Raw genomic sequence first — 84339 nt, forward strand, 5'->3', positions numbered from 1 at the left:
CATCGCGCCGAGAGTACTGCGGGGCCAGCCCGTGGGAGGCCAGGGCGCCGCTGACCGGTGGACGGCACCGAGCCGTCGCAAGACTTGAAGAAGGGGGAGGCCTCGCGGCCTCCCCCTTTTTTGTGCTATATATACGTTGTGCTTTGGGACCTAGCTCCCCCGTATGCGCTCTTACTGTTTGCCTGTATTTTGAGTCCTTCTAGTTTATTTGAGCGATAATTACTCGCATTGGCGTTAGGGAGGGCTTGATGTTTACCGTATTTGTCTTGGGCAATATTGCTTCGGGTAAATCTACTGCCTGCCGCTATTTCGAATCTCGTGGCGCTATGCTTATCGATCTGGATGAGCTTGCAAAATCGCTGTATGTACCGGGCTCTGATATCGTCAATGCTCTCGCGGATGAATTCGGTTGGGATATTTTGGATGAGGAAGGCGGCGTTCGCCGTAACATACTCGCTTCTCGAGCTTTTGTTTCTCCTGATGCGGTCGCGAGGCTCAATAGCATTGTGCACCCCGTTCTCATTGAGCAGCTGTCACTGAGGATTCTCGATCCGGTTTGTTGTACGGTTTCGTCTCCCCGTTACCCCTTTGCGGTGGTCGAGGTTTCTGCCCCGACTGGTTTTGAGGATTCATTTGGCTTGGCTGATGAAATTTTGGTCATCAGCGCCCCTTTGTCAGTTCGTCGCGAGCGTGCTATTCAGCGTGGCATGGAGCCATCTGATTTCGATGCCCGTTCTGCTTGCCAGCCCGATGAGTCTGCGCTGTGCAATCTCGCTACAACGGTGATTGATAATACCGCAGGCGATAATTCGCTCTTTGAGCAGCTTGACTCATGGCTTGCATGCCATGGGTTTATAGACACTGCGAATAAGGAGGATGCCGATGCCTAAGACACGTTTCTTTGCGTGGTATCGCCTTATACCGCTGGCTGCCGTTTTTGCCTTCGGCCTTATCTCATTCGTTTACTCGTGTGCTCCTGCCGCTTTCTTTAAGCCGCTGTATCCGATTGACTACGAGGCATATGTAAAGCAATCCAGTATTTCGCATAATCTGGATCCGTATCTGGTGTGCGCTGTCATTAAGTCGGAATCGAATTGGGATCCCAACGCCGAATCGAATCAGGGTGCTCAGGGATTGATGCAGCTGATGCCCGTGACTGCTCAGGATATGATCACCAAGGGCCTTGTCGACGGTGACGAGTATTCGGTCGACAACCTTAACGATCCGGCTACCAATATCGAGTTTGGCTGCGCATACCTCTCGTATCTTCTGACCTATTTCAACGGGTCGACGGATAGTGCCATTGCCGCCTATAACGCCGGTATGGGCAATGTCGACGGATGGGCGCAGCAGAGTACGTCGCTGCACAATGCAATCACCTTTCCCGAGACGCAGGCTTATCTGATTCGTGTCAATAATGCTTGGGTTCGCTATAAGACCCTCTATCCCGATCGGTTCGTATAGGACTATGCCTGCCGCCTGCGTATACTGCAGATATATGAGTTAGGATTATCCATGGCGGATTTTGAAGTTGAGCGTGTTGGCGGAGAGCTCAAACGCTTTGGCGTTGAGGGCTCTGAGGTGCCGTTTGAGGTCGTGTCTCCCTATGAGCCTGCAGGTTCCCAGCCAAAGGCCATTGAGTCGCTTGTGCAGGGCGTGAGGGACGGAGACCGCTACCAGGTTTTGCTGGGCGTGACTGGTTCGGGCAAGACCTTCACGATGGCTAAGACTATTGAGGCCCTGGGGAAGCCGACGCTGGTCATGGCTCCCAATAAAACGCTCGCCGCTCAGCTTGCGAGCGAGCTCAAAGAGTTCTTTCCCAACAACGCTGTGGTCTACTTTGTCTCGTACTACGACTACTATCAGCCCGAGGCGTATGTGCCGCAAAGCGATACGTATATCGAGAAAGACTCCTCGATCAACGAAGAGGTCGAGATGCTGCGACATCAGGCGACCGCATCGCTGCTATCTCGACGCGATGTGATCGTCGTCGCATCAGTCTCGTGTATCTATGGTATTGGCTCTCCTGAGGACTATGCGGGTCTGGCTCCAAACGTCGACAAGAAGGTGCCGCTCGAGCGCGATGACTTTATTCATGCACTGATCGACATTCAATATGATCGCAATGACTATGACCTGGCGCGCGGCACGTTCCGCGTGCGCGGCGATGTTGTCGACGTGTATCCGCCTTATGCCGAGCATCCGTTGCGGTTTGAGTTCTTTGGTGACGAGGTCGAGCTGATTGCCGAGATCGATGAGGTCACCGGCGAGATGATTCGTGAGTACGAGGCCATTCCCGTCTGGCCGGCATCCCACTACGTGACCGAGAAACCCAAGGTCAAGGCCGCTCTGAAATCAATCAGTGAAGAGTGTGAGAAGCGTGTGGCCGAGCTCAAGGCGACCGACAAGTTGCTCGAGGCGCAGCGTCTGCAGCAGCGCACCGACTATGATCTTGAGATGCTCGAGACCATGGGTTTTTGTAACGGTATCGAGAACTACTCGCGTCATCTGGACGGTCGCAAGCCGGGTGAGCCGCCGTTTACCCTGATCGATTACTTCCCTAAGGACATGCTCTGCATCATCGATGAGAGCCATGTGACGGTGCCGCAGATTCGCGGCATGCACGAAGGTGACCGCTCGCGTAAGGTGACGCTGGTGGAACACGGTTTTCGCCTTCCTTCGGCACTCGATAACCGCCCGCTTCGTTTCGATGAGTTTGAGGCAAGGATCCCCCAGTTCATCTACGTTTCGGCCACGCCGGGCGACTACGAGCTGCGGGTGAGCCAGAACGATGTTGAGCAGATTATTCGTCCGACCGGCCTGCTCGATCCCAAGATCGATGTGCGTCCGGTTCGCGGCCAGATTGACGATCTTGAGGACGAGATTCGCGAGCGCGTTGCCCGCAAGGAGCGCGTGCTGGTGACCACGTTGACCAAGCGCATGGCCGAGGACCTGACCGACCATCTGCTTGATGCGGGCATTAAGGTCAATTACATGCATTCTGATACGGCGACAATGGACCGTGTCGAGATCCTGCGAACGCTGCGCGAGGGCAAGATCGATGTTCTCGTTGGCATCAACCTGCTTCGCGAGGGCTTGGATCTTCCCGAGGTCTCACTGGTGGCAATTCTCGATGCCGATAAGGAAGGCTTCTTGCGCAACCGCCGTTCGCTGATTCAGACGATTGGCCGCGCGGCCCGTAACGCCGATGGCGAAGTCATCATGTATGCGGACGTTGTGACCGATTCGATGAAAGAGGCCATCGAGGAGACACAGCGCCGTCGCGAGATTCAGATGGCATATAACGAAGAGCATGGCATCGTGCCCAAGACGGTGCGCAAGGCCATCAACGACATCTCAAGTTTTATTGCCGAGGCCGAAAAAACCGTGGGTTCCAAGGGGCGCTCGAAGGGCGACTCTCTTGGCCATGGTGCATTCTATACGCCCGATGAGTCGGGCGAGGGTGGCGTGCCGGAAACGGTGGCACCCGAGCAGACACTTGCGGAGCAGTTGGAAGAACTACCGCATGACGAGCTTGTCCGGATCGTCGAAACCATGGAAGAGGATATGCGCAACGCTTCTGCTGCCATGGACTTTGAGGAGGCGGCGCGCCTGCGCGATGCCGTCGTTCAGATTCGGGCGATGCTCGAGGGTGCGTCTGAGGACGAGACGATCGAGCGCTTACGTTCGCAGGCCCGCAAGGGTTCCACGTTCGCATCGGGCAGAAAACGCCAGGGTGCACGGTTTAAGAAATAGCGAACAGGCCCCGAGTTCCCTGTGGAGCTTGGGGCCTGTGTCTTTTGCGCGCTGGAATTCGTGCGTTAGAGGTCTGCGATCAGGGCTTCGGCACAACGGATGCCGTCGGTGGCCGCGCTCATGATGCCGCCGGCATATCCAGCTCCCTCACCACAAGGGTAGAGGCCCGGGGTCGACACGGCATGGCATGTTCGGTCTCGGGTGACGGTGACCGGTGAGCTCGAGCGAGTCTCCACGCCGGTAAGAACGGCATCGGGGCGGTCGTAGCCTCGTAGTTTTTTTCCGAGTAGGGGAAGTCCCAGACGGAGCGACTCGACGATATGCTGCGGCAGGGCTTCGTCAATTGCCGTCCAGGTCACACCGAGCGGATAGGTAGGTTTTACCTTTCCGGGCGCCTTGCTGGCGCGTTCTGCGAGGAAATCTCCGACGAGCTGTGCCGGTGCGTTCCAGCTGGAACCGCCCAGGCGATAAGCGGCCGCCTCGCAGGCACGCTGGAGCTCGATGCCGGCGAGCGGGTCATCGTTGGGAAGGTCCTCGGGCGTGACGTTAACGAGCAGGGCGGCATTTGCGTTGCGTCCGTCGCGGGCATTAAGACTGGCGCCGTTGACGCACAGGTGGCCCTGTTCGGAAGAGGCGGCGACAACCTGTCCGCCGGGGCACATGCAAAACGAGAACACGCTGCGGCCGTTGGGAAGATGGGCGACGAGCTTGTAGGGGGCTGCTCCGAGGGCAGGATGTCCCGCTGAGGCTCCATATTGGGCACGGTCGATGTCGCGCTGCGGATGCTCGATGCGAACGCCCATGGCAAAGGTCTTTTGTGCGAGGGCCACGTTGTGGTCCTTAAGGAGCTCAAAAATATCGCGAGCAGAATGCCCGCAGGCAAGGATGAGGTGCTTTGTCTCGATTGGCTCGCAAGCGGCGTCTTGGGACGATTGGACATCAATACCGGTGATGGCGCCAGACGCGTCGATGCGAATGTCGACGAGCTTCGTTCGATAACGGACGACACCTCCGAGCTGCTCGATGCGCTGGGATATAGCGGTGACAACCGTGGGAAGGATGTCGGAGCCAATGTGCGGCTTGGCATCCCACAGAATATCGCGGGGCGCACCCGCCTCGACGAAGGTTTCGAGGATAAGGCGATGGGCGGGATTTTTGGTTCCCGTATTGAGCTTGCCGTCCGAGAAAGTCCCCGCGCCGCCCAGACCAAACTGGATATTGCTCTCGGGGTCGAGGATGCGCTCCTTTAGAAAGAGGTCGATCGCCTGCGAGCGGCGAAATGCCGGGTCGCCGCGCTCGATGAGCAAGGGCTTAAGACCTGCTTCGGCGAGCGTAAGCGCAGCGAAAAGGCCGGCGCATCCGGCGCCGACAACGACAGGGCGTTCTTGAGGTGCGTCGGAGGCGGGGGAGGGGAATGAAGGCTCATCGTCTTCTATCGCGCGTACGCGCGAGCGGTCACGCTCGGCAACGCTGTCGACCGCTTCTCGCTCGAGGTGGGGACTAGCCAGCTCAACACGAAAGCTCAGGATAAAATGGACGTCTCGTTTTTTGCGAGCGTCGATTGACTTGCGGTGGAGCTCGATGGACTTGATCTCGGAGTCCTTGCAACGTAGGACGCGCTTGGCGACTCGCTTGCCAACAATGAGGCAGGCATTTTCATCGCCGGCTTCATCGAGCGACGCGTTGACTTGGGTGATTTCAATCATCGAGGTCTCCTTAGAGGCAAGAAAGAGGCCGTCCGGTATCCCAGACGGCCCGAATGCGTTTTTGATTATAGACTGCGCGGCTATAGGCTGCTTGCAGCGCGAATGCCCGAGAGCCAGGCCCACGCAAGGTTAAAGCCTCCGCAATCGGCGTCGATGTCGAGCGCTTCGCCGCAGACGTAAAGCGGGGCGTCGACAACGCTGCGCGCGCGTAGACTGGGTGTCGAGATGCTCTCGACAGATATGCCACCACGCGTGACCTGCGCCGAGCGCTCATCGGTCGTTCCCTCGGCAAACAGCTTAAAGTGCTTGAGAATCGAGACCAGGTGGATGACATCGTTGGAGCCTGGATGGCACTGCTCGAACGCTGTGCAGACGACGTGGGAGAGTTGCGGGGCGAGCATGCCGTCGAGCCAACGGGGATCGCGGGGTGAAAAGCCGCCGAGCAGCTCAATGCGCCGGTTGAGCTGCTCGAGCAATTCGTCTTTAGAGAGGTCGGGGAAAACGTCGAGCAGGATCGTATCGCCGCGCTGGATACGACGGGAGAGGTTGAAGACAGCGACGCCCGAGATGCCGAAGGTTCGAAACAGCACTTCACCGTCTTCGTGCCAGAGCTCATTATGATTGCGGGCGAGCGTCAAGCGGGCGCGGACGCGCAGGCCATCCAACGTCTTGAGTGCCGCCCGATCGCCAACGACCGTTGCCGATACGGGGCAGAGGATGGGGCGCAGCGAAGTGAGGGGAAGGCGAAACGTATCGGCGATATCGGTGGGGTTGCCGCCCGTGGCGATAATTACGGCATGTGCCTGCAGGGTCTCGTTCTTGCGAGGGACATCGGCGAGCGCCTTCCGAAGCGAGCGGAGCTCCGATTTTCGGTCGTCGTGCTTTTTTGCCTTGAGCGCCCGCGCTGGACGGTCTATTTGGAGTGCCCAGCCTTCGGAAGCTTTGTGCGCCGAGGTAACGTTGGCTCCGCAGATTAAGGTGATACCTAGGCGGTCGCAAACGCTGAGAAGCGCGTCGCGCACCGATTCGGCGCGAAGGGAGCGCGGGTACAGCCGGCCTTCCTCGGAGGTTGTCATGATACCCAGCGAGGAGAAGAAACCCATAAGCTCTTGTTCGGGCTGGGGGCCCATGACGGATTCGACGAATGCAGGGTGGTTATACCGCTGAGGATCAATCGATTCGTTGGAGAGGTTGCAGCGGCCGTTACCGGTCGCAAGGAGCTTAAGGCCGCAGGCGACATCGCGCTCAACGATGCAGACGCTTTTGCCAGCGCGTACGGCCGTAATGGCGGCGGCGAGGCCTGAAGCCCCGCCGCCGATTACCAGGACGTCATAGAAGGCGCTCGCGTTCACTTAGGCCTCGTCGGTCTCGTGCGGGGTAATAGCCTCGACGGCAGAGACTGCCTTGGGCAACATGCCATCGGGCAGCGCGGTTTCGACCTCGCCCTTATCGCAGGCCTCGGCGAGTGCCGGATTAATGGGAAGCTGCCCCAAGATGTCGAGGTTATAGCGCTCTGCGACCTCGGGGAGCTTGCTCTTGCCAAAGACCTCGATCTTCTTGCCGCAGTCGGGGCACTCAATATAGCTCATGTTCTCGACAATGCCCAGAATGGGGACGTTCATCTTCTCGGCCATGTTGACCGCCTTGGCGACGATCATCGAGACCAGATCCTGCGGGCTCGTGACGATGACGATGCCGTCGACCGGCAGCGACTGGAAGACGGTGAGCGCGACGTCGCCTGTTCCCGGAGGCATGTCGACCAGTAGGTAGTCGATGGGGCCCCACGAGGTCTCGCTCCAGAACTGCCTAATGGCGCCTGCGATGACCGGACCGCGCCAAAGGACGGGGTCGGTCTCGTTTTGGAGCAGCAGGTTGGAGCTCATGACCTTGACGCCGTGCTCGGAGATTTCGGGCAGCATAAGGTTGCCAAGGGCATGGACGTGGCGTCCGCTCATACCGAACATCTTGGGGATAGAGGGACCGGTGATGTCGGCATCGAGGACGCCGACCTTGTGGCCGCGACGGGCAAGCTCGGTGGCGATGGCACCGGTGACAAACGACTTGCCGACACCGCCCTTGCCGGAAAGCACGGCGATGACGCGCTTGACCTCGGACAGCGTGTTCTCCTCAAATTGCGATGGCGACGTTTGTCCGCCGGCGGCCTGTGCGTGTTCGCAACCCATGTATGACTCCTTTGTATATGTTGGGGCCGGGGCCCCGCGATGTGACACGAGCGTCATTGTACCCTCGTTTGCGAGCGGGAGTCATTTGCGATGCGTTTGGGCCGAGCGTGCTTGCAATACGATGGGCCCAAGCGAATGGGCGGGCTTACTGAACTTTGCTGGCGAACTCGAGGTATTGCATGCGCTGCAGCTTGTTGATCGTCGAGGCGTAGGGGCTGTCTTCCGATTCCAAGTCGTAGCGCAGCCCGTCGGCACCGAGATAGCCGGCGACATTGACGGTGGGCACATCTGACCTTGTCGCAAGCAGGGCCTTTTGGTAATTGGTGAGCGGGGCGCCGATCTTATTAAGGGTAATGGCTGCAATCTCGTTTGCCCCGACGGTGTCGTAGACGTTGAGCTCGGTATTGCCGGCGATTTCATAGTTAGCCCAGACGAGATATGTCGACTGATAGATACGGAAAGCGTGGCTTGCTGTATCTTCCTGAGGGTACAGCTCGTCGTTGAGAGTCGTTGCGGCGCTCGGCTGATGGTCGCCAAAAAAGACAAGAACAACCGGTCTGCCGATATTGCGGAGCTCATTAATAAAGTACTCGAGGTCCCGGTCGGATGCGTTGATGCAGGTGAGATAGGTGTTGAGCGCGCTGTTGGCGCCCTCGCTGGCTCCCTCGACCCAATAGTTTGTCAGCTCTTCGGCGGGAACGGTGCCATAGTCGTAGCCGCCGTGATTTTGCATTGTGACGTCAAAGATGAACTGCGGCGCTTCGTCGGTTCTAAGCAGGTCGAGTATCTTGTCGTAGGTGGCGTAGTCGCATACGCCGGCATGGTAATAGGGCGCACCTTCGAAATCGCCGATTGAAAGAAAGTCTCCAAAGCCCAGCTGCTGATAGATTTTATCTCGATGGTAGTTGACGGGGTTTTGCGGGTGCATAGCGGTAGCGGTATACCCAAGCTCTTTAAGGTCCTTTGCCAGGCTGTTGACGCCATTCATCTGATACAGTTGATAGGGAATTTTGCCTAATCCGACAAAGGCCGTTGTCGCTCCGGTCAAAAATTCGAATTCGGAGTTCGCCGTTCCGCCACCGGCGACCGAAGCGAGCATGGTGCCGCGAACAAGTGTGTCGGGAAGCGAGTTGTAGAATACGGGGCCGGTGTACCCGGCCGCCTGGAGCTGCTCAAAGCACGAAAGGTCGCTAAAACTCTCGTTCATGACGGCAACAATCGTCGGCTTGATTTCATTGAACTGGGCAACGGCCGCCGCGCGCTGCTCGCTCGAGCCATATGTGCTGTCGTAGGCGGCGGCGAGCTCCTGCTCGATGCTCTGCGCCTCATCGGGCGTATAGCCTTCGGGCTTCTCAATGGGCAACTCGTTGACCATTTCGGTGAACGAAGTGATAAAACCCTGAGACGCATACGTGGTGATGGGCTGCCAACGGTCAAATCCAAAATCCAGTGCCTGCTCCAAGTCGATGCTGGAAAAGCCCGAGAGCCCCACAACGGTTACGAGCAGAAAAGCACAGAGGTTAGCGGCGATAGCGGGGAAGACATGGGCGGGCGTACGGAGCTTTCGCGGTCGGATGAGCGAAAGAAGCCCCAGGGAAATCTCCAGCAGGGCGAGAGAGGTTACGATTCCGGCGGTAAAGGTAAACTCGTATCCCTCGCTCACTTCCATTGCGGTGCCAAGGGCCAAGATATCGCTTGGCAGGATGGCTTCGCCTTTAAACGTTATGACGAAGTGCTCGGCAATGCCAAGGATGCAACAGGCGACGGGCACGAGGGCCATGACGCCTCCATGACGCTGTCCCACCAAATAAAGGGAGAGCAGAACCGTCGCGAGCAGCCCGACGGAAAACCCGAATGAGTTGGCGGGAATGCGATAGAACGTTTCGTTGCAGGCAATTTCGAGTGAAACGAACGAGAGCGCTGAAACAGCGGCGATGACAAGGATGTCACGGCAAATACAGGCAACCGTTCCCGTCGCAAGGTCGGTTTGGTCGATAAGTCCCGAAACCAAGGGCTCGACAAGAAGCATGACGGCGGCAGCACCGAGCGCCGAATAAGAAAGGACCCATAGGGAGCTGCCCTCATTTACGAGCAATTGATTCGTAACCCATGCAGCTACCACGCCGAGCGGGATGAGGAGCGTCGCGCACCAAAAGACGCGGGCAATGGGTGGCTTTTCGTTGCGTTTGATTGAAAAATACACGCGCACGACGACGGCGGCCACGATAAGGACGGCGATGAATATGGGCAGATTGGCCATGTCGCTCGAAGTGATTTCAAGGGGGATATCTTCGGTCATGGACGTTCCTCTGGTACAGCAAATTAAGTTCAGTATTAGATTACTGTAACCTTTCCACGGCATTTCGAGAAACAAAGCGCCCGATACGCAAAGCTAAAGGTCTGCGAATCTTGTATTACGAACATCTGTGCGCGTCGAGTGCGCTAAACTCATCGGCAGTATGATTCGATGCAATAGGAGGCAAGGAGCTTCCATGTCTGATTCTTCTATCGTTATTCGCGGCGCTCGTGAGCACAACCTCCGTGATATCGATGTTTCCATTCCGCGTGACCAACTCGTGGTCATTACCGGTCTTTCTGGCTCGGGCAAGAGTTCGCTGGCATTTGACACTATCTATGCCGAGGGCCAGCGTCGATACGTCGAGAGCCTTTCGAGTTATGCGCGCCAGTTCTTGGGCCAGATGGACAAACCCGACTTGGATTCAATCGACGGCCTTTCGCCGGCTGTCTCAATTGATCAAAAGACGACATCCAAGAACCCGCGCTCGACGGTGGGCACCGTAACCGAGATTTATGACTACCTGCGACTGCTGTTCGCCCGTGTGGGCACCCCGCACTGTCCCGAATGCGGCCGCGTCATTGAGCGCCAGACGACCGACCAGGTTGCCGACAAGGTCTTGGCGGCGGGGGAGGGCCGCCGCGCGTTTGTGCTGGCACCGGTGGTACGCGGGCGAAAAGGCGAGTACACCAAACTGTTTGAGGACCTTCGCGCCGAGGGCTTTAGCCGCGTGCGTGTCGACGGTGAAGTGCGCTCGCTCGACGATCCGATCGATCTGGACAAGAAGTTCAAGCACGATATCGAGGTCGTGGTCGATCGCATCATGATCCGTGAGAACTCTCTGGGCCGTATCGCCGAGTCTGTTGAGCAGGCGACTGCGCTGGCGCACGGCAATGTGAACGTATACTTGCTGCCCGACCGCGACGCTCCCGAGGGGACCGAAGGCGAGTTGCTGGAGTATTCGCTGGCGTTAGCGTGCCCGGAGCATGGACACTCCATCGATGACCTGCAGCCGCGTGATTTCTCGTTCAACGCGCCCTATGGCGCGTGCCCCGAGTGCGATGGCCTGGGCTTTAAGAAGACGGTCGATGCCGAGGCCCTAATCGAAGACCCCTCGAAGTCGATCGCCGACGGGGTCTTTGGCAGCCTGTTTGGCAACTCTAACTACTATCCGCAGATTTTCGCTGCGGTCTGCAAACACTTTAAGGTGAGCGTCGATACGCCGTGGGAGGATCTGCCTCCGCGGGTGCGTCGCGCGTTTTTAGACGGCATGGGCGACCAGAAGATTTCGGTCGACTATCAAAAGCTCGATGGGCGCCGCAGCCAGTGGGACACCAAGTTCTCGGGCGTGCGCAATATCCTGTACGAGCGCTATACCGTGACGACGAATGAGAACACCAAGGCGCGCTTGGAGAAGTACATCCGCGAGGAGCCGTGCTCGAGTTGCCATGGTGCTCGTCTGCGCCCCGAGATGCTCGCCGTTACCGTAGGCGGTAAGTCCATTTACGAGGTCTGCTGTCTATCGTGCCGCGAGTCGCTCGAGTTTTTTGAGGACTTGGAGCTTACCGAGCGCCAACAATTTATCGGCGGGCGCATCGTTAAGGAAATCCTGGAGCGCCTGCGCTTTCTGGTCGATGTCGGACTCGACTATCTGACCCTCGACCGTGCCTCGGCGACGCTTTCCGGAGGCGAGGCCCAGCGCATTCGCCTGGCAACGCAGATCGGCGCCGGCCTCATGGGTGTCCTGTACATTTTGGACGAGCCATCGATCGGCCTCCATCAGCGCGATAACGAGCGCCTGATCAAGACGCTTGAGCGCCTGCGCGATATCGGCAATACCGTCATCGTCGTCGAGCATGATGAGGATACGATTCGTGCTGCCGACTATGTGATCGACATGGGCCCCGGCGCGGGCGTGAACGGCGGACACGTGGTCGCCGCGGGAACGCCTGCCGATATCATGGCGTGCCCCGATTCGATGACGGGTGCTTACCTGACCGGCAAGCGAATGATTCGGGTTCCCGATGAACGCCGCAAGCCCGGTCGTGGCTGCCTTAAGATCACGGGCGCCCGCGCCAACAACCTCAAAAACGTTACCGCCAAGATCGAGTTTGGTACGCTTACGGTTGTTACCGGCGTGTCGGGATCGGGCAAGAGCTCCCTGGTTACCGACACCATTGCGCCTGCCCTTACGAATGCCATTCACCGTTCGACGCGCCCTGTGGGTCCGTATAAGAAAATCGAGGGCATCGAGTGTATCGATAAGGTTATCGATATCGACCAGTCGCCGATTGGCCGCACGCCGCGTTCCAACCCTGCTACGTACATTGGCCTTTGGGATGATCTTCGCGCGCTGTTTGCGAGTACGCCGGAGTCGAAGGCGCGCGGCTACTCGCCGGGACGTTTCTCCTTTAACGTGAGCGGCGGTCGCTGCGAAGCATGCAAGGGCGACGGACAAATTAAGATCGAGATGCACTTCCTTCCCGATATCTATGTCCCCTGTGAGGTCTGCGGCGGCAAACGCTATAACCGCGAGACGCTTGAGGTCACCTACCGTGGTAAGACCATCTCTGACGTGCTCGACATGAGCGTCACCGAGGCGCTGGCCTTCTTTGGGAATATCCCGCAGATTAAGCGCAAGCTCCAGACGCTGTACGATGTAGGCTTGGGCTACGTGAGCCTGGGCCAGCCCGCCACGACGCTCTCGGGCGGCGAGGCGCAGCGTGTGAAGCTCGCCAAGGAGCTTCATCGACGCCAGACGGGCAAGACGTTCTATATTTTGGACGAGCCGACGACCGGCCTTCATTTTGAGGACGTCCGCCAACTGCTCGATGTGCTGCAGCGCTTGGTCGATGCGGGCAACACGGTGCTGGTGATTGAACACAACCTTGATGTCATCAAGGTTGCCGACCGCCTGATCGATATGGGCCCCGAGGGCGGTAACGGCGGCGGAACCGTCGTGGTTTCGGGCACACCGGAGCAGGTTGCGGACTGTCCGCAGAGTTATACGGGCAAGTTTTTGGCGCCGTTGCTCAGGCGTGACCGGGAGCGTCAGGCTCAACTTGATGCTCAATAAATAGGCGATTCAGTTTATGGGCGCCATCGACTCCTTGTGATTCGATGGCGCTTGCTGTGTCGAAGTGACGTATGCAGCCGAATTGGACATATACTTAATCCTTGCGTCCGAATGCGAGGGAAAGGATATGTCATGGCAAAGGCTGTAAAGACGCCAAAAACCAATGCGATGCGCGAGCTGGAAAGCGCCGACATTTCCTATGTTCTACATACGTATGAAGACGATGGTGACGAGTCGGCGGGCCTGGGGGTCGCGATTTCGGAGCAGCTTGGCGAGGAGCCCGGTCAAGGATTTAAGACCTTGGTCTGCGTGACGCCGTCCAACGACCACGTCGTGTGCTGCATCCCTGTTGCCGACGAGCTCGATCTAAAGTCCGCCGCGCGTGCCGCGGGGGAGAAGTCCTTGGCCATGATGCATGTGAAGGATTTGCTTGCGGCGACTGGCTACGTTCGCGGCGGCTGCAGTCCGGTCGGTATGAAAAAACGCTACCGGACGCTCATTGATGAGACATGTGTCCTTTGGGATACCATTTTTATTTCGGGAGGCAAGCGTGGTTATCAGCTCGAGCTTGCACCCGATGATTTAATTGCATTTTGCGGGGCGACGGTTGCCGCGATTACGAGAGAGGACTGAGCGATGCCGCAGGAAGAATTGAAGTGCGGAGCTCATTTTGCAAAAGAATCTGCGCCTCAGACACCCTCATCCGAAGCTTCTTCGTCGCGAGATGACACTGACGACATGGGCTCGTCGGACTACTCCACGGTTGGTCGTTCCGCCGGGCTTATGACCATCCTGACCATCGTGTCTCGCGTCACCGGTTTTATCCGCACGTGGGCAATGGCGGCCGCTATCGGCATGTCGCTACTCTCGTCTTCCTATCAGGTCGCCAACAACCTGCCCAATATGCTCTACGAACTCGTGATGGGCGGCATGCTCGTGACGGCGTTTTTGCCCGTGTACATGGGCGTGAGACGTGAGCGGGGTCGCGAGGCCTCGAACGAGTACGTGGGCAACCTGCTCGGCATTCTGCTTTTGGTGCTGGGTGGCATTTCGTTGCTGGGGACCGTGTTCGCCCCGGGCTTTATCTGGACGCAATCGTTTCTTTCGGGTGACGGCGGCAGCATGGATACCGCTGCGTTCATGTTCCGTTTCTTTGCCATCCAGATTCTGTTTTATGGTTTGGGCTCGGTGTTTTCGGGCGTCCTCAACGCACACCGCGACTACTTCTGGTCGACGTTTGCCCCGGTCCTCAACAATGTGATCGTCATTGCGAGCTTTATGGGCTTTGCGCCCGTGTCCGCACAGTTTGGCGAACGTGCCGGCATCATCTTGATTGCGGCCGGTACGACCCTCGGTGTCTTTGTTCAGATGGCATGTCAGATCCCCGCGCTTGGCAAGCACGGCGTGCATCCCCATATCCATATCGACTTTAAGGACCCCGCACTGCGCCAGACGATTGCGCTCGGTATCCCGACGCTGCTCGCCACGGTGTGCATGTTTGTCTCGACTTCTATCACCAACGCTGCTGCGCTGGTGGTCCAGCCCGAGACTGGTCCTTCCGTCATCGCCTATGCGCGCCTGTGGTACACGCTGCCCTACGCGCTGATTGCCGCCTCGCTTTCGACGGCGCTCTATACCGAGCTCTCTCACGACGCACAGGAGAAGGATTACGACAGCGTCCGCACGGGCATTTCGCGTGGCGTCGCCCAGATGCTGTTCTTCCTGATTCCATTCGCGCTGTACCTGATTGTCTTCGCGCGTCCGCTCAACATGATCTACTGCGCTGGCAAGTTCGATGAGTCCGGTGTGGCGCTGGTGTCGGAGTTCCTTATCTACCTGGCACTTTCCCTGCCGCTCTACGGCGTGGTCGTGCTGATGCAGAAGAGCTTCTCTGCCTTGCTCGACATGAAGCCCTATAGCCGCTATTGTCTGTATTCCGCCATCGGCCAGGCCGGCTCGGTTCTGCTGTTTGGCGTTGTGCTGGGCTTCGGTATGCCCGCAATCGCGCTTTCGTATGTCGTCGACTACGTGATCTTGGTCGGTTGCTCGCTGTGGTGGCTGCGTCGTCGTCTGCGTGGCCTTCAGGTTAAATCTATCCTGCATGGCGGTTTCTTTGGCCTTTTGCTCGGTGGCCTGGGTGCTGCCGCAGGCGCCGGCGTCATGTGGGCGCTTGAGCACTTTGTCGGGGCACTTGGCGGCTCGATTCTGATTACTCTTGGCTACGTTTGCGTTGCGGGTGTCGTCTCGCTTGCTGTTACCTTTGGCCTTGCCGTCGTCCTTAAGATGCCCGAGGTCTCGGCGCTGATTCGTCGCAAGTAGGTGCGCGTGACCGGTCACGACAACATTCCAACGCTTGCCGAGCAGGTTTCGCGCGTTCCCACGCAGCCCGGCTGCTACCTTTGGAAAGACGCCAAGGGCGATGTCATCTACGTGGGCAAGGCGAAAAACCTGCGCGCCCGTATGCGTCAGTACGTGACGCTGCAGGACGAGCGCCAGAAGATCCCGTTGATGATGCAGCTGGTGGCGAGCTTTGACTATATCGTGGTGGAGACCGAGCACGAGGCGTTGGTGCTCGAGCGCAATTTGATTGGCCAGTACCATCCGTACTTTAACGTCGACCTCAAGGATGACAAGAGCTACCCCTTTATCGCCATTACAAAGGGCGACCTGTATCCCGCTATCAAATACACGCGTGAGCGTCATAAGCCGGGAACGCGCTATTTTGGACCTTATACCGATAGCCGCGCGGCACGTGAGACGATAGATACGCTGCGCAAGGTTATCCCCATCTGCTCCGCATCCTGTGCGGAGTGGCGTCGTTGTCGCCGTATCGTCGAGTCCCACAAGGGCGAGGAAGACATCGTCAATATGATTTGCGCGCAAAACGGGCGCCCCTGCTTTGACTACCATGTCGGGCGCGGCCCGGGTGCGTGTGTCGGCGCGATTTCCCCGGCAGACTATGCCAAGAACGTCAAGCGTGTCGAGCGCTTTTTGTCGGGCCATCGCAAGGATGTCGTCGATGAGTTGACCTCCGAGATGGCGGATGCCGCCGAGGCGCTCGACTTTGAGCGCGCGGCACGCGTCAAACGTCGTTTGGAGGTCATCAGGGGTCTGGACGACCGCCAGCAAGTCGTTTTTCCCTCCAGTGTCGATATCGATGTCATCGGTTTCTATCGCGAGGAGACCATCTCCGCCGCTTGCGTCTTCGTCGTTCGCGAGGGCCGAACAGTTCGCACCTGCGAGTTCATTCTCGACAAGGGTCTTGATGTTGACGAGGAAGAGCTCCAGTCGGGCTTTCTTAAGCGCTATTACGACGAGACGGCTGATATTCCAGCTGAGGTCAACCTTTCCGTCGAGCTTGAGGATGCGGAGGCGCTGGGGGAGTGGCTTGCGGGCAAGCGTGAGCGTTCCTGCCATCTCCATAGGCCGCAGCGTGGCGAAAAGCACCGTCTGCTCGATATGGCATCCAAAAATGCGCGCCATGCCCTCATGCGCTACATGATGCGAACGGGGTACGCTGACGACCGCACCAATCAAGCGCTCCTGGAGCTCGAAAGTGCGTTGGCGCTGCCATCGCCGCCGTTGCGTATCGAGTGCTTCGATATCTCTACACTGCATGGCACCTTTACGGTCGCCTCGATGGTGGTGTTTACCAACGGGCGCGCCGACAAGAGCCAGTATCGTCGTTTTAAAATCCAGGCCGAATTGGACGAGGCAAACGACTTCGTGTCGATGTCCGAGGTTTTGGGACGACGCTATGCTCCCGAGCGCATGGCCGACGAGCGCTTTGGCTCGCGCCCCGATCTGCTCGTTGTCGATGGCGGTAAGCCGCAATTGACCGCTGCGATCAAGCAACTTGAGGCTCTTGGGCTCGATATACCAGTTTGTGGCTTGGCGAAGGCCGATGAGGAAGTTTTTGTGCCTTGGGACGAGACTCCCGTCGTGCTGCCGACCGGGTCTGCCTCGCTCTATCTAATTAAACAGGTGCGCGATGAGTCCCACCGATTTGCTATCACGTTCCATCGTGAATTGCGCGACAAGGCCATGACAGTTTCGGTACTCGATGACGTTCCTGGCGTGGGGCCCACCAGAAAACGTGCCCTTATGCGCCATTTTGGCTCGATGAAGCGTTTGCGCGCGGCGAGCGAGCAGGAGATTGCAGAAGTTCGAGGCGTTCCGGCCGATGTCGCCAAAGCGGTCCACGAGGCACTTGTTGCGTGGAATGCCGAGCGCTCCGAGATGGCGGCAAAGCAATCCGAAAACTAAACACGCCTCTAAACAACTGATATACATGATTGCGTGATTTTCAATCATGTATTTCACGGCGATTACCAGCCGATTTCGGGTTTTATTAACGCTAAAACGTTTGACTAACCATGGTGAACAACACTGCTATCCTGCGCGTTGACGAAGACTGATATCTCACCTCGTCGATACATACTGTCTGTCGAATCATTTGTCAATGAATTCGGTGAACGGTAGTAAATACCGTTCAAGCGGATGTATGTATCGGTCGCCGAGCGCGGCACCTCAGTTGGGTTCGTCGGTAGGTAAGGTATATATCGTCCGCAAGTTGCGCGGGGGCACGTCTAGGTGCTCCCGGGTAAGATTCTCTATTGATAGGAGAAGACATGGCCATCATCAACAAGGGTATGTCCAGGCGTTCGTTCCTCGGCCTCACCGGCAGCGTCGCTGCTGTCGCAGGGCTTGGTCTCACCGGCTGCGGTGGCAGCTCCAGCGACGAGGGTTCCGCTTCCGGTTCCACCGATTCCGCCAACCGTGGCGGCGGCGTGATCACCGCTGGTTCCGCTTACGCTCCGTCCAGCTTCGATCCCGCCAGCACCGGCTCCGCTGTGGGCCTGGGTGCTAACTGGCACGTCGTCGAGGGCCTCTACGGCATCGATTACCACGACTACAGCACCTTCAACGAGCTCGCCACCGACGATCCCAAGTCTGTGGACGACACCACTTTCGAGGTCACCATCCGCAAGGGCGCCAAGTTCTCCGATGGCACCGAGGTCACCGCTGACGATGTCGTTGCCTCCTACACCGCTTGCGCCGCTTCCGCTACCTATGCTCCGTTCTTCCAGCCCTTCGAGTCCATCGAGGCCAAGGACGCCAGCACCGTGACGGTCAAGACCAAGGTCCCCAACTTCTCCCTGCTCAAGGATCGTCTGGCCATCGTCCGCGTTACCCCGGCCACCCAGACCGAGGAGGATCGCGCCAAGCAGCCGATCGGCTCCGGCCCCTGGATGTACGACTCTATCTCCGATACCGAGATCACCCTGGTTCCCAACCCCGAGTACAACGGTGAGTATGCTGCCGAGGATAAGAAGATCCAGTACAGCATCCTGACCGACCCCACCGCTCGCGTTACCGCTCAGCAGGAGGGCTCCACGCTCGTTATGGAGCTCGTTACCGCTGACGCCGTCGACCAGCTCGAGAGCGCCGGCTGCAAGATCGATAACGTTCAGGGTTTCGGCACCCGCTTCATCATGTTCAACGTCGCCAAGGAGCCTTGGAACAACGTCAAGGTCCGTCAGGCTGTCATGTATGCGCTCGACACCGAGAAGATGGTCAGCAACACCTTCGCCGGCCTTGCCACCGCTGCCAGCTGCTACCTGCCCAAGAGCTTCACCAATTATCATGAGGCTTCCACGGTGTACAAGACCGACGCCAAGAAGGCTAAGAAGCTCATCGAGGAGTCCGGCATCACCCCGGGTGCCATCACCCTGCGCACCACCGACAACGAGCAGATTAAGGGCATGGCCGCCCAGGTCAAGAACGACCTCGACGCTCTCGGCTTCGATGTGACCATCCAGACCGATACCTCGCCGGCCACCTACGCTGCCATCGACGGCGGCGAGGCCTACGATATCCTCCTTGCCCCTGGCGATCCTTCCTGCTTCGGCGCCGACCCCGACCTGCTGCTCAACTGGTGGTACGGCGACAATGTCTGGATGCAGACCCGTTGCCCGTGGAAGGAGTCCGCTGAGTGGCAGAAGCTCCACAGTCTCATGGACGAGGCTCTTGCCGCCGAGGGCGACGAGCAGCAGAAGAAGTGGAACGAGTGCTTCGACATCATTGCCGACAACGCCGTTCTGTACCCCGTTGTCCACGTCAAGACCGTCTCCGCTTCCTGGAACGATCCGTCCACTGCGCCCAACGGCGAGGCCCTCGATGGCTTCAAGGGCATCGGCACGACGAGCATGTCCTTCAGGGGCGTTGCGACCGTCAAGGCGTAAGACTCGCTTGAGTCTGTATGCAGGATGTCGGTCGTTGGGACCGTATCCTCATAGTTGAAACAAAGACCCGGGCGACCTCGATGTCGCTCGGGTCTTGTAATGAGTATCCGTACTCATATACCAGTTGGTCCTACCGACAAAAGAAAGGGGAGAGAACGTGAACAACTTGCTACGTTTGATTGGAAGGCGTCTTGTGGCGCTGCCGATCATGGCATTGGGCGTCACCGTCCTGGTGTTCTTCCTTATGTCGTTCTCCAAGACCGACCCCGCCTACACGGCGTTGGGTGACGGTGCCTCGCCCGAGGCGGTTGCCGAGTACCATGAGAAGTATGGTCTGGACGACCCCTGGCCCGTGCGCTACGTGCGCTATATGGGCGATTTGATCCATGGCGACATGGGCACCTATGGTGCTGCTCGCAACTCCGTTGCCAAGCGCATCTCCACGGCCCTGCCCGTCACGATGCAGCTGACCTTCATCGGCCTTGCCATCGGTGCGGTCGTTTCGTTTTTGCTCGGCGTCATCGCGGCACTGTATCGCGACAAATGGCCGGACCAAGTGATCCGCGTCTTTTCCATCGCCGGCTTGGCAACCCCGTCGTTCTGGCTTGCCGTTCTGTTGATCCTGCTGTTCTCTTCCTACCTTAAGGTGCTCCCGGCATCGGGTGCTCTGCCTCACTTCACCACGAATCCGGCTGGTTATCTGGGCCGCATGATTATGCCCGCCATCGCCTTGGCATTTCCGCTGACGGGCCAGATGACTCGTATCGTGCGTACCGCCATGGTCGAGGAGCTCGACAAGGACTATGTCCGTATGGCTCGCGGTGCCGGCGTTCCCGAGAAGGTCGTCGTCGGTATCAACGTTCTTCGCAATGCGCTGATCACCCCGGTCACCACCCTCGGTCTTAAGATCGGTTACCTCATGGGCGGCGCCGTCGTCATCGAGGTTATCTTCAACCTCCCCGGCATGGGCACCGCGATTCTGCAGGGCGTTCAGGGCAACGAGGCGAACCTGGTTCAGGGCGTCGTTATCGTCGTTGCTCTTGCCTTCATCATCATCAACATCGTGGTTGACATGCTCTACCTGCTCATCAACCCGCGCATCAGGACGGTGTAGATTATGGTAAAGATTCGAGAGAAGCAAACCGAGCAGCTCGAGAAGGCTGCCTCCAAGGGGCTCAAGCTCGGTGGCTGGAAGAAGATGACGCTGTCTTCTAAGATTGCCGCCGTCGTGCTGGTGCTGGTCGCCCTGACTGCGATTCTGGCGCCCCTTCTTGCCCCCTATAGCCCGGTCGAGATCTTTACGGCTCGCCAGGCTCCCGGCAACGGATTTATCTTCGGTACCGACGATAAGGGTCGCGATATTCTGTCGCGTATGCTCTACGGTGGTCGTTACTCGCTGATTATCGGCTTTGGCGCCACTGCCATGGCTCTGGTCTGCGGCTCGGTCGTGGGCGCCCTTGCAGCGGTTTCGCGCAAGGCCGTCTCCGAGACGATCATGCGTATCTTGGACATCATCATGTCCATCCCGGGCATTGCCCTCGCGGCCGTCTTCGTCTCCATCCTGGGCAACTCCGTGCCGTCGATCATCTTCGCCATCGGCTTTATGTACACTCCGCAGATTGCCCGTATCGTGCGCGCCAACATCGTGTCCGAGTACGGCGAGGACTATGTCCGCGCGGTCATCGTTTCCGGCGCCAAGGCTCCGTGGATTTTAATCAAGCATGTTCTGCGTAACTGCATCGCCCCGATCATGGTCTTCACCGTTACCCTAGTCGCCGACGCCATCATCTTCGAGGCTTCGCTGACCTTCATCGGCGCTGGTATCCAGGAGCCCACCGCTACCTGGGGCAACATCCTCGCCGACGCCCGCGGCGGCGTGCTCGCCGGCCGTTGGTGGCAGGCGTTGTTCCCGGGCCTGGCCATCATGATCACCTGCCTGGCGCTCAACATCCTCTCCGAGGGCATTACCGACGCCATGGCCGCTGCTCCCTCCGCCGCCCTGGATCCGACCGATTCCTCCAAGCGTCGCGAGGCCGACCTGCTGGTCTCCGACCCCGTTCGCGCCTACAAGGAGCAGGCCCAGTCCCTCTCCGCTCGCCTTGGCGCCCTGCGCGATGTCGAGCTCAAGCGTGACGATCGCCATGTGCCCGACGAGTCTGTCGAACCGATTCTCTCGGTCCGCGATTTCTGCATTCAGTTTGAGCATCACGGTGATATCAACGTCGTCGACCATGTCAACTTTGACGTCCGTCCTGGTCAGACCATGGGCCTGGTGGGCGAGTCCGGTTGCGGTAAGTCCATCACCACGCTGGCCATCATGGGCCTGACCGACGACGATGAGCACCTTTCCGGCGAGGTCCTCTGGGAGGGCCGTGACCTACTCAAGATGAGCAAGAAGGAGTGGTTCGGCCTGCGCGGTACCGATATCGCTATGGTCTATCAGGACGCCCTGTCCTCGCTCAACCCCTCCATGCTCATCTCTGCCCAGATGAAGCAGCTCACCAAGCGCGGCGGCACCCGCAGCGCCGAGGAACTCCTGGAGCTCGTGGGCCTCGACCCCAAGCGTACGCTCGAGAGCTACCCGCATGAGCTTTCCGGTGGCCAGCGTCAGCGTGTCCTGATCGCTATGGCCCTTACCCGCGACCCCAAGCTGGTCATCTGCGACGAGCCCACGACCGCTCTGGACGTTACCGTCCAGAAGCAGGTCATCAAGCTGCTCAACGACCTTCAGGCCAAGCTCGGCTTTGCCATGATCTTCGTCTCGCATGACCTGGCGCTGGTCGCCGAGGTCGCCCATAACATCACGGTTATGTACGCCGGTCAGGTTATCGAGCAGGCGCCCACCAAGGAGCTGCTCACCAACCCGATTCACGAGTACACCCGCGGTCTTCTGGGTTCCGTTCTGTCCATCGAGAGCGGTTCGGGCCGCCTGCACCAGGTGCCCGGCGCCGTTCCGAGCCCGCGCGATTTCCCCAAGGGCGATCGCTTCGCGCCCCGCTCGAGCCATCCGCGTATTGGCCTGGACACCCGTCCGGTCTTCAAGCGCGTGCCCGGCACCGAGCACTTCTATTCCGAGCTCCCCGACGAGGTGCTCAAGGCAAATGGTTTGACCCCTCACGCGGAGGTGATGTAGATGAGCGAGACCGCAGTCAACGGCGTCGAGCCGATCATCTTCCTTGATGACGTCCACGTCACCTTTAGGACCCGTACCGGCTCGATTCTGCACCCTAACCTGGTTCACGCCGTCCAGGGTGTAACGATTAAGCTCATGCCCGGTCAGACGATCGGCATCGTCGGCGAGTCCGGTTGCGGTAAGTCCACCACCGCCAACGTCATGTGCGGCCTGCAGGCCCCCACGAGCGGCAAGGTCTACTTTAAGGGCAAGGACGTAACCAAGCGTACCGCCGAGGACCGTCGCCACATGGGTCGCGTCATCTCGGTCGTGTTCCAGAACCCGGCCACGGCGCTCAACCCCCGCATGGTCGTTCGCGAGCAGCTGCTCGACCCCATGCGCGTCCACAACCTGGGTACCGAGGCCGAGCAGGAGAAGCGCGTCAAGGAGCTCTTGGAGCTCACCGGTCTGCCCAGCTCCGCCGCCGAGGTTCTTCCCGGCCAGCTTTCGGGCGGCCAGCGCCAGCGCGTCGCAATTGCCCGTGCCCTGTCGCTGAACCCCGATGCCATCATCGCCGACGAGCCCACCTCGGCTCTGGACGTTTCGGTCCGCGCGCAGATTCTGAACCTGCTGACCGACCTTAAGAAGGAGCTCGGCCTGGCCATGGTGTTCATCAGCCATGACATCCAGACGGTCCGCTATATCTCTGACGACATCATCGTTATGAATGGCGGCAAGATCGTCGAGCAGGGCGAGGCCAAGCAGGTCTTCCAGCACCCTCAGGACCCCTACACCAAGATGCTGCTCGGCGCTGCGCCGTCGCTGCTTCATCCCAAGCTCGGCGAGTAGGTTCGCTTTCCCTCCCGTGCGCCCGGTTCCCTTGCCGGGCGCACCTCCGTTGCGATTTCGAAAGGTTGGGTTCACGGGCCATGCCAAGCGCTCAGGAGCTACAACGGCAATTTGGTGATTATCGGGGCGCCATGCCCCGTCCATCTGATTTCGATCTCTTTTGGAACGACCGCATAGCTGAGGCTGACGCCGTCAAGATCGACTATGCGGTCGAGGCGGCATCGATTGCCGATACTGCGACCTGCCAGTTTTTTGACCTCTGGTATACCGGCATGTGCGGCGCCCGCCTGCATGCCAAGTATCTCAAGCCGGTTTCGGACGAGCCCGTGCCGCTGGTGTTACAGTTCCACGGCTATCCGGGTGCAAGCCGCAGCTGGTTCGAGCAGGCGTCGTTTGCGGGCATGGGCATGGCGCTCATTGCCCTCGACTGCCCCGGCCAGGGTGGCCCCTCCGAGGATATTGGTGGATTTGAAGGCACAACGGTCGCGGGCCATATCGTCGCCGGTATCGATGGCGACCCGGCCAACCTCTACTATGTCCGCTTGCACCAGGATATCCGCATTCTGTGCCGTATTGTTCGCGAGCTCGAGGGCATCGATCTTTCCCGCGTATTTGTGAACGGCGCATCACAGGGCGGCGGTTTGGGCATTGCGACCTGCGCGCTTAATAGCGAGCTTATCAATCGTGCCGCCATCCTCTATCCCTTCCTGTCGGATTTCCGCCTTGTTTGGGATCTGGATGCCGACGATATCGCTTATGAGGGCCTGCGTTATTGGTCGCGTTGGTTTGACGAGGACTCGACTCGTATTGAAGAGGCCTATGCCAAACTGGCGCACTTCGATTCCAAGAACTTAGCCCCCATGGTCAAATGCCCCGTGCTGTTTGGCACGGGCACGGCCGATATCGTCTGTCCGCCGGCGACGCAGTTTGCGGTCTACAACAACCTGGCCTGTGAGAAGCGACATGAGTTCTTTGAGGGCTTTGGCCACGAGGAGATTCAGGACTTTGACGACATGATCATTCCGTTTTTCTGCGAGGGAGGGGAGGCTCATGTCTAAGTGCGAGAGCAATGTCGACGAGCTGATCGTCCCCAGGCTCGCGGGGATGCCTGGAACGGTTTCGTCAAGGCTCTCTGATTTCCGGGGTTGGCGCGGCGATGCTTCTGCGGATGTTTCCAAATTAGAGACAGCCGCCTCGGACTTTGAGGTTTGCGGCCTGACTGTTACGGCGATTGATTTCGTCAATCCGTGTGCGCGCTACTCCGAGGTTTCCTTTGAGCTTGGTGGCGATGTGGTCCACGCACGTTTGATCGAGCCTGCCGGTCGCGCCCGAGCATCCGAGCTTGTGCCGCTATGTCTGATGTTTCACGACATCGACCGACCCGTGCGGGGATGGCATCACATGACGAGGTTTGCGGCCATGGGATATGCCGTGCTTGCGCTGGACGATGAGGCGATTGGATCCAGCGAGCTGCAGCAGGGGATTGCCTCTCCTGCTTTTGTCAAGCGCGTCCGTTGGGGTTGCGCGATGGCGAAGGTGGCGCGCAATCTTGATGGCGTGGACCCCGACCGCATCTTTGCATGGGGCGAGGGCCTTGGCGGCGGAGTCGCGCTGGCGGTTTCTGCTCTGGACGAGCGGGGCCTCGCCTGCACGGCGGTTGCCAATCCAATTCCCGGTGGCCTCGAGGCGTTGTCGTCTCGGGTGCGTGGATCGGTGCTCATGGGCACATCGCTCATGGATGCCGTGAGTGATCCCAAGGGCCAGTTTGCCGTATTCAACGGTCTTGAGTGTGACCGGAGGCATATCATCTATGCCAAATACGCTCATGAGCGCATCAACGCGTTCGAAAACGAAGTCATCGACTTTTTTAACCAAACGTTCTACCCGTGTTCTTTGGCCTAGACGGCCTGGACACTGCCAACAAGAGTGGGTGGCATAGGGCCGCCCGCCAGACAACTAAGGAGATTCTTGTGGCAACTCAGAAATTCACCGGCGTTATCCCTCCCGTCGTTGTTCCCGATACCGAAGACCACCAGCTCGACGTTGCCTCCTTTGAGCGCAGCATCAACCGCATGATCGATGCCGGCGTCGATGGCCTGTTCTTCCTGGGCTCTTCGGGCGAGGTCGTTTTCTCCACCGATGAGCGTCGTCGCCAGATCATCGCCGAGGCCGTTCGTATCGTCGACCACCGCGTGCCCGTCCTGGTCGGCATCATCGATACCGAGACCGAGCGCATGATCGAGCACGGTAAGGTCGCTCAGGAGCTGGGCGCCGATGCGCTTGTCGCCACCTGCCCGTTCTATGCCCTGCAGGGCATGACCGAGGTCGAGGAGCACTTCCGCATCCTGCACGAGGAGCTCGACCTGCCCATCTTTGCCTATGACATTCCCGTCTGCGTTCACACCAAGCTCCCCTGGAAGCTCCTTGCCAAGCTCGGCGCCGAGGGCGTCCTTGCTGGCGTCAAGGATTCCTCGGGTGATGACATCTCGTTCCGCTATCTCGTTCAGGAGAACGAGAAGAACGGCCATCCGATGAGCATCCTCACCGGTCACGAGGTTGTTGTCGACGGCGCTTACCTCGGTGGCGCCGACGGTTCTGTCCCGGGCCTTGCCAACGTTGAGCCCGAGGGCTACGTGCGCCAGTGGAAGGCCGCTCAGGCCGGCGACTGGGCTACCGTCAAGGCCGAGCAGGATCGCCTCAATGAGATTTCGCACATCTGGGACGTCACCTCGGGCGTCCAGGGCTATGCCGGTGGCGTCGGCGCCTTCAAGACCGCTATGAACCTCATGGGCATCTTCGACAGCCCGACCATGCCGCGCCCGGTGAAGGCCATGACCGGCGAGAACGTCGAGGCGATTAGGAAGGTCCTTCAGGACAACGGTCTCCTGTAAAGCTTCCCAGGCACCCGACCTCGCCGTTCAACCGTGTGGCCATGACCCATTAGGTCAATGGCCACACGGTTTCTCGGCGATCTCGGACACCTGGAAAACCTTTACTGCGCTGTGACGGCTAGCCTGACGGCGCATTTCCTGTAGTTGTTTTTATCTCCGAAGGAGAGCGACATGGAGAACAAGTACGTCTGCTCTGTCGATATCGGCGGAACTAAAATTGCGACTGCCATCATGGAGTACCCGGCTGACGGTAGTGTGCCCCATCCCGTTTTTGAGGCCGAGGTTCCTACCGAGGCCCAGGAGGGCGGCGAGGCCGTCTTCCAGCGTATCGAGGCGTCTATCAAGGCCGCTCTTGAGGCGAATCCCGATGTCGAGGTTCTCGGTGTCGGTATCGGTGCCGCAGGCGTCGTCGATCCCAAGACGGGCGCCATTGCTTATGCCAATGAGATCATGCCCGGCTGGTCCGGCGTTCAGTTGGGGCCGCGTCTGCGCGAGGACCTTGGTCTTCCCGTTGCCGTTGTGGGCGACGTGCAGGCTCATGCTCTGGGCGAGGCCCACTGGGGCGTCGGCAAGGGCAAGTTCTCCGTCTTGTGCCTGGGAATCGGTACGGGCATCGGTGGCGCATATGTCGAGAACGGCCGCGTGATGCAGGGCTTCCATGGTGCTGCCGGTCATATGGGCCACATCGAGTGCTCGGCTGCCGCCGGCATTCCCTGCGCCTGCGGGCGTTCCGGCCATCTTGAGTCTGTTGCTTCGGGCACCTCGATTGGCCGTATGTACGACGAACGCTTCGGTCGAGTTGACCCCAGCCGTCCTTCGGTCGGTCGCGACGTGAACGACCTGTGTCGTGCTGGCGACGCAAAGGCGACCGAGGTCATCCATGACGCCGGCTTTGCGCTGGGCGCCAGCTTGGGCTCGCTCGCTAACATCCTGGACCCTGAGGTCATCGTGCTTTCGGGCGGCGTGATTCACCAAGGTCCCGATTGGCGTTCGCAGACGTGGAAGGATTCGGTGCACGAGGGCTATGCCAGCCAGGCGCTCGATCCGCTTCAGGACACGCCGATCCTCATCGGTTCTCTGGAGGGCGATGCTCCGCTCATCGGTGCCGCTGAGCATCTTCTTGCCTCGTTGAAGTAAACGTATCTGCTGTAGGAGCCTCCCGAGACAGCACGCCTCGGGAGGCTGTTCTGAGAAAGGTTGCAGCCTTATGACCGTCGATCCTTTGATTCAATCCCTGAAGGGCAAGCTCGTCGTGAGCGTTCAGGCGTATATGGGCGAGCCGCTTCGTACGCCCGAGACCATGGCTCAAATGTCTCGCGCTTGCGAGCTTGGCGGCGCCGCCGCCATTCGCTGTCAGGGCCTTGCCGACATTGCCGCTATTAAGGGTCGCTGTGAGGTTCCCGTCATCGGCCTGTGGAAGGATGGACACGAGGGCGTTTACATCACGCCGACGCTGCGTCACGCTCGCGCCTGCGTTGCTGCCGGTGCCGATATCGTGGCGATCGACGCCACCGATCGTCCGCGTCCCGATGGCAAGACCGTCGAGGATACCTTCCGCCCGCTGCACGAGGAGGGTGTGCTCCTGATGGCGGATTGTGCCACCATCGAGGACATTCGCCGTGCGGTTGATATGGGCTTTGACCTGGTATCCACCACGCTTTCTCACGGCGTCGCCGCCATCGACTGCACCATGGCCGATGGCCCCGACCTGCCACTCCTGCGTCAGGCGACCGAGGAATTCCCCGGTCTTCCCATCATCTGCGAGGGCCGCGTGCACACGCCCGAGGAGGCTCGCGCTGCGATCGATGCTGGCGCCTGGGCCGTTGTCGTCGGCACCGCCATCACGCACCCCACGAGTATTACGAGTTGGTTCAAGGCTGCGCTTGAGGCGTAAGACAGGCCTCGTATCCGCTCGGGGCGGTATACTCAATATAGGCAATTGACCGCGCGGGATCCGGGTTGCTGGGTCCCGCGCTTGTTTTTGGGAGGCAGCACATGCAAAAGGGAGATGCCATGGATGCGGCGGAGCGCTCGGAGCGCATCCCCGATATCGTCATCATCACCGGAATGTCCGGATCGGGCCGCACGCAGGCCATGCACGTGTTCGAGGACATGGGCTATTTTTGCATCGATAACCTGCCTCCGCGTCTGATCGCCCAGCTTGCCGAGCTCGTCGGCATCAATACGGGCGTGGGCAGGCATCTCGCCGTCACCTGCGATTTGCGTAGCCAGGGACTGTTTGACGAGTTGCTCGATGCGGTCGCCGCGCTCGAGGAGCGCGAGATGAGCTGCGACATCGTTTTTCTCGAGGCCTCTGACGAGGTGCTGATTCGTCGCTACAGCGAAAATCGCCGCCGTCATCCCATTGCCAAGCCGGGGGAGACTACGGCCGATGCGATTCAGCGCGAGCGCCTGCAGCTGCAGGGTGTGCGCGATCGAGCCGATATGATCATCGACACGAGCCGCCTACGCACCTCTGCGCTGCGCAACAAATTGCGCATGGCGTTCTCCGAGTTGTCCGACCAGCAGCTCATGGACGTTCACGTGTTCTCGTTTGGCTTTAAGCACGGTATGCCCGTCGAGGCGGACATTATGATCGACGTTCGCTTCCTGCCCAATCCGTTCTACGATCCCGAGATGCGCACCATGACTGGTCTCGATAAGAAAGTCTCCGACTTTGTTCTGGACCATCCTAAGACGCAGGAGTTCTGGAAGGCCTGGACGCAGCTGCTCGATACGGTGATGCCGGGTTATATCGCAGAGGGCAAGCCGCAGCTTTCTATTGCCATCGGTTGCACGGGCGGTCAGCACCGCAGCGTTGCCATCGCCGAGGCCACGGCACGTTACTTGGAAGGCGCCCAGTATCACGTGAGCATTTCCCATCGCGACTTGTCGCGCGCCAACACGAAAGCATAGGCCTGCATGTCGTTTACCGCCGAGGTGCGTGACGAGCTTGCGCGCTGCGAACCCGAATGTGAATACTGCGACTTGTCGACGCTTGCCGCCCTCACGCGCGTGAGTGGTACGCTCTCGCTTACCGGCTCTGGGCGGTATCGTTTGACGGTTGCGACTGAGACGGGAGCCGTAGCGCGCACGATGATCACGCTGACGCATCGCATCCTTAAACTCAAAACGGAGTTCACCGTCCGCAAATCTGTATTGCATAAGGTTCGAAATTATCTCATCACCTTGCCCGATCAGCCCGATTTGGATAAGGCTCTGGTGCTGCTGGGTATCCTCGACCGGAGGGGAGGACTTGTCGCCGGTGTGCCCCGGCATATCGTTGCCCGTCCTTGCTGCAGACTTGCCTATATCCGCGGCGCGCTCATCGCGGGCGGCTTCGTGGCCGATCCACGCGGCGATTTTCATTTGGAGATTGCGGTACAGGGTGAGCAATATGCCAAGGGGCTTTGCGATCTGTTGGAGCAGATTGGGGTCCATGCGCGTGTTAATGCACGGCGGGGGTCTTATGCCGTGTACATAAAGAGCGCCGAGGAAATCGAGCATCTTTTAAAGCTGATTGGTGCCAAGCGCAGCGTTGCCGAGATTGAGGAGGCGCGCGCGGTCAAGTTGGTTAAGAACGATGTGAACCGTCGCGTGAACGCCGAGCTCGCCAACCAGACCAGAAGCGCCGGTGCTGCCCAGCATCAGCTTGCGCTTATCGATGAGCTCGAGCAGCGCGGCCTTCGCGATGCGCTTCCGGATGCCTTGGCGGTCTTTTGCGACCTGCGCGAGCGCTATCCCGATCTGTCGCTGCGTGATTTAGGGGAGATGGCTGACCCTCCCTTGTCGAAGTCGGCCCTCTACCATCGAGTTTTGAGGCTTGAAAAGCTCATTGAAGCAAACAGGTAGTTTATAGCATCGACTTATATACGGATTTAGCTGCTATTTTATTCTTTAAAACGTTTTAACGTAAATTTGATTTTCAATTTCGACTATTCTCGTGAAATTCAAGTCAAAAAAAAGGTATATTAGGCGAGTGGTTAGTTTGTGGGCCTCAACGGCGGGCGCTGTAGCTTGCGGGGGCCTTACGAAAGGAGACACAATGGCAGTAAAGGTTGCTATTAACGGCTTCGGTCGCATCGGTCGTCTGGCTTTCCGTCAGATGTTCGGTCATGAGGGCTCCGAGATCGTCGCTATCAACGACCTCACCTCTCCCGATATGCTCGCTTACCTGCTGAAGTACGACTCCACGCAGGGCAACTACGCTCGCGATCACGAGGTCGTTGCTGGCGAGGATTCCATCACCGTTGACGGCAAGGAGATCAAGATCTACAAGGAGGCCGACGCCAACAACCTGCCTTGGGGCGACCTCGACGTCGACGTCGTTCTCGAGTGCACCGGCTTCTACACCAGCAAGGCTAAGGCTCAGGCCCACATCAACGCTGGCGCCAAGAAGGTCGTCATCTCCGCTCCGGCCGGCAGCGATCTGCCCACCATCGTGTACAACGTCAACCACGAGACGCTGACCGCTGAGGACAACATCATCTCCGCTGCTTCCTGCACCACCAACTGCCTCGCCCCGATGGCCAAGGGTCTGAACGACTTCGCTCCCATCGTGTCCGGCATCATGACCACCATTCACGCCTGGACCGGCGACCAGATGCCGCTCGACGGCCCGCAGCGCAAGGGCAACAAGCGTCGTAGCCGCGCCTGCGCCGTCAACATCGTCCCCAACACCACCGGTGCTGCCAAGGCTATCGGCCTGGTTCTCCCCGAGCTCAACGGTAAGCTCATCGGTGCCGCCCAGCGCGTCCCGACGCCGACCGGCTCCATCACCAACCTCTACGCTGTTGTTGACAAGAAGGTCACCGTCGACGAGGTCAACGCCGCTATGAAGGCCTACGCTTCCACCATCTCCGAGACCTTCGGTTACAACGAGGACGACATCGTCTCCACCGACATCATCGGCGAGACCCACGGCTCCATCTTCGACGCCACTCAGACCATGTGCTCTGACCTCGGCAACGGCCAGACCCTCGTTCAGGTCACCTCTTGGTACGACAACGAGAACTCCTACACCTCTCAGATGGTCCGCACCATCAAGTACTTCGAGAAGTTCGTTGCTTAATTTAGCTTTTAGCGAATAGCTCGTTGAGCGTCTAATGAAGGGCGCGGCCTCATAGGGCTTACACCCTAGGGTCGCGCCCTTTTTATAGGAAATCGTCTGCCGTAATGGGAGGCAGACACGTACGAAAGGTAGAAGCAAACATGGCCTTTACCAAGAAGACCGTCCGCGACATCGATGTCGACGGCAAGCGCGTTCTCGTCCGCGTTGACTTCAACGTGCCTATCAAGGATGGCGTCGTTGGCGACACCACCCGCATCAAGGCTGCCCTGCCCACCATCAACTACCTCGTTGAGCACAACGCTCGCGTCATCCTCATGAGCCACCTCGGCCGTCCCGATGGCACCGGCTTCCAGCCCGAGCTCTCCCTTGAGCCTGTCGCCAAGAAGCTCGCTGAGCTCTCTGGTCTCGATGTTGCCTTTGTCGCCGACACCTACGGCGAGAAGGCTGCTGAGGCTGTTGCCGCCGTCGAGCCGGGCAAGGTCCTCGTTCTCGAGAACGTCCGTTTCGACAAGCGTGAGAAGAAGAACGATCCCGAGATCGCCAAGAAGCTCGCTTCCTATGGTGACGTCTTCGTTCTCGATGCTTTCGGCACCGCTCACCGCGCCCAGGGTTCCGTCGTGGGCCCCGCCGCTTACCTGCCTGCCGTCGCCGGCTTCCTGCTCGAGAAGGAGGTCGACACGCTGACCGGCATCTTCGCCGAGCCCGAGCGCCCCTTCGTCGCTATCGTCGGCGGTTCCAAGGTTTCCTCCAAGATCGGCGTTCTCGATCACCTCATCGACTCCGCTGACACCCTGATCATCGGTGGCGGCATGGCCTACACCTTCTTCCTGGCTCAGGGCCTGACCGTCGGTCAGTCCCTCAAGGAAGAGGACTGGGTCGAGCGCGCCGGCGAGATGCTCAAGAAGGCCGAGGAGAAGGGCGTCAAGATCCTGCTCCCCATCGACAACCGCGTTGCCGATCACTTTGGCGAGGACGCTGTCCCCGAGGTTGTCGCTTCCGACGCTATCCCCGACGATCGTGAGGGCATGGACATCGGCCCCAAGACCGAGGAGCTCTACGCCGAGGCCGTCAAGGGCGCCAAGACCGTGTTCTGGAACGGCCCCATGGGCGTCTTCGAGTTCGACAACTTCGCTCACGGCACCCAGGCTATCGCCGAGGCCGTCGCCGAGGCCGACTGCACCTCGATCATCGGCGGTGGTGACTCTGTCGCGGCTGTCAACAAGTTCAACCTGGCCGACAAGATGAGCTGGATCTCCACCGGTGGCGGCGCTTCCATGGAGCTCGTCGAGGGTAAGGCCCTGCCCGGAGTGGAGGCGCTTCTCGATGCCTAATCGCACCCTTCTTATCGCTGGTAACTGGAAGATGAACAACGACGTCGCCGAGGCCGCCAAGCTCGCCGACGAGCTGGCTCAGGCTCTGCCCGAGGTTCCGGCTGGCGTCGAGGTGCTCGTCTGCCCTCCGACCATTGACATCACCACGGTTCATGACCGCATTCAGGCTGCCCCCATCGCCCTCGGTGCACAGAACGTGTACTGGGAGGCCAAGGGTGCCTTCACCGGTGAGTCCTCTTGCGACATGCTCAAGTCCGCTGGCTGCACCTACTGCATTATCGGTCACTCCGAGCGTCGTGACTACTTCCACGAGACCGACGAGGATCAGAACAAGAAGGCCAAGGCTCTCGTTGCCGCCGGTCTTGTTCCCGTCTTCTGCTGCGGCGAGTCCCTCGAGGTCCGCGAGGCTGGCACCTATGTCGAGCACGTCGTGAACCAGGTCAAGGCTGGCCTTGCCGGTCTTGAGATCACCTGCCCCAAGCAGGTCGTCGTCGCCTACGAGCCCATCTGGGCCATCGGCACCGGCAAGACCGCTACCGCTGAGGACGCTCAGGAGGTCTGCGGCGCTATCCGTGAGACCCTCAAGGAGATGTTTGGCGAGGAGCTCGCTAACGGCATCCGCGTTCTCTATGGTGGCTCTGCCAAGCCCGGCAACATCGCCGAGCTCGTCGCCAAGCCCGACGTTGACGGCGCCCTCGTGGGCGGCGCTTCGCTCAAGGCTGCCGACTTCGCCTCTATGGTCGTCAAGGCAGGCGAGTAGGACATATGGCACAGCGTCATCTTCCTGCACTCCTGATCATCATGGACGGTTGTGGCTTGGCTCCGGCCGATGGCGAGAACGCCGTCGCCGCTGCCAAGACGCCCTTCCTTGATAGCCTGTACGAGAAGTATCCTCACACCACGCTCGGTGCTTCGGGCGAGGACGTGGGCCTTCCCGACGGTCAGATGGGCAACTCCGAGGTAGGCCACCTCAACATCGGTGCCGGCCGCATCGTGTTCCAGGAGCTTTCGCGCATCAACAACGCCATCAAGGACGGCTCCATCGCCAAGAACGAGGTCTTCGTCAAGGCTATGGACGATGTCAAGGCCGAAGGCAAGACCCTGCACCTCATGGGCCTTATGAGCCCTGGCGGTGTTCATTCTCACATGAACCACGTCGAGGCCCTGGTCAAGATGGCTGCCCAGCATGGCGTCAAGACCGTTCGCGTCCACGCCTTCATGGATGGCCGCGACGTTGATCCGCAGTCCGGTGCCGGCTACATGAGCGAGTTCTGCGCTTTCCTGGCTAAGATCTCCGAGGAGACCGGTTGCGACGCTCGCGTTGCCACCGTTTCGGGTCGCTATTGGGCCATGGACCGCGACAACCGCTGGGAGCGCATCCAGCGTGCCTACGACGTCATGGTCAACGCGTCCGATGCCGATACCGACCCCGTTGCCGGTATCAAGGCCTACTACGAGAAGGATCCGCGCGGCGACGAGTTCGTCGAGCCTTTCGCGGCCCACAACGAGGGCATCCACGAGGGCGACGCGGCCATCTTCTTCAACTTCCGTCCCGACCGCGCTCGTCAGATGACCCGCGTGTTCACGGACAAGGAGTTCGATGGCTTTGAGCGCGAGCAGATTAAGCTCTCGCACTTTGTGACGATGACCGAGTACGATCCGACGTTTGACGTCGAGGTCGCCTTCCCCAAGACGTTCCCCGAGAACGTTCTGGCCGACGTTATCGCCGCCAATGGCCTGAAGCAGCTGCACACCGCCGAGACCGAGAAGTACGCTCACGTGACGTTCTTCCTCAACGGCGGCATCGAGGAGCCCAAGGAGGGCGAGGAGCGCGTGCTCGTCGCTTCCCCCAAGGTTGCTACCTACGATCTGCAGCCCGAGATGAGCGCTCCCGAGGTTACCGAGAAGCTTGTCGCCGCTATCAACGAGGATCGCGCTGATTTCTACATCGTGAACTTCGCAAATTGCGACATGGTTGGTCACACCGGTGTCTTCGACGCTGCCGTTAAGGCCGTCGAGGCTGTTGACGATGCCCTGTCCAAGGTTGTCCCGGCGATTCTCGCTAAGGGCGGCTTTGCGCTGATTACCGCCGATCACGGCAACGCCGATCACATGTTTGACGTTGCTTCCGACGGTTCCAAGCATCCGTTTACGGCTCACACCACCAACCGTGTGCCGTTCATCATCGTTGATGAGAAGGCGCAGCTCACCGGTATTGAGGACGGACGTCTTTCCGATATCGCTCCGACCATGCTCACCATGGCTGGCATTGAGCCTTCCGCCGAGATGACGGGTCGCGTACTCGCCACCGAGGCCTAATAGAAAACAAATACCGTTTTCTAGTAAGGGGGTTGTCCACAACCGGACAACCCCCTTTTTGGTATTTCTGCCATTTCTACCCCGTCCCCAAATGGCAGGTGGGGGAGTGTTGGGGGTTGTGGTACAGTACTGGAGTTTGAATTGTTCTATTAAGGAGCTTATCTATGGGTCCGTTTCAGATTCTTCTGTTTGTCGTTTGGGCTGTCTCTGCCGTGGCGTTGACGATTCTCGTCCTGATGCATTCCGGTAAGGGCACCGGCGTTTCGGATATGATCGCTAGCTCGCTGTATAACTCCAGCTCTGCTACGGGCGTCATGGAGCAGAACCTCGATCGCCTGACCGTCATCATGGCTGTCGTATTTGCCGTGTGTGTCGTTCTGTGCATGTTCTTCTTCCCGCAGGGCATCGTCGGCTACTAAGCATCGGCGTATATACGTTTGTAAAGGGTCCCGCATGTGCGGGGCCCTTTTTGTTTACAGACTTGTAACAGAGCCAAAATATCCCCACATACTTCGCCCAACTAAAGAAATTCTCGACCGTTAACCGGAATCAGCGCCAAATTGTGCATAAAATGCGCTACTGTATTGCAAAACGTTGGCCCGCATTGCATAACCAGCCATAACAGCGGACCGCGTTTGAATGGTTCGATTGGGCTGTCTCGACGTTGCCCGGCCGAATTCACTTTGTCCTATCTCATAAGGAGGATGGCATGGCTGATTCTATGTTCCACCAGCCCGTTATGGGTCGTCGCGCCTTTGTTGGCGGCACCCTCGCTGCGAGCTCCATGGCTTTTCTTGCCGCATGCGGCAAGAAGGGCGGCGACGCTTCCGGTTCTGAGTCCGGTTCGACGCTGAACTTCTACATCAACAACCCGGTCTGCATCGACCCCTACAACGTCCAGGAGGATCAGGGCACTCAGGTCGAATACCAGCTCTTCGACGCTCTGACGGAGTACGATAACGAGAAGGGCGAGATCGTTCCGCTGGCCTGCGAGTCCTTTGAGGCTAACGACGACGCTACCGAGTTCACCTTCAAGATCAAGAAGGCCAAGTTCCATAACGGTGACGACGTTACCTCCAAGTCCTTCAAGCTCGGTTGGGAGCGCCTGGTCAACACCAAGTCGGCCATCGCTACCGAGTATGGTCCTTCCGAGGTCTCCTATCACCTTTCCATGGTCGAGGGCTATGACGATCTGGTTGCCGGTAAGGCTACCGAGCTGACCGGTGTCACCTGCCCGGATGACGAGACCCTCGTCGTCAAGCTGACTTCTGCCTACGCCGACTTCCCCTTCGTCGCCTCTCACCCGGCTCTGTCCCCGGTTCCCGAGTGCGCCGAGTCCGATGTCAAGAGCTTCTATCTTGCCCCGGTCGGCAACGGCCCGTTCATGATGGACGGCAAGTGGGAGGATGGTCAGGAGATCAACCTCAAGAAGTTTGACGATTACTATGGCGACAAGGCCAAGATCGACGCCATCCACTTCCAGGTCATCAAGGACGTGGAGACCGCTTACAAGGAGTTCCAGGCCGGCAACCTCGATGTCTGCGACGTTCCCGTTGCTCAGATCGACGCCGCCAAGAAGGACCGCGGCGAGTCCAAGGATGGCTACACCATGGGTGACGGCGAGCGCATGCTGCTCGGCTCCGAGCCTTCCACGTACTATCTGACGTGCAACACCACGGCCGAGCCGTTCAACAACGCTGACCTGCGCAGGGGCATCTCCCTGGCTATCAACCGTGAGGCCATCTGCAAGACCATCTTCAAGGGCACCCGTACCCCCGCTGACGGCATCGTTCCTCCGGGAATCGCCGGCTACAAGGAGGGCGCATGGGAGTTCTGCGCCTATGACGTCGACAAGGCTAACGAGTACCTCGACAAGGTCGCTCCCGCTGGCGCTAACGGCGATCGTGGCATCAATGTGACCCTGTCCTACAACCAGGACGGTGGCCACAAGGAGATCATGGAGTCCATCATCGGCGACCTCGCCAAGGTGGGCGTCACCGCCGTCTCCGATACTCCCGAGTGGTCTGCCCTGCTCGAGCAGTATCAGAACTTCAACTATCAGTTCGGCCGTCTGGGCTGGATCGCCGATTACCCGATCATGGACAACTTCCTGTACCCGCTGTTCCACTCCGACTCCCTCGGTGGCGACAACCGCTCCGGTTACAACAACCCCGAGTTCGATGCCAAGGTCGATGAGGCCCGTGCCACGGTTGACGACGACGAGCGCATCGCCAAGATGCAGGAGGCTGACGCTATGGTCGCCGCTGACTGCCCGGTTATCCCGGTGATGTTCTACACGCACACCATCGTCGGCTCCGATCGCGTCAAGTACCTCTATGTCGATCCGCAGAAGCACGCCGATCTGGGTACCGCTGAGCTCGCCTAAGAGTTTTGCAGCTTCCATGAGGGTCAAGTATTTACGTAGACCTCATGGGAAACATACAGTTCTCCCTAACCTGGGGTAAACTGGCTGATGGTAATTTTGGGATGCCGGTCTGGCGATCGGCATCCCATTTAGGTTAATCCCTAGATAGGGGAGTGGTATGGGTAAGTACATCGTTAAACGTGTGCTTCAGTTCATCCCGGTATTTTTGGGCGTTACGTTGATTCTGTTCGCCCTCCAGAATATTGTGCCGGGAGACCCGATCAAGCTGATCGGTGGAGACAAGGCTCTGTCCCCCGAGGTAGAGCTTCAACTTCGCGTGCGCTATCACCTGGTCCAGGCGGACGAGGACGGCAACGCGATCCTTGACGAGAACGGCGATCCCGTTCCAACGTCGCTTGTGGACCAATACTTGAATTACATGAATGGTCTGCTTCATGGCGATCTGGGCAATTCGTATCAGCGCAAGCTGCCGGTTGCGGAAATCTTTGCCCAGAAGTATCCGTATACGGTTAAACTCGCCGCGTGCGCCATTGTGCTCGAGGCAATCATGGGTATCGGTGCGGGTATCATTTCGGCGGTAAAGCGCTATTCCTTCTGGGATATTTTGGTAACGCTGACCACGTCGATCCTCGTTGCTGTTCCTGCCTTCTGGCTCGGCATGCTGCTGCAGCTGTTCTTTGGCGTCATTCTTAAGGATGCCACCGGCGGCGCTTTCTCCATGCCGATTTCGGGTGCCGGCGGCTCCAGCTCTCAGTATCAGGATTGGATGCACTATGTGCTTCCGACCATCACGCTGGCTTCGGTTTCGACCGCCTATGCTGCCCGCATCATGCGCTCGCAGCTACTCGACGTCATGAATCAGGATTACATCCGCACGGCAAAGGCCAAGGGTCTCTCCAATCGCGCGATCATCGTCAAGCATGCGCTTAAGAATGCACTCATCCCCGTTGTTACCTATATTGGTGTCGACTTCGGCGGCATGCTTTCGGGCGCCATCCTGACCGAGACGGTCTTTAACTGGCCCGGTATCGGCTCTGAGGTCTACCGCGCCATTAGCATGCGCGACTGGCCCATCGTTATGGGCGGCGTTACGCTCATCGTTGTCGTCGTTATGGTGATCAACCTGCTCGTTGACATTAGCTATGCATTCCTCGACCCGCGTATCCGCCTCGGCGGTCCGTCGGATAAGGCCTAAGGGAGGTACGTCTCATGCAGGAAACTGATTCTCAGTCTCAGGAGCAGGCTACCGCCACCAAGGCCGCATCTGCTCCCGCCAAGTCCCGCACGCTGTGGGGCGACGCTTTCAAGCGTCTTCGCAAGAATAAGCTCGCCGTTATTGGTATCTGCTGGATTATCATCGTCGTTTTGGTTGCCTTGACCGCAGACCTGTGGGCTAAGCCCTGGCTCGGGTCGCCGACGGCTTCTGACTCGACGACCATGGCCGAGACTTCGCTGCTGGCTCCGTGTGCCGAGCACCCGTTTGGTACCGACGCCCTTGGCCGCGACATTCTCGTCCGAGTTATCTACGGCGCGCGCGTTTCGCTTTCCGTCGGTATTATGGCCACCGCCATCTCCACGGTGATCGGTCTGATCATGGGCGCCCTGGCCGGTTTCTATGGCGGCATCTGGGATACAATCATCATGCGCTTCGCGGATATCTTCCTGGCGTTCCCGTACGTGTTGTTCGTTGTCGCCATGATCGCCGTTATCGGCCGTGGTCTTCAGAATGTTTTCATCGCCATCGGTATTCTCGGCTGGCCCTCGATTGCCCGTGTCTTCCGATCTGCGATCCTAACGGTCAAAGAGAACGATTATGTTGACGCCGCTCGCGCGATGGGTGCATCCGATGCGCGTATCGTGATGCGCCATATCTTCCCGAACTCCGTTGCTTCTATCGTGGTCTACGCGACCATGAACATTGGTGGCGCTATTCTGACCGAGTCCGCTCTGTCCTTCCTCGGCATGGGCGTTATCCCGCCTACGCCTTCGTGGGGCTCCATGATTCAGGACGGTCAGCAGTATCTTCTGACTGCTCCCTGGATGATGATCATGCCCGGTTTGGCAATTCTCTCGACGGTGCTCGCCTTCACCCTGCTGGGTGACGGTCTGCGCGACGCCCTCGACGTCAAGATGAAGGACGCATAAGGATGAAGAAGAACAAGAACTATGTGGACCTGAAGGACCAGCCGGTTCCCGAGGGCCAGCATCTGCTCGAGGTCGATGACCTTAAGATGTATTTCCACACCGAGGATGGCGTCGTTCGCGCCGTCGACGGTGTGTCCTACACGCTCGATCGTGGCGAGACCCTGGGCGTCGTCGGCGAGTCCGGCTCCGGTAAGTCTGTGACCGCCATGACCATCATGGGCCTTATCTCGATGCCTCCGGGAAAGATTGAGGGTGGCGACGTTCGTTATCGCGGTCGTTCTATCCTCGAAATGACTGAGGAAGAGATGCAGCACGTTCGCGGTAACGATATCGCGATGATCTTCCAGGATCCTATGACCTCCTTGAACCCGGTCTATAAGATCGGTAAGCAGGTGGGCGAGGGTCTTCGTCTGCACCGTGGCTATTCCAAGCAGGAGGCGCTCAAGCGCGCCACCGAGCTTTTGGACCTCGTTGGCATTCCCGAGCCCGAGAAGCGTGTCAACGAGTACCCGCACCAGTTCTCCGGCGGTATGCGTCAGCGCGTCATGATCGCCATGGCCCTTGCCTGTGATCCCGATATTCTGATTGCCGACGAGCCCACGACTGCCCTGGACGTTACCATTCAGGCTCAGATTATTGAGCTTATGCAGGAAATGCAGGAGAAGAACGGCAACGCCATCATCATGATTACCCATGACCTGGGCGTCGTCGCCGATATGGCCGATAAGATCATGGTTATGTACGCCGGCCGTCCCGTCGAGTTCGGTACTGCCGAAGAGATCTTCTACGAGAGCCGTCATCCCTACACCTGGGGCCTTATCCGCTCCATCCCGGAGCAGGCTATCGATGAGAAGAAGCCGCTGACGCCGATTCACGGCAACCCGCCCTCGCTCATGAACCTGCCCGAGGGTTGCGTGTTCTCGCCTCGTTGCCCCTATGCGACCGATAAGTGCCGCAAGCAGCGTCCTGAGCGTGTTGTCACTGAGTCTGGCCATTATTCCGCGTGCCACTACTCCGGCGACCCCGAGTTCCTCAAGAATGCTCCTGCGACGTCCCGTACGCGCAAGGATTCCGAGAAGGGAGGCGAGGCGTAAATGGCAGATAAGAACGAGCGCACTCCGCTGCTGAAGGTCGAGCACCTCTCTAAGGAATTCCCCGCAGAGTCCGGCATGTTCGCCAAGCGTTTTTCCAAGCGCGTCGTCTCTGCTGTAAACGACATCTCGTTTGAGATTTATCCTGGTGAGACCTTTGGTCTGGTTGGTGAGTCTGGTTGCGGTAAGTCCACGACGGGCCGCACCATCATGCGCCTGACCAAGCCGACGGCAGGCAAAGTGTTCTTCCAGGGCAAAGACGTTGCCGAGATGAGCAAGCACGAGATCAAGGATATGCGTCGCGAGATGCAGTTCATCTTCCAGGACCCCTATGCTTCGCTGAACCCCCGTATGACCATTGGCGAGATCGTCTCCGAGCCCATGACTATTCACGGCGTGGGCACCAAGGAGGAGCGTATCGAGCGTGTTCGCGAGCTTCTCGACGTCGTTGGACTGAACCCCGAGCACATCAACCGCTATCCGCACGAGTTCTCGGGCGGTCAGCGTCAGCGTGTCGGCATCGCACGCGCCTTCGCTTTGAAGCCCAAGCTGATCATCTGCGACGAGCCCGTTTCCGCTCTGGATGTTTCCATTCAGGCTCAGGTTCTGAACCTGCTCAAGGAACTTCAGGACAAGTTTGGTACGGCGTATCTGTTTATCGCCCACGACCTGTCCGTCGTGCAGCACATTTCTGATCGCGTTGCCGTTATGTATCTCGGCAAGATGGTCGAGGTTTCGGACTGGAAGACGCTCTACAGTGAGCCGCACCACCCGTACACGCAGTCGCTGCTGTCTGCCGTGCCGGTGCCCGATCCGGATATTCAGAAGACCCGCAAGCGCATCATCCTTGCCGGCGATCCGCCGTCGCCGCTGGATCCGCCGACCGGATGCCGTTTCCACACGCGCTGCCCGATCGCGCAGGGCATCTGCTCCGAGAAGCTTCCCGAGTTTAAGGAAGTCGCACCGGGTCACTGCTGCGCCTGCCACTTCGCGGAGCCGTTCCCGATCAAGGAATCGCACATCGACCTGTAGTCGGCTGTTTGTCCGGGCCCGTGCTGGACTTAGTTTTCAGAACGTCCTCGACCTTGGAAACCCCCTTATCCTGCTCCTTCGGAGCTGTGGATAAGGGGGTTTCTTGGTCTGCGGAATGTTCTGAAAACTAAGTCCAGCACGGGCCCTGTGTTACCGCTGCAGGGGGGCGATTCCTTGATCGCTTACTTAATCTAGTAGGAAAGTTAGTGAGGCCGGAGCTTTAGCTCCGGCCTCCCCATATAAGGGCTCGGCAAAGCCGAGCCACCAAATTTACATCAGCCCCAGAATATGTTTGAGAATGGCGTCTGGAGTACGTGGACGTAGGGTCGGAATGGGGGCACTTCCCAGCGCATTCCGCAGGGGGCGGGACATTTTGTAGCGCGAAGCGCGAATCAAAATGTCCCGCATGCCCGAGGACGCGCTGGGAAGTGCCCCCATTCCGACCCGGCCATACCAATCTACCTGTGCATTTACAAAATAGTAAACTTTTTTCAAAAAAGTGCTTGCACAGTTCTCGAATTATAGGTTATTATCTTCCTCGTTGAACGCGCGGGTCCAACAAAACGAACCGTGATTCAACAACATAGCATGTCGGAGTGGCGGAATTGGCAGACGCGCTAGCTTGAGGTGCTAGTGACCGCTTTTTGGTCATGCGGGTTCAAGTCCCGCCTCCGACACCATCGCTTTTGAGAAGCCTCTTCGGAGGCTTTTTTGTTACCGATAGACGGTGGGGTCCACGATGGAAACGCTTGAACGCAACGAGTGGGCAGACGTTGCCCAACTAGTCGAGATCACGAGCGATGCTGTCATCATCTGCGAGCTCGACGGAACCATTCTGCATGTGAATAATCGCTTACTTGGTTTGATGTGCGAGGAACGCGCCGACGTCATCGGTGGAGATATTAAAGACGTCCTGTACTCGTCCGCTTTTGAGCGTGCGACGGAACATCGTCTGCCATTTGAAACTGATGGCTCAGAGAACCAACTGATGCTCAAACTGAGTGACGGCTCTTTCATTCCCGTCTTGGTTCGTGCGGGCTCCGTAACGCCTCCACGCATCTTTGGGCGCCGCGCACCACGTGTCCTGGTGGCGCTTCATAGTATTGAGGAACAGTATTCTCACGACCGGCAACTCAAGCGTGCGTTATCGGAGCTTAGAGTGGCGAACAAGCGTCTCTCTGGCACGCTCTCGGTCATTATGAGCACTGTGGGCTCCGATGAGTTACCCAGCCTGCTTGATACCGTTTTGAACCAGCTTGTAGGAACGCTCGATGCTTCGGGTGCTGCTATCTATTTTTCTGAGAGCGGCGGCTTTAAGCTTCGCGGTGTTTCCAAGGAGCTGCTCGACAGCTACCTGCCCGAGTTTTTGCCGTATGGCGCTGGCATTCCGACGTATGTTCTTCGCGAGTCGCGTGCCTGTCGCTTGTCGATTCAACAGGACCTTGAGGGCGATAAGGCCGCCTCCGGTATGTTCATGGACCTGGATAATCGTTCTAAGCACCTGTTGCGCATGCAGGATATGCCTCCGTACCGCAGTGAAATCTGTCTTCCCGTTTTTTACGGTACGCAGATCCTTGGCGTGCTGGAAGTTGGTTGGAAACGCCCCCAGGCACCGCTCGCCTATGACGTTAATGTACTTGAGGTCATTTGCGATTACCTGTCTATCCAGCTGGTCGGCATGGCATCGAGCCTTCGCTCCCGTCGCACGGCCGAGCTTGGCCGCTCGCTCAATGTCTTGCGGGATGAGTTGTTTACCTTTCTAGACGATTCCGCCGCGGCTACCCAGACGGTATCGTCCGAGATCTGCAATATGCTCAACTGCCATTTTTGCCCTATTGAGTATGACGCCAGGCTGGATTCCTACGTCATAGATTTTGAAGGCGGCAGTCGCGTTGCTTTGCCGGACGATCCCGAGAAGCTTTTCTTTTCCACGACGGCGCCAGCGGCACGTTTGGGGGCTGCCCCTGATGGCTTTGAGGCATCTGTTTTGGGCGGCACGAGTGCCGAGGACCTTAAACACGTCCGTATAACTCGCGTTGACGAATCGATGCCTATGGGAGGCTGGCTTAGGGCACATGGCCTGCCTTGCCAGGGTCTCTACGTCGACGCCGGCATCGAGGCGGGGCGCCCGCGCTCTGAGGGCGATGGCAAGCACAGTAACGACGCGATCGTTCCTGCTTCTGTTGCGAAGGGCCCGACGACGCGCGCGCTGCTGCTTCGTGATGGTAGCCAAGAGCCGATTGATGACCTTGAATATGACTACTTGGTGCACTTGGCGCATGACTTTGAACTGATCTACGAAGGCGAATCTCAAAAGCGCGAGGAGCGCCATATCGCTCAGACCCTCCAGATTGGCATGAGAAATTCACTGGGGGATGTTCCGGGAATCGCCGCCGATTCGGTGTACCTGTCGGCCACGAACTCAGCGTTGGTCGGCGGCGATTTCTATACGCTCATCCGTCTTCCCGACGACTGCGCCGTCATGATTCTGGGCGATGTGTCTGGCAAAGGCATTGAGGCTGCATCAATGTCTGCGCTCGTCAAGACGGCCCTGACGGCATATGCCTGGGAGGGCGCTGGACCGGCCCGCATGGCACGCTCCCTTAACAGCATGCTCATGGGCTTCTCGAGGGTCGAGACGTTCGTGACGGCCTTTATCGCCAAGATTGACCTTAAAACCGGACGCGCAACGTATTGTTCGGCGGGCCATCCTCCGACCATGGTCATCAGGCCAGAGTCGATGCCGCTGGGTGGCGGCGAGGCCCGTGGGGGAGAGGTCGAGCTGCTTGGATGCCAATCGGGCGTAATCGGTGCATTTGAGAGCATGGTTTACGAGACGGGCGTGTTTACGTTCGCTCCTGGCGACATGCTCTTCATGTATACGGATGGAACGATTGAGGCCCGCGACCGCACCGGAGCGTTCTTTGGCGAGCAGCGCCTTCGTGATCTTCTGCTCTCTGTCTCGGGTGAGGGCGTATCGGGAATCTGCGGCAAGGTCTTGGGCGAGCTCGACCGATTTACCGAATCGGCGCTGGACGATGACATTGCATTAGTGTCCCTTGAGTTTTTGCGGGGCCGGTCCTAAACAGCGACGCTGGGCGCGCCGAATCCGCACGGTTGCGGAAAGGCATGCATCGAACAAGCTCTTTTGGGGAACCATGGTCGTATGAATGAGTGGAATGACATAGCGGTTTTGACGCCACCAGGCGATATCGACATCGCCACGGTGCCTGCGCTGCGTCGGCGGTTGGATGCTTTGATTGGCCGCGGCGTGCGTCGTGTCGTCATCAACTGTCAGGCTGTTAGCTTTATCGATTCGACGGGCTTGGCATTCCTGCTTACGCGCGCTCGTGAGCTCATGAGGCGAGAAGGCCTGCTTTCGCTCGTCAATGCATCAGGTGAAGTTGTTCGCTTTTTGGAGATTGCTCGTCTTGTCGATATCCTTCATGTCGCGGGGCAGGCACGGGAGTCTATTCCCGCCATTCCGGTGGGGGAGCTGCCTCGCTGGAGTAAGAGCGTCGAGGTCCGTCAGGGTATCGAGAATCTTCCATACTACCGACATCGCATCGCCGAACTCCTTGAATCGCTTCCGTTGCGCCGTGACGAGCGCTACGATGTCGCATTGGCGTCGGGGGAGGCACTGGGTAATGCCTATGACCATGCTGGCGGTATCGGGTGCGTCCTGACGGTTCAGGCCTATGGCGATCGCGTTGTGGTTGAGGTGCTTGATCGAGGTGCTGGCTATTCTATCGATGAAACGAGCGAGCCGGTCGCATCCGAGGAACGCGGCCGCGGTATCAAGCTTATGCGTATGCTCGTCGATAACGTGGAGGTTGCTCGTCGTACGGACGGCGCCGGCACGCGCGTGCAGATGGTGAAGCTGTTTAGCGGAGCGCTGGAATCGTGTGCCTAGCCAATCGCTTTAGCGCGTTTAGCTACTAAGAACATGCGTCAGACAAGTTTTTTGAAAAAAGTACTTGCGTCTTTTGGACAACTCGCGTAAATTAATAACCCGCAAGCGGACATGGCTCAGTTGGTAGAGCACAACCTTGCCAAGGTTGGGGTCGCGGGTTCGAGCCCCGTTGTCCGCTCCATTGCATTTACGGACCGTTTAGGCGGTCCTTTTTCGGCGAAGTGGCCAAGTGGTAAGGCAGAGGCCTGCAAAGCCTTTACCCCCGGTTCGAATCCGGGCTTCGCCTCCAGGTAACATCCGGGCGCTCCGGCGCCCGTTTTGTTTTACATATGCGGACATGGCTCAGTTGGTAGAGCACAACCTTGCCAAGGTTGGGGTCGCGGGTTCGAGCCCCGTTGTCCGCTCCAAGCGCAACAGCCCGGCTACTACGGTAGCCGGGCTTTTTCGTACCCATCGCCTGGGCTCGAACCCGAGAGGGAGCGAGCGTTAAGCAAACGCGGAGCGTTTGTAGCGAGCTGGCGAGGTCGCCGGCAGGCGGCCGAAGCCGGTGCGGATCCGCGAAGCGGATACGCGGACGCCCCGTTGTCCGCTCCAAACGCAACAGCCCGGCTACCATGGTAGGCGGGCTTTTTTGTGCCCATTGCATGGGCTCGAACCCGAGAGGGGGCGAGCGTTTGGGGCGTGGCTGTGGCGTTGTTTGCCGCGAATGTCCGCTTTGGGCGTATCATCGTGGGCATCTCGCAAAACCTTGTTGCAAGGGAGATGCACCCCATGGCTACAGAAAAGTCCTCCTCGCGCTCATGGATGTCCGATGCCGCGATCTATCAGATTTACCCGCGCTCGTTTAAGGACTCGACTGGTTCGGGTTTGGGCGATATCGCGGGCATTACCCAGCAGATGGACTATCTTGAGCGGCTGGGTATCGAGGCCATCTGGCTGAGCCCGTTTTACCCATCGCCTCTTGTTGATGGCGGCTATGATGTGGCGGACTACTGCGATGTCGACCCACGTCTCGGCTCGCTTGACGACTTCGATGACATGGTCGCTGCGGCTCATGCGCACGGCATCAAGGTCATCGTCGACATCGTGCCCAACCATTCATCCAACCAGCACCCTTGGTTCAAAGCCGCTCTTGCCGCCGGCCCCGGATCGCCCGAGCGCGCCCGTTATATCTTCCGCGATGGCCGCGGCGAGCATGGCGAGCTGCCTCCCACCAATTGGAATGCCAACTTTGGCGGCCCCGCCTGGACGCGTGTTGCGGACGGTCAGTGGTATCTGCACATGTTTACGCCCGAGCAACCGGACTTTGACTGGTCATGCCCCGAGGTTCACGCGTTCTTTTGCGACGTCCTGGCGTTTTGGAGCGATCGAGGCGTCGATGGCTTTCGCATTGATGTGGCGCACGGTCTCGCCAAGGATCTCGATCGCGATGACCTCGACCGGTGGCATCTCGCCGAGGGCGATGACATGGTTGACGACGGCACCCATCCGCTGTGGGACCGCAACGAGGTCCATGAGATCTATCGCGAGTGGCGCCGCGTGTTCGACCGCTATAATCCGCCGCGCAGCGCCGTTGCCGAGGCATGGGTGCTGCCCGAGCGCCAGTATCTCTACGCGCGTCCCAGCGAGCTTGGCCAGACATTCAACTTTGAGTTTGCCAAGGCCACTTGGACCTATGATGACATGCACGCTGCAATCGAGGAGGGGTTGAGGGCAGCTATCGAATCCGATTCTGCCTCGACCTGGGTACTCTCCAACCACGACGTGCCGCGCGTGGCGACGCGCTATGCTCTGCCGCAGATCAAGGCGACGCGCTACCACCAGATTGCGCTCGATTGGCTCTTACACGACGGGTCGTCTTATGACGAGGACCGTGAACTCGGCGAGCGTCGCGCGCGGGCGGCCCTTTTGCTCGAGCTGGCGCTTCCGGGCTCGGCATACGTGTATCAGGGTGAGGAGCTCGGCCTTTTTGAGGTGGCTGACATTCCGTGGGCTGCACTCGAAGATCCTACTCCGACCAATACGCACGGACCGAAGCGCGAGAAGGGGCGCGACGGCTGCCGTGTGCCCCTGCCGTGGGTGGCGGCGGACGACCCCGCGCGGGGCGGATCGTTTGGGTTTTCACCGGCGGACGCCGATGCGGCGCCCCATCTGCCGCAGCCTGCATGGTTTTCTGATTACGCTGCCGATAGGGAAGAAGTGGACCCGACATCGATGCTTGCGCTCTATCGTGACGCCCTCTGGCTGCGGCGCAAGCTGCGCGGGTGCGCCAACGATCTCGCGTGGCTCGATCTTGACGGGCACACCGGCCTTGCGGATGGTGCCGAGGGCGCTGAGGGCGGCGTCATCGCCTATCGCCGCGACAACGGCTGGGCGTGTGTGACGAACTTCGGTGCAGCGCCCGTGGAGCTGCCTGCGGGCAGGGTCCTGCTCGCCTCATCACCGCTTGCAGACGGTAAGCTCGCGCAGGACAGCTCTGCCTGGATCATGCTCGGTGAGATGTAGGGGTCTCTTGCGGCGAGCTTGCGTTTGCCTGCGCCTTCCGCAGCGGCTGATGTCTTCGCGAGGTTCGCGAGGGCGTCGCAAAACTTTTCAAAAAAAGTTCTTGCATTTGGGTGGATCATCCCGTATATTAAATCCTCGCAGGCGGACATGGCTCAGTTGGTAGAGCACAACCTTGCCAAGGTTGGGGTCGCGGGTTCGAGCCCCGTTGTCCGCTCCATTTGGGCGTTTAGCTCAGGGGGAGAGCGCTTCCCTGACACGGAAGAGGTCAGAAGTTCAAATCTTCTAACGCCCACCAAATGTTCGCAGCTCAGAGGCATCGCCTCTGAGCTGTTTTGTTTTGGCCGCCAAATGGGTCGCCAAATACGTCACCAAATTTCGAGTTTTTGATCTTCCGGGATGCTTCTCAGTAGTCATCCGAGAAAACTCTCATCTTCTCCGTTTGCATACACATATCTTTCAAGGATTCGTGCCGCGGTTGCATGAGGCTCGGCAAGGCGCGACCGCAACATGTTGGTCAAGCATAATCTTTTGGATTCTTTTGGCGTGAGCGGCTTGGTTTTGGTAGGATTTGTCAGCGGCTTGACTAAGGGGGTTTTATAACTGCCATGCAGGTAGCCGTGTTGGTAACGTTTTACCGACTTGTCAAATACCCCTCATTTTTAATGCGTCTGCAAAATGACTAATTGCTTTGACCTGCTGAAACACTATATGTTGTGTTTGACCTAAAAAAAGAATACAGGATATAGATGCCTCTTTGTCGTATGATAGATGGCGGACAGAGAACGAAGACCTTAACTGCCTCTTTTGAACGTGTCCTTGAGCCGCTTGATCGGCTCCTGGGAATGTCCGCATGGAGGCTTATGGTTTATCGAGAACACAGATTGCGCGACGGCGCCGCAAGACAGGGACAGGCCCTGCCGGGCATCGTTTGGCTCTGAAGCGCAATGAGACTACGACGCGAAAGAGGCAAGAGGATGAAGATCATCAAGCGCAGCGGTACCGAGGTTGTCTTTGACATCGACAAGATCGTCAATGCCATCCGCGCCGCCAACTTGGAGGTCGAGGAGAGCTCTCGTCTAACTGACCGCCAGGTGGTTTACGCGGCACAAAACGTCGCCGAGGCATGTGAGAACGCGGGCCACACCGTTTCGGTCGAGGAGATTCAGGATTTGGTCGAGGACGAGATCATGCGTCTCGACTGCTACGAGGTCGCCCGCCACTACATCATCTATCGCTATGTTCAGAGCCTGAAGCGCCAGAAGAACACGACCGACGACAAGATTCTGTCGCTGATCGAGTGCAATAACGAAGAGGTCAAGCAGGAGAACTCTAACAAGAACCCGACCGTCAATTCCGTCCAGCGCGACTATATGGCCGGCGAGATTTCCAAGGACCTGACTCAGCGCGTGCTGCTGCCCCAGGAGATCGTGGATGCCCACAATGAGGGCCTGATCCACTTCCACGATTCCGACTACTTTGCCCAGCACATGCATAACTGCGACCTAGTGAACCTGGAGGATATGCTCCAGAACGGCACCGTTATCTCGGGCACGCTGATTGAGAAGCCGCACAGCTTCTCGACCGCTTGCAACATCGCGACGCAGATCATCGCCCAGGTTGCTTCCTCCCAGTACGGCGGCCAGTCTATTTCGCTGACCCATCTCGCCCCGTTCGTTGAGGTGAGCCGTCAAAAGATTCGCGGCGAGGTCGCTCGCGAGCTTGAGGAACTTGGTGTTTCGGCATCTGCCGAGAAGGTGCGCGAGGTCGTTGAGGACCGTCTGCGTGACGAGATCCGTCGCGGCGTCCAGACGATTCAGTATCAGGTCGTGACCCTTATGACCACCAACGGCCAGGCGCCGTTTGTGACGGTCTTTATGTATCTCAACGAGGCTCGCTCAGCGCAGGAGAAGCACGACCTTGCCATGATTGTGGAGGAGACGCTTCGTCAGCGCTATGAGGGCGTTAAGAACGAAGCCGGCGTGTGGATTACCCCGGCATTCCCCAAGCTTATCTATGTACTTGAGGACGATAACGTTCACGAGAATTCCCCGTACTTCTACCTGACCCAGCTGGCTGCCAAGTGCACCGCCAAGCGCATGGTGCCCGACTACATCTCCGAGAAGAAGATGCGCGAGCTCAAGCTGTCTAAGGGCGAGACCGCCGGCAACGGCGATTGCTACACCTGCATGGGTTGCCGCAGCTTCTTGACGCCCGACCGCTCCGGTAACGGATTTAACAACGTAGCCAACGCGCTGAACTATGACCCGACCAAACCTAAGTACTATGGCCGCTTTAACCAGGGTGTTGTGACCATCAACCTGCCCGATGTCGCGCTGAGCTCGCATCAGGACATGGACAAGTTCTGGAAGATCTTCGACGAGCGCCTTGAGCTGTGCCACCGTGCCCTGCTGTGCCGTCATGAGCGCCTGATGGGCACGCTTTCGGATGCCGCGCCGATTCTTTGGCAGTACGGTGCCCTCGCCCGCCTGAAGAAGGGCGAGACGATCGACAAGCTGCTTGTGGGCGGCTATTCCACCATCAGCCTGGGGTATGCCGGCCTGTATGAGTGCGTCAAGTACATGACGGGCCACAGCCACACCGAGAAGGAGGGCACGCCCTTTGCCATGGCCGTCATGCAGCGCATGAACGACAAGTGCGCCGAGTGGAAGGCCGAAAGCGATATCGATTTCTCGCTGTACGGTACCCCGCTTGAGTCGACGACCTACAAGTTCGCCAAGTGCCTGCAGCGTCGTTTTGGCATCATCCCGGGCGTGACGGACAAGGGCTACATCACCAACAGCTACCACGTCCACGTGTCCGAGGAGATCGACGCATTCGACAAGCTCAAGTTCGAGGGCATGTTCCAGCAGCTTTCGCCGGGCGGTGCCATCTCCTACGTCGAGGTTCCCAACATGCAGGACAACCTCAAGGCTGTCATCCGCGTGATGCAGTACATCTACGACAACATCATGTACGCCGAGCTCAACACCAAGAGCGACTACTGCCAGGTGTGCGGCTATGACGGCGAGATCAAGATTGTCGAGGATGACGGCAAGCTGGTGTGGGAGTGCCCCAATTGCGGCAACCGCGATCAGGAGAAGATGAATGTCGCCCGTCGTACATGCGGCTACATCGGTACCCAGTTCTGGAATCAGGGTCGAACCGAGGAGATTCGCGACCGCGTGCTGCATCTCTAATAACCATCCCAGGCCGCCCCGTAGCGAGGCCCCGGACCTTTACTCGCTATTTCGGACAGTCCTGGCTCACGACGGAGGCGCCACTGGCGCCTCCTGTTCGTGCGGAACTCATATCGAGCAAAGGTCCGGGGCCTCGCTACGGGGCAGCCAAGTTGATGTAGCTGAGATGCAGCGCGCGGTCTGCTCACTCCTCGAAGTTCTTAGCGGAAATAATTCGAGCTGCAGCTTCGATTTACTTGCGATGGCGGTTGAGCTGCAACAAAGTTTTTATTGGACCTCGAACCCTATACTCGATGTTCGCTGAGTTCATTGAGTATCGCTCGCGAGGGGTCTGGAGTATATCGTCCCGCCCGCAGTTTCGCAGGCCGAAGGCCGAGAATGTTTGAGGACGGGATGATATGCTCCAGACCCCCAGGAAGGTTACTTATGAACTACGCGAACATTAAGTATTTCGACATTGCTGATGGGGAAGGCGTTCGTACTTCTCTGTTTGTGAGTGGGTGCCGTCGTGGGTGCAAGAACTGCTTTAACTCTGTCGCGTGGGACTTTGCTGCGGGCGAGCCGTTCGATCGCGCCGTCGAGGACAAGATTATCGAGAGCCTCGACCATCCCTTTATTGATGGCCTGACGATTCTGGGCGGGGAGCCCATGGAACCCGAGAATCAGGCGGGGCTCGTTGATTTTGTCGAGCGTGTTCGCGCGGCCTATCCAGTGGAGTCGGGGAAGACTATTTGGTGTTTTACCGGCGATGTGCTCGAGGAGCTTATGCCGGGAGGCCGCCACCATACCGAGGTCACGGACCGCATCCTTGCCTGTCTCGACATGTTGGTGGACGGCCCGTTTGTTCAAGATTTGTACGATATCTCGTTGCGCTTTAGGGGCTCGAGCAACCAGCGCGTGATCGATATGAACGCTACGCGCGCCCGTGCTGAGCGCGAGGGCGTTGCGCTTTGTGATGCGGTTGAACTATGGCGTGATGATCCGGTCTATTCGACCCATACTATGTAGCTTGTGGTCGATGCCGGAGGGCGTGGTACCATAGCGCGAACGTGAAATCGGAAAAGTGAGGCCCAGATGGTCGATCAGGAAAAAGTCGAGGCCGCCATTGAGCTGTTGCTTGAGGGCATAGGCGAGGACCCAACTCGTGAGGGCCTGTTGGAGACCCCGGCGCGCGTTGCCCGTATGTATGGTGAGATCGCCGGCGGCATGGACCAGAGTGCCGAGGAGCACCTGTCCAAAACCTTTGCCGTCGCTTCGAACGATTTGGTTATCGAGCGCGACATCACGTTCTATTCGCTGTGCGAACATCATCTGCTGCCGTTTTATGGCAAGGCCGCCATTGGTTATATCCCTAACGGTCGGGTGGCTGGGCTTTCCAAGCTCGCCCGCACGGTTGAGGTTTATGCCCGTCGTCTTCAGCTGCAGGAGCAACTGTGTGCACAGGTTGCCGATGCCCTCATGGACTATCTCGCTCCCCAGGGAGCGATTGTGTTGATGGAGGCCGAGCATATGTGCATGACGATGCGTGGCGTGCAAAAGCCCGGCACCAAGACCGTGACGCTCGCTCGCCGCGGCGTCTTTGAGACCGATCCCGCGCTCGAGGAGCGTTTCTTTAGGATGCTGGGCCGCTAACCATGAGAGTCGTCAACGACTTTACATCGAAGACCGATGAGGGGACGTCGCGTCGCGGCTTTATGGCTTCGGGCCTGGCCCCCTTTGGTGCCATGCCTCGCATTGATTACATTTGTGCCAACGGGCTGTTCCGGCGGCACCTGGGCAACATTGCACAGTTGGAATCGGGACGCATCTTCTGCCGCCACGGTATTGACCATCTGCTCGATGTCGCTCGCATTATGTGGATCAAGAATCTCGAGGAACAGCTCGAATTTGACCGCGAGGTCATCTACGCCACGGCACTTCTTCACGATATCGGCAAAGATGAACAGTATGAATCGGGTATATCCCATGATGTTGCAAGCGAACGCGTCGCTGATGCGATTTTCGGCGGCATGCCCGATGACGTGGCGTTTGAGCCGGCCGATGCCGCAGCCATTAAGACGGCCATTCTGGGCCATCGAAAGCTGCGCGTGAACAGCCAACCGCTTGAGCGTCTGCTCTATGCAGCCGACAAAGCGTCGCGCGCCTGCTTTGCATGCCCCGCGCGCAATGCTTGCAACTGGAGCGATGATAAAAAGAACCTGTCGATTCGCGTGTAGTTAGTTTGCGCGGTCGGGGTTCTAAACGAAGGAGACGATCGCGATGAGTAACAAGAAACTGCCCGAGAATGCAACCAAGACTGAAGGCGCCGAGCTCGCTCGCCGTGGAAGGGGCGAAATATCCACCGCAACGGCGGTGCCTCACGTGAGCTATGACGATCTGCGCCATGCCGATCGTATTGTCATTGACAGCCTTGAGGTTTTTGCCAACCATGGCGTGTATCCCGAGGAGAACGCGCTGGGTCAGAAGTTCATCGTTTCTCTGGTGCTCTATGCCGACCTGCGTGCAGCGGGGGAGCACGATAACCTGGATGCCTCGATTGACTACGGCTCGGTGTGCCACGATGTCGATGGCTATCTGCGCGAGCATACGTTTAAACTCATCGAGGCGGCAGCTGAGGGGACGGCCCAGATGCTGCTGCGCCGTTATCCCTCGCTGCTTGGTGTGCGCATAAAGCTCGATAAGCCGTGGGCTCCTGTTGGCCTGCCCCTGGCAAGCTGCGGTGTCGAGATCGAGCGCGTGCGGTAACCGGTTCTAATACGTCTCTATGGGTGGCTGCTTGAGCCGCTGCGACAGAGCTCTATTGTTGGGGCAGTACGTGTCGAGCAAGGCGTGAAACCGCTGATTGTGGCTTGGCTCGAGCAAGTGGACGAGCTCGTGGGCGACAACCATGTCGAGGCATTCGACGGGGTAGGCGGCGAGCTCGCGCGCGATGCGAATGCCACCGGATTTGGGCGTGCATGAGCCCCAACGCGTTTTCATGCTGCGTACGGAAATGCGGGAAACGGCGACACCCATTGCGATTTCGTACGCGTGCACCATATCGCGCAGCGCCGATGTGACCTCGGACGTATAGAGCTGGTCGATGTGGGCTTGGAGCTCGTCGGACGTTAGGCCGTCGAGGATTGCGCGCCGCTTGGCCTGTGGGCCTTCGTCCGATTCGTCGGTACCCATAAAACTTGCGAAGGTGGCCTGCTTGGGCCGCGGTGTGGGCGATGCAAAGTTGTGATCGAGTGCATCCTGTACCGTGATGGGCTTGCCCCAAAGCGCAATGATGGACGAGGGGCTGAGCGGCTCTCGCGCCGTCGCCTGACGTTGCTCGCACTGGGCAAGTCGGCTGATAATCCAGGCACTGTTGCGCTTCACAAACGCTTCGATACGTTCGCGGCTGGCGCCGAGCGGTGCGCTAGCGTGGACCTCACCGCTCGATGTGACGCGTAGGTTGAAGTTCTTGACGCGCTTTTTGGTAACGACGATGGAGATGGGCGTCCCATCCGGTCGAGATACGGAAATCGTAAACTGCTGCGTCAAAAGCGGTCCTTCAGATTGCGGACGGGCCGGCATGTCGACCGTTCGGCATGCCGGCCCGCTCAAGGGATGTGAAATTAATAACGCTCAAAGAAGGCAAGCGCGTTGTCGCTGCAGAGCTTTTGCATCACGGTCTTGCCAAAATGCTTGGAGAGCATGTTCTGGAATTCGGGCATCTTGCTGGCATCGGAGAGGAAGGCGGGTACCGTGGCGCCGTCCCAGTCGCCACCGAGTGCGATGACGTCTTCGCCGCCCAGGTCGAGCCAGTGCTCGATATGGGCCGCCAGCTGGTCGAAGGTGACATCTGCGGCGGTCTCGTCGGTTGCTTCGTTAGATAGGAACTCGCTGCAGTAGTTGAGGCCGACGATGCCGCCCATGTCGCGAATGGTGCGGAACTGGTCGTCGGTAAGGTTGCGCTTGACGCCGCAAACCGCTCGGGAGTTGGAGTGGCTGGCGACGAAGGGGCGCGTGGCGCGGGCGGTAACTTCGTCAAAGCACTCGTCGTTAAGATGGGAGACGTCAAGCACCATGCCGGCGTGCTCCATCTGCGTAAGCGCCTCGATGCCGGCGGCGGTGAGGCCGGCGTGGGTATCGTGTCCGCTCGCGAGCGGTCCCTGCGCATTCCAGCTGAGTGATGACATGAGCACGCCCAAGCTCTTGAGCACCTCGATCAGCGCGGGGTCCTCGGCAAAGAACGTGGCGTTTTCGATGGTGTGGATGCAGGCGACCTTGCCCTCCTTGAGCGCGGGGCGAATGTCTGCGGCGCTGCGCACGTTGACCATGCGGTCGTGATTGAGCATTGCCTGGCCGCTCATATGCGCCATGATTTGCGCCTGGAAGCGCGCGGCGTGGGCGGCGGGAATCTCGTCGGGGACAAACGTGGCGAAACATTGCGCCCACGGCGTGTTGCCGATCTTTGCGAGCGAGATGGCGCAGGCGTTGCCCTCGATGAGGTCGAAATCTTGCGGATGCGTTTCGTCGCCGGGGAAATAACCGTCGGTGCCGGCGGTAAAGCGCAGGTCGAGATCGAGCGTGGCCCAGCCGATGCGGTCGGCGGTGTCACAGTGCAGGTCAAATACGGGATATGCCATAGTTCCTCCGGTTGCAGCGTTTCTTTGCAAACTGTCCTTGAATTGTATGACTAGGGTATAGTTAGCGCCATATGTTCACGGCGGCCCGCGTTGTGCGCCGCCCTTATCACGGAGGTTTCCATGTCCAACCAGGGCAAGAAGGTCAAGACCCATTATCGCGGCACGCTCGATGACGGCACGCAGTTCGATAGCTCCTACGATCGCGGCGAGCCGCTGGAGTTCACCTGTGGCGCCGGTCAGATGATCAAGGGCTTCGATGCCGCTGTTGTCGACATGCGGGTGGGCGAGAAGAAGACCGTGCACATTCCTGCGGCCGATGCCTACGGCGAGCACAACCCCGAGATGGTCCTGACCTTCCCGGCCGAACAGGTTCCCAACATCGATCAGATCGAGAAAGGCATGAAGCTCTTCCTGTCCACGCCGAACGGTATGCCCGTCCCCGCCGTGGTCATCGATGTGACGCCCGAGGCCGTGACGCTCGACGCCAATCACGAGCTGGCCGGCAAGGACCTCAACTTTGATATCGAGCTCGTCGAGGTCGAGGACTAGTTGATGCCCACGGACCTGGTATCTACGCAGCGCTTGGGAAATCTCAACGACCCGTCCTATGAGCTCCTGCTTCGTCGGGAGCTGGGCGGCATCTTTGAGATCGACGAGCTGCTGCTCGATTGGGACCAGGCTGATGCGCGCGCGTTTGTGGGCGTGACGGAGCTGGGGCGCACGTTGAATGTCCGGCTGGATGCCGCAGATGTTGAACGTCTTGCCGACGGCGACGTGCTCGCTGTCGACCGCACGGGCGCGGTGTCCGTGGCGGTTGTCGTGCGCCTGCGCAGCGCCGAGGTCTATTTGGTCGAAGTCGACCGCATGGATCCGATTGCGCTTGCGCATGCGTGCTGGGAGATCGGCAACATGCATGCGCCGCTCTTCCGGGGCGACTCGGACGAGCATGTCGTGCGCATGTATACGCCGGTGCAGCCTGTTTTGGGCCGCATGCTGCGGGGTGTCGAGGGCGTTCGGTTCTCGGTGGTTACCCATGAACTCGATGCGGACAGGCGCTTTGCATCGAGCGCGGCGGATGTCGTTGTGAGTATGGCTCCAGACTTTACGATCGTAAAGAAGGCGCGCTGTTAGCGTGCGTATGCGCAAGACGGACTTTGAGAGGCAACGATTCAAAGTCCGTCTTGCTGTTGATGAGATGTTTTGGGGAAACAATTGGGTCTTGAGGGAATCAAGCTGATCGCCTGCGATTTGGATGGCACGTTGCTGCATCCGGGGGAGCGCGAGCCGCGTTCCGAGGCGTTTGAACTCATCGATGAGCTACATCGTCGCGGCATTGTGTTTATGCCGGCGAGCGGTCGTCAGTATGCGAGCTTGCGCTACCTGTTTGCCCCGGTGGCCGACGAGCTTGCCTATGTGTGCGAAAACGGCGCCCTGGTCATGAGTGAGGGGCGCGCTGTCGTCAAGCGTGCTATGGAGCGTGACCTGGCGATGGATATCGCGAATGCCGTGGTCGCCTATCCTCATGCCGACGTAACCCTTTCCTGCGAGGGTCACCTTTATACCGTAAGCGGCAATGATGCGTTCGTCGACCATTTGCGCTATGAGGTCCACTGCGATGTGGCTGTGGTTGATTGCCCCGAGGACATTGACGAGGACGTCATTAAGATCGCGTTCCAAACACCCGAGGCAGTGCAGCCGGCGGCGCTGGAATATTTTGCGGGTCGCTTTAGCGACCGTGTCGACGTGATGACATCGGGAACCGAATGGACTGACTTTATCGGCTTTGACTCGGGCAAGGGGTCCGCGCTTGCCGATTATGGTCGCGCGCTGGGAATCTCCTCTGACGAGATGATGGCGTTTGGCGATAACGAAAACGACCGCGACATGCTCAACGTGGTGGGCCATCCCTATCTGATGGAGAGCTGCAACCCCACCGTGCGCGGCATCAACGACCGCGTCCGCTACGTGCGCACGGTCGAAGAAGAGCTGCGCCGCCTGCTTGCCGAGTAGACATTTGGGACATGCCTAGAGATTTACTTTTCCGTAATCGGTGGAAGGGTAGATTTTAAGGCATGCCCCAAACATCTACCGGCAGTCGGGGCAGAGACCCTCGAAGATGGTGTAGTGCGACGTGACGTGCCAGCCGATTTGCTCGGACGCCTTGGCGTCGAGCTGGGCATCGAAGGGGAGCGGTACGTCGATGACGCGGCTGCACGAGGTGCAGATGATATGCGCATGCGGCTCGATCGTGCGATCGAAGCGGCTGCCGCCCGGCGTCTTGATGGAGAGAATCTCGCCGGCGTCGGCCAAGAGATTGAGATTGCGGTAGACCGTACCGCGGCTGATTTTGTCATCCTGTGCGCGCACGACGTTGTAGATTTCGTCGGCGGTGGGATGGTTGTAGCTTTGGCGCACGGCGTCAAGAACCAGCTTTCGCTGCCTGGTATTCCTTCTTTGCACCGCCATGCGCCTCGCCTCTTTTCTATTAACGGTCGTAGGTAAATGATACCGTATTTAGCACACAATACTAATAACGAGGACTGAAACCGTCTTCATTGACAAGTGGGGCTCGGGCCTGGGCGTCTACGAGGCGAAAACGCGTTCCCATGCGCTCGTAGGAGGCATGAAGCGCCTCGAGATGAGATAGGATGTTTGCCGGAGCCCCCTGTATCTCCATCTCGACCGAGCCGTCTTCCATGTTGCTCACCCGGCCGGTGAGGGAGCGCGTTTGTGCGAGGTTGGTGTTGGTGAAGCGGAAACCGACGCCCTGGACCTGCCCCTCCCACCGCAGGAAATAGCGCTGCGGGGCGTCTTGAGTGGCCTCGTCGCTTGCTAGTACCGTAAGCCTGCGTCGCAGTTCGAGCTCGATGCCAGACGGTTTTTGAGGCTCTCGATTGATGCCGGGGAAGAACTTGTCAAAGAAGCCCATCGCTAGGCCTGCTTGACTGAATCGGCGGGGAAGGTAATGCCGGCCTGCTGACGCACGGCATCCATGATGCGCAGTGAGATGAGCGTGACATCGCGGTAGTGTCCGAGCTCGTGGCGTCCCGCCGGGGCCTCCCAAATCTCTTCCTTTACGTTATCGATACCGCCGATGGCGCTGATAAAGTCTGCGAGTTCGTATTCCATAGTGTTGCTCGATTTGGGCAGGTCGAGCACGCGGCCGTTGTCGCCCTGTTCGCGCGGTGCCTCGGTCGCCGAGCCGCGTACGACATCGCCGCGATAGTCGATGCGGACGTTGCGGGGCGTGGACAGATGGTCGATCTGGATAGTGCCAAGCTCGCCTTCGATCTGCGAGGGCAGCAGGTCATTCGTTATTTTGGAGTGTGCGAGCTCGACGGAAATGCGGCCTCCGCCATAGCTGGCGAGAATGGAGCCGCAGCCGTCGATGGGGCCATGGGTGAGCTCTTGCGTTGAGGGGTCAAGCAGCGTGGTCATGCTGGTGAGACCGGAGGGCATGCCGAAGATCTCGACCATGGGCTCGATGGTGTAGACGCCGATGTCCATGAGGGAGCCCGAGGCCATGTGGCAGTCGAAGATATTGGTGGCGCGCCCCGCGAGAACCTCGTTGTAGCGCGAAGAATACTTGCCAAAGCGCAACGATGCACGACGAATGGGCGCAATCTCGCCCAGGGCGTCCTCGATGGCGTGGAAAGCGGGGTCATGGAGCGGGCGCATGGCCTCGAGGGCTACGACGCCCGCCGCCTCGGCTGCGCGAAAGACCTCGAGCGCCTGCGCTTCGGTGGCACAAAAGGGCTTCTCGACGATGACGTGCTTGCCGCCGGCGATGCAGGCAAGGGCCTGCTCGTAGTGAAGTGCGTTAGGGCTGCCGATATAAACGGCGTCGACGTCGGTGCCTGCCGCGAGCTCATCGAGTGAGGTAAAGTTTCGCTCGCCACCGCGCTCGGCGGTAAAGGCAGCACCGCGATTGGCATCGCGTGAAAGCGTGCCCACAAACGCGGCTTGGTCGTTGGCGTTGACGACTTGGATAAAGTCGTCGGTGATCATGGATGTGCCGATGGTCGCGATGCGCAGCATACGTCCCCCTTGCGTTGTTTGGTCTACAGGATGAGTGTAGCGCGTGGGGATATAAAGCTGCGCGAAAACGCTATTACAGGTCGCTCTCGTTAAAGCCGGTGTCGATATCGAGGTTGCTGCCGTCGGCCGCCGTGGTGGCAAGTTCGTCGCAGCGCTCGTTGAGCTCGTGACCGGCGTGACCCTTAACCCAGATGAACTCAACTTTGTGCTTGCTTTTGGCGGTGAGTAGGCGTTCCCACAGGTCGCGGTTCTTGACGGGTTGCTTGTTGGCGGTTTTCCATCCGCGCTTTTTCCAGCCGTCGATCCAGTGCTTGTTAAAGGCGTTGACGACGTACTGTGAGTCGGAATGGACTTCGACCTCGCAAGGGCGGTTGAGCGCCTCGAGCGCCACGATAACGGCCATGAGTTCCATGCGGTTGTTGGTGGTCTTGGCGTAGCCGCGCGAAAGCTCGGAGGTGAAGGTCTTGCCGGCGGGGTTGGTGTATTTGAGCACGGCACCGTAGCCGCCGCGTCCCGGATTTGATCGGGCCGAGCCGTCGGTGTAGATGATGACCTTCACGGGCTTCCTTTCGTTGAGTGCATTTCATATGAGTGACCATTGTAGCGCCATGCCCGCCGGGGGCTAGCAATCTACGATTTCTACCCTGTCTTCCGACTGTTAGTTGGCATGGATGATGCGGTTGAGCTCGTCGAGGTATTGCTGCAAGAGGGGAGAGGGCTTGCGCTCGTCGTGCATGATATAGCCTACGTGCATCGTTGGGGCGTCTGCTAACGGGATCGATGCCATACCCCCTTGCATTTCATTGGAGAGGACACCGGTCGACAGGGTGTAACCGTTCGACGTGATAAGTAAGTTAGTAAGTGTTCCGCGGTCCGAGATTCGTATGTTGCGGTCGCAAGGGATATAGCTAAAAGGTTCCTCGGCGTAATAGAAGGAGTTTGAGGTTCCCTGCTCAAAGCTGTAGCGCGTATAGGGCGTGAGGTCGGCAAGGGACAGCCGCGGGCGGCGTGCGAGCGGGTGGTGCTCGCTCACGAAGACGTGAACCGTCGCGTCAAATAGGGGATGGAAGCTTGCGCGGGCATCGGCGAAGGCCTTCTGCAGAACGCGGGCGTTAAAGTCATCCAGATACAGAATGCCGATATCGCTGCGAAACGCACGGACGTCATCGATGATCTGCGATGTGGTGGTCTCGCGCATGATGAACTCGAACTTGCTGTCGCGGCAGCGCTCGACCACGTTGACAAAGGCCTCGACCGAAAAGGCGTAGTGCTGGGCGGAAATGGCGAGGCGCGCTTGGGGCGTGCCGCCGTCCTCGTAACGCGCCTCGAGCATGTCGGCCTGCTCTACGACCTGGCGCGCATAGCCCAAAAGCTCGGTGCCGTCGTTGGTGAGCGTGACGCCGCGGCTGGAGCGCGTAAAGATCTCCAGATGGAGCTCTTGTTCTAGGCTTTTGACGGCGTTTGAGATGTTGGACTGAGCGGTATAGAGGCGCTGAGCTGCGGCGTTGATTGAGCCGGACTCTGCCACGGCGATCAGAAAGCGAAGCTGCTGAAGGGTCATCGACGCCATCCTTTCGATTGCTATCTATAAAACAGATAACAGGTTAGCGCTTTTAAGTGATTGACTGAGCGAAACAATGCTCGTACTATTCAAAACACACAAAGGCGGTAGGTAATTAAGCCGACCACGGAACCGGGATGTCAAAAGGAGGACCGCATATGAACTGCTTACCAAGACGAATGCCGGGCTCCTGTTTGCGCCCGTTGGCGTGATCAGGAGACAGCGACTTACTTTTCTCTTTTTATTTACTTTCGTTCGATCAAGGAGATCATCATGAGCCAGTTCATCAACAACCCCGAGCACACCTTTGGTTTCGATACCCTGCAGCTTCATGTTGGCCAGGAGAGCGCCGACCCCGCATCCGATGCCCGCGCCGTGCCTATCTACCAGACCACGAGCTATGTGTTCCGTAACTCCCAGCATGCTGCTGACCGCTTTGGTCTTGCCGACGCCGGCAACATTTACGGCCGCCTGACCAACTCCACTCAGGGCGTCTTTGAGGACCGTATCGCCGCGCTCGAGGGTGGCGTGGCCGGTCTTGCCGTCGCCTCCGGTGCCGCTGCCATCACCTATACCCTGCAGGCACTTGCCCAGGCCGGTGACCATGTGGTTGCCCAGAAGACCATCTACGGTGGCTCCTACAACCTGCTGGAGCATACGCTCTCCCAGTTTGGCGTCGAGACCACCTTCGTCGATGCCCGTAACCTGGAAGAGGTCGAGGGGGCCATCAAGGACAACACCACGGTCATCTACCTCGAGACGCTCGGCAACCCCAACTCCGACATCCCCAACATCGACGCCATCTCCGAGATCGCCAAGAAGCACGGTCTGCCGGTTGTCGTCGACAACACCTTCGGCACCCCGTATCTGTTCCGTCCGCTGGAGCATGGTGCCAACATCGTCGTCCACTCCGCAACCAAGTTCATCGGCGGCCACGGCACCTCGCTGGGCGGTGTGATCGTCGACGGCGGTAACTTCGATTGGAAGGCGAGCGGAAAGTACGCCCAGATCGCCGAGCCCAACCCCTCCTACCACGGCGTTTCGTTTGCCGAGGCTGCCGGTCCCGCCGCCTTCGCAACCTATGTCCGCGCTATTCTGCTGCGTGACGAGGGCGCCTGCATCAGCCCGTTCAACGCCTGGGTTCTGCTCCAGGGCACCGAGACTCTGTCGCTGCGCGTTGACCGTCATGTTGAGAACACCAAGAAGGTCGTTGAGTTCCTGGCTGGTGACAGCCACGTCGCCAAGGTGAACCACCCGAGCCTGCCTGAGCACCCCGATCACGAGCTCTATCAGAAGTACTTCCCCAACGGCGGTGCCTCGATCTTTACCTTTGAGATTAAGGGTGGCCAGGAGGCGGCCTGGAAGTTCATCGATCATCTGCAGGTGTTCTCGCTGCTTGCCAACGTGGCCGACGTCAAGTCGCTCGTCGTGCACCCGGCTACCACCACGCACTCCCAGCTCTCTGCCGAGGAGCTCGCCGAGCAGAACATCACGCCCTCCACGATCCGTCTTTCCATCGGTACCGAGAACGCCGAGGATATCATTTGGGATCTGAAGCAGGCCTTCGCCGCGCTGGACGAGTAAGACGACTTGTGCAAGGACCCCTTGCGACCCGATAGGTATAACTGCATAAAATGCCTGCTCAAGGCACCTGTGCGAACAATGTTTGCGCAGGTGCCTTTTTTGCATAGGAATGGCTAAAAAAACAGGCTTTTTAGCGTCGAATATCCAATCTAGATATGGAAAACTGCTGTTAAGTGAATGTGAGTTTTACGCAAATGACGTGCACCTTTTGAGAAAAACCGCAGGTCGCGAATTGCTCGGGGTACTATGCAGCGCGATCGAATCACACGCAGCTTAGACGCAGCAAAAACGCACTACGGAGGTTTCCAGCTACATGAGGATCGATTCACGAAAACCGAAGGCCGCCGCCCTTTCCGCTACGCTTGCCGTGGCACTTTTGGTGGGTGCCGGCGCAACCGAGGCCCACGCAGCGACGCTGTCCGACGCGGTTGGGTCCACGCCCTCCGAGGCGACGCTGATGCAGCCCGTCGATTATCGCGGCGACGGTTTTGGCTCCATGCAGGAGTGGAACGCCACCATGGAGGCCAAGCGCGACTCTTTGGAAGTTCGTGCCCAAATTATCATGAACATGTATGGCGACTACGCCGCCGATGACGAGCGTGCCGTGCTCCAAGAGTGCATTGACGGCGCGGGCAGCCTGATGACGATGGAGGAGGTCGACGCCAAGTCGACCGAGCTTGATGAACTTCGCGCCACGCTGGAGGATGCCAAGCGTGAGGCACTTGAGCTTGAGGCCGCCGAGGCCGAGGCCGCGGCGGCCCAGGCTTCGTATTACAATGCCGGCTACAGCTCGTCGTACGTTGCCGCCGCTTACTATGCGAACGGCTCGGGACTGACGCGCTCCGGTGGCGTTAACAACTACAACGGTCGTCGCGAGACCTATTACAGCAGCAACGTGCTGTACCATCACCGCACAGGTGAGTGGACGCAGGATTCCGAGGGCTTTTGGCGTGATTCCGACGGCTACTACGTCGTGGCCGCTGGCGATAAAGCTCAGGGCTCCACGTTTACCGGCTCCAAGGGCGAGTGCAAGGTCTACGATTCTGGTTGCGCAGCCGGAACTACCGATTACTACACCGGTTGGTAATCTATTCGCGCTATAGACATATGATGGGCGGGCGTCTTTACCGAGCTTTCGGGCAACGTAGGGACGCCCGTTTTACATGTGCATTTGGGTTAACAGAACCCTTACCGTGGCGCTACGTTGGGCATATGGGCGCGGGGCACACTAAGTCATGAGAAACAAGGTCTTTCCCGTGGAGGAAGTGGTCTCATGAACGCTCGAGATATCGCTATTGCCGCCGTCGCGTTAGTGCTTGGCTGCCTTGGTCCTACGGCCGCGCTGATCGCGGGCATGCAGGGCTCGTGCGGTGCTGCTCCTATTGTGGTTGGCGCGCTCATCGCAGCAGCGCTGCTGGGAAGCGCGGGCGTGACGCTTTGCCGCGATGATGAGGATGAGGTGCGGGATTCGCAGCTCTAACAGCCGAGAAGATCGTTTTGGCCGCAGATGAAGAAAGAAGCCGCCGCAAGGGGAGTGCCCTTTGCGGCGGTTTTTGCTATTGAGACTGTTGGATGCGGTGCGGCGGCGTTACCAGCTGGCCTCGATTTCGCGGATGCGCGAATAGAGCCATTCGTTTTGCGGCACCTGGATACCGTGCTTGGCCGCGAGGCGGCAGATGGTACCCGCAAATTCCTCGACCTCGGTTCTGCGTTGAGCGATGCGGTCTTGCGCCATCGAGGGCATGCTGGCGGGATCGAGCCCTTTTATGAGACGCACCATCTGCGTCAGGTCTTCCTCGGTGAGCTCGATGCCCTCGGCATTGGCGACTGCAAGCGTCTCGCGCATGGCGGAGACAAAACTGCGGAGCTGCTCGGAGCCCTGCTCCGTAGCGCTTCCGTAGGTGCCGCCGTAGGCCATACAGGTCTGGTTGATGCCGTCGTTGAGCATGAGTTTGGCCCACATGCGATGTGCGATGTCGTGCTCGACGGTATGGGCGATGCCGCAGCGCGTGTAGAGCCCGTCGATAGCGGTGACGGTCGCGGGGTCGGTGCCGGCGGCCGCACCAAAGCGGATCTCGCCCGCATTGGTAAAGGTGAGCGCGCCGTTGAGAAACACAGCGTCCATGCCTTGGCAGATTCCGAGGACGGTGTGCTCCCAGCCAAAGCGCTCGGCAATCTTTTGCTCGCTGGTGATGCCGTTGCATAGGGATGCGATGAGCGTGTCGGGCCCTACGATGCGTTCCATAGTCTTGAGCGCCTGGTCGAGTCCGGTTGTCTTGACCGTCAGGATGACCAGGTCGACGGGCGTCGCCTCGCTCGCGCGGACGGACTTGAGCGCGCAGGGCTTGCCGTTGACGGTGAGCGCATCACCCGCGTGGCGCTCAAAGCGCGCGTCGTCCATAACGTATTCGACGGCGTCGTTGCCGAGCGCTTGGGCGATCATGCTGCCGTAGAGCAGGCCCACGCCGCCCTTGCCGATGAAGGCGACCTTGTTGATCTGCATGTGAATCATCTCCCCATAAAAAGGCGCCCGCGTATGGGGCGTCTGATGGACTGTATGCCGCCGGGCCATGTCGCGTGCACCGGATGGCCGTATTTAGAAGAACAAACGCATGGGAACTTATGACGCGGGGCAGACCGCAAAGACACGTGCGGGATATCCGACGCCATCACGCACCTTGGGGAAGGTGCAGAAGATGACGGCGCCCGTGGCGGGAAGCTCGTCCAGATGGTCCATGACCTCGATCTGGTAACGGTCGACCGAGAGGATGTATTGCTCGCCGGGATAGGGGTAGGCGTCCTCGCGTGTGACCACGCTCGCCTCCTTTCATCGGGCTTTTTGCTGATGTTAAAGCGGTGTCGTGACGGCTCGATTTCTGCTGCGTTACGATACGTTCTCGATTGCGATTCCACGATGTTTCGGCTGCGTGACCATTGTGTTTCGCCTTGCCGGGGCGCTGATGGCGAAGGGAGGGGCCGTGCAATACCGCGTTGACCCCAAAAGTGGTAACCGAATATCTGCTCTGGGTCTGGGCTGCATGAGGTTTCCCGGTTCGCCGGGACACCCCGATGCGAAGACAGCCGATGCCATCATTTCCCATGCGGTGGAGCAGGGGATTAATTATCTGGATACTGCGTATCTCTATTCCGGTAACGAGGCGTGCGTGGGCGCCTCACTTGAGCGCTTGGGGCTGCGCGACCGGGTGTTGCTGGCGACCAAGTTGCCGCACGCTTCGTGCAAGTGCGCGGAGGATTTCGACCGGTTCTTCGACGAGCAACTGCGTCGCCTGCGGACCGACCATATCGACTATTACCTTATGCACAACATCACTTCGCCCGCCCAGTGGGAGCGCGTGGTGGCGTTGGGCATCGAAGACTGGATTGCGCACCAAAAGGCTGCGGGGCGTATTCGCCAGATAGGTTTTTCGTACCACGGCAGTGCGGCGGACTTCCTCACGATGCTTGACACGTATGACTGGGATTTTTGCCAGATCCAGTACAACTACGCTGGAGAGCGCTACCAAGCGGGAACGGCGGGACTTATAGCAGCCGCCGAGCGCGGGCTCGCGGTGTTTGTGATGGAACCGCTTTTGGGTGGACGCCTGGCGGGCAAGCTGCCTCCGCGGGCCCGCGCCGCGCTCGATGACGTACGCGATCCGTACCTGAAGACGCCGGCTGCTTGGGGCCTTTCGTGGGTGTGGAACCATCCTCAAGTCACGATGCTGCTTTCGGGCATGACCGATACCGCACAGGTGGACGAGAACGCGGCATTGGCGGATCGCGCACTGCCGAATTCGATGACGGCAGAGCAGCTCGATACCATCGCACGTGTGCTGGAAGAGTTTGAGAAATCGAATCGCGTGCCCTGTACGGGGTGCGGCTACTGCATGCCATGCCCCAAGGGCATCAATATTCCCGGCTGCTTTGCCGCCTACAACGCAAGCTATGCGCATAGTTGGTTTACGGGGCTGTCTCAATACTTTACGGCGAGCGCGGTGCGGACGAGCGAGCCCAAGTTGGTGAGCAATTGCGTCAAGTGCGGCAAATGTGCGCGTCACTGCCCGCAACACATCGATATCCCCGAGCGTCTCGACGACGCGCGCCGACGTTTCCAGCCTGGCCCCGTAACGGCCGCGCTTAAAGTCTTCAGCAAAACTCGCTCCTCATGACCCTTTTATATCTTGTGATGGAATAGTTCCTGTTTGCGGCAGAATAGGGCGATAGCAGGAACTATTTCGTCGCAACTGAAGGGAGCTGTCGTGGGCCATCGGGATTCATGTGATGATTTGCGTGAGGTTCGTTGGGGCGTTTTGGGCGCTGGGCACATTTCGCATCGATTTGCATCGTCGCTCAAGAAGGTCGACAGGGCACGGCTTGTGGCTGCCGCCGGTCGCACTCCTTCGCATGTTGAGGAGTTTTGCAGGGCGTTTTCGATCGATGCTGCGCACAGTTATGTCACGGCTGACGATGGCGGCGATGCGGCTTATGATGCGCTGATTGCCGACCCCGATGTCGACGCAATCTACTTGGCTCTTCCGCATGGTATGCATACGCGTTGGGCCTGTCGCGCGCTGCGCGCCGGAAAGGCCGTGCTGTGCGAAAAGCCGGCCGTTTTGAGTGAGGAAGAGGCTCTCTCGATTGCCTCCGCCTCTCGCGAGTGCGGCGTGCTGTTTATGGAGGCGATGAAGAATCGGTTTTGCCCGATGCGCACTCGCGTGGAGGACTTGCTTGCGTCGGGCGAGCTCGGCTGTATCGTCTCGATCGAAAGCGTGCAAAAACTCGATTATGGTGAGTCCCCTTCGAGTTATCTGCTCGATCCGTTGCAGGGCGGCTGTCTATATGACATGGGCTGCTATGCGGTCGGGTGGTTTGAGGATTTGCTTGCGGGTGCGTGCGATGTTTCGTCTCGTGAAGTTCGCTGGCGTGACGTATCGCGCGGCCGCGTGGATTGGGCCGATGAGATTCATATGAGTGTCGGCGGTATACCCATTCATATGGTGTGCGACGGCAAAGCAGCATATGAAAGCCGCTTAACGATTGCCTGCGAACGGGGTTCGTTGGAAATCGAGCGCCTCCATCGCCCCGAGCTCGCCCATGTGAAGTACTCCGACGGTCGAGTGCTCGAAATCGACGCCCCATTTGAGGTCGATGATTTTTACGGCGAAGCTTCGCATGCGACTCAGCTCATCCGGGCGGGGAAACTCGAGAGTCCCGTCATGCCCCTTGCCGCCACACAGCGCTGCGCGCAGATCATCGATGCGATTTGCTTGGCGCTCTAGGCTGCGGTGCTGCTGCTCAAGGGGGGCTCGGCGGACCGTGCCCCTGATGCCCCTTTTATATCTTGCGGTGGAATACGGTCTGTTTGCGCCAAAATAAGGCACCAATAGACCGTATTTCACCGCAACTGATGAGGGGGAGCTGGAGATGCTGACGATCGGGTGTCATCTTTCGACGACGAAGGGCTATCGGGCAATGGGGGAGACGGCGTTGTCCATTGGTGCCAATACCTTTGCGTTCTTTACGCGCAACCCGCGCGGTGGCAAGGCAAAAGACCTTGACATGGATGACGTGGCGGCTCTGCGCGAGCTTATGGCGCAAAACGACTTTGGACCGCTGGTGGCGCATGCCCCGTATACCTATAACCCCTGCTCCGCTAAGGAGCGGGCGCGCGAGTTTGCCTTGGAGGCTATGGCGGAAGATTTGCAGCGTCTGGAAGCACTGCCCGGCAACTACTACAACTTCCATCCCGGCGCGCATGTGGGACAGGGGGCAGACGCCGGCATTCAGATGATTGTCGACACGCTGTGCCAGGTGATGTTTGGGGGACAGCAGACGACGGTATTGCTCGAGACCATGGCGGGTAAGGGCACCGAGGTGGGCCGTAGCTTTGAAGAGCTGGCGTGCATTATCGAGGGGGTTGCCGCCAAGTGTCCAGAGCTGTCCGATAAGCTGGGCGTTTGTTTGGACACCTGCCATGTGAGCGATGCCGGCTACGACATCATCCATGATCTGGACGGCGTACTCGACGAGTTCGACCGCGTGGTGGGCATCGATCGCCTGCATGCCGTACACATCAACGATTCGAAGAACCCTTGTGGCGCCCATAAGGATCGCCACGAGTGCATCGGCAAGGGCTACCTGGGTAGTGAAGAGTTTGGCGGCGGTATGCAGGTTATACAGAATATTGTATCGAATGGCCGCTTGCGCGCATTGCCATTCATCTTGGAGACGCCGAACGAACTTGCAGGTTATGCGGCTGAAATCAAACTGTTAAGGTCGTTGCAGCAGTAAAGGCTGCCATAAAGTGGAGTGCTCCATTCACGTTATGGGTTTGTTTCAATCAGTTTTCTAATTGCAGATTCTTCCAAGCGGGTGCATAATAACCATCAGTTTTTGCAGACCTCTGAATCAAACGAGGTCACCGGAAGGAGACTGATTATGAAGCTGAAGAAGCTCGGCGCATTTGCCGCCACGGGTGCTATGGCGCTCGCCCTTGCTCTGACGGGCTGCGGCTCGTCCAACGCCACCTCTGGTTCTGATGCTGGTTCCAGCAGCTCTGACGACGCTAAGGTCGAGAAGGTCGACGGCTCCAAGGAGTACGCGCTCGTCAAGGACGGTACGCTCACCGTCGGCACCTCTGCCGAGTACGCGCCGTTTGAGTACAAGGATGACAACGGCGACTACCAGGGCTTTGACCTTGAACTCATCAAGGCTATCGGTGACAAGTTGGGTCTGGATGTCGAGTACGTCAACAACGACTTCGACACGCTCGTTCCCGGCGTCGCTTCGGGCGCCAAGTACGACGTCGCCATCGCGGCTATCACTGACACGCCCGAGCGTGAGAAGGAAGTCGCTTTCTCCGACTCTTACTACATGGACGATCAGGCTATCGTGACCAAGGTCGATAATGCCGACATCACGGCCGACAACTACAGCGAGAAGCTCAACAACGCTGACGCTACCATCATCGTCCAGTCTGGATCGACCGCCGAGGCCTTTGCCCAGGAGAACTTCCCCAAGGCCAAGATCGTTCCCTATAAGGACGCTACCGAGTGCTTCAGCGCCCTGCAGTCCGATAAGGGCGACGCCGTGGTGACCAACCGCTCCGTTGCCAGCCAGCTGACCGCCGAGCAGTTCAACACCTGCCAGACCATCAAGCAGATCAGCACCGGCGAGGAGTACGCCATCGCCATCAACCAGGGCAACACCAAGCTCAAGGACGACATCAACCAGGCCATCAAGGACCTAACCGATGACGGTACCGTCGACGCCCTCATGGCTAAGTACAACATCAAGTAAATAGATGCTTGATTGCGCGTGGGCCCTTTCCGTTTTGCGGAGAGGGCCTTTGCGCTTCTCTCGACGGACCGCGTTTCCGTCTTGTTTTGCCGGCAACTTCTACGATAGGAGCCACCTTGTCTCAATTGAACAAAGGGGCCACGGAGCAGTACTCTCCACTGCCCGCCTTACTCCAAAAGCTAGCCTGCGCCATGGCCGTGGCGCTCGCGCTGGTGTGCGCGGGGGCGTATACACCCTCGACCGCCCAGGCGCTTGAGACCGCAAAGATAACTGCCCGACCCAATACCGGTTCGGGCAGCGACGTGGTCGGCGGTACCGAGACGCGCATTACCTGGGAGGTCCAAGCCGATGCCGATGAGGAGCTGAGCGGTCTTTCGCTGACGTTTGTCGACGGCACGACGTTTGGTGCCGACGACACGCGCCTGACGATGCTCTCGGGCGAGGACCTCATGGACCGTACGCCCATGAAGCCCACATGCAAGGCGGATGGCCAGACGCTCAAGATCGACTTTGGCGAGACGGCACCGGCCGGCGGCTTTTTCCGCGTCGAGGTTTACGGTGTGACCTTCCCCGTCGAGGGCGGCGACGAGGCCTTTAGTGGCACCTATACGCTCGCCGACGGTTCGACCAAGAAGATTTCCAAGATTCCTTCCGTCGAGATCAAGGGCGTGACGGCATTCGATAACTTCCTGGCCGATCTTAAGGAGCAGCCGTGGGTCGAGGCTTGGAACTCCAATATGTTCCTGCGCCTGTTCTTGAACCCGGTCATTTTGGTCCAAAGCCTTCCGATCGTCTTTAAGGGCTTCCTCATGTCGCTCTCGATCGTGCTCGTGGCGTTTCCGCTGGCAATTCCCTTTGGCTTTGCCTTGTCGCTCATGCGCATCTCCAAGTCACGCATCCTGCGTTGCCTTGCCGGCATCTATGTGAATATCATCCGTGGTACGCCGGCGTTCCTGCAGATCTACATCGCGTTCTTTGGCCTGCCGCTGGCCGGCGTCAAGGTTGACGACTATGTGCTGGGCGTCATCGTCATGGCCATGAACTCGTCCGCCTATCTGTGTGAGATCTTCCGCGCCGGTATTCAGTCGATCCCCAAGGGCCAAAACGAGGCGGCTCGCTCTCTGGGCATGAACGCCTTCCAGACACTGCTCTACGTTATGATTCCGCAGACGTTCCGCAATGTCCTGCCTACGTTGACCAGCGAGTTCATCCTGCTTTACAAGGATACGTCGCTGCTCGCGGCCGTGGGCGTGGTCGAGATCGTCATGAACGCCCGCACCATCGTGGCCACGACGGGCTCCATCACGCCGTATGTGGTTGCCGCCCTGTTCTACCTGGTCATCACCCTGCCGCTTGCTCGCTTGGTGAGCGGTCTTGAGGCGAGGCTTCTGGGTACTGCCGAAACCAAGAAGAAGCGTCCCACCAAGAGCGCCGGACAGGTTGTCGCGACGCCCGCCGACCATATCGCTGGTCTGTAAGGAGGTTCTATTATGAGCGAAACCAATAACTCGAACGAGGTCGTCGTCAGCATCAAGAATCTCCAGAAGGCCTTTGGCGACAACGTGGTCCTGCGCGATATCGATCTGGATGTGCACAAGGGTGAGGTCGTTGTGGTCTTGGGCCCCTCGGGCTCGGGCAAGTCGACGATGCTTCGCTGCATCAATCGTCTGGAGCATCCCACGAGTGGCTCGATTATCGTTGAGGGCGTGGATGTGTGCGCCAAGGGTGTCGACCTCAACAAAGTGCGTACGCACCTGGGCATGGTCTTTCAGCAGTTCAACCTGTTCCCGCACCTGTCGGTCAAAAAGAACGTCATGCTTGCGCAGCAAAAGGTGCTCAAGCGCAGCAAGGAAGAGGCCGAGAAGATCGCCGTCGAGGAACTCACCAAGGTCGGTCTGGCCGAGCGCATCGATTTTATGCCGAGTCAGCTTTCGGGCGGCCAGCAGCAGCGCGTTGCCATCGCCCGCGCCCTGTCGATGAACCCGCACGTCATGCTCTTTGACGAGGCCACCTCGGCGCTCGACCCCGAGCTTGTCCGCGACGTGCTGGGCGTTATGCGCGATCTGGCCCGCGACGGCATGACCATGATCGTCGTGACGCACGAGATGGGCTTTGCCCGCGATGTCGCCGACCGCGTCGTCTTTATGGACGGCGGCGTCATTGTGGAAGAGGGTACGCCGAGCGAGGTCTTCGACCACCCCAAGAGCGAGCGCACCAAGGCGTTCTTGGGCAATATCTCGTAGCTGCTTTGCAAAGCTATCCTTACGGAAAGCGGGGGCTGGATTGATTCCAGCCCCCGCTTTTGTAGGGTGCAGTCGTGTTTTGAGATGGGCCCGATTCGATGGGGCGTGTGGCGCTGCTAGGCCAGCTCGGCTCCGAGGGCCTTGCAGGCCGCCTCGCCCTCATCGTCGGGCGCATCGTAGCAAATGACGGAGTCCACGACGTTGACGCCGGCCTCGTCGGCGTCGGCCTTCCAGTTGTCCATCCACTCGCCCTCGGCCCACGAATAGGAGCCAAAGAGGACGACCTTCTTGTCGCCGAGGGTCTCCTTGACCTCATCCCACATAGGCTGAAACTCGTCATACTCAAGCTCCTCGGAGCCCATGGCGGGGCAGCCGAAGGCGAAGGCATCATATTCGGCGGCCTTGTCGGCGGAGAAGTCGGCGCAGGAGATGGCCTCTGCCTCGGCTCCGGCTGACGTCGCGCCCTCGGCGACGAAGTTGGCCATGGCTTCGGTGTTACCCGTACCGCTCCAATAGACGACGGCAATCTTGCTCATGTTGAGTCCTTTCGGTTGTGCGGCACGCGGCCGCGGTTTATACGTTCTATCGGGTTGCCTGGGCAAGTTGTGCCAGGCTGTAGCCCTGCTGATAGACATAGGTGAGGTATTGCGTGCAGGCGCGATAGGAGTCGAAGGTCGTGAGCGCCTGCTCGACATTCGTGTAGACCTTCCAGGCGCCAAAGACCTTGTAGTTTTCGCCATGCTGGACGATAAACTGATGCACGTCTTCGTAGGGATAGCCCAAAAAGTAGCCAATTTCGTGGGGGAACTCGCAGGTGCAACCCTTATCGCAAGGCCTATCTTGGGCGAGTGCGCAAGGGCTGCTGCCATAAGCGCTTTCCGCGGCATTGCTGCTGGCCTGCGTGATACGCGCGGCGAGATGCACGAGGGATGAGGGCAGGTTGCGGATATCGTAGCCTTCGCTGACAAGCGCGCTTGCGGCTCGGGGGTCGGATAGGTAGCGCATGAGATCCGCGGGGCGGTATACGTAGACGAGCGCTCCGCAAGGTCGCCAGACCAAAACACTCAGGTGGATGCCGAGCGGATCGAGCTCATGATTGCACTGAGCGATAACGTTGAGCAGACGCGTTCGGCGATCTTCGATTGCCGCGGTTGCGCTCGAGCCATCTTGACGGGCGTAGACGCCGGGATAGGTAAAGAGCGAAGCGGGTTTGATACCCGCGAGCGTGGGGGAGCAGTTACGCACGACCGCCGTCTGAAACGTTGGGATGTCAATGGTCCGAGTCACGTCGCTCCTTTCGAGTCCTCACTTGTTAACCTAGGAAAACTTATACACGAAAGTAAGCCTAGGTCAACTAAAAAGTAAGAAAAGGGAAACTAATTGATCGAACGGACATGGTTTTGGGTTAAGATAGGGACACCCCATGGGGGTATCTAGATAGGGCTACTTGAAAGGGGAACGCATGAGTGACTTGCTCAACCCTGCGAATCTCATCGTGCTGGCCGTCATTGCCGTCGGCATGTTTTTTGGACTGCGTCGCATTGCCGCTTCGACACACGGGAAGAGTTGTTGCAGCGATGGCGCGAGCGGTAAGAAGGCCAAGAAGGTAGTGGTTGCGGATACCGATCTGTCCCACTACCCCTATAGCGATGAGCTGCTCATCGGCGGTATGAGCTGCGATGGCTGCGCTCAGAATGTGGCCAATGCCCTCAATGCACTGGATGGCGTGTGGGCAACGGTGACGTATGCGGACCACACGGCACGCGTGCGCTCTAAGCAGCCGATCGATCGCGGTGCTCTCGTGGCGGCCGTGAAGGACGCGGGTTACTACGTCATGACGCTGTAAGCGCCGCCTTGGATGCATTTCCTTGTCTAGGCTCGTCCGCGCAGTTTGATGTCTAGAATGTCATCGAAATCGATGGCGATGTCTTTGAGCTTGAGGAGCTTGAAGGCAGGGAGTGCCTCGTCGAGGATGCCGGTGCGGGAGCGATAGCCGTACGTATCGTAATAGGTCACGCGGAGCAGGTCTCCGCGCTTGAGGCCCTCGAGCTTTTTCGAAAGCTCGAGGGCTTTTTCTTCCGTGAGCTCACACTTGGGCTCGATGGTGATTTCTTGCTTACGTACGAGCTCGTAGTACCCCGTGAGGGCGGCGAAGGGCATAAACTGCGCGGCGCGTCCGGCGCGAACGGCGCCGTTGGCCGTGAGGTTGGGGTCGGCGGCGCGGCGTCTTCCCTCAGGGTCGGCCAGGCGTTCGAAGGCGGTGGGCGGGCGCATGGGTTGCTTTGGTTTAGGCACGGTGTCCTCCGACCTGATCGTTGCGTTCGCGTGCGGTGGCGCCGGCGGTAAAGCTCAGCCCCTTGACGAGCGCGTTTTTGCCGTATTTGCCCTTTACGGCCAGGACGGCACGGGCCAGCTCGCGCTCGCGCTCATCGGCCTCGACATCGCTAAATAGATCGATGGTGGCAAACTCCTCCGGCATGAGGTTGCCAAATCCCAGGTTGATGCGCTTGACCGGTCGTTTGGGATCGACCGTTTGTGCCCAAAGGTCATCGAAATAGCCCATGATCTTCTTAAACGAATTGGTGCGCTCGGGCAGCTTGCGCGAGGCGTTGGAGTGCGCAAAGAGGGCAGCATAGCCACCGCGCGGTTTGCCGCCGTGTTCGCCCACAAAGATGCCATCGATTGCCTGCGCCTCGCGCACCAGACGGCGCCGTTCGTCATCGCGCTGGACGGGCTTGGGCGCACGGGGCGCGAGCTCAGGGCCGGCGGTTGCGGTGGGTTCGATGCTCGACGTGCTCGAGCGTAGGTGTCCGCATCCGTCCACATATTGCGCTGTACCGCTGGCGTCGAGGCGGCGTATGTCAGCTCGTTCGCTCGCATAACCCACAAAGAGCGAGATGCTGTCGCAGACCACGTGCTTATCGACTAGGTCCAACACGGCGTTGTCGACCATCTCGCGCAAGACGGTGTAGGCCTGCTCATAGGCATAGCCCTTCGAGAGCACCTGCCCTGTGGTGGTCGAGGTCGCTTGCGGGCGATAAGCTTGGATATCGGCGATGGTTGTCGGCTCACGCCCGAAGGCGTGGTCGATAAGATATTCGGCATTGACGCCGAGTTCGTCGTAGAGCAGGTTCTCGTCGAGCGCTGCGACCCCCATCAGGTCGTAGACACCGTATTTCTCGAGACGGGCCGCCACGCCGGGGCCGATGCCCCAGATGTCGGTGATGGGGCGATGGGGCCAGATCTCCTTGCGAAAGGTCTCGTCGTCGAGTGTGCCGATGCGACTGGGCACATGCTTGGCAGTGATGTCGAGTGCTACCTTGGCCTGGAATAGGTTGGGGCCGATGCCGACCGTCGCCGTGATGCCGGTGCGCGCGAGGACCTCGTCGCGCAACATGCAGGCGAAGCCTTCCGCATCGGTGTGATAGAGGTCCAGATATGGCGTCACGTCGATAAAGCACTCGTCAATTGAGTAGACGTGAACGTCTTGCGGACTGACGTATTCCAGGTAGATACCGTAGATCCGCGCCGACACCTCCATGTAGTGCTGCATGCGCGGTACGGCCTTAATGTAGTCGATGCCATCGGGTATTTCGAACAGGCGACAGCGGTTGTGAATCCCTAGGTCCTTCATAGCCTGCGTGATAGCGAGACAGATAGTCGTGCGTCCGCGCGATTCGTCGGCAACGACCAGGTTGGTGGTGAGCGGATCGAGCCCACGATCGACGCACTCGACGCTGGCATAAAACGTCTTGAGGTCGATGCAGATGTAGGTGTGCTGCTCGTGCGCCATCCGAGCCCTCCTATCAAACACATGTTCTTATCGAATACCTGTTCGATAATACCTGCTCGACCGGACGCCGTCAAAATCTGTCCCTTTTTGGCAGGTATGGTCGTGCGGTTGCATCGGGTTTTTAACGCAGCCCTAAAGAGCGCGAAACAGCTCGGAAAAGCTCGCTTCGTAGCATGAGGCTAACGATTGATGCCACCATAAAGCACGGAAGGGTTGTGGGGATAATGGTTAACTATGGGTTTGGTATGCCGACGCGCTTGGTTGCGGATGGGGACGTGGCTCGCTGGTGCGGGCGATTGGTTGCCCACTATGGCGGCACCAAGACACTGGTCGTGCTGGGAGGCGACAAGCACACGCGTGATGAGCTCGTTTCGGCGGCGCTGGGCTCGCTCGATCGCGCCCTGCTCGAACGCGTGCTCTTTCGTTGCGGCTTGGTCGGGGGCGACGGGGGAGACGATTTGGTCGATGAGGCCGTAGCCCTGGCGACCGATGAGGGCGTGGACTTTGTCCTGGCGATCGGCGATGCCGATACGGCGGGCTTTGCGCGCGAACTCGCTCGTCGCATGGCCGTGCTCGATGCCGGCGAGGACGGCTTTGTTCCCTACGGATGCATCGTCTCCGAGGGAAAAGTGCCCGCCGTTGTGGGTGCCGGCGAGGTTCCCGTTTTCGCCATCATCGCTCCCGAACTGCTGGAGGGTATCGGCTCGCCCTTGCGCGAGCTGCTCGGCAGTGTGTGCGCCGCGGCCTAATATTTACCATAAAGGGATAGGTTATTTTTGGTTGGTAAAGCGTTTGACCTGCCAAAATAAACCTGTCCCTTTTTGGTCGGTTGCCGTTGGGGGGCGGATTGGCAACGCTCGCTGATTGTAGTCTTGACCTGCGCTAGAATAGGACTATCTGATTATCCGGGCGCATGGAGGCTTGCGCCCGTATGCTGAGGAGGACTTTATGGCAACTGTTGCCGCACCTATCGACGCTACGTCGACCGCCGCTTGGAAGGCGCTCGAGGCTCATCAGGAGAAGCTCGAGGCCGAGGGTATCGACCTCAAGGCCTGGTTCGCCGCTGACGCCGACCGCGTGAACAAGCTGAGCTTTGACGCCGGCGACCTTCACTTCGATCTGTCCAAGAACCTGGTGACCGATGAGACCGTCAAGCTGCTGTGCGATCTTGCCCGCGAGGTGAAGCTCGAGGAGCGCCGCGACGCCATGTTCTCCGGCGAGCACATCAACACCACCGAGGACCGCGCCGTCCTGCACACCGCGCTGCGCCGTCCGGCAAGCGAGAAAGGCCAGCTTATCGTCGACGGCCAGGATGTCGTCGCCGACGTGCACGAGGTCCTCGATCGCATGTATGCCTTCGCCGAGCGCGTGCGCTCCGGTGAGTGGAAGGGCGTTACCGGCAAGAAGATTGAGCACCTGGTGTCCATCGGCATCGGCGGCTCCGATCTGGGCCCGGTCATGGCTTACGAGGCCCTGCGTCCCTATGCCGACGCCGGTATCGACTGCCGCTATATCTCCAACATCGACCCCAACGACCAGGCCGAGAAGCTCAAGGGTTTGGATCCCGAGACCACGCTCGTGATCATCGTCTCTAAGACCTTCACCACGCTCGAGACCCTCACCAACGCCCGCGAGGTCAAGACCTGGATGCTCGAGCAGCTCAAGGCTCAGGGCGCCATCGATGGCTCCGATGAGCAGAACGCCGAGGCCGTGGCCAAGCACTTCGTCGCCGTCTCCACCGCACTCGAGAAGGTCGAGGCTTTCGGTATCGACCCGGCCAACGCCTTTGGTTTCTGGAACTGGGTCGGCGGCCGCTACTCCGTCGACTCCGCCGTGGGCCTGTCGCTGATCGTCGTGCTCGGCCCCGAGCGTTTCCAGCAGTTCCTTGAGGGCTTCCACGCCATCGACGAGTACTTCTGCAACACCCCGCTCGAGAACAACGCCGTCGCGCTGATGGGCCTGCTCAACGTCTGGTACGTCAACTTCTTCGGTTCCAAGAGCCACGCCGTGCTGCCGTACTGCCAGTATCTGCACCGCTTCCCGGCCTACCTGCAACAGCTCACCATGGAGTCCAACGGCAAGCACGTCCGCTGGGACGGCAGCGCTGTGACCTCCGATACCGGTGAGATCTTCTGGGGCGAGCCCGGTACCAACGGTCAGCACGCCTTCTACCAGCTGCTGCACCAGGGCACCGTGGTGGTCCCGGCCGACTTTATCGCTTTCGCCAACACTGCCAACCCCGCAACCGACAGCGGCCAGGACGTCCACGAGCTGTTCCTGGGCAACTTCCTGGCCCAGACCAAGGCGCTCGCCTTTGGTAAGACGGCCGACGAGGTTCGTGCCGAGGGCACGCCCGGGCAGATCGTCCCGGCCCGCTGCTTTGAGGGCAACCGTCCGACGACCTCGATCTTCGGCGACACGCTGACCCCGTTCGCACTCGGCGAGCTCATCGCCCTGTACGAGCACATCACGTTTGTCGAGGGCACGGTCTGGGGCATCGACTCCTACGACCAGTGGGGCGTCGAGCTGGGCAAGCAGCTTGCCAAGCAGATCACCCCGGCCTTCCACGACGACGCCGCCAAGGCCGAGCAGGACGCTTCGACCCAGGCGCTCATCGAGTTCTACCGCGCTCACCGCAAGTAGGATTCGCTGCGAAAACTAACGCATAGCCGACAAGGGCCCGTATCCGTTGGGATGCGGGCCCTTTGCTATTTGGATAGGATGGAATGTATCGGGAGGCGCTTCGACGGGCATCGCAATCGTCGAAGGCGTCCCGTTCATGTTCGGGACAATATGACTTTTTACCCGTTGCAGACAGAGCTGCCGTGGGTGTTCTGTATGATGGCTCAGACAAGGTTGTTCAATGACAGGGAGGCATATATGGCAATCAAAGCCATCGCAATGGATATCGACGGTACGCTCACCAACGACCAAAAGGTCATCAGCCCGCGTACGCGCGAGAAGCTGCTCGCGACGCAGGAGTCGGGCATTAAGCTCATCTTGGCTTCGGGCCGTCCCGCATGGGGGTTGCACGCCTTGGCGCAGGAGCTCGACCTTCAAAACCATGACGGTCTGCTAGTTGCCTTTAATGGTGCGCATGTGGTCGACGCTCAGACCGATGAGGTTCTTTTTGACCAGGCCATGCCGGCTGACGAGCTGCACCGTCTGATTGATCACCTGCGCAATTTCGACGTGATCCCCATCATCTCGCTTGGTCGCGATCTTCATGTCGAGGATTCGTACCGCTGCATGATTACGCTGCCGGATGGCTCGCAGAAAAACATCGTCAAATACGAGCGCGATGCGTGTGACCTTAAGATCCGCGAGGTCGAGAGCTTGCATGAGGTTGTGGACGCTTATCCCGTGGACAAGCTGCTGACGGCAGGCGACCCGGCCTACCTACAGGCGCATTACGAGGAGATGTATGCGCCCTTTACCCAGACGCTTTCGGGCATGTTTACGGCCGACTGGTACTTTGAGTACACGGCGCCCGGTATCGACAAGGCCCGCGCGCTCGAGGGTGCCCTGCCCAAGCTCGGTATCGATGCCAGCGAGGTCGTCTCGTTTGGCGACGGCCAGAACGACAAGTCCATGATTGAGTGGGCCGGCACCGGTGTTGCCATGGGCAACGCCGTCGATGAGGTTAAGGCGGTAGCCCAGATGGTGACCGCCAATAACAACGAAGACGGTATTGCGGTGGCGCTGGATAAGCTGCTGGGCTAGAATCGCCGATAATGCATGGTTCGGGCGCCTGCTTACAGGCGCCCTTTTGTTAGGGAGGGTGCCGTGTCTGCATTTCCGTTCGACGCCGTTATCTTTGACATGGATGGTGTTTTGGTCGACACCGAGTTTTACTATCAGAAGGAACTCGAGAGGTATATCGATTACCTGCAGATTTCTGTGACGCGCGACGAGCTTAATGCAATTGTGGGGTCATCGCACCGTGATTTTCAGCAGGTACTCGTCGATTGGCATGAGCGTGCGGGCTTGGGCAAGCTCGGCGTCGAGGCTGCCGAGGCACGCTATGAGGTGTGGGCGAGTGCGTATCCCTGCGACTATAGAAAGCTGCTCAACCCCGGCGTTGCCGAGACGCTAGCGGGGCTGAAAGAGCGTGGGGTTCGCGTTGCGCTGGCGTCGTCATCGCCTCTCAACAATATCGAGGAGGTGCTGGGTACCTGCGGCATTCGCGATTACTTTGAGTTTTTGGTCTCGGGTGAGCAGTTCAAGCGCAGCAAACCCGAGCCCGACATCTATCTGCATGCCATAGACCGTTTGGGATTGCCTGCTGATTGCTGTTGCTGTGTGGAAGACTCTCTGTATGGCATTACCGCAGGTAAGCGTGCCGGACTGACGGTAATCGCCAAGCGCGAGGAGCGCTTTGGCTTTAGCCAGGATGCCGCGGACAAGATTATCGATCGGCTGCCGGACCTGCTGGAACTCGCGTAGATTCTGGGCGGTACTGCTGCTACAACACTGGTTCCGTTGGAATAAGAGAGGGGCGGCGCTATGACATTCAACGTTAGCGCTCTTGGGTTTGGTGACAACGTCGTCGACCGCTACGAGCATATCCACACCATGTATCCCGGCGGCAATGCGGTGAACTTTGCCGTGTATGCCAAGAAATGCGGAGTCGTGCGCTCCGCGTATATGGGCATCTTTGGAAACGACGCCGCGGCTGAGCATATCATCGCGAGCCTTGAGGACGAGAGCGTCGAGCTCGCCAAATGTAAACAACTCATCGGCGAGAACGGTGCGGCTCGTGTTACCGTGGTCGATGGTGACCGCGTGTTTCTGGGGTCGAACGAGGGCGGCATCCGCGGCGATGCGCGCTATGTGCTCGATCGATTTGATCTGGCATATATGAAACAGTTTGACGTGGTTCACTCGGGCAACTACTGCTTTACCGAGCGCGAGCTGTCCAAGTTGAAGGCAGCGGGCGTCACGGTCTCTTTTGACTTTTCGGACGACTCCACCGACGAGTACTACGAGCAAATTGCGCCCTACGTCGATTTTGCTTTCTTTAGTGCGGCGGATGCCGCGGGTGAGGACGAGATTCGCGAGCGTCTGGCATGGGTGCAGGGCTTGGGTCCGCGTTTTGTATCGGCCACGGCTGGCGCTGAGGGCTGCATTGCCTACGACGGCAAGCGTTACTATCGGCAGCATGCCAAGCCTGTGGCAGATATGAAGGACACCATGGGAGCGGGTGACTCGTTCCTGACTTCGTTCCTGATGTGCTATCTCGATGCTGTCAAGCGTGGCAACGATGACGCTAATGCTATTGAGCGCGCGCTCGACTTTGCGGCGGGGTTTGCCTCGACTGTATGCGGCATGGAAGGCTCCTGGGGCCATGGAGCGCCGATTTCCGAATAGGTGAGCAGTCCCGGGAAGTCGAATCGTTGTCTTCTCGGGACCCTGTGGGCAAAAAATGCCAAATATGAGTACTGTCACTATTTTATTAACAGCGAAATTAAGCTTTTGAGGCCCTAGTTGAATGTCCGAGAGCGATAAAAGCCTGTTATAGGCGGCTTTATCCATGCTAAAACACCCTGATAATGAACAGCTGTGCATTATCAGGGTGTTGTTTTGTCGCAAAATGATGTGACTAGCTTTGCAACAGTACTCATATTTGGCATTTTTTGCCCACCGGGATCAGCGGAAGTCAAATATGGAGCGCGAATTTCCTAAAACGGTCGATTCGACGCTCTCCTCGGCGCAGTTTTTAAGTTCGGCGATGCGCCGGGAGACGCTTTTTAGCGATGTGATGAGCTGCCGCGCGCTTGTATCTGCTTGCAGTTCGGCAGGAGCGTCGGTTTCGAGCAGCAGACAATCGAGTGGGATCTGTCTGGCATATTCGCGACCGCGCTTGGTGGCGAGCATCCGCTCGTTCACGGAAAAATAGCAGCCTGCGCTTCGTGCGCGGACGAACTCGTTCGAAGTGTCGCTAAACCAGTGGAAAATGATAGCGGGGGAGTCGGGGCTTGGCGTGAGTAATCCATGCGACTCGAGGATGTCTAGCACGGTTCCTGCCGAACGAACGGCGTGAATTGATATCACACGCCCGGCAAGAGGGCTCTGCACGAGCGCATCGCAGAGCCGGTCAAGTGCCTGTATTTGAAGCGGTTCGCTTCCGGCAAAACGCGCGGAAAAGTCGAGTCCCACCTCGCCGATGTAGCGCTCTTGGGCGGCAACTTCGCAAAGCAGATTGACTTCGGCAGGACCGCAGCGGCCGTCGGCGAGCCACCAGGGATGGAGGCCGATGCCGGCAAAGATATTTGACCGGCCGCAGGCGCGCTTCTTGGCGCGTGCAAAGTCGTGCGGATCGACGCCGCAGTCAAATAGGACCAGGCCCAGCGCCGTTGCCTCATCGGCAACGGCGTCCGGGCGAGCCATTAAATCAAGATGGCAATGCGCATCAAATAATTGCGGTGTCATCGCGGTGCGTCTCGTTAATTTAGGCGCTGGCCATCGGTGCGCACGCGTTCGCACCCGCGCCCGCTGATCTGGCGGATAACCTCGCCAGCGATCATCTGGCCCATGATGGGCGGCATAAAGCTCGCAGTTCCCAGCTCGGTGCGCTCGTGGATGTTGGAAGGGTCGCGGGGCTGTGTCTTAACCGATTCCTCGCAGCTAAACAGTACATGTAGGCTCTTGATTCCGCGCTTCTTACATTCTTTGCGCATAATGCGGCTCATGGGGTCACGTACCGTATCGAAGATGTCGGCAAAGCGGAGGCACTCGGGATGGAGCTTGTTGGCCCCGCCCATGGAACTAACCAAACGAATGCCGTGGTCCTGAGCATATTTGGCAATGGTGAGCTTGGCCGAGATGGTGTCGATGGCGTCGACGACGTAGTCGAGCTTGCCGCCCGTCTGCTCCAAAACGCTCGCGAAGAAATCATCGATGTTGTCGCTCAGCAGGTATTCGGTACGTTTGATAACGGTGGCGGCAGGATTGATATCGTGGATCATGGCTTCCATCACGTCAACCTTGCGCTTGCCGACGGTGCTATGAAAGGCGATGGCCTGGCGATTGATATTGCTGGGCGCGATGATGTCCTTGTCCAGAATGACGAAATGACCGATGCCGCCGCGGGCGAGTGCCTCGCAGCAGTTGGAGCCCACGCCTCCGCAGCCGAGCACCAACACCGTAGCATCGGCGAGCTTATCGAGTGCCTCGCGGCCCATGATGATCTCGAGCTTGGTGTCGCGTGTCTCGATGGCGGCTGCGGCAGTGGTTTCGGTCATAAATATCCTCCGATGGGGAAGCAGGTCGTGTTTTAGCTATCGCCATTATAGGTATTATTACGATGGTTGATTTCCAATCTCAGCCGAACACATTGAGCAGATAGGCCGTTCCCGCAGCTAGCCGAACGCCCCCGCGGTCCCTCCGGGCGCCCGGGGGCGCCGTTTTCCCAGTTGAAGGAACGGTGGAGATGTGTTTCGATGGGTCCGGTGGCCATGCTCCGCCCTCCGCCCGGCACCTCTTCCCAGACTCAGCCGAACGGTCGGTCCGTCTATTCAATTTCCCTCTTGGCTAGGACAGCGGGGCATCGCCCCTCTCGGCGCGCGCCCGCGCGATGAGCCCCGGCGTCAGGTCGAGCTCCCCGGCGGGCACGTCCTCGATGCCGTACGCGTCCAGAAGCGTCGCCGCGTCCGCGCCGAGCATCGCCCGGAACGCGCGGGCGGGCGTCGCGAAGCCGAGCGCGCCGCGGGGCTCGGAGTTCACGTGCGACATGAGCAGCGCGCAGTCCGCCGCGGCCAGCCGGTCGAACCTGATCCCGGCGCCCTTGGGCAGCAGCTTCCTGATCTCGACGTGGTTGCGCTCGCACGCGCCCTTCTGCTGGCTCTGCCTCGGGTCGCAGTAGAACAGCCTCGTCTCGCCCTCCCGCTCGCCGAGCAGCGCCGCGATGGCGCCCTCGTCGGCGAACTCGCTCCCGTTGTCGGTGAGCACGGCGCCGAAGACCCTCGCCATGCCGCCGGCGCCCAGCGCCGAGCGCACGCCCGCGAGCGCCGCCGCCACGCTCGCGGCGTCCTTCGCCGCGAGCGGCAGCGCGAGCTGCAGCCTGCTGGGGCGGTGCAGCAGCGTGAGCAGGCAGGCGCTG

Annotated in this window: 73 protein-coding genes, 6 tRNA genes and 1 pseudogene; 60 read left to right on the forward strand and 20 right to left on the reverse strand. The window is 59.0% G+C overall.

Annotated features, from left to right (window positions below):
* The first annotated feature begins 248 nt into the window (after positions 1-248).
* The 3 genes from coaE to uvrB are packed head-to-tail and all read left to right on the forward strand — an operon-like array spanning position 249 to position 3756.
* A complete protein-coding gene (gene coaE / locus AAAV21_RS07560; RefSeq protein WP_349108571.1) occupies positions 249-890 on the forward strand; it encodes a dephospho-CoA kinase in 642 nt (213 codons plus the stop codon).
* Positions 883-1464, forward strand: coding sequence for a lytic transglycosylase domain-containing protein (locus AAAV21_RS07565; RefSeq protein WP_349108573.1), 582 nt, complete (start codon positions 883-885; stop codon positions 1462-1464). The genes coaE and AAAV21_RS07565 overlap by 8 nt, the downstream gene beginning before the upstream one ends.
* A 51-nt stretch (positions 1465-1515) precedes the next feature.
* Positions 1516-3756, forward strand: coding sequence for an excinuclease ABC subunit UvrB (gene uvrB, locus AAAV21_RS07570; RefSeq protein ID WP_349108576.1), 2241 nt, complete (start codon positions 1516-1518; stop codon positions 3754-3756).
* A 65-nt stretch (positions 3757-3821) separates the two neighbouring features.
* Here the strand turns inward: uvrB and AAAV21_RS07575 are convergent, their stop codons facing one another.
* The 4 genes from AAAV21_RS07575 to AAAV21_RS07590 form a co-directional block, all read right to left on the reverse strand.
* Positions 3822-5462 (reverse strand): FAD-dependent protein, encoded by a 1641-nt coding sequence (locus tag AAAV21_RS07575; protein WP_349108577.1) that lies wholly within the window; start codon positions 5460-5462, stop codon positions 3822-3824.
* Positions 5463-5542: 80 nt separating this feature from the next.
* Positions 5543-6814 (reverse strand): NAD(P)/FAD-dependent oxidoreductase, encoded by a 1272-nt coding sequence (locus AAAV21_RS07580; RefSeq protein ID WP_349108579.1) that lies wholly within the window; start codon positions 6812-6814, stop codon positions 5543-5545.
* Positions 6815-7645 (reverse strand): Mrp/NBP35 family ATP-binding protein, encoded by an 831-nt coding sequence (locus AAAV21_RS07585; protein ID WP_349108581.1) that lies wholly within the window; start codon positions 7643-7645, stop codon positions 6815-6817.
* A gap of 145 nt (positions 7646-7790) precedes the next feature.
* Positions 7791-9944 carry a sulfatase-like hydrolase/transferase gene (locus tag AAAV21_RS07590; RefSeq protein ID WP_349108583.1) on the reverse strand — a complete coding sequence of 718 codons (2154 nt, stop codon included), beginning with the start codon at positions 9942-9944 and terminating at the stop codon, positions 7791-7793.
* 193 nt (positions 9945-10137) lie between these two features.
* Between AAAV21_RS07590 and uvrA the strand changes: the two genes are divergently transcribed.
* The 39 genes from uvrA to folB all read left to right on the forward strand — a co-directional run bounded on the left by uvrA (position 10138) and on the right by folB (position 53849).
* A complete protein-coding gene (gene uvrA / locus AAAV21_RS07595) occupies positions 10138-13017 on the forward strand; it encodes an excinuclease ABC subunit UvrA (protein ID WP_349108586.1) in 2880 nt (959 codons plus the stop codon).
* A gap of 132 nt (positions 13018-13149) precedes the next feature.
* Entirely contained in the window at positions 13150-13650 is a 501-nt protein-coding gene (ybaK, locus tag AAAV21_RS07600) for a Cys-tRNA(Pro) deacylase (RefSeq protein ID WP_117855078.1), read from the forward strand.
* Between the two features lie 3 nt (positions 13651-13653).
* Entirely contained in the window at positions 13654-15336 is a 1683-nt protein-coding gene (murJ, locus tag AAAV21_RS07605) for a murein biosynthesis integral membrane protein MurJ (RefSeq protein WP_349108590.1), read from the forward strand.
* A gap of 6 nt (positions 15337-15342) precedes the next feature.
* Positions 15343-17283 carry an excinuclease ABC subunit UvrC gene (uvrC, locus tag AAAV21_RS07610; RefSeq protein WP_349108593.1) on the forward strand — a complete coding sequence of 647 codons (1941 nt, stop codon included), beginning with the start codon at positions 15343-15345 and terminating at the stop codon, positions 17281-17283.
* Positions 17284-17648: 365 nt separating this feature from the next.
* Positions 17649-19262, forward strand: a complete 1614-nt coding sequence (locus AAAV21_RS07615) for an ABC transporter substrate-binding protein (RefSeq protein WP_349108596.1) — start codon at positions 17649-17651, stop codon at positions 19260-19262.
* A 157-nt stretch (positions 19263-19419) separates the two neighbouring features.
* Positions 19420-20376 (forward strand): ABC transporter permease, encoded by a 957-nt coding sequence (locus AAAV21_RS07620; protein ID WP_055251823.1) that lies wholly within the window; start codon positions 19420-19422, stop codon positions 20374-20376.
* A gap of 3 nt (positions 20377-20379) precedes the next feature.
* On the forward strand, positions 20380-22395 hold the full coding sequence (locus AAAV21_RS07625; protein ID WP_035138893.1) for a dipeptide/oligopeptide/nickel ABC transporter permease/ATP-binding protein: 2016 nt from the start codon (positions 20380-20382) through the stop codon (positions 22393-22395).
* Complete coding sequence (locus tag AAAV21_RS07630; RefSeq protein WP_006236159.1) at positions 22396-23223, forward strand: ABC transporter ATP-binding protein; 828 nt, start codon at positions 22396-22398, stop codon at positions 23221-23223.
* Positions 23224-23303: 80 nt separating this feature from the next.
* Positions 23304-24281, forward strand: a complete 978-nt coding sequence (locus AAAV21_RS07635) for an acetylxylan esterase (protein ID WP_349108598.1) — start codon at positions 23304-23306, stop codon at positions 24279-24281.
* Positions 24274-25125 carry an acetylxylan esterase gene (locus AAAV21_RS07640; protein WP_349108601.1) on the forward strand — a complete coding sequence of 284 codons (852 nt, stop codon included), beginning with the start codon at positions 24274-24276 and terminating at the stop codon, positions 25123-25125. The genes AAAV21_RS07635 and AAAV21_RS07640 overlap by 8 nt, the downstream gene beginning before the upstream one ends.
* Positions 25126-25193: 68 nt before the next feature.
* Complete coding sequence (locus AAAV21_RS07645; protein ID WP_089573615.1) at positions 25194-26114, forward strand: dihydrodipicolinate synthase family protein; 921 nt, start codon at positions 25194-25196, stop codon at positions 26112-26114.
* A 171-nt stretch (positions 26115-26285) separates the two neighbouring features.
* A complete protein-coding gene (locus tag AAAV21_RS07650; RefSeq protein WP_022094876.1) occupies positions 26286-27251 on the forward strand; it encodes an ROK family protein in 966 nt (321 codons plus the stop codon).
* A 70-nt stretch (positions 27252-27321) separates the two neighbouring features.
* Positions 27322-28008: an N-acetylmannosamine-6-phosphate 2-epimerase gene (locus tag AAAV21_RS07655; RefSeq protein WP_022094877.1), complete on the forward strand. Its 687-nt coding sequence runs from the start codon at positions 27322-27324 to the stop codon at positions 28006-28008.
* A 101-nt stretch (positions 28009-28109) separates the two neighbouring features.
* A complete protein-coding gene (gene rapZ, locus AAAV21_RS07660) occupies positions 28110-29030 on the forward strand; it encodes an RNase adapter RapZ (RefSeq protein ID WP_022094878.1) in 921 nt (306 codons plus the stop codon).
* A 6-nt stretch (positions 29031-29036) separates the two neighbouring features.
* Positions 29037-29966, forward strand: coding sequence for a DNA-binding protein WhiA (whiA, locus tag AAAV21_RS07665; RefSeq protein WP_117800625.1), 930 nt, complete (start codon positions 29037-29039; stop codon positions 29964-29966).
* A gap of 193 nt (positions 29967-30159) precedes the next feature.
* Entirely contained in the window at positions 30160-31185 is a 1026-nt protein-coding gene (gene gap, locus AAAV21_RS07670) for a type I glyceraldehyde-3-phosphate dehydrogenase (protein WP_099431436.1), read from the forward strand.
* 140 nt (positions 31186-31325) lie between these two features.
* Positions 31326-32516 carry a phosphoglycerate kinase gene (locus AAAV21_RS07675; RefSeq protein WP_117564871.1) on the forward strand — a complete coding sequence of 397 codons (1191 nt, stop codon included), beginning with the start codon at positions 31326-31328 and terminating at the stop codon, positions 32514-32516.
* Positions 32509-33276: a triose-phosphate isomerase gene (tpiA, locus tag AAAV21_RS07680; RefSeq protein ID WP_022094882.1), complete on the forward strand. Its 768-nt coding sequence runs from the start codon at positions 32509-32511 to the stop codon at positions 33274-33276. Before AAAV21_RS07675 ends, tpiA begins: the two co-directional genes overlap by 8 nt.
* A gap of 5 nt (positions 33277-33281) precedes the next feature.
* On the forward strand, positions 33282-34835 hold the full coding sequence (gene gpmI / locus AAAV21_RS07685) for a 2,3-bisphosphoglycerate-independent phosphoglycerate mutase (RefSeq protein WP_117735803.1): 1554 nt from the start codon (positions 33282-33284) through the stop codon (positions 34833-34835).
* A 164-nt stretch (positions 34836-34999) separates the two neighbouring features.
* Positions 35000-35254: a preprotein translocase subunit SecG gene (gene secG, locus AAAV21_RS07690; protein ID WP_006236144.1), complete on the forward strand. Its 255-nt coding sequence runs from the start codon at positions 35000-35002 to the stop codon at positions 35252-35254.
* Positions 35255-35544: 290 nt separating this feature from the next.
* The gene (locus tag AAAV21_RS07695; RefSeq protein ID WP_349108604.1) at positions 35545-37221 is read left to right on the forward strand and encodes an ABC transporter substrate-binding protein; all 1677 of its coding nucleotides are present in this window, start codon (positions 35545-35547) and stop codon (positions 37219-37221) included.
* Between the two features lie 157 nt (positions 37222-37378).
* The gene (locus tag AAAV21_RS07700; RefSeq protein ID WP_117635931.1) at positions 37379-38416 is read left to right on the forward strand and encodes an ABC transporter permease; all 1038 of its coding nucleotides are present in this window, start codon (positions 37379-37381) and stop codon (positions 38414-38416) included.
* Between the two features lie 14 nt (positions 38417-38430).
* Positions 38431-39366 carry an ABC transporter permease gene (locus AAAV21_RS07705; protein ID WP_117635930.1) on the forward strand — a complete coding sequence of 312 codons (936 nt, stop codon included), beginning with the start codon at positions 38431-38433 and terminating at the stop codon, positions 39364-39366.
* Between the two features lie 2 nt (positions 39367-39368).
* Positions 39369-40460, forward strand: coding sequence for an ABC transporter ATP-binding protein (locus AAAV21_RS07710; RefSeq protein WP_349108607.1), 1092 nt, complete (start codon positions 39369-39371; stop codon positions 40458-40460).
* On the forward strand, positions 40461-41489 hold the full coding sequence (locus tag AAAV21_RS07715; protein ID WP_349108609.1) for a dipeptide ABC transporter ATP-binding protein: 1029 nt from the start codon (positions 40461-40463) through the stop codon (positions 41487-41489).
* A gap of 590 nt (positions 41490-42079) precedes the next feature.
* Positions 42080-42169: transfer RNA gene (locus AAAV21_RS07720), tRNA-Leu, on the forward strand.
* Between the two features lie 59 nt (positions 42170-42228).
* A complete protein-coding gene (locus AAAV21_RS07725) occupies positions 42229-44574 on the forward strand; it encodes a SpoIIE family protein phosphatase (protein WP_349108612.1) in 2346 nt (781 codons plus the stop codon).
* A gap of 81 nt (positions 44575-44655) precedes the next feature.
* The gene (locus tag AAAV21_RS07730) at positions 44656-45402 is read left to right on the forward strand and encodes an anti-sigma factor antagonist (RefSeq protein WP_349108615.1); all 747 of its coding nucleotides are present in this window, start codon (positions 44656-44658) and stop codon (positions 45400-45402) included.
* 105 nt (positions 45403-45507) lie between these two features.
* Positions 45508-45583 (forward strand) — tRNA-Gly (locus AAAV21_RS07735).
* A 34-nt stretch (positions 45584-45617) separates the two neighbouring features.
* Positions 45618-45691 (forward strand) — tRNA-Cys (locus AAAV21_RS07740).
* A 42-nt stretch (positions 45692-45733) separates the two neighbouring features.
* A tRNA-Gly gene (locus tag AAAV21_RS07745) sits at positions 45734-45809 on the forward strand.
* A gap of 364 nt (positions 45810-46173) precedes the next feature.
* Positions 46174-47907, forward strand: coding sequence for a glycoside hydrolase family 13 protein (locus tag AAAV21_RS07750; protein ID WP_349108618.1), 1734 nt, complete (start codon positions 46174-46176; stop codon positions 47905-47907).
* 141 nt (positions 47908-48048) lie between these two features.
* Positions 48049-48124 (forward strand) — tRNA-Gly (locus AAAV21_RS07755).
* Positions 48125-48127: 3 nt separating this feature from the next.
* Positions 48128-48202: transfer RNA gene (locus AAAV21_RS07760), tRNA-Val, on the forward strand.
* Positions 48203-48881: 679 nt separating this feature from the next.
* Positions 48882-51104 carry an anaerobic ribonucleoside-triphosphate reductase gene (gene nrdD, locus AAAV21_RS07765; protein ID WP_099431452.1) on the forward strand — a complete coding sequence of 741 codons (2223 nt, stop codon included), beginning with the start codon at positions 48882-48884 and terminating at the stop codon, positions 51102-51104.
* Between the two features lie 426 nt (positions 51105-51530).
* A complete protein-coding gene (nrdG, locus tag AAAV21_RS07770) occupies positions 51531-52112 on the forward strand; it encodes an anaerobic ribonucleoside-triphosphate reductase activating protein (protein WP_349108621.1) in 582 nt (193 codons plus the stop codon).
* 66 nt (positions 52113-52178) lie between these two features.
* Positions 52179-52736, forward strand: a complete 558-nt coding sequence (gene folE / locus AAAV21_RS07775) for a GTP cyclohydrolase I FolE (protein ID WP_124786389.1) — start codon at positions 52179-52181, stop codon at positions 52734-52736.
* Between the two features lie 2 nt (positions 52737-52738).
* A complete protein-coding gene (locus AAAV21_RS07780; protein ID WP_349108623.1) occupies positions 52739-53320 on the forward strand; it encodes an HD domain-containing protein in 582 nt (193 codons plus the stop codon).
* Positions 53321-53363: 43 nt separating this feature from the next.
* On the forward strand, positions 53364-53849 hold the full coding sequence (folB, locus tag AAAV21_RS07785; RefSeq protein WP_349108626.1) for a dihydroneopterin aldolase: 486 nt from the start codon (positions 53364-53366) through the stop codon (positions 53847-53849).
* 6 nt (positions 53850-53855) lie between these two features.
* Here folB and AAAV21_RS07790 read toward each other — a convergent pair whose 3' ends face one another.
* Positions 53856-54632 carry a SprT family zinc-dependent metalloprotease gene (locus AAAV21_RS07790; RefSeq protein ID WP_349108627.1) on the reverse strand — a complete coding sequence of 259 codons (777 nt, stop codon included), beginning with the start codon at positions 54630-54632 and terminating at the stop codon, positions 53856-53858.
* 74 nt (positions 54633-54706) lie between these two features.
* A complete protein-coding gene (locus AAAV21_RS07795) occupies positions 54707-55720 on the reverse strand; it encodes a membrane dipeptidase (protein WP_349108629.1) in 1014 nt (337 codons plus the stop codon).
* Positions 55721-55840: 120 nt separating this feature from the next.
* Between AAAV21_RS07795 and AAAV21_RS07800 the strand changes: the two genes are divergently transcribed.
* The 3 genes from AAAV21_RS07800 (at position 55841) to AAAV21_RS07810 (ending at position 57730) form a co-directional block, all read left to right on the forward strand.
* Entirely contained in the window at positions 55841-56269 is a 429-nt protein-coding gene (locus AAAV21_RS07800) for a peptidylprolyl isomerase (RefSeq protein ID WP_349108632.1), read from the forward strand.
* Positions 56270-56272: 3 nt separating this feature from the next.
* Positions 56273-56851, forward strand: a complete 579-nt coding sequence (locus AAAV21_RS07805; protein WP_349108635.1) for a hypothetical protein — start codon at positions 56273-56275, stop codon at positions 56849-56851.
* 81 nt (positions 56852-56932) lie between these two features.
* Positions 56933-57730: an HAD family hydrolase gene (locus AAAV21_RS07810; protein ID WP_349108636.1), complete on the forward strand. Its 798-nt coding sequence runs from the start codon at positions 56933-56935 to the stop codon at positions 57728-57730.
* 75 nt (positions 57731-57805) lie between these two features.
* Here the strand turns inward: AAAV21_RS07810 and AAAV21_RS07815 are convergent, their stop codons facing one another.
* From AAAV21_RS07815 to AAAV21_RS07835, 5 genes are all read right to left on the reverse strand, one after another.
* Positions 57806-58186, reverse strand: coding sequence for a transcriptional repressor (locus tag AAAV21_RS07815; protein WP_172677978.1), 381 nt, complete (start codon positions 58184-58186; stop codon positions 57806-57808).
* Between the two features lie 61 nt (positions 58187-58247).
* Entirely contained in the window at positions 58248-58649 is a 402-nt protein-coding gene (locus AAAV21_RS07820) for an acylphosphatase (RefSeq protein ID WP_349108639.1), read from the reverse strand.
* Between the two features lie 2 nt (positions 58650-58651).
* The gene (locus tag AAAV21_RS07825; RefSeq protein ID WP_349108642.1) at positions 58652-59758 is read right to left on the reverse strand and encodes a Gfo/Idh/MocA family oxidoreductase; all 1107 of its coding nucleotides are present in this window, start codon (positions 59756-59758) and stop codon (positions 58652-58654) included.
* A gap of 73 nt (positions 59759-59831) precedes the next feature.
* Positions 59832-60317, reverse strand: coding sequence for a ribonuclease HI (rnhA, locus tag AAAV21_RS07830; protein ID WP_117564440.1), 486 nt, complete (start codon positions 60315-60317; stop codon positions 59832-59834).
* A 99-nt stretch (positions 60318-60416) separates the two neighbouring features.
* The gene (locus AAAV21_RS07835) at positions 60417-61319 is read right to left on the reverse strand and encodes a LysR family transcriptional regulator (protein ID WP_349108645.1); all 903 of its coding nucleotides are present in this window, start codon (positions 61317-61319) and stop codon (positions 60417-60419) included.
* Positions 61320-61592: 273 nt separating this feature from the next.
* Between AAAV21_RS07835 and AAAV21_RS07840 the strand changes: the two genes are divergently transcribed.
* From AAAV21_RS07840 to AAAV21_RS07850, 3 genes are all read left to right on the forward strand, one after another.
* Entirely contained in the window at positions 61593-62903 is a 1311-nt protein-coding gene (locus AAAV21_RS07840) for an O-acetylhomoserine aminocarboxypropyltransferase/cysteine synthase family protein (protein WP_349108648.1), read from the forward strand.
* 313 nt (positions 62904-63216) lie between these two features.
* On the forward strand, positions 63217-63990 hold the full coding sequence (locus tag AAAV21_RS07845) for a hypothetical protein (protein ID WP_349108649.1): 774 nt from the start codon (positions 63217-63219) through the stop codon (positions 63988-63990).
* Positions 63991-64176: 186 nt separating this feature from the next.
* Positions 64177-64383, forward strand: a complete 207-nt coding sequence (locus tag AAAV21_RS07850) for a hypothetical protein (RefSeq protein WP_349108652.1) — start codon at positions 64177-64179, stop codon at positions 64381-64383.
* Positions 64384-64491: 108 nt separating this feature from the next.
* Here the strand turns inward: AAAV21_RS07850 and AAAV21_RS07855 are convergent, their stop codons facing one another.
* Entirely contained in the window at positions 64492-65406 is a 915-nt protein-coding gene (locus AAAV21_RS07855; protein ID WP_349108654.1) for a 2-dehydropantoate 2-reductase, read from the reverse strand.
* 117 nt (positions 65407-65523) lie between these two features.
* Positions 65524-65718 carry a hypothetical protein gene (locus AAAV21_RS07860; RefSeq protein WP_349108655.1) on the reverse strand — a complete coding sequence of 65 codons (195 nt, stop codon included), beginning with the start codon at positions 65716-65718 and terminating at the stop codon, positions 65524-65526.
* 163 nt (positions 65719-65881) lie between these two features.
* Here AAAV21_RS07860 and AAAV21_RS07865 point away from each other — a divergent pair, with 163 nt between their 5' ends.
* From AAAV21_RS07865 to AAAV21_RS07890, 6 genes are all read left to right on the forward strand, one after another.
* Positions 65882-67072: an aldo/keto reductase gene (locus AAAV21_RS07865; protein ID WP_349108658.1), complete on the forward strand. Its 1191-nt coding sequence runs from the start codon at positions 65882-65884 to the stop codon at positions 67070-67072.
* A 90-nt stretch (positions 67073-67162) separates the two neighbouring features.
* Positions 67163-68182: a Gfo/Idh/MocA family oxidoreductase gene (locus AAAV21_RS07870; RefSeq protein ID WP_349108660.1), complete on the forward strand. Its 1020-nt coding sequence runs from the start codon at positions 67163-67165 to the stop codon at positions 68180-68182.
* A 145-nt stretch (positions 68183-68327) separates the two neighbouring features.
* Complete coding sequence (locus tag AAAV21_RS07875) at positions 68328-69194, forward strand: deoxyribonuclease IV (RefSeq protein ID WP_118226547.1); 867 nt, start codon at positions 68328-68330, stop codon at positions 69192-69194.
* A gap of 147 nt (positions 69195-69341) precedes the next feature.
* Positions 69342-70202 carry an ABC transporter substrate-binding protein gene (locus tag AAAV21_RS07880; protein WP_349108663.1) on the forward strand — a complete coding sequence of 287 codons (861 nt, stop codon included), beginning with the start codon at positions 69342-69344 and terminating at the stop codon, positions 70200-70202.
* A gap of 116 nt (positions 70203-70318) precedes the next feature.
* Complete coding sequence (locus AAAV21_RS07885; RefSeq protein WP_349108665.1) at positions 70319-71680, forward strand: ABC transporter permease subunit; 1362 nt, start codon at positions 70319-70321, stop codon at positions 71678-71680.
* Between the two features lie 12 nt (positions 71681-71692).
* Positions 71693-72445, forward strand: coding sequence for an amino acid ABC transporter ATP-binding protein (locus AAAV21_RS07890; RefSeq protein WP_055286888.1), 753 nt, complete (start codon positions 71693-71695; stop codon positions 72443-72445).
* A gap of 116 nt (positions 72446-72561) precedes the next feature.
* Here the strand turns inward: AAAV21_RS07890 and AAAV21_RS07895 are convergent, their stop codons facing one another.
* Together AAAV21_RS07895 and AAAV21_RS07900 are read right to left on the reverse strand one after the other, a co-directional pair.
* Entirely contained in the window at positions 72562-72981 is a 420-nt protein-coding gene (locus AAAV21_RS07895) for a flavodoxin (protein ID WP_118226545.1), read from the reverse strand.
* A 46-nt stretch (positions 72982-73027) separates the two neighbouring features.
* Positions 73028-73732, reverse strand: coding sequence for a DUF3793 family protein (locus AAAV21_RS07900; RefSeq protein ID WP_349108668.1), 705 nt, complete (start codon positions 73730-73732; stop codon positions 73028-73030).
* A 175-nt stretch (positions 73733-73907) separates the two neighbouring features.
* On the opposite strand from AAAV21_RS07900, the gene AAAV21_RS07905 reads away from it, so the two are divergent.
* The gene (locus AAAV21_RS07905; RefSeq protein ID WP_118226541.1) at positions 73908-74291 is read left to right on the forward strand and encodes a cation transporter; all 384 of its coding nucleotides are present in this window, start codon (positions 73908-73910) and stop codon (positions 74289-74291) included.
* 26 nt (positions 74292-74317) lie between these two features.
* Here AAAV21_RS07905 and AAAV21_RS07910 read toward each other — a convergent pair whose 3' ends face one another.
* Together AAAV21_RS07910 and AAAV21_RS07915 are read right to left on the reverse strand one after the other, a co-directional pair.
* Positions 74318-74740 (reverse strand): hypothetical protein, encoded by a 423-nt coding sequence (locus tag AAAV21_RS07910; RefSeq protein WP_233540713.1) that lies wholly within the window; start codon positions 74738-74740, stop codon positions 74318-74320.
* Positions 74733-76238, reverse strand: coding sequence for a DNA repair protein (locus AAAV21_RS07915; RefSeq protein ID WP_349108670.1), 1506 nt, complete (start codon positions 76236-76238; stop codon positions 74733-74735). The genes AAAV21_RS07910 and AAAV21_RS07915 overlap by 8 nt, the downstream gene beginning before the upstream one ends.
* A gap of 224 nt (positions 76239-76462) precedes the next feature.
* Between AAAV21_RS07915 and AAAV21_RS07920 the strand changes: the two genes are divergently transcribed.
* The 5 genes from AAAV21_RS07920 (at position 76463) to AAAV21_RS07940 (ending at position 81608) form a co-directional block, all read left to right on the forward strand.
* The gene (locus AAAV21_RS07920; RefSeq protein WP_158551284.1) at positions 76463-76987 is read left to right on the forward strand and encodes an iron-containing alcohol dehydrogenase; all 525 of its coding nucleotides are present in this window, start codon (positions 76463-76465) and stop codon (positions 76985-76987) included.
* A 199-nt stretch (positions 76988-77186) separates the two neighbouring features.
* The gene (gene pgi, locus AAAV21_RS07925) at positions 77187-78881 is read left to right on the forward strand and encodes a glucose-6-phosphate isomerase (RefSeq protein WP_349108672.1); all 1695 of its coding nucleotides are present in this window, start codon (positions 77187-77189) and stop codon (positions 78879-78881) included.
* A 237-nt stretch (positions 78882-79118) separates the two neighbouring features.
* Positions 79119-79961 carry a Cof-type HAD-IIB family hydrolase gene (locus AAAV21_RS07930; RefSeq protein WP_349108674.1) on the forward strand — a complete coding sequence of 281 codons (843 nt, stop codon included), beginning with the start codon at positions 79119-79121 and terminating at the stop codon, positions 79959-79961.
* Positions 79962-80024: 63 nt separating this feature from the next.
* Positions 80025-80684 carry an HAD family phosphatase gene (locus tag AAAV21_RS07935; protein WP_349108676.1) on the forward strand — a complete coding sequence of 220 codons (660 nt, stop codon included), beginning with the start codon at positions 80025-80027 and terminating at the stop codon, positions 80682-80684.
* Positions 80685-80744: 60 nt separating this feature from the next.
* Entirely contained in the window at positions 80745-81608 is an 864-nt protein-coding gene (locus AAAV21_RS07940) for a PfkB family carbohydrate kinase (RefSeq protein ID WP_349108678.1), read from the forward strand.
* 279 nt (positions 81609-81887) lie between these two features.
* Here the strand turns inward: AAAV21_RS07940 and AAAV21_RS07945 are convergent, their stop codons facing one another.
* The 3 genes and pseudogenes from AAAV21_RS07945 to AAAV21_RS07955 all read right to left on the reverse strand — a co-directional run.
* Entirely contained in the window at positions 81888-82670 is a 783-nt protein-coding gene (locus AAAV21_RS07945; RefSeq protein WP_349108681.1) for a TatD family hydrolase, read from the reverse strand.
* Between the two features lie 14 nt (positions 82671-82684).
* Complete coding sequence (locus AAAV21_RS07950; RefSeq protein WP_349108683.1) at positions 82685-83482, reverse strand: tRNA threonylcarbamoyladenosine dehydratase; 798 nt, start codon at positions 83480-83482, stop codon at positions 82685-82687.
* 289 nt (positions 83483-83771) lie between these two features.
* Positions 83772-84339 (reverse strand): annotated as a pseudogene (locus tag AAAV21_RS07955) (IS30 family transposase); the annotation flags it as partial.

Origin of the sequence: Collinsella sp. CLA-AA-H302, from assembly GCF_040093305.1 — a bacterium.
Taxonomy (GTDB): domain Bacteria; phylum Actinomycetota; class Coriobacteriia; order Coriobacteriales; family Coriobacteriaceae; genus Collinsella.

Excerpts from the sequence above, each read along its gene's own strand:
- coaE (WP_349108571.1), top strand. The coding sequence starts at position 249 with ATGTTTACCGTATTTGTCTTGGGCAATATTGCTTCGGGTAAATCTACT.
- AAAV21_RS07565 (WP_349108573.1), top strand. The coding sequence starts at position 883 with ATGCCTAAGACACGTTTCTTTGCGTGGTATCGCCTTATACCGCTGGCT.
- uvrB (WP_349108576.1), top strand. The coding sequence starts at position 1,516 with ATGGCGGATTTTGAAGTTGAGCGTGTTGGCGGAGAGCTCAAACGCTTT.
- AAAV21_RS07575 (WP_349108577.1), bottom strand. The coding sequence starts at position 5,462 with ATGATTGAAATCACCCAAGTCAACGCGTCGCTCGATGAAGCCGGCGAT.
- AAAV21_RS07585 (WP_349108581.1), bottom strand. The coding sequence starts at position 7,645 with ATGGGTTGCGAACACGCACAGGCCGCCGGCGGACAAACGTCGCCATCG.
- AAAV21_RS07590 (WP_349108583.1), bottom strand. The coding sequence starts at position 9,944 with ATGACCGAAGATATCCCCCTTGAAATCACTTCGAGCGACATGGCCAAT.
- uvrA (WP_349108586.1), top strand. The coding sequence starts at position 10,138 with ATGTCTGATTCTTCTATCGTTATTCGCGGCGCTCGTGAGCACAACCTC.
- ybaK (WP_117855078.1), top strand. The coding sequence starts at position 13,150 with ATGGCAAAGGCTGTAAAGACGCCAAAAACCAATGCGATGCGCGAGCTG.
- murJ (WP_349108590.1), top strand. The coding sequence starts at position 13,654 with ATGCCGCAGGAAGAATTGAAGTGCGGAGCTCATTTTGCAAAAGAATCT.
- AAAV21_RS07615 (WP_349108596.1), top strand. The coding sequence starts at position 17,649 with ATGGCCATCATCAACAAGGGTATGTCCAGGCGTTCGTTCCTCGGCCTC.
- AAAV21_RS07625 (WP_035138893.1), top strand. The coding sequence starts at position 20,380 with ATGGTAAAGATTCGAGAGAAGCAAACCGAGCAGCTCGAGAAGGCTGCC.
- AAAV21_RS07630 (WP_006236159.1), top strand. The coding sequence starts at position 22,396 with ATGAGCGAGACCGCAGTCAACGGCGTCGAGCCGATCATCTTCCTTGAT.
- AAAV21_RS07635 (WP_349108598.1), top strand. The coding sequence starts at position 23,304 with ATGCCAAGCGCTCAGGAGCTACAACGGCAATTTGGTGATTATCGGGGC.
- AAAV21_RS07640 (WP_349108601.1), top strand. The coding sequence starts at position 24,274 with ATGTCTAAGTGCGAGAGCAATGTCGACGAGCTGATCGTCCCCAGGCTC.
- AAAV21_RS07650 (WP_022094876.1), top strand. The coding sequence starts at position 26,286 with ATGGAGAACAAGTACGTCTGCTCTGTCGATATCGGCGGAACTAAAATT.
- AAAV21_RS07655 (WP_022094877.1), top strand. The coding sequence starts at position 27,322 with ATGACCGTCGATCCTTTGATTCAATCCCTGAAGGGCAAGCTCGTCGTG.
- rapZ (WP_022094878.1), top strand. The coding sequence starts at position 28,110 with ATGCAAAAGGGAGATGCCATGGATGCGGCGGAGCGCTCGGAGCGCATC.
- whiA (WP_117800625.1), top strand. The coding sequence starts at position 29,037 with ATGTCGTTTACCGCCGAGGTGCGTGACGAGCTTGCGCGCTGCGAACCC.
- gap (WP_099431436.1), top strand. The coding sequence starts at position 30,160 with ATGGCAGTAAAGGTTGCTATTAACGGCTTCGGTCGCATCGGTCGTCTG.
- AAAV21_RS07675 (WP_117564871.1), top strand. The coding sequence starts at position 31,326 with ATGGCCTTTACCAAGAAGACCGTCCGCGACATCGATGTCGACGGCAAG.
- tpiA (WP_022094882.1), top strand. The coding sequence starts at position 32,509 with ATGCCTAATCGCACCCTTCTTATCGCTGGTAACTGGAAGATGAACAAC.
- gpmI (WP_117735803.1), top strand. The coding sequence starts at position 33,282 with ATGGCACAGCGTCATCTTCCTGCACTCCTGATCATCATGGACGGTTGT.
- secG (WP_006236144.1), top strand. The coding sequence starts at position 35,000 with ATGGGTCCGTTTCAGATTCTTCTGTTTGTCGTTTGGGCTGTCTCTGCC.
- AAAV21_RS07695 (WP_349108604.1), top strand. The coding sequence starts at position 35,545 with ATGGCTGATTCTATGTTCCACCAGCCCGTTATGGGTCGTCGCGCCTTT.
- AAAV21_RS07700 (WP_117635931.1), top strand. The coding sequence starts at position 37,379 with ATGGGTAAGTACATCGTTAAACGTGTGCTTCAGTTCATCCCGGTATTT.
- AAAV21_RS07705 (WP_117635930.1), top strand. The coding sequence starts at position 38,431 with ATGCAGGAAACTGATTCTCAGTCTCAGGAGCAGGCTACCGCCACCAAG.
- AAAV21_RS07710 (WP_349108607.1), top strand. The coding sequence starts at position 39,369 with ATGAAGAAGAACAAGAACTATGTGGACCTGAAGGACCAGCCGGTTCCC.
- AAAV21_RS07715 (WP_349108609.1), top strand. The coding sequence starts at position 40,461 with ATGGCAGATAAGAACGAGCGCACTCCGCTGCTGAAGGTCGAGCACCTC.
- AAAV21_RS07725 (WP_349108612.1), top strand. The coding sequence starts at position 42,229 with ATGGAAACGCTTGAACGCAACGAGTGGGCAGACGTTGCCCAACTAGTC.
- AAAV21_RS07730 (WP_349108615.1), top strand. The coding sequence starts at position 44,656 with ATGAATGAGTGGAATGACATAGCGGTTTTGACGCCACCAGGCGATATC.
- AAAV21_RS07750 (WP_349108618.1), top strand. The coding sequence starts at position 46,174 with ATGGCTACAGAAAAGTCCTCCTCGCGCTCATGGATGTCCGATGCCGCG.
- nrdD (WP_099431452.1), top strand. The coding sequence starts at position 48,882 with ATGAAGATCATCAAGCGCAGCGGTACCGAGGTTGTCTTTGACATCGAC.
- nrdG (WP_349108621.1), top strand. The coding sequence starts at position 51,531 with ATGAACTACGCGAACATTAAGTATTTCGACATTGCTGATGGGGAAGGC.
- folE (WP_124786389.1), top strand. The coding sequence starts at position 52,179 with ATGGTCGATCAGGAAAAAGTCGAGGCCGCCATTGAGCTGTTGCTTGAG.
- AAAV21_RS07780 (WP_349108623.1), top strand. The coding sequence starts at position 52,739 with ATGAGAGTCGTCAACGACTTTACATCGAAGACCGATGAGGGGACGTCG.
- folB (WP_349108626.1), top strand. The coding sequence starts at position 53,364 with ATGAGTAACAAGAAACTGCCCGAGAATGCAACCAAGACTGAAGGCGCC.
- AAAV21_RS07795 (WP_349108629.1), bottom strand. The coding sequence starts at position 55,720 with ATGGCATATCCCGTATTTGACCTGCACTGTGACACCGCCGACCGCATC.
- AAAV21_RS07800 (WP_349108632.1), top strand. The coding sequence starts at position 55,841 with ATGTCCAACCAGGGCAAGAAGGTCAAGACCCATTATCGCGGCACGCTC.
- AAAV21_RS07805 (WP_349108635.1), top strand. The coding sequence starts at position 56,273 with ATGCCCACGGACCTGGTATCTACGCAGCGCTTGGGAAATCTCAACGAC.
- AAAV21_RS07815 (WP_172677978.1), bottom strand. The coding sequence starts at position 58,186 with ATGGCGGTGCAAAGAAGGAATACCAGGCAGCGAAAGCTGGTTCTTGAC.
- AAAV21_RS07820 (WP_349108639.1), bottom strand. The coding sequence starts at position 58,649 with ATGGGCTTCTTTGACAAGTTCTTCCCCGGCATCAATCGAGAGCCTCAA.
- AAAV21_RS07825 (WP_349108642.1), bottom strand. The coding sequence starts at position 59,758 with ATGCTGCGCATCGCGACCATCGGCACATCCATGATCACCGACGACTTT.
- AAAV21_RS07835 (WP_349108645.1), bottom strand. The coding sequence starts at position 61,319 with ATGACCCTTCAGCAGCTTCGCTTTCTGATCGCCGTGGCAGAGTCCGGC.
- AAAV21_RS07840 (WP_349108648.1), top strand. The coding sequence starts at position 61,593 with ATGAGCCAGTTCATCAACAACCCCGAGCACACCTTTGGTTTCGATACC.
- AAAV21_RS07845 (WP_349108649.1), top strand. The coding sequence starts at position 63,217 with ATGAGGATCGATTCACGAAAACCGAAGGCCGCCGCCCTTTCCGCTACG.
- AAAV21_RS07850 (WP_349108652.1), top strand. The coding sequence starts at position 64,177 with ATGAACGCTCGAGATATCGCTATTGCCGCCGTCGCGTTAGTGCTTGGC.
- AAAV21_RS07855 (WP_349108654.1), bottom strand. The coding sequence starts at position 65,406 with ATGCAGATCAACAAGGTCGCCTTCATCGGCAAGGGCGGCGTGGGCCTG.
- AAAV21_RS07875 (WP_118226547.1), top strand. The coding sequence starts at position 68,328 with ATGCTGACGATCGGGTGTCATCTTTCGACGACGAAGGGCTATCGGGCA.
- AAAV21_RS07880 (WP_349108663.1), top strand. The coding sequence starts at position 69,342 with ATGAAGCTGAAGAAGCTCGGCGCATTTGCCGCCACGGGTGCTATGGCG.
- AAAV21_RS07890 (WP_055286888.1), top strand. The coding sequence starts at position 71,693 with ATGAGCGAAACCAATAACTCGAACGAGGTCGTCGTCAGCATCAAGAAT.
- AAAV21_RS07895 (WP_118226545.1), bottom strand. The coding sequence starts at position 72,981 with ATGAGCAAGATTGCCGTCGTCTATTGGAGCGGTACGGGTAACACCGAA.
- AAAV21_RS07905 (WP_118226541.1), top strand. The coding sequence starts at position 73,908 with ATGAGTGACTTGCTCAACCCTGCGAATCTCATCGTGCTGGCCGTCATT.
- AAAV21_RS07915 (WP_349108670.1), bottom strand. The coding sequence starts at position 76,238 with ATGGCGCACGAGCAGCACACCTACATCTGCATCGACCTCAAGACGTTT.
- AAAV21_RS07920 (WP_158551284.1), top strand. The coding sequence starts at position 76,463 with ATGGTTAACTATGGGTTTGGTATGCCGACGCGCTTGGTTGCGGATGGG.
- pgi (WP_349108672.1), top strand. The coding sequence starts at position 77,187 with ATGGCAACTGTTGCCGCACCTATCGACGCTACGTCGACCGCCGCTTGG.
- AAAV21_RS07930 (WP_349108674.1), top strand. The coding sequence starts at position 79,119 with ATGGCAATCAAAGCCATCGCAATGGATATCGACGGTACGCTCACCAAC.
- AAAV21_RS07940 (WP_349108678.1), top strand. The coding sequence starts at position 80,745 with ATGACATTCAACGTTAGCGCTCTTGGGTTTGGTGACAACGTCGTCGAC.
- AAAV21_RS07945 (WP_349108681.1), bottom strand. The coding sequence starts at position 82,670 with ATGACACCGCAATTATTTGATGCGCATTGCCATCTTGATTTAATGGCT.
- AAAV21_RS07950 (WP_349108683.1), bottom strand. The coding sequence starts at position 83,482 with ATGACCGAAACCACTGCCGCAGCCGCCATCGAGACACGCGACACCAAG.